72 protein-coding genes and 1 tRNA gene (1 of these 73 only partly in view) are annotated in these 81361 nt (G+C 45.4%); 35 read left to right on the top strand and 38 right to left on the bottom strand.

Annotation, left to right across the window (positions count from 1 at the left end; all coding sequences use genetic code 11):
* Window positions 1–47 precede the first annotated feature (47 nt).
* Together EKG38_RS16090 and EKG38_RS16085 are read left to right on the top strand one after the other, a co-directional pair.
* A tRNA-Lys gene (locus tag EKG38_RS16090) sits at window positions 48–123 on the top strand.
* A gap of 712 nt (window positions 124–835) precedes the next feature.
* On the top strand, window positions 836–1978 hold the full coding sequence (locus EKG38_RS16085; RefSeq protein WP_126521247.1) for a DcaP family trimeric outer membrane transporter: 1143 nt from the start codon (window positions 836–838) through the stop codon (window positions 1976–1978).
* A gap of 112 nt (window positions 1979–2090) precedes the next feature.
* Here the strand turns inward: EKG38_RS16085 and EKG38_RS16080 are convergent, their stop codons facing one another.
* The 3 genes from EKG38_RS16080 to acs form a co-directional block, all read right to left on the bottom strand.
* Window positions 2091–2360 carry a GrxA family glutaredoxin gene (locus tag EKG38_RS16080; RefSeq protein ID WP_126521246.1) on the bottom strand — a complete coding sequence of 90 codons (270 nt, stop codon included), beginning with the start codon at window positions 2358–2360 and terminating at the stop codon, window positions 2091–2093.
* A gap of 62 nt (window positions 2361–2422) precedes the next feature.
* Entirely contained in the window at window positions 2423–4165 is a 1743-nt protein-coding gene (radD, locus tag EKG38_RS16075) for a DNA repair helicase RadD (protein WP_126521245.1), read from the bottom strand.
* Window positions 4166–4372: 207 nt separating this feature from the next.
* Window positions 4373–6325 carry an acetate--CoA ligase gene (gene acs, locus EKG38_RS16070; RefSeq protein WP_126521244.1) on the bottom strand — a complete coding sequence of 651 codons (1953 nt, stop codon included), beginning with the start codon at window positions 6323–6325 and terminating at the stop codon, window positions 4373–4375.
* Between the two features lie 175 nt (window positions 6326–6500).
* Between acs and EKG38_RS16065 the strand changes: the two genes are divergently transcribed.
* The 3 genes from EKG38_RS16065 to EKG38_RS16055 all read left to right on the top strand — a co-directional run bounded on the left by EKG38_RS16065 (window position 6501) and on the right by EKG38_RS16055 (window position 12119).
* On the top strand, window positions 6501–9926 hold the full coding sequence (locus EKG38_RS16065; RefSeq protein WP_126521243.1) for a hybrid sensor histidine kinase/response regulator: 3426 nt from the start codon (window positions 6501–6503) through the stop codon (window positions 9924–9926).
* Between the two features lie 11 nt (window positions 9927–9937).
* The gene (locus EKG38_RS16060; RefSeq protein WP_126521242.1) at window positions 9938–10534 is read left to right on the top strand and encodes a fumarylacetoacetate hydrolase family protein; all 597 of its coding nucleotides are present in this window, start codon (window positions 9938–9940) and stop codon (window positions 10532–10534) included.
* A 295-nt stretch (window positions 10535–10829) separates the two neighbouring features.
* Entirely contained in the window at window positions 10830–12119 is a 1290-nt protein-coding gene (locus tag EKG38_RS16055; protein ID WP_126521241.1) for an NAD(P)/FAD-dependent oxidoreductase, read from the top strand.
* A 103-nt stretch (window positions 12120–12222) separates the two neighbouring features.
* On the opposite strand, the gene EKG38_RS16050 is transcribed toward EKG38_RS16055, so the two are convergent.
* The 4 genes from EKG38_RS16050 to ppsR form a co-directional block, all read right to left on the bottom strand.
* Window positions 12223–12882, bottom strand: coding sequence for a response regulator transcription factor (locus EKG38_RS16050; protein WP_126521240.1), 660 nt, complete (start codon window positions 12880–12882; stop codon window positions 12223–12225).
* 222 nt (window positions 12883–13104) lie between these two features.
* Window positions 13105–13530, bottom strand: coding sequence for an acyl-CoA thioesterase (locus EKG38_RS16045; RefSeq protein WP_126521239.1), 426 nt, complete (start codon window positions 13528–13530; stop codon window positions 13105–13107).
* 262 nt (window positions 13531–13792) lie between these two features.
* Window positions 13793–14857, bottom strand: coding sequence for a 3-deoxy-7-phosphoheptulonate synthase (locus EKG38_RS16040; protein WP_126521238.1), 1065 nt, complete (start codon window positions 14855–14857; stop codon window positions 13793–13795).
* A 165-nt stretch (window positions 14858–15022) separates the two neighbouring features.
* The gene (gene ppsR, locus EKG38_RS16035; protein WP_126521237.1) at window positions 15023–15835 is read right to left on the bottom strand and encodes a posphoenolpyruvate synthetase regulatory kinase/phosphorylase PpsR; all 813 of its coding nucleotides are present in this window, start codon (window positions 15833–15835) and stop codon (window positions 15023–15025) included.
* Between the two features lie 126 nt (window positions 15836–15961).
* On the opposite strand from ppsR, the gene ppsA reads away from it, so the two are divergent.
* From ppsA to EKG38_RS16010, 5 genes are all read left to right on the top strand, one after another.
* Entirely contained in the window at window positions 15962–18334 is a 2373-nt protein-coding gene (gene ppsA, locus EKG38_RS16030) for a phosphoenolpyruvate synthase (protein ID WP_126521236.1), read from the top strand.
* Between the two features lie 105 nt (window positions 18335–18439).
* Window positions 18440–21499 carry a D-2-hydroxyglutarate dehydrogenase YdiJ gene (gene ydiJ / locus EKG38_RS16025; RefSeq protein ID WP_126521235.1) on the top strand — a complete coding sequence of 1020 codons (3060 nt, stop codon included), beginning with the start codon at window positions 18440–18442 and terminating at the stop codon, window positions 21497–21499.
* Between the two features lie 82 nt (window positions 21500–21581).
* On the top strand, window positions 21582–22022 hold the full coding sequence (locus EKG38_RS16020; protein ID WP_126521234.1) for a DUF1285 domain-containing protein: 441 nt from the start codon (window positions 21582–21584) through the stop codon (window positions 22020–22022).
* 112 nt (window positions 22023–22134) lie between these two features.
* Window positions 22135–22554 carry a MarR family winged helix-turn-helix transcriptional regulator gene (locus EKG38_RS16015; RefSeq protein WP_126507552.1) on the top strand — a complete coding sequence of 140 codons (420 nt, stop codon included), beginning with the start codon at window positions 22135–22137 and terminating at the stop codon, window positions 22552–22554.
* 70 nt (window positions 22555–22624) lie between these two features.
* The gene (locus EKG38_RS16010) at window positions 22625–23023 is read left to right on the top strand and encodes a PliI family lysozyme inhibitor of I-type lysozyme (protein WP_126521233.1); all 399 of its coding nucleotides are present in this window, start codon (window positions 22625–22627) and stop codon (window positions 23021–23023) included.
* Between the two features lie 15 nt (window positions 23024–23038).
* On the opposite strand, the gene EKG38_RS16005 is transcribed toward EKG38_RS16010, so the two are convergent.
* Window positions 23039–23383 carry a hypothetical protein gene (locus EKG38_RS16005; protein ID WP_126521232.1) on the bottom strand — a complete coding sequence of 115 codons (345 nt, stop codon included), beginning with the start codon at window positions 23381–23383 and terminating at the stop codon, window positions 23039–23041.
* 205 nt (window positions 23384–23588) lie between these two features.
* A complete protein-coding gene (locus tag EKG38_RS16000; protein WP_126521231.1) occupies window positions 23589–24623 on the bottom strand; it encodes a Leu/Phe/Val dehydrogenase in 1035 nt (344 codons plus the stop codon).
* Between the two features lie 258 nt (window positions 24624–24881).
* Between EKG38_RS16000 and EKG38_RS15995 the strand changes: the two genes are divergently transcribed.
* Window positions 24882–25325 carry a DUF4826 family protein gene (locus tag EKG38_RS15995; RefSeq protein WP_126521230.1) on the top strand — a complete coding sequence of 148 codons (444 nt, stop codon included), beginning with the start codon at window positions 24882–24884 and terminating at the stop codon, window positions 25323–25325.
* 109 nt (window positions 25326–25434) lie between these two features.
* Here EKG38_RS15995 and EKG38_RS15990 read toward each other — a convergent pair whose 3' ends face one another.
* The 6 genes from EKG38_RS15990 to EKG38_RS15965 all read right to left on the bottom strand — a co-directional run bounded on the left by EKG38_RS15990 (window position 25435) and on the right by EKG38_RS15965 (window position 31193).
* The gene (locus EKG38_RS15990) at window positions 25435–26562 is read right to left on the bottom strand and encodes a ribosomal protein uL16 3-hydroxylase (protein WP_126521229.1); all 1128 of its coding nucleotides are present in this window, start codon (window positions 26560–26562) and stop codon (window positions 25435–25437) included.
* 110 nt (window positions 26563–26672) lie between these two features.
* Window positions 26673–28040 (bottom strand): adenylosuccinate lyase, encoded by a 1368-nt coding sequence (purB, locus tag EKG38_RS15985; protein WP_126521228.1) that lies wholly within the window; start codon window positions 28038–28040, stop codon window positions 26673–26675.
* A gap of 28 nt (window positions 28041–28068) precedes the next feature.
* Window positions 28069–28683 carry a high frequency lysogenization protein HflD gene (hflD, locus tag EKG38_RS15980; protein WP_012142227.1) on the bottom strand — a complete coding sequence of 205 codons (615 nt, stop codon included), beginning with the start codon at window positions 28681–28683 and terminating at the stop codon, window positions 28069–28071.
* A gap of 3 nt (window positions 28684–28686) precedes the next feature.
* Window positions 28687–29805, bottom strand: coding sequence for a tRNA 2-thiouridine(34) synthase MnmA (gene mnmA, locus EKG38_RS15975; protein WP_126521227.1), 1119 nt, complete (start codon window positions 29803–29805; stop codon window positions 28687–28689).
* Between the two features lie 108 nt (window positions 29806–29913).
* Window positions 29914–30390, bottom strand: coding sequence for an NUDIX hydrolase (locus EKG38_RS15970; RefSeq protein WP_126521226.1), 477 nt, complete (start codon window positions 30388–30390; stop codon window positions 29914–29916).
* An 80-nt stretch (window positions 30391–30470) separates the two neighbouring features.
* Complete coding sequence (locus tag EKG38_RS15965) at window positions 30471–31193, bottom strand: pseudouridine synthase (protein WP_126521225.1); 723 nt, start codon at window positions 31191–31193, stop codon at window positions 30471–30473.
* A gap of 383 nt (window positions 31194–31576) precedes the next feature.
* On the opposite strand from EKG38_RS15965, the gene EKG38_RS15960 reads away from it, so the two are divergent.
* Window positions 31577–33802, top strand: a complete 2226-nt coding sequence (locus tag EKG38_RS15960; protein ID WP_126521224.1) for an NADP-dependent isocitrate dehydrogenase — start codon at window positions 31577–31579, stop codon at window positions 33800–33802.
* Between the two features lie 115 nt (window positions 33803–33917).
* On the opposite strand, the gene cspD is transcribed toward EKG38_RS15960, so the two are convergent.
* Entirely contained in the window at window positions 33918–34124 is a 207-nt protein-coding gene (cspD, locus tag EKG38_RS15955; protein ID WP_012142231.1) for a cold shock domain-containing protein CspD, read from the bottom strand.
* Between the two features lie 247 nt (window positions 34125–34371).
* On the opposite strand from cspD, the gene clpS reads away from it, so the two are divergent.
* Entirely contained in the window at window positions 34372–34680 is a 309-nt protein-coding gene (clpS, locus tag EKG38_RS15950; RefSeq protein WP_126521223.1) for an ATP-dependent Clp protease adapter ClpS, read from the top strand.
* Window positions 34681–34716: 36 nt separating this feature from the next.
* Window positions 34717–36975, top strand: a complete 2259-nt coding sequence (gene clpA / locus EKG38_RS15945) for an ATP-dependent Clp protease ATP-binding subunit ClpA (RefSeq protein ID WP_126521222.1) — start codon at window positions 34717–34719, stop codon at window positions 36973–36975.
* 110 nt (window positions 36976–37085) lie between these two features.
* Here the strand turns inward: clpA and infA are convergent, their stop codons facing one another.
* From infA to aat, 3 genes are all read right to left on the bottom strand, one after another.
* Window positions 37086–37304, bottom strand: a complete 219-nt coding sequence (gene infA, locus EKG38_RS15940) for a translation initiation factor IF-1 (RefSeq protein WP_011865366.1) — start codon at window positions 37302–37304, stop codon at window positions 37086–37088.
* A 128-nt stretch (window positions 37305–37432) separates the two neighbouring features.
* Complete coding sequence (locus EKG38_RS15935) at window positions 37433–38143, bottom strand: arginyltransferase (protein WP_126521221.1); 711 nt, start codon at window positions 38141–38143, stop codon at window positions 37433–37435.
* Window positions 38133–38843: a leucyl/phenylalanyl-tRNA--protein transferase gene (gene aat, locus EKG38_RS15930; protein WP_126521220.1), complete on the bottom strand. Its 711-nt coding sequence runs from the start codon at window positions 38841–38843 to the stop codon at window positions 38133–38135. The genes EKG38_RS15935 and aat overlap by 11 nt, the downstream gene beginning before the upstream one ends.
* A 55-nt stretch (window positions 38844–38898) precedes the next feature.
* Between aat and EKG38_RS15925 the strand changes: the two genes are divergently transcribed.
* Window positions 38899–39375, top strand: a complete 477-nt coding sequence (locus EKG38_RS15925; RefSeq protein ID WP_126521219.1) for an outer membrane lipoprotein — start codon at window positions 38899–38901, stop codon at window positions 39373–39375.
* Between the two features lie 87 nt (window positions 39376–39462).
* Here the strand turns inward: EKG38_RS15925 and EKG38_RS15920 are convergent, their stop codons facing one another.
* Window positions 39463–39822, bottom strand: a complete 360-nt coding sequence (locus EKG38_RS15920; RefSeq protein ID WP_126521218.1) for a hypothetical protein — start codon at window positions 39820–39822, stop codon at window positions 39463–39465.
* A 529-nt stretch (window positions 39823–40351) separates the two neighbouring features.
* Here EKG38_RS15920 and EKG38_RS15915 point away from each other — a divergent pair.
* On the top strand, window positions 40352–41104 hold the full coding sequence (locus EKG38_RS15915; RefSeq protein WP_126521217.1) for a Nif3-like dinuclear metal center hexameric protein: 753 nt from the start codon (window positions 40352–40354) through the stop codon (window positions 41102–41104).
* A 140-nt stretch (window positions 41105–41244) separates the two neighbouring features.
* Here EKG38_RS15915 and EKG38_RS15910 read toward each other — a convergent pair whose 3' ends face one another.
* Both EKG38_RS15910 and EKG38_RS15905 read right to left on the bottom strand, forming a co-directional pair.
* Window positions 41245–42480 carry a sensor histidine kinase gene (locus EKG38_RS15910; protein ID WP_126521216.1) on the bottom strand — a complete coding sequence of 412 codons (1236 nt, stop codon included), beginning with the start codon at window positions 42478–42480 and terminating at the stop codon, window positions 41245–41247.
* Window positions 42477–43160 carry a response regulator transcription factor gene (locus tag EKG38_RS15905; RefSeq protein WP_126521215.1) on the bottom strand — a complete coding sequence of 228 codons (684 nt, stop codon included), beginning with the start codon at window positions 43158–43160 and terminating at the stop codon, window positions 42477–42479. The genes EKG38_RS15910 and EKG38_RS15905 overlap by 4 nt, the downstream gene beginning before the upstream one ends.
* Before the next feature lie 266 nt (window positions 43161–43426).
* Here EKG38_RS15905 and EKG38_RS15900 point away from each other — a divergent pair, with 266 nt between their 5' ends.
* The gene (locus tag EKG38_RS15900; RefSeq protein ID WP_126521214.1) at window positions 43427–44542 is read left to right on the top strand and encodes a serine hydrolase domain-containing protein; all 1116 of its coding nucleotides are present in this window, start codon (window positions 43427–43429) and stop codon (window positions 44540–44542) included.
* Between the two features lie 98 nt (window positions 44543–44640).
* Here the strand turns inward: EKG38_RS15900 and EKG38_RS15895 are convergent, their stop codons facing one another.
* Window positions 44641–45417 (bottom strand): AraC family transcriptional regulator, encoded by a 777-nt coding sequence (locus EKG38_RS15895; protein WP_126521213.1) that lies wholly within the window; start codon window positions 45415–45417, stop codon window positions 44641–44643.
* A gap of 106 nt (window positions 45418–45523) precedes the next feature.
* Here EKG38_RS15895 and EKG38_RS15890 point away from each other — a divergent pair, with 106 nt between their 5' ends.
* The 3 genes from EKG38_RS15890 to EKG38_RS15880 all read left to right on the top strand — a co-directional run bounded on the left by EKG38_RS15890 (window position 45524) and on the right by EKG38_RS15880 (window position 49371).
* Window positions 45524–46735 carry a CynX/NimT family MFS transporter gene (locus tag EKG38_RS15890; protein ID WP_126521212.1) on the top strand — a complete coding sequence of 404 codons (1212 nt, stop codon included), beginning with the start codon at window positions 45524–45526 and terminating at the stop codon, window positions 46733–46735.
* Window positions 46736–47104: 369 nt separating this feature from the next.
* A complete protein-coding gene (locus EKG38_RS15885; RefSeq protein ID WP_185826879.1) occupies window positions 47105–48382 on the top strand; it encodes a serine hydrolase domain-containing protein in 1278 nt (425 codons plus the stop codon).
* 221 nt (window positions 48383–48603) lie between these two features.
* Window positions 48604–49371, top strand: a complete 768-nt coding sequence (locus tag EKG38_RS15880) for a hypothetical protein (RefSeq protein ID WP_126521210.1) — start codon at window positions 48604–48606, stop codon at window positions 49369–49371.
* 94 nt (window positions 49372–49465) lie between these two features.
* On the opposite strand, the gene EKG38_RS25235 is transcribed toward EKG38_RS15880, so the two are convergent.
* The 13 genes from EKG38_RS25235 to hyaA all read right to left on the bottom strand — a co-directional run bounded on the left by EKG38_RS25235 (window position 49466) and on the right by hyaA (window position 62133).
* Complete coding sequence (locus EKG38_RS25235; RefSeq protein WP_500691052.1) at window positions 49466–49651, bottom strand: GDCCVxC domain-containing (seleno)protein; 186 nt, start codon at window positions 49649–49651, stop codon at window positions 49466–49468.
* Window positions 49652–49887: 236 nt separating this feature from the next.
* A complete protein-coding gene (locus EKG38_RS24985) occupies window positions 49888–50055 on the bottom strand; it encodes a hypothetical protein (RefSeq protein WP_185826878.1) in 168 nt (55 codons plus the stop codon).
* Between the two features lie 86 nt (window positions 50056–50141).
* A complete protein-coding gene (hypA, locus tag EKG38_RS15870) occupies window positions 50142–50489 on the bottom strand; it encodes a hydrogenase/urease nickel incorporation protein HypA (protein WP_126521253.1) in 348 nt (115 codons plus the stop codon).
* A gap of 66 nt (window positions 50490–50555) precedes the next feature.
* Window positions 50556–51572, bottom strand: a complete 1017-nt coding sequence (gene hypE / locus EKG38_RS15865) for a hydrogenase expression/formation protein HypE (protein WP_126521209.1) — start codon at window positions 51570–51572, stop codon at window positions 50556–50558.
* Window positions 51573–51574: 2 nt separating this feature from the next.
* Window positions 51575–52690 (bottom strand): hydrogenase formation protein HypD, encoded by a 1116-nt coding sequence (gene hypD / locus EKG38_RS15860; RefSeq protein WP_126521208.1) that lies wholly within the window; start codon window positions 52688–52690, stop codon window positions 51575–51577.
* A 4-nt stretch (window positions 52691–52694) separates the two neighbouring features.
* The gene (locus tag EKG38_RS15855; protein ID WP_126521207.1) at window positions 52695–52934 is read right to left on the bottom strand and encodes a HypC/HybG/HupF family hydrogenase formation chaperone; all 240 of its coding nucleotides are present in this window, start codon (window positions 52932–52934) and stop codon (window positions 52695–52697) included.
* A 2-nt stretch (window positions 52935–52936) separates the two neighbouring features.
* On the bottom strand, window positions 52937–53695 hold the full coding sequence (hypB, locus tag EKG38_RS15850; RefSeq protein ID WP_126521206.1) for a hydrogenase nickel incorporation protein HypB: 759 nt from the start codon (window positions 53693–53695) through the stop codon (window positions 52937–52939).
* A 102-nt stretch (window positions 53696–53797) separates the two neighbouring features.
* A complete protein-coding gene (hypF, locus tag EKG38_RS15845; protein ID WP_126521205.1) occupies window positions 53798–56149 on the bottom strand; it encodes a carbamoyltransferase HypF in 2352 nt (783 codons plus the stop codon).
* 3 nt (window positions 56150–56152) lie between these two features.
* Window positions 56153–57880, bottom strand: coding sequence for a NiFe hydrogenase (locus EKG38_RS15840; protein ID WP_126521204.1), 1728 nt, complete (start codon window positions 57878–57880; stop codon window positions 56153–56155).
* A complete protein-coding gene (locus EKG38_RS15835; protein ID WP_126521203.1) occupies window positions 57867–58424 on the bottom strand; it encodes a HyaD/HybD family hydrogenase maturation endopeptidase in 558 nt (185 codons plus the stop codon). The genes EKG38_RS15840 and EKG38_RS15835 overlap by 14 nt, the downstream gene beginning before the upstream one ends.
* Before the next feature lie 174 nt (window positions 58425–58598).
* Window positions 58599–59267 carry a Ni/Fe-hydrogenase, b-type cytochrome subunit gene (cybH, locus tag EKG38_RS15830; protein WP_126521202.1) on the bottom strand — a complete coding sequence of 223 codons (669 nt, stop codon included), beginning with the start codon at window positions 59265–59267 and terminating at the stop codon, window positions 58599–58601.
* A 22-nt stretch (window positions 59268–59289) separates the two neighbouring features.
* A complete protein-coding gene (hyaB, locus tag EKG38_RS15825) occupies window positions 59290–60993 on the bottom strand; it encodes a nickel-dependent hydrogenase large subunit (protein ID WP_126521201.1) in 1704 nt (567 codons plus the stop codon).
* 3 nt (window positions 60994–60996) lie between these two features.
* Window positions 60997–62133: a nickel-dependent hydrogenase small subunit gene (gene hyaA, locus EKG38_RS15820; RefSeq protein ID WP_126521200.1), complete on the bottom strand. Its 1137-nt coding sequence runs from the start codon at window positions 62131–62133 to the stop codon at window positions 60997–60999.
* 450 nt (window positions 62134–62583) lie between these two features.
* Between hyaA and EKG38_RS15815 the strand changes: the two genes are divergently transcribed.
* The 9 genes from EKG38_RS15815 (at window position 62584) to EKG38_RS15780 (ending at window position 72934) form a co-directional block, all read left to right on the top strand.
* Window positions 62584–63000 (top strand): CBS domain-containing protein, encoded by a 417-nt coding sequence (locus EKG38_RS15815; RefSeq protein ID WP_126521199.1) that lies wholly within the window; start codon window positions 62584–62586, stop codon window positions 62998–63000.
* 412 nt (window positions 63001–63412) lie between these two features.
* Window positions 63413–64183, top strand: coding sequence for a substrate-binding periplasmic protein (locus tag EKG38_RS15810; protein WP_185826877.1), 771 nt, complete (start codon window positions 63413–63415; stop codon window positions 64181–64183).
* Between the two features lie 106 nt (window positions 64184–64289).
* Window positions 64290–68171 (top strand): ATP-dependent RNA helicase HrpA, encoded by a 3882-nt coding sequence (gene hrpA / locus EKG38_RS15805; RefSeq protein ID WP_126521197.1) that lies wholly within the window; start codon window positions 64290–64292, stop codon window positions 68169–68171.
* Between the two features lie 593 nt (window positions 68172–68764).
* Window positions 68765–68917 (top strand): hypothetical protein, encoded by a 153-nt coding sequence (locus EKG38_RS24980; RefSeq protein ID WP_185826876.1) that lies wholly within the window; start codon window positions 68765–68767, stop codon window positions 68915–68917.
* Window positions 68918–68928: 11 nt separating this feature from the next.
* Window positions 68929–69234, top strand: a complete 306-nt coding sequence (locus EKG38_RS15800) for a chaperone NapD (RefSeq protein ID WP_126521196.1) — start codon at window positions 68929–68931, stop codon at window positions 69232–69234.
* On the top strand, window positions 69231–71720 hold the full coding sequence (gene napA / locus EKG38_RS15795) for a nitrate reductase catalytic subunit NapA (RefSeq protein WP_126521195.1): 2490 nt from the start codon (window positions 69231–69233) through the stop codon (window positions 71718–71720). The genes EKG38_RS15800 and napA overlap by 4 nt, the downstream gene beginning before the upstream one ends.
* Before the next feature lie 12 nt (window positions 71721–71732).
* A complete protein-coding gene (locus EKG38_RS15790) occupies window positions 71733–72185 on the top strand; it encodes a nitrate reductase cytochrome c-type subunit (protein ID WP_126521194.1) in 453 nt (150 codons plus the stop codon).
* 20 nt (window positions 72186–72205) lie between these two features.
* Complete coding sequence (locus EKG38_RS15785; RefSeq protein WP_126521193.1) at window positions 72206–72796, top strand: NapC/NirT family cytochrome c; 591 nt, start codon at window positions 72206–72208, stop codon at window positions 72794–72796.
* A 9-nt stretch (window positions 72797–72805) separates the two neighbouring features.
* A complete protein-coding gene (locus tag EKG38_RS15780) occupies window positions 72806–72934 on the top strand; it encodes a TIGR02808 family protein (protein ID WP_012142262.1) in 129 nt (42 codons plus the stop codon).
* Window positions 72935–73080: 146 nt separating this feature from the next.
* Here the strand turns inward: EKG38_RS15780 and EKG38_RS15775 are convergent, their stop codons facing one another.
* Window positions 73081–74013, bottom strand: a complete 933-nt coding sequence (locus EKG38_RS15775; RefSeq protein WP_126521192.1) for a LysR family transcriptional regulator — start codon at window positions 74011–74013, stop codon at window positions 73081–73083.
* A 264-nt stretch (window positions 74014–74277) separates the two neighbouring features.
* On the opposite strand from EKG38_RS15775, the gene EKG38_RS15770 reads away from it, so the two are divergent.
* From EKG38_RS15770 to EKG38_RS15755, 4 genes are all read left to right on the top strand, one after another.
* A complete protein-coding gene (locus EKG38_RS15770) occupies window positions 74278–75999 on the top strand; it encodes an ABC transporter substrate-binding protein (protein ID WP_126521191.1) in 1722 nt (573 codons plus the stop codon).
* Window positions 75986–76729 (top strand): substrate-binding periplasmic protein, encoded by a 744-nt coding sequence (locus EKG38_RS15765; protein WP_126521190.1) that lies wholly within the window; start codon window positions 75986–75988, stop codon window positions 76727–76729. The genes EKG38_RS15770 and EKG38_RS15765 overlap by 14 nt, the downstream gene beginning before the upstream one ends.
* 135 nt (window positions 76730–76864) lie before the next feature.
* Complete coding sequence (locus tag EKG38_RS15760) at window positions 76865–77806, top strand: LysR family transcriptional regulator (protein WP_185826882.1); 942 nt, start codon at window positions 76865–76867, stop codon at window positions 77804–77806.
* Window positions 77807–78021: 215 nt separating this feature from the next.
* A complete protein-coding gene (locus tag EKG38_RS15755) occupies window positions 78022–79227 on the top strand; it encodes a NupC/NupG family nucleoside CNT transporter (protein ID WP_126521188.1) in 1206 nt (401 codons plus the stop codon).
* Window positions 79228–79311: 84 nt separating this feature from the next.
* Here EKG38_RS15755 and EKG38_RS15750 read toward each other — a convergent pair whose 3' ends face one another.
* Complete coding sequence (locus EKG38_RS15750; RefSeq protein ID WP_126521187.1) at window positions 79312–80313, bottom strand: D-alanine--D-alanine ligase; 1002 nt, start codon at window positions 80311–80313, stop codon at window positions 79312–79314.
* 267 nt (window positions 80314–80580) lie between these two features.
* On the opposite strand from EKG38_RS15750, the gene slyA reads away from it, so the two are divergent.
* Complete coding sequence (gene slyA / locus EKG38_RS15745; protein WP_126521186.1) at window positions 80581–81048, top strand: transcriptional regulator SlyA; 468 nt, start codon at window positions 80581–80583, stop codon at window positions 81046–81048.
* A 40-nt stretch (window positions 81049–81088) separates the two neighbouring features.
* Window positions 81089–81361, top strand: partial view of an HlyD family secretion protein gene (locus EKG38_RS15740; protein ID WP_126521185.1) — the start only. It continues 786 nt past the right edge of the window; the window shows 273 of its 1059 coding nt (coding positions 1–273); its start codon is at window positions 81089–81091; its stop codon lies beyond the right edge, outside the window.

Below are 81361 nucleotides of genomic sequence, written 5' to 3'. Positions count from 1 at the left end.
CTCATTCATTAAGGTGAATGAGCAAATTCAGGATGATTTACCAAGAAGGGCCGTTAGCTCAGTTGGTAGAGCAGTTGGCTTTTAACCAATTGGTCGAAGGTTCGAATCCTTCACGGCCCACCACTTCGGTGGCATCCTTCAGTTTTATCTAGTCTGCTAAATAATCTCTCAAATAGAAATACTCTTCAAAGCTATATAGATCGTTAGCGCAGTTTGTTTGCTCTTATATTTTTTAAAGGCGTTGCCAATTTCTCGAAGGTTCGAATCCTTCACGACCCACCACTTCTTTGAAATTCCCCTGTATTATTCCATATCCCAAAATGTTTAGATTGGTCGTTAGCTTAGTTGATGCTTTATAATAAGAGCGCAGTTGGCTTTACTCTTAACTACCACATTGGTCGAAGGTTCGAATCCTTCACGGCCCACCACTTCTTTGAAATTCCCCTGTATTATTCCATATCCCAAAATGTTTAGATTGGTCGTTAGCTCAGTTGATGCTTTATGATAAGATCGCAGTTGGCTTTACTCTTACTCTCTTTAAAAAACGTTGGCAATTGGTCGAAGGTTCGAATCCTTCACGGCCCACCACTTCTTTGACATTCCCCTGTATTATTCCATATCCCAAAATGTTTAGATTGGTCGTTAGCTTAGTTGATGCTTTATAATAAGAGCGCAGTTGGCTTTACTCTTACCGTTTTTGCCTTTCTAGAGAGCCAATAGTCAATTAGCACCTTCTGTAATACTTTTGATTGATAGACTTTTTGCTAATGTTGCTTGCTTGTTATCTCCGTCATATTAAATCTGAAAAATAATATAATGATGAGGGAGATAAACAATGAAACATGCAAACTTAAGCCTTGTAGCCGTTGCGACTATGTTGGCTGTAAGTGTGAATGCACAAGCTGGAGATACAGAGTTCAAATTTGGTGGATATGTAAAAACGGACGTCATGTTCAGTGATTACAGTAATGGCGCCCCGGATTCTGGAAATCTATCCAGACAGTTCTACGTTCCCGGAACAATATATGGTGTCAGCGGTAACGGTGAGCAAGTTGTCGATTTTCATGCTCGTGAGTCACGTTTTAATTTCAAAACCAGTACAGATTTAGATGGGCATAAGTTAAGTGGGTTCATCGAGCTTGATTTTATGACTCATGCAGATGGTAATGAGCGTGTTTCAAATAGTTATTCTCCTCGAATTCGTCATGCCATTGTCAGTTTCGATAACTGGACAGTGGGTCAGACCTGGAGTACGTTTCAAAACCCCGGCGCGCTTCCTGAGAACTTAGATTTTGTCGGCGCGGCTGAAGGTACGCCGTTTGTTCGTCAGTCTTTGGTTCGTTATACCAATGGTGGCTTTCAATTTGCTGTAGAGAACCCTGAGACTACGATCACTCCAAACGGTGGCGGTGCTCGCATCACCAGCGGCAGTGGCATGGTTCCAGATTTTGTTGCACGTTATAATTTTAAAACGGAAGGTGGTGCTAAGTTCACTGTGGCCGGTTTAGCGAGACAGCTAAACATTGAGAAAGGTGACTTGGATACTCAGGAGATGGGTTACGGTGTGAGCTTTACCGGTGTCATTCCGGTTGGTAGTGATGATATCAAACTTTCTGCGACAGCAGGTGACGGTATGGGCCGCTATATGGCGCTCAACTATGCTAATGCCGGCGTACTAGATGAAAATGGTGATATTGAGACTATTAGCTCCTACGGTGGTTTTGCTTCATATCGTCATTGGTGGAATGATAAGTGGCGCTCGAGTTTCACCGTTTCAGGTTTTAAGGCCGATAATGATGTGGCGTTAACGGGCGGCGCAGTGAATGAAGAGTCGTATTCAGGTTATGTGAACTTGCTCTATTCACCGGTTAAGCCTTTAACCGTCGGTGTTGAGTATATGTATGCCGAAAACACTAAGCAAAACGGGGATAGCGGTGAGTTAAACCGAGTTATCTTCTCGGTAAAATATGTGCTTTAATCATACCAATCAGTATTAGATTTTTTCCATTAAAAAAGGAGGCTTAGGCCTCCTTTTTTATTTAACGGTGCTAATCGGCTTTGCTATTAAAGTCAGTAGCTGGTGTCCCGTTTTATGCTTCTTGCGTAAGAAGTTGATTCTCTCTTACAAATTGTTCGAATTCGGTGCAGCCACCAACGTGGTCTTTATCGACGAAGATCTGTGGAACCGTCTCAACGGGCTTACCTACTGTTTTTTCAAGATCAGCCTTGCTGATCCCTTCGGCATGAATATCGACATACTTGAATTTAAAGTCTTCTCGAGCTTCAACAAGTTGCTCTGAAAGTTGTACCGCTCTAACACAGTATGGACAGCCTGGACGGCCAAAAATTACGACAAACATATTTGCTCCTGAGAATTTATACGCGTACTTTATACCACAGGAGGAGCATATTTGCATATTCTCTAATGATTAAACTTATGCTCAACCTGAAAACGGCCCTGATAATCGAAGAATGTTTCCACTAAATCCCATCGTTTCTTGTTCTGCTTAAGGAGCAGCAGATCGGGTTTCCTGAATTGATGAGCCGCCGCAATGACCTGCTCAGCATTTTTATATTGGTCATGCTTCAGCCCCGGAGTACGAGTGTGTGTCAGAACGAAGAGGGCGTAGAAGGCTCGAATTTGTGCCTTAGACTGTAAACTGAAATATTGGCAGTAGTCATTACCATCGATATCTATATAGCGTACCTTTAATTTCTCAGCTTCGTTTTCCAGCAGCATCGTCTGGCACTTAAACAGGTGGTGATGTTTTTGCTGTAACACCTCCTTTAATCGTTTATCCGGATCGATCAACATAGAGTCGCATTGGTGACAAATTTTTGCTGCAATATCATTTTCTTCACCACAATTTGGGCAAGATTTAGAGCGAAAACGAAAGTCGCATTGAGTTTTTTGCCGGCCATGTTCAATGAGTGCCTGACATCGCCTGCCGAAGTGTTCGATGATGTCACCATCATCGTCGACAAGTCCCCAGAAAATATTGGCAAAGTTGCAAACAGGGCAGTGAACTTGTACGGGGACACTCTTGCTATTGGGCTTATGTTGTCCCACTTCAGGAAAAAAGAGATCGTAACCATTGGCTGCGTAATCGATGATCAGGCATTCCTCCTTTCCCTCACAGATCCTAAGCCCTCTGCCGACCATCTGCTGAAATAAGCTGACCGATGCCGTAGGCCTTAAAATGGCAATAAGATCCACATGAGGTGCATCGAAGCCAGTGGTCAGAACGGCGACATTGACGAGGTACTTTATTTTCTTCGCCTTGAAATCACAGATAATTTCGTCTCTGTCGACCGTTTTAGTGTCGGCCGTTATGAGGGCTGCCGTTTCGTGCACTAAATGCTGCATTATCTCTTGCGCATGACGAACGGTGGCGGCAAAGATAATGACACCTTGTCTGCTGCACCCTATTTCAATGAGTTGCTTAACAATGGCCGTAGTGGCTCGTCCACAGTGACTGAGTAGATCATTGACCTCTTTTTCCTGATAGTCACCACTGGATGAGCTTTTTAAGGCGCTAAAATCGTACTGTACCGATAAACCATCGAATACCTTAGGGACGCTTAGGTAGCCTTGTTTTATCAACGGACGCATTGGCAACTCAAAAATGCATTGCTGAAATACTGCTTTATCTGGGTTACCAATCTTGCCGTGATAATGATGGTGATATATCCAGCCCCTGTCCAGGCGGTAAGGTGTCGCAGTGAGCCCTAACAGCCGTATTTTTGGGTTTTGAGTACGCAGGTGAGATAAGAGTTGTTGGTATTGACTGTCAGTTTCTGAGCTTACCCTGTGGCATTCATCGATGATCACTAATGAGAAAGCTTCATTAAACTGATCTGGCGCTCTCACGGCTGACTGAATGCTGGCTACCACGGTTTTATTCTTAGTCGATTTTTGGTTAAGCCCGGCAGAGTAGATACTCGCCTCAGCTGTAAGTAATCCTACTTTTTCGGCATTTTGAGCGACTAATTCTTTTACATGAGTTAATACAAGCACCCGACCATTGGCTATACGAGCTAATTCGGCAATGACAATACTTTTGCCAGATCCTGTGGGCAGGACTAATACCGCCGAGTCAGTACTTTTTTTAAAGTGATTGACTGCCGAATCGACGGCTTGTTGTTGGTAATCTCTTAACTGCACCTGAAGCCTAATAGGTTTAATCTTTCTGGGTTAAAGGATAACAGTGACAAGGGGGGGGATCTATAGTCAGCTTAGAAGACTGCAGTAGGTTGATCTCTGCTTGCTCATCAAAACAACAGGCTAGATATACATATCTGGAGAGAGGTAAAAAAAGCCCCTTATCTATTACTGCTAACAAATAAGGGGCTAGAGGGAGTTATTTTTGACTTATTCGCTACGGTTAAGTCTTGACTCTATTAAGGTGTCGATAACTGCCGGGTCGGCCAGTGTCGAAGAGTCACCCAAGTTTGTCACTTCGTTGGCAGCGATTTTCCGTAAGAAACGACGCATAATCTTACCCGAACGGGTTTTTGGCAGTCCGCCAGCCCACTGGATTAGATCGGGTGTTGCTAAAGCGCCAATCTCTTTACGCACCCACTTTCTCAAGTCTTGACGAAGCTCTTCGGTTTCAACCGTGCCTCTTGTTAGTGTCACATAGGCATAGATGCCTTGACCCTTAATGTCGTGAGGATAACCAACAACAGCAGCTTCTGCGACTAGCTCATGTGACACCAGTGCGCTTTCAACTTCAGCGGTACCGAGTCTGTGGCCCGATACGTTAATCACATCATCGACGCGGCCCGTGATCCAGTAGTAACCGTCTTCATCGCGTTTAGCACCATCACCGGTGAAGTACATTCCACGGAAGGTTTTAAAATAGGTCAGAGCGAAGCGATCATGATCGCCAAATACTGTTCGCATCTGTCCAGGCCATGAATCGAGAATAACCAAGTTACCTTCGGCTGCCCCTTCGATGATGTTGCCCATGTTGTCGACAAGCGCTGGTTGTACACCGAAGAATGGACGGGTAGCAGAGCCAGGTTTTGTATCGGTGGCGCCAGGCAGTGGGCTGATCAAAATGCCACCGGTTTCTGTTTGCCACCAGGTATCGACAATCGGACAATGTTCATGACCAATCACTTCGTTATACCAACGCCACGCTTCTGGGTTGATGGGTTCACCCACTGATCCCATGATACGTAATGAACTGCCATCAAAATCTGCAAACTGCTCTTTACCTTCGGCCATCAATGCACGAATTAGCGTAGGCGCAGTGTAGAGAATATTGACTTTGTGACGGTCGACAATTTCACCCAGGCGAGCCGGAGTCGGGTAATTTGGTACACCTTCGTGGATAAGCACGGTCGCGCCATTGGCCAGAGGACCATACACCATATAGGAGTGTCCGGTGATCCAGCCCACATCGGCGGTACACCAATAGACTTCACCGTCTTTGTAGTCGAAAACATATTCGTGTGTCATGGCAGCGTAAACCATGTAACCGCCGGTTGTATGCAGCACACCTTTTGGGTTGCCGGTAGAACCTGAGGTGTAAAGTAAGAAGAGAGGATCTTCTGCGCCCATCTCTTCAGGGATACAGTGCTCGGAAGCGGTATCCATCAGTGAATTCCACTTAATATCACGACCTTCTACCCAGTTTACATCGCCGCCGGTTCGTTCTAAAACAATGACTTTTTCCACACAGTCTACATCCGGATGAGACAAGGCTTCGTCAATGTTAGCCTTAAGCGGGATGATGCGTCCGGCACGAACGCCTTCGTCTGCAGTGATAATCACCTTAGACTTACCGTCGATAACACGTGATGCTATGGAGTCCGGTGAGAAGCCACCAAAAACCACCGAGTGGACGGCACCGATACGTGCACATGCCAGCATGACGACAGCGGCTTCAGGAACCATAGGCATATAAACGGTAACTATGTCACCACGTCTTACGCCTTGGCTACGTAGTGCGTTAGCAAACTTACATACATCAGAGTGAAGTTCGCCATAAGTAATTGTACGTTGATCTTTTGCGTCATCACCTTCCCAGATAATGGCGACTTTGTCGGAGTGTTTCTCCAGATGTCTGTCTAAACAGTTTGCTGAGGCATTAAGCGTGCCGTCATAGAACCAGTTAATAGAGAGATTATGATCGTCAAAGGAGGTCTTCTTGATCTTTGTATAAGGCTTAATCCAATCGATGCGTTGCCCGTGTTCTCTCCAGAAACCTTCAGGATTAACAATCGACTCTTGATACATTTTTTTATATTGTTCTTCGTTTATATGTGCGTTTTCAGCGATTTCGCTAGAAACTTTGTAGAGAGACTGCGTGCTCATTGGGCTTCCCTTAATCTAATAATGCGTAACTGGAGTATGGAGTCTCAAGGGCTACTAGCTCTATTAGACCTTGGTCTAGTGTTAAAATTCTCTTTGTTTTTAGTCTGTTGTAAGACATTTGATGGCTAGATTTAATTCATGTTTTAACGCACAATGGTATAAAAATGAGAATATTATGAATTTGACCATCTTTGTGGGCGTGATTGCCGTTCTTTATGTTTTCCTGCTCTTCCTGTTAGCCTGGGGAGCTGAGCGGTGGTTTAGTCGTATCACAAAGAGGTTGCAGGTCTGGATTTATGGACTGAGTTTGGCGGTTTATTGCTCCTCCTGGAGTTTTTTAGGAACTGTTGGTCAGTCAGCGCAAGATCTTTGGTCTTTTCTGCCCATTTTTATCGGCCCTATTCTTATTTTTACCGTGGGGTTTGGTCTACTTCGAAAGATGGTTATCGTTTCTAAGGCGCATAACATCACCTCAGTAGCCGATTTTATTGCCGCAAGATATGGAAAATCTCAACTCTTAGCGGCCATCGTCACCCTGATTGCACTCTTAGGCATCATGCCTTATATCGCACTGCAACTGAAAGCGATGGTGTTTAGCCTTAATCTGTTTCAACCCGAAGACTCCCCCTTCGATGGCGCGAAAGTATCTTTAATCATTACCGCTATTCTCGCGATGTTTGCCATTTTGTTTGGCACCCGAAAGCTGGATGCAACCGAACATAATCCCGGCATGATGCTGGCGATTGCCTTCGAGTCTCTGGTTAAATTGGCCGCTTTCCTTATCGTAGGCATAGTGATTAGTTTCGGGGTCTTCGATGGCTTTGGCGATATCTGGCAACAGGCCAGTGAGCGAAACCTGATCAGTGAGCCGGTGTTGCGTGTTGAATCATTAATGCCACAGCTTCTGGTCGGCATAGCCGCTTTCCTCTGTATGCCTCGTCAGTTTCACGTGATGATGGTTGAGTGTGGTGACGAGAACACCTTACTCAAGGCTCGTTGGTTATTTCCTCTGTATTTGCTGCTATTTGGTCTGTTTGTCGCACCTCTGGCATTAGCCGGAAAGTTAATTCTGGGTGATAGTGTCTCAGCCGATACTTACGTGATAAACCTGCCGCTGGCACTGGACCAGCCTGTGCTGGCCATTATCGCCCTGCTTGGAACATTATCGGCTGCGACCGGTATGGTCATCGTTGCGGTGGTGACCATCAGTGTGATGGTCAGTAATGAATGGCTTGTGCCGGTCATGCTACGCACAGGTAAGATTAAAGAGAAAAATTTCAGTCAGTTTTCTCAATTTCTGCTCAATGCACGCCGGCTCTCCATCATCATTATCTTAGGTTTAGGTTATTTCAGTTATCTGTCATTTATTGATAGCGATTCACTGTCTGGACTTGGAATGTTGTCCTTTGGTGCCTTTGCTCAACTCGCTCCAGCGTTAATTGGTGGCATGTATTGGAAAAATGGTAATCGCTCTGGTGTCCTATTGGGTCTGGCTGTTGGCTTCGGACTCTGGTGTTATATTTTGATAAAAGGCGCGAGTGATGTATCTGGTGTCTTTAATAATGACTTTGGCTTGCTTGAAGCGATAACCCCTAATGTTCGCGATATTTTAACGGCGTTATTGGCCAATCTGACCTGTTATATACTTGGCTCTATCTGGTTCAGAGCTGGTGTAGCTGAGCGTATACAAGCCAGCGCATTCGTGGCGCCGGGTGAGTTAAAGAGCAATACCAATCGAAAAGGTTCGCCAGTTTCACAGCAAGACTTACTGATCCTTGCCAGTCGCTTCGTGAGCCCAACCCGTGCTTACGAAAGCTTTTCAAGGTTTTCTGATGAGGCGGTAAAGAGTGACAGTTGGCATAAATCGGCGCCGCCTGAGCTCATTGCACATACTGAACATATGTTGGCCGGTGTTTTAGGGGGCTCCAGTGCTTCATTGGTGATGGACTCTGTGCAGCAGGGGCGCGACTTAGCACTCGATGAAGTATTCAGTTTGGTAGATGAAGCCTCTTCAAAAATTATTTTAAGTCAGGATATGCTCAGAGGTGCCATTGAACACGCTTATGAAGGCATGAGTGTGGTCGATAAGGATCTGAATCTGGTCGCTTGGAACTATAAATATTCTGAGTTGTATCAATACCCAGAATCATTTCTACAAGAAGGTATGCCGATCAGTGATGTCGTGCGCTTTAATGCCAAGCGAGGATTTTGTGGGGTCGGAGATGTGGAGGCGAAAGTACAGAAGCGTGTTCAACATATGCGAAATGGTACGCCTCATGTTTCAGAGCGTGAGCGAAAAGATGGCAAGGTGATCAAGATCCAGGGTAATCCAATGCCGGGCGGTGGCTTTGTGATGACGTTTACCGATATTACCCAATATCGTGAGCACGCTAAAGCGTTGCAAGAGGTGAATGATACCTTAGAAGCCAGAGTGAAGGAGCGTACCTATGAGCTGGCTATGCTAAACAGTCAGTTATTAGAGTCCAAGGCACAGGAAGAGATGGCTAATGCATCTAAGAGTAAGTTTCTGGCCGCTGTGGGTCATGATCTGATGCAGCCCCTCAATGCCGCACGATTATTCACAGCATCTTTATCTCAATATCCCAACTTAGATCAGGAAGGAAAGAAGACGCTGTCACATGTTAATAGCTCTTTGAAGATCGCCGGAGAGTTGCTCACCGATCTGCTGGATATCTCTAAGTTAGATTCAGGTATGGTCGAGGTAAACAGACGGGACTTTGCGGTGTCAGAGTTGCTCGATGGTCTATCCGTTGAGTTTGATGCTATGGCTAAAGATAGCCAAATCAAATTCAATATGGTGCCATGTAGTGCAACCATCAATTCAGATTTAAGCCTGTTACGCCGCGTGTTACAGAACTTTTTAACCAATGCCTATCGATATGCCCGCGGAAATCGGGTGTTGTTTGGTTGTCGCTACCGAGGCGATGAACTCGAAATTCAGGTGCTGGACACCGGTTGTGGTATTGATGAAAAAGAAACCCTGGAAATATTCAAAGAGTTTAAACGCTTAGATAACCCAACCAGTAAAAGTGTGAGTGGGTTAGGCTTGGGGCTGGCGATTGCGGATAGGATCAGTCGGGTACTGGATCATAAAATCCATGTTACGTCGGTGCTGGGTCGTGGGTCGGTTTTCTCCATCCGTGTGCCACTGGGTCAAACGGTGAGTGAGGCGCAACCTAAGAAAATCTCTACCCTGTTACAGCCCTTAGCCGGTGTTAAAGTGCTGTGCATAGACAATGAAGAGGCCATCCTTGCCGGTTTGGAGAGTCTGCTCAGTCGCTGGCAGTGTGAGGTTATCTGCGCAAAAGATCTTGCCGATGCGAGAATAAAGTTAGGGCTTAAAGGTGTGGCTCCCGATATTGTTCTGGCTGATTACCATCTGGACGATGGCCAAAATGGTGTCGATGCCATGGACGGGATCCGAGCCTTATATGGCAGTCACCTTCCTGGTGTATTGATCACGGCGAACACCCGTAAAGATCTTATCGATGATGTACAGCAACGGGGTTACCGTTATATGGCTAAGATGGTAAAGCCCGCAGCGTTAAGGGCATTGATTTCAAGCTTAATCAAAAAATAAATGGAGGTAAAGTGAACACTGTCATCGTCGGTAATCGAGTCGTTACGCCCTCAAAAGTGGTCTGTGTGGGGAGAAATTATGTTGAGCATATCGAAGAGCTGAATAACGAGGTACCCGATGATATGGTACTTTTTATCAAGCCTAACTCAGCTATTGCCGATGAACTGTTAAGCTTTCATCACGAAGCTGAATTGTGCTTTTTAGTTGAAGGTGGGGATTTTGTTGCTGTAGGAGTTGGGCTGGATCTTACAAAACGGGGCTTGCAGAGCAAACTCAAAGCTAAAGGCCTCCCCTGGGAGCGGGCGAAATCGTTCGATGGCTCCGCCGTGATAAGCAAGTTTATTTCAATCGAAGCTATCAGTGATGGATTAACCTTCGAGTTATCTATCAATGATGAGCCAACCCAACGGGGAAGCATTGGACTGATGATGAATAAACCACTGGAGATCTTAAATGAAATTCAGACATTTATGAGCCTGGTAGATGGCGATATTGTTATGACCGGTACGCCAAAAGGAGCGGGAGAGGTGAATGCGGGTGACGAGTTTAAAGTAAAACTCAGCGATAATGGTTTAACACTGACACAAGCAAGCTGGCGTGCTCTTTAGTCAGTGATTTTAAATTGCTGAGGGGGGAGCCGATTAGATCTACAGGCTTTCTCTTCTCATCTCCAACTTTCTCATCTGTAAAAAATTAATGACTCATTTCTACTGCTCTCCTGTTTAGCAGCTCTCCTGAATAATACCAATAGCCTGCTCTTTCCTATTATTGTTAAGGGGTCGAAACACTATTTATTGTTGAATTGTCATTGACGATAATTTATCCATCTATATACTCAAAAATCAAAGTGTAAAAAATATAAAACAAAAAGTCATTTTGTTGAACATCGATGGAGCCCTTTTTATGCCAGAGACACGCTGTGATTCCTACTATAACGCGACGATTAATGATGAAACCCAATATCCCAGATTGGAAAGCGATATTCGTGTCGATGTCGTTATTGTTGGTGGCGGTTTTACCGGGGTCTCGACGGCCGTCGAATTAGCTGAACGGGGATTAAAAGTCGCCATAGTCGAAGCCAATAAGATCGGCTGGGGAGCGACGGGGCGAAACGGCGGCCAGGTCACGGGAAGTCTATCCGGTGATGCAGCCATGGTTAAGCAACTTCGCAATAAGCTTGGCACGGAGGCTGAAAACTTTATCTGGGATCTGCGCTGGAGGGGCCATGAGATCATTAAAAATCGTGTTGATAAATATGGGATCGACTGCGACCTTAAGTTTGGTCATCTGCATACCGCCTATAAGCCTAATCACATGCAGGAGATGCAAAAGACCTATGATGATGCTGTACTGCGCGGAATGGGCAGTGAACTGGCGTTATTAACTAAACAGGATATTCCGGAGTATTTAGACACCCCCCTCTATCATGGCGGCTTGCTGAATAAGCGTAATATGCACCTTCATTCTGTGAATTTGTGTATCGGAGAGGCTAGGGCGGCACAGAGCTATGGGGCGATGATATTTGAAGGTTCGCCGGTACTGGATATCTGTGATGGTGCCTTACCTGTGGTAAAAACTGCCCATGGTTCAATAACTGCCAATAGCGTATTAATTGCGGGCAATGCATATCATAAGCTGGCGAGGAAGAAGCTCAGTGGTATGCTGTTTCCTGCCTCATTGGGTAATTGTGCGACGGTAAAATTAACCGCCGAAGTCGCTAAGGCCATCAACCCCCACGATATTGCGGTGTATGACAGCCGGTTTGTGTTGGATTACTATCGGATGACGGCCGATCATCGTTTAATGTTTGGCGGCGGGACCAATTACTCAGGACGCGACTCGAGGAATGTTGCTCAAGAATTACGTCCGGCTATCGAGCGGACCTTTCCACGCCTAAAGGGGATCGATATTGAGTTTGAGTGGACGGGCATGGCGGGAATAGTGGTGAATCGGATCCCTCAACTGGGTAAGGTGTCACCCAATGTATTCTACTGCCAAGGCTATTCCGGCCATGGCGTTGCAACGTCTCACATCATGGGTGAGATTATGGCAAATGCCATCATCGGTCAATTGACAGAATATGATCTGTTTGCCGACATGAGACAGATAAGGTTGCCTGTCGGAGAATGGCTGGGAAATCAAGGAATGGCAATCGGCATGCTATATTATCGAATGATGGAGAATTTCCGATAATACTTGACTTCACCTTGGTATTATCTGATTTGTTATGTCCTTAAATCAAAAGCCGAACAGATGTTCGGCTTTTAGTTATTCGACTCGTTTCATTTGAACTGGGCTATAACTCGACTTTTTCCATCTCTAACTGTTGAAGTGAGATGACAGCCTGAGTTCGATTACGCACACCAAGCTTACGAAAAATTGCAGTAGCATGGGCTTTAATCGTGGCTTCAGAGACGCCGAGATCATAGGCTATCTGCTTATTGAGTAAGCCTTCGGCAAACATCCCTAACACCTTATATTGCTGAGGCGTGAGATCGGCCAATTTACTGGCCATCAGATCGGTTGCATCTTCATCTATTGTCTGCAGTTCAACATCCGCAGGTAACCAAATATCCCCTTCAAGCACGGCAGATAAAGCCGCAGAGAGTGTCTCCATGGAAGCTGACTTAGGAATGAAGCCTGCACTACCATAGTGTACGGCTCGACTGATGGTGATGTTGTCCTCGTGGGCCGAGATAACCACCACGGGGAGATCCGGGTAATGAGTACGAAGGTGAATTAATGTGGAATAGCCATGAGAACCGGGCATCTGTAGATCCAACATGACCAGGTCGAATTCAACATCATCATTTTCAAGTTGAGTCTGTAATGCTTCGGCGCTGTCGGCTTCAAACCAGCGGGTGTTAGTAAAGGATCCAGCTAATGCTTGGCGTAGGGCATTTCTGAATAACGGGTGATCATCTGCAATGATTATATTTAAGTTTTCTAGCTTCATGGCTTTTATGTTTGTGTTAGTTGCACGTGAAGATTAATTCAATGTAACAGAAAAAGGAGAGTGGATCCTATTGGTTTAACAGAAAGGGGGAATATTTTGCTTTAAAATTCGGTTTGTTAGACTTAAGTCTAGTAACCATAGAGGCTGAAAATTGAGTAGGGAACTCAATTTTTATAGAGGCAATAGCAGCCGATGACAATCACTGCTATTGCCATGTACGAGTTACTCTTGCGTCCAGACCTTCGTTGGCTGTCTGTTATCGTCGACGGCGACAAAGGTGAAAACGCCTCTTATGGCGTGCTCACGTTGGTCTTTGTACATATCTTCGACAAAGATATTGACCTCAACCTTAAGGGATGTGTTACCGACATGGATAACATTTGCGATGATCTCTGCGAGACTGCCGGCAGGGATCGCCTTCTTAAAGTCTATTCTGTCCGAGCTGACAGTAACTAATGGTTTGCGGCAAAAGCGGGTGGCTGCGATAAAAGCCGTTTCGTCCATCCAGGCTAACGCTTCACCACCGAATAGGGTGTTGTGATGGTTGGTGATAGAGGGGAAAATGGCTTTGATAACTCTGGCTTCTGAGTGCTTTATACGTGCGTTGATAGCGTCAGAGTGAGAGTTTGATGTTTGGGTGAGTGGCATACGGCAACCTAAGGTTATGCAATCTAAAATGTCGTGAGTAGGGCGATACTCATCGTCGAAATATATTGAGTTAAATGGATGATTTGCAGTACTTATTTGTCATAATAAGTAAGACATACTCGATGTGGGGCCGGAGTTTCGAACATGTAGCTATGCTAGGGCGCAGCTCGAAATAAAGCTGAACCACACAAAAAGGCTTCACGGTATAAAACGGTGAAGCCTTTGGCATAGGAGCTAGCCTTCGTCAGGGACGATTGCTCAACTACTGTTTAAGTTTATTGATTCTTTTCCGTGAGGCTTTAGCTAGATCGCGGAGCAGTTTTTCAGAGTCATTCCAGTTCAGGCATGCATCGGTAATACTCTTACCGTAGACAAGCTCCTCTCCGGTAATCACCTTCTGGCTGCCCTCTTCGATAAAGCTTTCGGCCATGATACCGGCGATAGCAGTCGAGCCTTGACTCATCTGTTTCATGATACTGTCGGCAACGGTTAACTGTTGTTGGTGCTTCTTTTGACTATTACCGTGGCTGAAATCGATCACCATGCGATGAGATACACCAACACTCTCGAGCTTTTCAGCCGCGGCATCGATATCTTCTGCATGATAATTAGGCTGCTTACCCCCCCTTAGAATGATGTGACCGTAAGGGTTACCGGTGGTGCGATACACCGCCATAGCGCCATCTTTATCCGGTGAATAGAAGATGTGAGGCTCTTTTGCTGCACGTACGGCATCGATGGCAATGTTGATATTGCCGTCAGTACCATTTTTAAAGCCAACCGGGCAAGAGAGCGCTGAAGCCATCTCACGATGGATTTGACTCTCTGTGGTACGGGCACCCACTGCACCCCAGGTGATCAGGTCGGCAATATACTGTCCGTTCACCATATCTAAGAATTCAGTGGCGATAGGTAATTTTAGTTCGGTGATCTCTTGCAGTAACTGACGTGCCAGGCGTAAGCCTTTATTGGCGTTGAAGCTGCCATCGAGATCAGGATCTGAGATCAAGCCTTTCCAGCCGACAGTGGTACGTGGCTTTTCAAAGTAGACGCGCATTAAGATACACAGATCGTCTTTTAATTCTTGATGCAGAACAGCCAGACGCTTTGCATAATCGATTGCAGCGCTGGTGTCATGGATAGAACAAGGGCCAATGATGACCAGCAGTCGTTGATCGTCTCCTTTAAGGATGGCTTCGACTTCACGTCTTTGCTGGACCAGGTAATCGGCTGCATCTTGTGTTAACGGGAACTCTGAAGCCAATTTAGCGGGAGAAATAGCCTTACATAATAAAGTGGTGCGTAGTTCATCTGTTTTAATGGTCATTCAATATACCGAGCGTTCGTATGGGCATTTAGCCTTATTGCTTGCGATTATAACTAATAGTTGCGACTTGCACAGTGCCAATTATGGGAATTCTCTCCCTATTTATAAGCCGCTGTGCAGTTTTTTTGACAAAAAGCTTTATTTTGTACGAAAACGTGTTGAATTTTAGAACATGTGGCGTTCTAGTCCGGTGACGTCTAAAATTTTTGTCGCGATCTCTTCGACCGAATGGTTGGTCGTATTAACAAAGGGGATCCGTTCACGTTTATACATCATCTCGACCTCTTTTACTTCGATACGGCATTGTCTCAAAGAGGAGTACCGGCTGTTATCCATTCGGCTCTTACGTATCTCATGTAAGCGCACGGGATCGATCGTTAGACCAAATAGTTTGCTCTTATTCTCTTTTAAAGCTGTGGGAAGTTTAAGGTTGTCCATGTCATCTTCGACAAAAGGGTAGTTAGCCGCTTTAATACCAAATTGCATCGAAAGGTAGAGACTACTTGGGGTCTTGCCACAACGTGATACGCCTAAGAGGACTAAGTCGGCTTTATCTATGTTCTTTAACGTCTGGCCGTCATCGTTGTCCATGGTGTAATTAATCGCATCGATACGTGCTTCATAGCCTTCATTGGCCTTGCCGTGAGTACGATGAACGACCGGAGAGGCTTTCATTCCTAATTGTTGCTCTAAAGGCGCGACAAAAGTGTTCAAAAAGTCGTAATCGAGTCCTTCACAGCCATAGATGATGTCTCGGATCTCGGCTTTGACGATCGAATGGAATACTAATGGCCGTTCACCTGTTGTAATAAAACAATCATTGATTAAAGCCTTTACTTCATGAGCTTTAGCTTCTGTCTCAACGAAAGGAATTGTAAGTGCATCAAACTCAACGGGAAACTGAGAAAGGACGGCATGGCCAAACACTTCAGCTGTGATCGCGGTCCCATCTGAGATATAAAATACTTTACGTAACATTTTGACCTCTTGTAGTAATAAAATTACAAATAAAATTATAGATTTACGGCTCCTGCGCTGGAGTGTAAAATGCCGCTGCCCTCCTGTGAAGGGGCCACACTGAAATAAACTTGCGGAGATAGAACTGTGCAGCAATATGTACTCTGGTATCAAGAATTAGGCATGGGTGACGTCAACAAGGTAGGCGGTAAGAATGCTTCTCTTGGTGAGATGATTAGTAACTTAGCTAATGCAGGTGTTCAAGTGCCTGGCGGTTTTGCCACCACCTCGTACGCGTTCAATGAGTTTCTTGAACAAAGCGGACTTAACCAGAAGATATACGACATTCTAGATACTCTAGATGTAGATGACGTGAACGCACTCGCTACAGCCGGTGCACAGATCAGACAATGGGTGATTGACACCCCGTTCCACCCCGAATTTGAGCAAGTTGTTCGTGACTCTTACGATACACTTTCCTCTCAAACCAAAGAAGCTTCTTTTGCTGTTCGCTCGTCGGCAACGGCTGAAGATATGCCTGATGCGTCTTTCGCGGGTCAGCAAGAAACATTCCTGAACGTTAAAGGTTATGATTCTGTACTGGTCGCGATAAAGCATGTATTTGCTTCTTTGTTTAACGATCGCGCTATCTCTTACCGTGTTCACCAGGGTTACGACCATAAGGGCGTCGCACTGTCTGCTGGCGTTCAGCGTATGGTTCGCTCTGACACGGCAGCATCTGGTGTTATGTTCACCATGGACACCGAATCAGGGAACAATGATGTGGTATTTATTACCTCTTCATTCGGTCTTGGTGAGATGGTGGTACAAGGTGCGGTTAACCCGGATGAGTTTTATGTCCATAAGCCAAGTTTAACAGCGGGCCATAAAGCGGTTGTACGTCGCAATATTGGCAGCAAGTTAATTCAGATGGTTTATTCGGACGATCTCGACCACGGTAAACAAGTTAAAATTGAAGATGTTGCAGCCGATAAACGCCGCGAATTTTCAGTGAACGATGAAGAAGTCATGGAGCTTGCTAAGCAAGCCATAATCATCGAGCAGCATTACGGTCGTCCAATGGACATCGAATGGGCAAAAGATGGTAATGATGGCAAGCTTTATATCGTTCAAGCACGCCCTGAGACCGTTCGTTCTCGTGAAGATGTGCAACTGATTGAACGCTACCATCTTAAGACCAAGAGTGACGTTCTTTGTGAAGGCCGTGCTATTGGCCATAAAATCGGTAGTGGTGTGGCTAAAGTCTTGTCATCTATTGCTGACATGGATCAAATTAAAGAAGGTGACGTGCTCGTTACCGATATGACTGACCCTGATTGGGAGCCAATCATGAAGCGCGCAAGCGCTATCGTCACTAACCGTGGTGGCCGAACTTGTCATGCTGCAATTATTGCACGTGAACTAGGGGTTCCAGCTGTTGTTGGTTGTGGTGATGTCACTGAACGAATTAAGAACGGTCAGGAAGTGACAGTTTCTTGTGCCGAAGGCGACACTGGCTTTATCTTCGATGGTATTCAAGATTTTGATGTTGTACGTTCTCGTGTAGATTCTATGCCTGAGCTGCCAATGAAGATCATGATGAACGTCGGTAACCCTGACAGAGCATTTGATTTTGCCCGCCTTCCTAACGAAGGTGTAGGTCTTGCTCGCCTTGAGTTCATCATCAACCGTATGATCGGCATTCATCCAAAGGCTTTGCTTGAGTTCAATAAGCAAGATGCAGCCCTTCAGGAAGAGATCCACGAGATGATCGCAGGTTATGAATCACCTGTTGAATTCTATGTTGCACGCCTTGTTGAAGGTATGGCGACCATCGCATCTGCTTTCCATCCAAAGAAAGTGATTATTCGTATGTCTGATTTTAAGTCTAACGAATACGCTAACTTGGTCGGTGGTGACAGATACGAGCCAGAGGAAGAGAACCCTATGTTGGGCTTCCGTGGTGCGAGTCGTTATATCTCTGAATCTTTCCGTGACTGTTTTGCGCTTGAATGTGAAGCGGTTAAACGTGTTCGTAATGAGATGGGCTTAACGAATGTTGAGATCATGATCCCATTCGTACGTACGGTTGATGAAGCGGAGCAGGTTATCGAACTGCTTAAAGAGGAAGGTCTGGAGCGTGGTAAAGATGGTCTTCGCGTCATCATGATGTGTGAACTGCCTTCAAATGCACTGCTTGCCGATCAGTTCCTTGAGCACTTCGATGGTTTCTCTATCGGTTCTAACGATCTGACTCAGCTAACACTCGGCTTGGATCGTGACTCTGGCATCATCAGTCATCTGTTCGATGAGCGCAATGACTCGGTTAAAGCGTTAATGGCAATGGCCATTAAAGCCGCCAAGGCTAAAGGTGCCTATGTCGGCATCTGCGGTCAGGGACCTTCTGATCATGCTGATTTCGCAGCCTGGTTGGTTGATCAAGGCATTGATACGGTATCGCTAAACCCAGATACCGTAATCGATACTTGGTTGTACCTGGGCAAGGAACACGCTGAATAATTCTTTAAATAGAAGATGTTCATCACAAAAGCCGCTATTTAGCGGCTTTTTTTTTGTTTATACTGTAAATCATAATTTTAACAATTAAAGTAGACTGAAGCTGATATGTTACCCATCGTTAAGTTACCAAAGTTATCTCATGAACAAACGCTAGAGCCCGTATACCTAGCCTTCCTGGCAGCGCTTGAGCAAAGTGATTTCACTGGTGATATCGATAAACGTTACAGTGCGCGTTTAGCGCAGGCGACGGATAACTCAGTGTATCAATTTCTTCCTCAAGCCGTTATCTATCCCAGAAGTCAGAAAGATGTGCGTTTAGTACTGATGCTGGCGACTAATGCTGAATTTTCACAAGTGGTATTCAGTGCCCGTGGTGGCGGTACAGGAACCAATGGTCAGGCATTGACTCATGGATTAGTCTTGGATCTGTCTCGATATTTGAATAAGGTCATAGAAATTAACCCTGAGGAAGCGTGGGTCAGGGTCGAAGCAGGTGTGGTTAAAGATGCGCTTAATGACGCTCTGAGACCCCATGGATATTTCTTCAGTCCCGATCTCTCCACATCAAATAGGGCGACGATGGGGGGGATGGTTAATACCGATGCCTCGGGAGCCGGTTCGCTGGTTTATGGCAAAACCTCAGATCATGTTATCGGCCTCTCCAGTGTGCTATATGATGGTAGTGTGCTCGATACTTATTCAATCACGCCCAAGGAACTCGAGAATGTTGATGCCGTGACATCTAACCCTCTCGGTCAAACCTTGCTGACGTCGATAGCTAATATTTGCAGTGAAAAACGTCCACTCATTGAATCCAGATTTCCAAAACTTAACCGATTTTTAACGGGTTACGACCTTAAGAATGTATGGAATGATGAGTTAACTGAATTTAACCTGTCGAGAATATTGACTGGCTCTGAAGGTACGCTTGCCGTTATTACCGAAGCGAAATTGAATATTACACCGCTTCCTTCGGTGCGTATGATGGTTAATATCAAATATGATTCTTTCGAATCGGCGCTGCGTCATGCCCCGGAACTCGTGAAAGCCAAAGCGACCGTCGTCGAAACTATAGACTCGAAAGTCCTTAATCTGGCGCAGCAGGACATCATCTGGCACTCCGTTTCTGAGCTGATAAAAGATGTCCCGGGGAGTGCTATCGATGGGCTCAATATGGTGGAGTTTGCCGGAGAGCGGGAGGAGGTCGAGGCCAAAGTCGCCGCATTAACCTCTGCATTAGAGACGCAAATTGATGAATCTGTTGGAGGGCTGCTCGGCTTTCAGGTAACCAAGGATAAACAGAGCATCAATATGATCTACGCCATGCGTAAGAAAGCCGTTGGCCTACTTGGTGCGGCGAAAGGACGTAGAAAACCATTGGCCTTTGCTGAAGACACGGCCGTTCCTCCTGAAAAGCTTGCCGATTTCATCATGGAGTTCAGAGCCTTACTCGACAGTCATCAGCTTCAATATGGGATGTTTGGCCATGTTGACGCCGGCGTGCTTCATGTCAGACCTGCACTGGATATGTGTGATGTCGATGATGAAAGACTGCTTAAAACCGTTTCGGATCAAGTGGCAGAGCTGACATTAAAATATGGCGGTTTAATGTGGGGTGAGCACGGTAAAGGCGTTCGTGGTGAATATGGTCCTTCTGTCTTTGGTGAAGAGCTGTACGGTGTTCTGGAGGAGGTTAAAGGGTTGTTTGACCCTAAGAATAAATTAAATCCCGGTAAGCTGGTGGCCCCTAAAGGGACCGGTGCACTGATTTATAATGTCGATAGTGTTAAACGGGGCAGTTTCGATCGCCAAATTCCCATCGAAACCAGAGAAGCTTTCCCCGATGTGATGAACTGTAATGGCAATGGGCTCTGTTTTAACTACAGTGCCTATTCGCCCATGTGTCCATCGTTTAAAGTCACAGGGGATCGGGTTCAGTCTCCAAAGGGTCGAGCGGGTTTAATGCGAGAATGGTTACGCTTACTCGAATCTGAGGGTGTGGATGTCGAGGCGCTTGCCAAAGCCAAGCCTCTGGGCTGGTTGCAGCGAACTCAAAACACATTAAAAGCGAGTCGTGAGTATGATTATTCACATGAAGTGATGGAGTCATTAAAAGGGTGTTTAGCCTGTAAGGCCTGTACATCTCAATGCCCGGTTAAAGTCGATGTGCCTAAGTTCAGAGCTCAGTTTTTTAATATCTATTATCAAAGGTATCTGCGCCCGGTGAAAGACTACCTCGTGGCGGGAATTGAAGAGAGTTTGCCGTTAATGGCAATGGCTCCAAGGTTAACCAATGTCGTTTCGCAGAACCCGGTAAGTCAGTGGGTGATAAAGAGGTCTCTGGGTTATGTCGATGCTCCGGCGCTATCAGTCCCGACGCTTAAGCAACGTCTCGACGGCTATGCCTGTCGTGGTTATGATCTGGAATCGTTACAAAATATCCCTCAGGGTGAGCGCCAAAACTATGTGTTGGTGGTACAAGATCCCTTTAATAGTTTCTATGAAGCCGATACTGTATATCACTTTATCAAGTTGATTGAGAAACTGGGCCTTAAGCCTGTGCTTTTACCCTTTAAACCCAATGGCAAGCCGATACATATTAAAGGCTTCCTCAGTAAATTTGCTAAGACGGCTCAGTCTTCGGCCGATTTCTTGACTCAGGTTTATGAGCTGAATATGCCGATGGTGGGTGTCGATCCTGCTATGGTGCTGTGCTATCGGGATGAATATCGTGAAGTGCTCGGGGATCGTTGTGGTGATTTTAATGTTAAGTTGTCTAATGAATGGCTCTTAGAGGCTATCGCACATTGCGATAAGCTGACAGTTACTCAAGGTGCTGTAAATGAATTCACCTGGTTCAGCCACTGTACTGAGTCAACGGCAAAACCTAATACCGCGACAGAGTGGAAGAAGATTTTTAGCCATTTCGGTGCAAAATTAGAGACGGTGAGTTTAGGGTGTTGTGGCATGGCTGGTACTTATGGCCATGAAGCCGAGAATCAAGAGAGATCTCGAGAGCTATTTTCCATGTCCTGGGAGCAGACGTTAAAGTCATTACCCAGTGAACAGGTCTTAGTGTCCGGTTACTCTTGTCGAAGTCAGGTGAAACGTTTCGGTGGTTTTAAGCCCAGACATCCGGTTCAGGCGTTATTGGCGCTTTTATAAACCATTAATCTGGTTCACAGTGACAAAAGCCAGGTGTTGTACCGATTGGTATTACCTGGCTTTGTTGTTTTAAGGAGTCGATATGAGTGAAAGTAGCAAGACCGCTGATTGTGAGTTAGCTAAGCTGACAAATGGGGCGCAGCTTTGCTCTGAGGACCCCCTGTTTAATATCACTACTCAGGGTGACTGGTATTATCGAGGAGAGCGATTACCAAACAAGTTTGCCCGGCTCTTCTCCTCGATTTTGCACTGTATCGACGGCCAATATTACTTGATCACACCAGCTGAAAAGTTGCGGGTAACGGTTGCTGATGCGGCGTTAATCATCGTGGGTTACGAACAGAGTGAGCATTCATTTTTGCTGGACTCTGCTCTAGATACTAAGCATAAGGTGGAAAATGTTAAGGCATTTGAACTTAATGATGAAGGCATTTTCCTCGAGTTAGAGAGAGGCCTCAAAGCTAAATTGGGTCGTGCTTGCTATTACCGCTTTATCGATCAGTTCTTAATTTCTGAAAATTAAAACAATTAATCAAAGGCTTAAGCTTTAATTCGTAATTAGTTATGACTAATGCTAGTTTCTTGCAGGCTAAGTGGTAGTATTAAATCAGGTGCTGACGGATGGGAGATGCTGATTGAAACAGTATGAAAGCCTCGGGTATCTGGTGTCGCATTTGAATATTGATCTACAAAATGCATTGGATCAAAAACTCAAACGTTACCAACTCGATATAAAACTCTGGCCGGTTCTTTTTGCCTTGTGGCAAGAGGAGGGGATCACACAGACTGAGTTATCTAAACGGTGCGACGTTGCACATTATACGATGACACGCTTGCTCGACCAACTACAGGTACAAGGCCTGGTTACCCGCCATCAAGAAGCTGACAATCGTCGCGCGTTTCACATTTTTCTGACCGATGCCGGAAAGGCGTTAGAGCAAGATCTTGTGATCGAAGCCGAGCGAGTCAACGCCAACTTTCTTGATAACCTCTCGGGTGATGAGCGCTTAGCCTTTATGGCCTTACTCAATAAAATTAATCGATTCCCTGAATGACCGATTAGTGATTTTGAATCATCTCCTTTTTTGCCGTTATTAAATTCGACAGGTTCAATCAGAGGATCTTATGATCAAATATCTGCCTTTACTCTTGTTATCTTTCTCCTTGAGCGCATGTTCAATCAATATCAACAAACCCAAACCCGATACAGCTGAGCACTCTTCATCCGGGGTTTACCTTGAAAAGTTCGAACTGGCTAGTGGTGCCACATTAGTTGTGAGTGAAGGGAGGTTAGAGCCTAGATCTATAGGGAGTATCACAGTCAAACTGTATCGTGATCTATCTGTTGGAGATTTTGTGGCCGCGGTGTCATTTCCCCGTGATGGCACCATTTTTAAGGCGATGCTAATCGAGAATGGATCGGATAAACAGAAACTTTCGATTACGACGGTGACGGCTGGAAGTGGTAATTACCAGGATAGTCAACAGATCTGCATTAAAGACAACCTGCTCAGCCTGTGTTAACTGATAACGCTTGCCTTAGTTAAGCAGTAAGAATATTAAACCTGAAAGGGTTAAGAAAAGGGTCAGATTTTGAACCAGTTTTCTACTCTGTAGTAAGTTTTCTTTTCCCTGCTTGATACTGGTGATCAGGTTGTTTCTCTTATAGATCCTGCAGACCATCTGTTCAGATGTTGGGTCAATAAGTAATTGAAAACGACATGGATTACCATCATTCAACTGAATGTTATGTTCGCTGTTTTGACCGAAGTTCAGTTTTCTCGACACCATTTTACCATTGACGAAAACTTGCTCTAACCCGCACCAATTGCTGGCTTGAAGTTCGATAACATCTTGGTTGAGATCATACTTGAAAGTAACCATAGCGCTTTCCTACGCGAGATAACGAGCCTCTAAGTCAAGCAGACAAATATGACATTATCCAGTCGAAAGGATTAAATTTCTGTGTCAAATTTCTATCCCTTTGGCAGCACAGGTAAAAAATAATTAATTAAAAAAAGGGACGAAAATAATATTTCGTCCCTCAATCAAACTTGTGAAAAGCGTGTGGTAAGTTTACTTACAAATCTTAGCTTTTAGCGGCTTCAATGATGTTACGTGCCATCTCATCGGCAACCGAACCTGTCGTTCTGTTCTGCTCGTCTGCCTGGGTAAATATTCTCATCAGAGTGCCGTAGATCTCTTCGACTTTTTTAGTCGATGAGGTCACGTCATAATCTTTTTCGAACGACACGTTGATAATGCCACCGGCATTGATCACATAGTCCGGCGCATACAAGATATCGAGCTCTTTAAGCTTCTCACCATGACGTGGCTCGGCTAACTGGTTATTGGCACAACCGGCAACGATCGTCGCTTTAAGTTGTGGGATGGTGACATCATTAATGGTTGCACCCAATGCACAAGGAGCATAAACGTCGACATCTTGCTTATAGATATCTTGTGGAGCCACCACGGTAGCACCGAACTCTGTGGCGACCTTGTCTAATGAAGACTGATGAATATCGGTAACGATTAGCTCGGCTCCCTCTTCGTGCAGATGACGACACAGGTAATAACCAACATGGCCAACACCCTGAACGGAGATTTTAAGCCCTTTGAGTGAGTCAAGGCCGCGCTGATGCTTTACGGCAGCCTTTATTCCTAAATATGTACCCAAGGCTGTGAAAGGTGATGGGTCACCGCTCTTACCTTCAAGGCCAGCCATATAAGGCGTCTCTTCATGGGCAATCATAATATCCGCGGTTGATACACCGACATCTTCAGCCGAATAATATTTTCCACCCAGACCATGGATACAACGGCCGAAAGCACGGAACAGCGCTTCTCTGTTCTCAGTATTTGGCTCGGCGATGATCACAGACTTTCCGCCGCCCATCTCTAATCCGGCAAGGGCATTTTTATAGGTCATGCCACGAGATAGTCTTAATACATCATTTAAGGCTTCGTCGTCAGACTCGTAGTTCCACATTCTACAGCCACCAACAGCAGGCCCTAGTTTGGTATTGTGGATGGCGATAATCGCTTTTAAGCCACTTTCTTTGTCCTGACAAAAGACAACCTGTTCATGTTCGTCAAAAGAGATATGATTGAATACAGCCACGTACAGTTCTCCGCTGGGGAATGAAAACGTCGAGAACATGAAGTGTTCATTCGACGACTTATTTAAATTTATTGCAGAACGATAGCATTTAGAGATACCCTCAACATAGTAAAGATTAGGAATAATTGTGATCTGCGTGGCAATTTAGCTTTCCACTTTACGTTAACGTAAAGTTGGGTGCCATTTCTTCGGTCAAGACCGGGACACTTTTGGAAAGCGCTGTAGGTATACAACATAACAATAAGATAGGAATGAAGTATGACGGAGCAAGCAGTCGATCAAACTCAAGAGATTGATCAGGAAAAACAGGAAGCGTTAAGACAAGAGTGGATCAGAGAACACTTTCAAAAAGCGAATCGTTTTCTCGCCGAAAAAGGAGTGATCCCGAGTAATGTTATTGCTGATGAAAGCCGTTATTTAGCTCCTTACGTTGCAATTTGGAAAATGGAATCTAAACAGCCAAAGAAGCAGACTTTTTGGGTGATGTCCGGCGATCTTCCCTCGGATTATGTCGATGTGAATGTTGCAGGAACGGCGCGTGAGGCGATTCGTCATTTCTCTATGATGTGGCAGCTAAAAGCTGAAAACTTACATAAATCTGGCGCAACCAAAGATCCTATGCAGGCAAAGTTTGCTCAGTTGCTCGTATCACGGGCAGAAAGCCTTTATCAGATCCACAATGATGAAAAGTTGTGGGGATAACCCTGTAATGGGTAATGGGTAACCGTTATGAGAAACAAAATGGCATCGATTCGATGCCATTTTTGATTGTGTCATTTTAAACTCAACAGAACTGTTCCGTAGCGAATACTCAGGCCAGGTAGTAATAGCCTTTATTGAGCTGTTCCAAAATAAAATCTGATAATTCAGTAGATTGGAAAAGTGCTCTAGCCGCTAGATTGGAAATTATCAGAGAATCTGCAATCAGGGATAGTTGCGTCATATCACTGGATTCAAAGTTAACTATCTCACCATTGATAAAAAGCCGGCTGTTTATATCGTTTTCGAGCGAGATGACTTTTAATCCGCCGATCCTGTGTATCTCAGCCCCTTCATACAAGGCTGACTTTAGCTCGCTTAAAGAGTAGGGCGCCTCTGGCTCCGATATATCCAGTTCGAAACGGTTTTGGCTTAACATCTGGCCTAATACCGCTTGATAGTGCTCAGGTTGCTGTAATAACTCACTTAGCAGGCTGAGCATCTCTTGTTGTTGTTTAACGGGCAGTGTCGCCGCACAAGTCGGTTCAGAGCTCGAGGTGAAGCGTTTTAACCCCGTGTTAGTGTCCAACAGGTGATCCGCGATCCCCGTTAATAGCTCTTGCTGATTCGGGGCTCTAAAGCCGATTGAATAGCTCAGGGCTGTGGTGAGCGTTTCGGCGCAATGGGGATAACCTGGCGGGATATAGAGCATATCCCCCGACTCGAGTACGACATCTATGATGGGGTCGAAATCATCGATCAGTGCGGTGTTCATATCGCCACCGCGGGGGGCATATTCACCCTTAGCGCCCACCCTCCAGCGTCTGGTACCTTCTCCCTGTAGCAGAAAAACATCATAATTATCGATATGAGGTCCGACACCGCCACCGGGAGTGGCAAAAGAGACCATAAGATCATCGAAGCGCCAATCAGGGATAAAGCGAAAGGCTTCAATCAGAGGGGTAGTTGCTGGATACCAATGGTTTACTGCCTGAACTAACAGTTGCCAATTTTTTTCACCAAACTCGCTGTAGTCTTCTATGGGGCCCTGAATAATATCCCAACCTTTCTCTTGGGTGACAATCACTCGAGAAGAGATCTCCTCTTCACAGGCAAGACCTGCGAGTTCATCGGCACTAATCGGATCATCAAAATTCGTGAAGGCATTTTTAATCACTAATGGTTTTTTTTGCCAGTGAGAAGTTAAAAACTCAGTGATATTCAGGTTCAGTTTATACATAGACACTTAATTAGATTTTTATGTAACATTAGTCATAAAAAAAGCGGTAAGTTTCAGCTTACCGCTTTTGCTTTGCATAGCTTAAAGATAGCCTGCCATTAAGGTGAAGACTATAGCTCGTCGACGAAGGCTTCCGCGCGACCGATGTAGTTAGCAGGTGTCATCTTCTTAAGTTCGATTTTGACATCTTGTGGTAACTCAAGACCATCAATAAAGACTGCGAGCTGCTCACCATCGATACGCTTACCACGAGTCAGCTCTTTGAGCTTCTCATAGGGTTTCTCGATACCATAGCGACGCATGACTGTTTGTACAGGCTCTGCCAGTACTTCCCAGTTTTTGTCCAGCTCAGCACGAAGTTGCTCTTCATTGACTTGAAGCTTACTGATCCCTTTGAGCGTTGCTTGATAGGCGATTAACGCATGAGCCATACCAACACCTAAGTTGCGAAGAACGGTTGAATCGGTAAGATCACGCTGCCAGCGAGAGACTGGAAGCTTAGACGCGAGATGCTGCATCAGTGCGTTAGCAATACCTAAGTTACCTTCCGAGTTTTCAAAATCGATAGGATTCACTTTATGTGGCATGGTTGAAGAACCAATCTCGCCGGCAATGGTTCTTTGCTTGAAGTGACCCAGAGCGATATAGCCCCAGATATCACGGTCGAAATCGATGAGAACAGTATTGAAACGTGCAACAGCATCGAAGAGCTCGGCGATATAATCGTGTGGCTCGATCTGTGTGGTGTATGGGTTCCAGTTAAGTCCCAGGCTGGTGACAAAACGCTGTGAAAGTGTATGCCAATCGACTTCAGGGTAGGCAGACAGGTGAGCATTGTAGTTACCTACTGCACCATTTATCTTACCCATGATTTCAACTGCATTGATCTGCTTTAATTGACGCTCGAGACGAATGACAACGTTAGCCATCTCTTTACCTAAGGTAGAAGGAGAGGCTGGTTGACCATGAGTTCGTGACATTAAAGGTACTGAACGGTGCTCTTTCGCTAAGGCTTTGATCGCATCGATGACTTGCTGACAGTAAGGTGCTAATACCTGCTCACGTGCTTCACTGAGCATCAGGCCATGAGACAGGTTATTGATATCTTCAGAGGTACAAGCGAAGTGTACAAACTCATCGATTGCAACAAGTTCAGCATTGTTTTCGATTTGCTCTTTGATGAAGTATTCAACCGCTTTTACATCGTGGTTTGTTGTGGCTTCAATCTTTTTAATGCGCAGCGCATCTTCTTCACTGAAGTTATCTTTAATCTGATCGAGAAGGGCAAGCGCGGTCTCGCTAAAGGGGGGAACTTCTTCAATTTCTGGGCAGCTGGAAAGCAGCTTCAACCAGTTTACTTCGACTTGAACACGGTACTTGGTCAGGCCGTACTCGCTGAAAATCCCTCTTAATGAGGCGGTTTTACTACCATAACGACCGTCTACGGGAGAGATAGCAGTTAGTGCGGAAAGTTCCATTTGAAGCTCCTTTATGAACTTGGCTTATTTATAGGGTGAGGCTTTTTTTTGCCGTATCGACTATTGTTTTTCTTGCGAAGACAAGGTGTCTGCGCTTGCCTCCTAATTGGCGCCACAACACTGCGCTGCGCATGGCAGACAGTAGGAGTGCACGGATTTTTTCCTGTACCTGAGATTGTTTCAGATATTCTGGATTACCCGAGATTTGAATTTTTGGACCTAAGGTGCTGATAATATCGCTATAGATACCAGCGAAGTTGGCGATGACCTGTTCGTCGGTGATCTCAAAGTGGTGCAGCTGACGGTGAATCTGATTGATTCTTTCCGATAATATACTCATGGCATTGCCACGAGCCAACTTTCTCTCTAAGGCTAATATACCGACAAGGTATCGAGTGACTTCGACATCTTTATCTTTAGCATCACCGAGTTGATTGATGATGAGTTGGTAGCCTTTATTTAAGGCGACCTTATCAGCATAAACATCTGAGGTCGTGTCTGGATTCGTGACTAAGACAGTGTTTAAACAGGCAGCGAGACTATCTCGGTCTGAGTTTCCATGTCTGGCTATGTGTTGCACTTGTGCTACGGCCTGCAAAATTCCTGCAAAAGCCATAGTACGGTCAATTAGCTGATCGCTCACGTGTTATTCTCTAATTAATGAATCAATGATACCGCCGCCTAAGCAAAGCTCGGCATCATAAAACACCGCCGATTGACCTGGGGTCACCGCGGCTACGGGTTCATCGAATATGACTTTTATTCTATCGTCGCCTTCATAAGTTAATGTGCAGGCAACATCTCTTTGACGGTAGCGAGTCTTGACTGTGATCTGAGCACCATCGATAGGTCCTTTTCTGTCGACCCAGTGGAGTTGATCGGCATAGAAACCCACCGACATTAATCTTGGGTGATGACCACCTTGACCGACAACGAGTACGTTTCTGTCCATCTCTTTGTCGACCACATACCAAGGGTCATCATTACTGTTCTTCATGCCGCCGATACCCAGGCCTTTTCGCTGACCTAATGTGTGGTACATGAGACCCTGGTGAGTGCCGATGACTTCACCTTCGGCGGTTTCAATATTTCCCGGTTGTGCTGGCAGAAAGGTGCTCAGAAAATCAGTAAACTTTCGTTCGCCGATAAAGCAGATCCCGGTACTGTCTTTCTTATCGTGGGTGACAAGACCCATCTCTTTCGCTATCTCTCTGACTTCGCTCTTTTCAAGTTCGCCAACAGGGAAAAGTGAGCGGGATATTTGCTCATGGCTTAAGGTATAGAGGAAGTAGCTTTGGTCTTTATTGCCATCTCTGCCTCGCAGCATCTGGCTTTGACCGCTTTCATCGCTTCTGCGAACATAATGACCCATAGCGATATAGTCAGCATCTAAGATGTCATCAGCAAATTCGAGAAAAGCTTTAAACTTAATCTCTTTATTACAGATGATATCCGGATTTGGCGTTCGGCCCGCTTTATATTCGGCCAAAAAATACTCGAACACATTGTCCCAATATTCAGAGGCGAAGTTTACTGTGTGTAGTTTGATACCCAGCTTGTCACATACTGCTTGCGCATCTTTTAAATCGTCTGCTGCGGCACAATATTCATCGGTGTCATCTTCTTCCCAATTTTTCATGAAAAGACCTTCGACTTGATATCCCTGTTTAAGTAACAGGTAAGCCGAAACTGATGAATCAACACCGCCAGACATGCCGACGATGACTTTTTTATTATTAATAGCAGTGGGTTCGATTAATGCCATAGATCCTAAAACCGTTGAATGTGTATTCGCAGCCTATTGTTCGTGAACATTCTGAAAAAGGTCCAAAGTGACACAGAAAATAAGCTACATTTTCGGGGGCGTATTCTATCACGCATTCGAGCCTGGGGCTAACCTCAGATGGTCCCCATTAAGCAGTTCTAGCGGATAGTGAATTTTGTTGCGAAAGTCATCGAGGCTGGATAACACCAGTGGACTCCTAAGTGCCTGCTCTAAACCCTGTACCTCTTCATAAGTTAACCATAATGCCTGGCTAATGTCCGGGTCTTGAGGCTGGAGAGGGGAGAGAGTTTCGATATGCGCAAAAAAGGTAAATCGAAGAAAGGCGAGGCTATCACTGGCAGCGAATTGATAAATCCCGGTTAAGCCCTGAGGCGACACTTTTAATCCTGTCTCTTCAAAAACTTCCCGTTCACAGGCCATCACCAGAGTTTCATCTTTCTCAAGGTGCCCGGCCGGTTGATTGTAGCGCTTAACCCCATCGATGATCTCTTCGACGATAAGATACCTCTCTTGGCACTCAATAATACAAGCCACGGTGACATTAGGTTTATATCTGTCGCCCATATTCCCCCCTTTCATAATGTGCAAGCTTACAGATAAATAGTGGTGTTTAATGGGCTTATCACTGTAGGGATAAAACCGATTTACACCTGTATGTTTGGCATATCGATACGCTGGAATTCCCCGGATTGGAGGTCGTTAAGACTCCATTGTCCTATTTTATAGCGAATTAATCTGAGAGTGGGAAATCCGATGTTTGCCGTCATTCTTCTTACTTGGCGGTTTCGGCCTTCACATATCTGAATTTCGAGCCAAGTTGTCGGGATACCTTTACGCTCTCTGATAGGTGGAGTACGTGGCCATACATCCGGTTGGGTCATTATCATGACTTTTGCCGGCAAGGTCATCCCATCCTTTAGCTCGACACCATGGCGTAACTTATCGATATCGGCCTCATTGGGTTCACCTTCTACCTGAGCCCAATAGGTCTTGAAGGTTTTTTTCTTAGGCTCGGTGATTTTTGATTGTAACTTTCCATCGTTGGTCAATAAAAGCAGGCCTTCACTATCTCTGTCCAGCCGCCCTGCGGCATAGACATCCGGAATGGGAATGTAGTCTTTTAAGGTTTGTCGTCCCTGCTCATCAGTGAACTGGCAAAGTACATCGAACGGCTTGTTAAACAAGACGATGATGGGATCTTTTGCTCTGGGCTTACCTGAAACCGTTTTACGGGTTTTGTGTTTTTCAGCCCCCTGGTGTGGGCTTTTTGTCTTATTAAACCTGTTGGTCACTCTGCCTCTGCGATCTGTCGAGGAAGGTGAAGTGGCGCTTTTAGATCTTGTTTGACGAGAATTTGTGTGACTCACTTGGGCTAACTTCTGGCATAGTATGACTTAATTGATACTAGTGTACTGCGCATTGGCCATTAGTGGAATTTGAATATTGTCTGGAATGTTTTATGATATGCGCCATTAAAGTGTGATCTGCGCCAAATTGTTATTGAGTTTTGAGAAGTTCAACTCGGGTGGTAATGCGTGATTAAGGCCTGAAAAGTTTGTGTTTGGTGAGTTATAAACTCATGTTATCAAATGCTTTATGCTCTTCACCGACCACCTTTAGTAGTGATTAGAAGGCCGTTAGCAGGCTTGTATAATAACGCTTATAAGAAACTGTATGTAAGTATAATAAGCAGTATAAGAATAAATTAAATTATCATAAATTATTATTTTACAACAATGTAGGACTAAAAATGACCGACAAATCATCAACGATTATCTATACTGAAACGGACGAAGCGCCAGCCTTAGCCACTCTGTCTTTGTTACCTATTATCAAGACGTTTACTCAAGCTGCTGGTGTGAATGTTGAAACTCGTGATATCTCTCTATCGGGTCGGATTATTGCTAATTTCCCAAACAAGCTTTCAGATGCACAAAAAATTTCAGATGCCTTGGGTGAATTAGGTGAGATGGTGGGTAAGCCTGAAGCGAATATTATCAAGCTACCTAATATCAGTGCATCAATTCCTCAGCTTAAAGCCTGTATTTTAGAGTTACAGAATAAAGGCTACGACATTCCGTCCTATCCCGATGAGCCAGCAAATGCAGCCGAAAAAGCGATTCAGTCACGCTATGACAAAATTAAAGGCAGCGCGGTTAATCCGGTTCTTCGTGAAGGAAACTCAGATCGTCGCGCTCCGGGTTCAGTAAAGAAGTATGCACAAAAGCATCCTCACTCGATGGGGGCCTGGAGTCGTGATTCAAAATCTCATGTTGCCCATATGAGTGAAGGCGATTTTTATGGTAGTGAGAAATCATTAACGCTTGATAAAGAGAGTAATGTACATATCGTACTGGCCAAGAAAGATGGCGGTGAGATGGTATTAAGAGAGTCACTCTCTTTGAAGGTCGGTGAAGTTATCGATGCTTCTGTCATGAGTAAAAAATCACTGGTTGAGTTCTTCGAGCGTGAAACTCAAGATGCGAAGGCACAGGGCGTTCTACTCTCGCTGCACTTGAAAGCGACCATGATGAAAGTCTCTGACCCTATTCTTTTTGGTCATGCCGTTAAGGTGTACTACAAAGAGTTATTCGCTAAGCATTCAGATCTGTTTGAGCAACTGGGCGTGGATGTAAATAATGGTCTTGGTGATGTATACGCGAAGATAGCCACGCTACCTGAGGCACAAAAAGCTGAAGTTGAAGCCGATATCGCAGCTATCTATCAGACTCGTCCTGAGCTTGCTATGGTCGATTCAGACAAGGGGATCACCAACCTGCATGTACCTAGTGATGTAATTATTGATGCGTCTATGCCTGCTGCAATTCGTACGTCAGGCATGATGTGGGGCGTAGATGGTCAGCCTAAAGATACTAAGGCGATGATCCCGGATCGCTGCTATGCCGGTGTGTATCAAGAGACTATCCAATTTTGTAAAGAAAATGGTGCGTTTAATCCTTCTACCATGGGAAGCGTGCCAAATGTGGGTTTGATGGCACAAAAGGCTGAAGAGTATGGCAGCCATGATAAAACATTTGAGATCCAGGCTGCGGGTACGGTTCGAGTCATAGATAACCATGGTGACGTACTCTTGTCACATGACGTTGAAGCCGGTGATATCTGGAGAATGTGTCAGGTTAAAGACGCGCCAATTCGTGATTGGGTGAAACTGGCCGTTAAACGCGCACGTCTTTCATCGACTCCTGCCGTGTTCTGGTTAGATGAAAGCCGTGCTCATGATGCTCAAATCATTAAGAAAGTGAATCAGTATCTGCCTGAACATGACACTGACGGGTTAGCGATCCACATCATGTCACCGGTTGAAGCGACTCGGTTTACGCTACAACGAACTAAAGATGGTTTAAATACCATCTCTGTGACCGGTAACGTACTGCGTGATTACCTGACCGATCTATTCCCAATTCTCGAGCTTGGAACGAGTGCAAAAATGCTCTCAATCGTCCCTTTGATGAATGGCGGTGGATTATTCGAAACCGGTGCTGGCGGAAGTGCGCCTAAGCATGTTCAGCAAGTCGAGAAGGAAGGTCACCTGCGTTGGGATTCTCTGGGTGAGTTTTTGGCGCTGGCGGCATCGCTGGAGCATCTGAGCCAGACGACCGATAACGTTAAGGCACAAGTATTGGCCGATACGTTAGATAGCGCGATTGGCCGATTCCTGGACCAGAATAAGTCACCCTTGCGCCGTGTCGGTCAGCTCGATAACCGAGGTAGTCATTTCTATCTGGCAATGTATTGGGCTCAGGCCGTTGCGGAGCAGAGTCAGGATGCAGAATTGAAAGCACAGTTTACCGGACTGGCTGAATCACTGGCGAACAGTGAAACTACAATAGTCGATGAACTCAATAGCGCTCAGGGTAATGCTGTCGATCTTGGGGGTTATTATCGTCTCGATGCAGATAAAGCCGCCGCAGAGATGCGTCCGAGTGCAACATTAAATGCCTTGTTTACGGTTTAACGCTATTTGAACAATGAAGTGGTCCGCCGCTTCGTTGTGATAATTTAGGAATATTGAGAAAATAAAAAGGCAGGGAATATTACATTCCCTGCCTTTTTTGTCTTACATCGCACCACTAATTTGTTGGCGAAATTGCTGACGCGTGCATACCTTTTGGACCCGCTTCCACTTCGAATTGGACTGGTTGGCCTGCTTTTAGAGTTCGATAGCCTTCCATTTCGATGGTAGAATAGTGTGCAAAAACGTCTTCACCACCAGCTTCAGGGCAGATAAACCCGAATCCTTTGGCGTTGTTGAACCATTTAACAGTTCCGTTTGCCATACTTCCACTTCCTTCTGTTGTCTACTTCCCAGTAAGATAGTAAAACTTAACAGGCGGGAAAAATTCACCGCCTGTTGAACAGAATGAAAGCAGTATGATTGTATGTCAAGAATAAATTAACAATTAATCAACAAACCGATAAAAAAGTTGTATCAATTAGTGCGAGATATATGAGATGTTGAGTTATCAATGGGAATTAAATTGTCATTGATTGGTACAAGCCAATACTAGAGGCTAATATTGAAACATGGGTAAAGCAGTAAATATCGAACATGTAGAAGAGCGTGTTGAATCGGAATTAATGCCACCACCGATGTATAAGGTGATATTAAACAATGATGACTACACTCCGATGGATTTTGTGATTGAGGTTTTACAACTCTTTTTCAAAAAGAATGAACAGGATGCCACGGACATCATGTTGGCTATTCATAATCAGGGTAAAGGGATCTGTGGAGTATTTCCCTTTGGTATTGCAGAAACTAAGGTTGCTCAAGTAAATGAGTTTGCAAGACAAAACCAACATCCGTTACTGTGTTCTTTAGAGAAAGCCTGAATTAGGTAAATTACGTTGTAAATTTAGGGGGTGCTTATGTTAAATAAAGATCTTGAAGTCACCTTGAATCTGGCCTTTCAACAGGCCAGAGATGCCCGTCATGAGTATATGACGGTTGAACACTTGCTCTTAGCATTGATTGACAACCCTGCGGCACAAGAAGCTTTGGTGGCTTGTGGGGCAAATCTTGATAAGTTAAGAGAAGATGTGTCAGGTTTTATTCAACAAACGACGCCTATTATCGCCGATCCTGAAGACGATAGAGAGACTCAGCCTACACTAGGCTTTCAACGAGTACTGCAAAGGGCCGTTTTTCACGTTCAATCATCTGGTCGCAATGAGGTTACCGGTGCCAACGTTCTCGTTGCCATCTTCAGTGAGCAGGAATCTCAAGCTGTCTATCTCCTGCGTAATGGCGAAGTGACTCGTCTCGATGTGGTCAATTTTATCTCTCATGGTGTCTCTAAAAATGAGGTCGATAGCGGTTTGCATCAGGAGCAGATCGAAGATCAAACAGAGACAGAAGAAGAGAAGAGCAAATTATCTCAGTTTGCCGACAATCTTAACGAACGGGCGCTTAACGGAAGTATCGATCCCTTAATCGGTCGAAGTGAAGAGATAGAGCGCTCCATTCAAATTCTCTGTCGCAGAAGAAAAAATAATCCCCTGTTAGTGGGGGAAGCGGGGGTGGGCAAGACCGCCATCGCTGAGGGGCTGGCGTACCGAATTGTAAAAGAGGAAGTCCCTGAAATTATGAGTAAGGCAACCGTCTACTCATTAGACTTAGGTGCCCTGTTAGCCGGGACTAAATATCGCGGTGATTTTGAAAAACGGTTTAAGAGTCTGCTTAAAGAACTCGAACAGGATGAACATGCGATTTTGTTTATCGATGAAATTCATACCATCATAGGTGCCGGTGCGGCATCGGGTGGAGTGATGGATGCATCTAACCTGCTTAAACCTTTGTTGTCTGGTGGCAAGCTGAGATGCATGGGCTCGACCACTTATCAGGAATACCAGAGTATTTTTGAGAAGGATAGGGCATTAGCCAGGCGTTTCCAGAAGGTGGATATTAATGAACCTTCGGTGGCTGAAACCACCAAGATCCTTCAGGGGCTCAAATCCAAGTATGAAGAGCATCATGGGGTCAGATACACGATGGCTGCGCTGAGCGTTGCGGCTAAGCTGTCTGCTAAACATATTAACGATCGTCATCTCCCGGATAAAGCCATCGATGTTATCGATGAAGCGGGCGCTCGAATGGCGATGCAACCCGCGAGTCGTCGTAAGAAAACGATTGGGCAGGGAGAGATCGAATCTATCATTGCCAAGATGGCGCGTATTCCTGAGAAGTCTGTATCGGCAACTGACAAAGATCTTCTGCGTAATCTTGACCGTAACCTAAAGATGGTGGTGTTTGGTCAGGATAATGCGATTGAGAGCCTCAGCTCGGCGATTCGCTTGTCCAGAAGTGGTTTAGGTGGAGAGCAAAAGCCTGTGGGCAGCTTTTTGTTTGCCGGTCCGACAGGGGTTGGTAAAACTGAGGTGACGAGCCAGCTGGCTAAATGTCTTGGTCTTAACTTAGTGCGATTCGATATGTCTGAGTATATGGAAAGTCATACGGTCTCACGTCTTATCGGTGCGCCTCCTGGGTATGTTGGTTACGATCAAGGTGGTCTGTTAACCGATGCTGTGATTAAAACGCCCCACTGTGTGGTCTTGCTCGATGAGATCGAAAAGGCGCATCCTGATGTCTATAACTTGCTGTTGCAGGTGATGGATCACGGTACCTTAACGGACAACAATGGTCGTAAAGCCGATTTCAGGCATGTGACGCTGGTGATGACGACGAATGCGGGTGTTCAGGAGACGGTGAGAAAGTCGATAGGCTTTAAGCAACAAGATCACAGTCTGGATGCATTAGCTGAGATCAATAAAATCTTTTCACCGGAGTTCAGAAACAGGTTGGACGAGATAATCTGGTTCAACCACCTCGATATGATGGTGATTGCTAAGGTTGTAGATAAGTTCCTCGTCGAACTTCAGGCTCAACTTGATGATAAGGGCGTAACTTTAGAGGTTACTGATGAAGCCAGAACCTTACTTGCAGAGAAAGGTTATGACAAGTCGATGGGAGCAAGGCCGATGGCGAGAGTCGTTACCGAATTGATTAAGCGGCCGTTAGCCGATGAGATCCTGTTCGGCGACCTTGAGAAGGGTGGTGTTGCCCATGTCGATATCAATAAAGATGAAATCGTTATCTCTATCAAGAGTCCAGAGAAAGTGAATAGCTGATGTTGTCGTGTTTATTGGAATAAAAAAAAGGCTGCAACTGCAGCCTTTTTTAATACGATTGAAATAAAAAAACCGGCCTTGCCGGTTTTTAAAAATCTGTTATTGCTAACTTAGCGTGAACGGAAGACGATGCGACCTTTGCTCAAATCGTAAGGGGTCAGCTGAACTGTGACCTTATCACCGGTCAAAATTCTAATGTAGTTTTTACGCATTTTGCCTGAGATGTGTGCAATCACAACGTGACCGTTCTCTAGCTCTACACGAAACATTGTGTTCGGCAAGGTTTCAAGGATCGTGCCTTGCATCTCAATGTTGTCTTCTTTCGCCATTAATCAATTATCCTGTTAGCCTTCGAATATTAAAAACGGGCGTATCATGCCGCAATTTACCGCTCCTGTAAAGAAAAGGTTAGCCTAAGCGTGATAAATAGCCAAGGGAGAAGATTGGCTAATTGGTTTTATTCTTCAGGAGTTTGCTGCCAACCAGATGAGGTTAAAATCTGATATGGCGTGTAGTCACGCTTATAGTTCATCTTTCTCGATTCATCGATCTGATATCCGAGGTAGATGAAATCTTTGTGCATGAGTTTTGCCAGGCGGCATTGGATTAGAATGAGTAGTGAGCCCAAGGAGCGTTTATGTTCATCGGGAGCAAAAAAGCTGTAGATGGCCGATAAACTGTTTGGCAGTATATCGGTAACGGCAACGCCGATTAGTGTATCGTTTTTCCACAGTTCAATAAATATGGGGTCGAGCCAGCCTGAATCGATAAAATGATTATATTGTTCCCTCGAAGCGGGATACATAGGACCATCTTTGTGCCTTACATTGATGTAAGTTTCATAAAGTTCATAATGGTGTTCGGTTTGCTTTTCGACAATTTTCCAAATGAGATCCTGGTTATTTTTCAGGGTTCTTTTTTGTCTTCTTGAAGGCGTGAATAAAAAGGAGGGGATCCTAATTGGCAGACAGGCGTTACAATGTGGACATTGGGGCTTATAGATAGTACCGCCGCTGCGCCTGAAACCTAACGCTAAGAGTTGCTCGAATAGTGCCAACCCAATATTGTCCTCCTGAAGGACCAATAACTGTTCTAACTCTGTTTCGATATAGCTGCAGGGAAAGGTTTTCGTTATTCCGACCGATATTGGCTGTGATTTAAAGCTCAAGAAATACCTCTTTTACTACCCAAGAGTTCGAGGCGACCTTACCGTCACGAAAACGTTTAAGTAGATTAATAAAATCTTTTCTCTTTAATGCGGTGGCGCCTAATGATTCAAGATGCGGGTTCACCACCTGAGCGTCTATGAGTTTGAACCCTTGTTTTAAAAGATACTGATGTAATACCAGCATGGCAGCTTTAGAAGCATTTGTCTGTGTATGAAACATCGACTCGCCACAGAAAACCTGCCCTATAGCCAGTCCGTATAAACCGCCAATGAGTGTCCCTTCACTCCAGACCTCCACAGAATGTGCCAGCCCCTGTTTGTGTAGCTCAAAGTAGGCGTGTTGAATGTCTTGGGTGATCCATGTGCCATCCTGCGCAGCCCTTGGTGCAGCACAGCCGAGCATGACCTCTTTAAAGGCGCGGTTTATGGTAAAGGTCCAAGTTTGCTTCTTAAGTGACTTAATCAAGCTTCGGCTGGCTTTCATCGTGCCGGGAACGAACACTGCACGGGGATCGGGAGACCACCAAAGAATAGGGTCGTCGGCATTAAACCAGGGGAAAATACCTTCGTAATAGGCATTTAACAGTCGAGTCGGATGTAGGTCTCCACCGATAGCGAGCAGGCCGTTAGGATCGGTTAGCGCGTATTCCGGTGAAGGAAACCTTTCGAGTTCATGATTTAAATAGGACAGTGAGTTCACAATTGAGTAATATTATCTTTATGAGACCTCCTTATAAGTTAGCGGAAAATTGATTATGTTGAAACCTAGTATTAGTCGCTTATTCTACGTTTGCTTGTTTTTTAGCATATTCTTGCCGGCGCATGCCGGTTATGATCGTAACCAGGCTGTACCCGTTGAAAAAGTGGTCTACGGTAGTATTGTTTCTGTCAGGAATATCACTCAGAAACAGCTGGTAGAGGATAGAAATCAAGGCTGGAAAACTTTCGGTGGAGCCCTTATTGGTGGTGTCGTCGGTCATCAATTTGGTGGTGGAAGCGGCAAGGATGTTGCGACCGTACTCGGCGCACTGATTGGTGCCGGGATTGGCAATCGTCATGGTGACTCGAGTTATGTCCAAGAATTAAAACTGGTTGAATTGATGATAAAGCAAGATGATGGCGAGCAAGTGATGATTATTCAGGACTTAGATCCGGGAATGGTTTTCAATGCGGGGGATGAAGTCCGGGTGGTTTATCTTCAAGGTGGCGTTAGGGTCGATCGTGCAATGTAATACCAATCTATATTGATATTGTACAAAACCCGAGTAAATAAAAAGGAGCCAATGGCTCCTTTTTATTTACAGCAAGTAGAATCGGGACTAGAAACCGCGAGGTAGCTGTCCTTTTCCTGCAAGTTTCTCACGCCATAACTCTTTCGGTGTTTTACCACCGCCAGTATTAACAGGCTTGGCTTTCTTCGTTGCCGGAGCCTTTTTGGCTGCCGCTTTAGGCTTTGTGGTTTTAGCCACGGGTTTCGCTTTAGTTTCTGTTGCTGCTTGAGGTGATGTTTCGCCGTTCATTTCGGCTAGCATGCTCTCGAGTTCACTGAAACGTAGTGACTTACCGCCATCGATTTTGTACCAGCTTCCCTTTTGCTCGATTGTTACAGCACTACCTTGCTTGTCGGCTAAGGCAGACTCTAACGCGCTGATAACCTCTTCTTTGGTCAGTTTTGACATAGTTATAACCTATTTATTTTAATGTTTACCTGAAGGTTTGAGCCAATTTTATAGGTGAAACTGGTATAAAGTCCAATTTTCACTGAAAATCTGACGTTTTCATCGATTTTATGAGCATAATGCGACTAAAATCATAACGAATCCGGTAACAATCAGGTGATTTAGTTACCACTTAGTTTAGTTAATAATCAGATGGGTATGAGGGCTGTGTCATTATATACCAATTACATTAAGTATATGCTCAATTCAGAGCCCCTCAGGGCTTTCAATTCAAGGCGCATTGATGAGGAAATGGTTATTCCCTTTTAAGTCAATGCAAAGTAGAAGTGGAAGTCCTGAGGCGTTCACTTAGTGCGGGTTTCAAAGCCCTTTATGCAGCGTTAAGCACTTTCGATATAGAATAACTATTAGCATCAAGTACTCGCCTTGCCTACAGGGCTTTGAATTCCCGCTGAATGAGCAGTTATTCAATGTAATTGGTATTATTGATCGGTTACACTTCCACAAAAGAATAATCAAGGGTGTTTCAATGACACGTACAGAACTAAGCCGATATCTTTCAGAGTTTCTTCAGATTTCCAACTATAAAGACTATGCCCCCAATGGATTACAAGTGGAAGGCCGCTCAAAGATCGCCACAATAGTCACTGGCGTAACGGCTTGTCAGGCATTGATCGACCGAGCCATAGAGCTAAATGCCGATGCGATTCTCGTACATCATGGTTTCTTCTGGAAAGGGGAGCCTGAAGTTATCACGGGAATGAAGCAGCGTAGGATCAAGGCACTACTAGCCCATGATATCAATCTGTTCGGTTACCATCTGCCACTGGACGGTCACCCTATGTTAGGCAATAACGCCGAGCTCGGCCGCAGACTCGATATCTCGGATGCCGAGCCGGTAGAGGACGTTGCTCAGGGACTTATCTGGCAGGGGCGGCTTGATACGCCTATGTCTGTCGAGGCTTTCTCCGCTCGATTAAACCATGTATTAAACAGAGAAGCGCTGCATATTGGCCAGAGCAATGATGAGATCCAAACCATCGCCTGGTGCAGTGGTGGCGCCCAGGATTATATAGATATCGCCGCCGATCTCGGTGTCGATGCCTTTATCAGTGGTGAAGTATCGGAGCGTACCTTCCACAGTGCCATGGAGTTAGGTGTCCACTATTTCGCCGCAGGGCACCATGCGACCGAGCGTTATGGGATACAGGCACTGGGAGAGCATTTAGCGAGAGAATTTAATTTAGAGCATCACTTCGTCGACATCAATAATCCTGTGTGATTGAAGGGCCTTAAATATTAGTGCATGGCTTTGAGTCCCCTGAAATTGTCAACCGGACTCTTCATTCCTTTGGGATCGGTTTATAGGGTCGATAATGGCATAGATGCATTGAGTGGCAACCTCAATGCATTTTTATAATGTCAGGCTCGCGGCCAACTCATTTCGAATCTGGCACCTCCAAGGTGGCCGTTGGTCACAGAAATATTGCCGCCATTGAGTTCTATCGCTAATTTAGCAATAGCAAGGCCTAAGCCAGCGCCCTGATGAGGCTTATTGCGACTCTTATCTATTTGATAAAACGGGATGAATACTTTATTTAAGCTAGATTCTGGCAGGCCCGAGCCATCATCTTCGACGACCAGTTTAATCCTTGTCTGATCTCTGAAAAGGTGTACTTCTATTCGCTCAACGGCAAATTTCTCTGCATTATCGAGTAAATTGTAAATGGCTCTTTCAATTAAGAGGGGTTGAGCCGAGATATAAATATCTGGTTCGGCGGTTAAATTGACCTGAGAGTATCTTTGACTGCACTCTATAACTAATTGACTTAAATCGAGTGACTGTAGTTCTTGAGGCGTGGGGTTATATTGTGCCCGGGCAATCCAAATCAATTCTGTTGTCAGTTCTTCGAGTTCAGATAAACCTTCATCCATCTCACGGAGGTAAATATCCGGTTCGCCATAATCACCTTTGCGACCCATATCCAGCGCGAGTCTTAATCGCATCAAGGGACTACGCAGTTCATGGCCGATTGCGCCATTCAATATTATCTGTTGTTGTTTTTGCAGCATCAGCTGTTCAGCTAATTGATTCGTCAACGACAACAGTTTATTCAGGGGTTTATGCCTGCTCCTTGGGATCTGTTTACCATAATCCCCCCCCACGATCCGCTCGATCGCCTGACTCATGCCTTCAAGGTACCGATAGCTCACCCGTGATATCAGAAATACCAGTAGTGCCACCAGAATGAAGATCAACAGGTAACTGGCATAAATCATGACCAGATAGCCGGCGCTGGCCTCTTGTGCATAACTGAATATGAGATGGTTTTGTTGGGTAAAAGGAACCTCTACCTGAACATATTCACCCGAGTCTGTGATTGAGTATTGAGCGATCTTTGAATGAGATATGGAGGGCTCTGCGATGGTTATCCTTACCCCTAACTGACTCGACCACCAGGCAAGGACCTCAGTTTCACTGCTCAAACCATTATCGAGTTCTCTTTTAATGCTATTTCGAACAATCTGACTTTGCTCAAGATAGTAAGACTTTGCCTGTTCGAGATATACCTCCTGTTCTAGATAGGCAATCAAGGTCAAAACCAGCAAGGTGGCACTCATACAGATAATGAAGAGTCGGACGAATAACTGTTTCATTGGGCATCTGTATCAATAAAGAGGTAGCCGGCCTGCCTCAGAGTACGGATATACTCCTTGTTGGGACTGTGTTGTTTTAATTTTTTTCGTAATTTGGATATCCGCATATCGATCGAACGGTCTAAACCGTCGAAATCTTTATCCATGATCTGTTGAAATAATGCTTCGCGGCTGATCACCTGACCGACATTCGAGGCCAGTATCCACAGCAGTTGAAATTCAGAGTCTGTAATATCGATAGCTTGACTGTTTATGATGACTTTTCGGCTGTCAGGGTTGATATCAAGATCAGCCACTTGGATATGTGTACCCCGACCCCGAGTCTGTCGTCTCAATAGTGCGTTGATTCTGGCGAGTAAAATATCAGGTTTTACCGGTTTTATGACAAAATCATCGACACCGGCCTTAAATGCCGACACCTCATTTAGATCTCCCTCATGGGCTGTCAGCATTAAGATGCTGTTTTTAAAGCTGGATCGCACCGCATCGCACACTTCGAAGCCATCCTTACCGGGCAACATCATATCTAAAATGACCAAATCCGGGTTCAGTGACCCAATAATGGTGATGGCATCATCACCATTATTGGCATGATTGACATCAAAACCTTCAAATGACAGTAACCGTACGAGTAGTCGGGCAATTTTTTCATCGTCCTCGACCAATAATATATGTGGCATCGAATATTTCTCTCACAACATCATGCTTCTGGCTCAAGAATAGCAAACTATAAGCAGTCGAGGTTTTCAGGGATCTTGATTTAATTGAATAATGAACGATTAAAGATTACAAATAAATGAAGACTTTACAATGGGAGGTTACACTAGGTGACAAAAGTGTATCTGGTATGACTGACGTGAGTAATTTAAGGGGTAATAATAATTGATATCTATAATTACGAAGGAGGGCGCCAGCTTTTAGCTACCCTCCTGAACAAGGTGTTGTTATGAATAAGCTCTCGGGTTTCTTATTATCTTCTCTTCTGTTAGTGGTATCGGGCTGCAGCGATGCGTCGGATGAAACAAAACAGACGGGTCATTCCAATTTCGATCAACAAAGGAGTGAACTCAGTGAGTTAGTTACCGCCTGGGCAGACCGGAGTGAGGTTCCCAGTGTTTTATTGAGAGTGCAGCGCGGAGCCGATACCGTATTCAGTGGGGCGTCGGGCTTATGGTCTTTCGTCGACAATGATGAAAGATCGGTTTCCGCTAATGCCTATTTTCGCTCAGCCAGCGTAGGCAAACTCTTTACCGCCGTCACCGTGTTTAAATTAGTCGAGCAGGGTAAGCTCTGCCTCGATTCTCCAGTCAGTAATTACCTCGAAGATAAACTTATCTATTCACTTTTTGGATACTATAGCGACACAGTGACAATAGGTCAGCTGCTATCCCACACCAGTGGTTTGGCCAATATAGATAATGATCAGGCTAAAAACAGCTGGATGATGCTGAATCCTGAAAAAGATAAACAACCACAAGAGTTATTGTCTTTTGCTGCCGAGCTTGGTCTGCGATATGAGCCGGGAAAGGGACAGGAATATACCTCTGCAGGTTATATCTTACTGGGTCTGGTTATCGAGGCCGTCACAGAGCAGTCCTATCATAGAGTCGTGCGTGAGCAGGTGTTAGCCCCTTTAAGTCTGAATAATACCTTCGAGCAGGCTCAGGAGTGGCCGACAGATGTTGAGCTTATCCATAATTATGCTGGTGACTATGATATGAATCAAATTCACCCGAGTATGGAATTTGCCGACGGCGGTTTTGTTACTACAACGGCCGACTTGACCCGGTTTGGTATCGCTTTGGCCGAGGGGACGTTTTTTGAACAGGAGCAAACTTACATGGCCATGATGACGCCTCAGGGCTCCGAAGGGATAGGGTTTGGTCCATTTATCGATGAAAATTCATCGGGCGAACTCATCTTCTATCATCCGGGGCATTGGGGAGTCATGTTATATGTCGATCCTGCACATCAACTATCAATTGCTTTTAGTGTAAATCAGAGTGAAGTCGATTATGCCGGTTTTCTTGAGCAGGTCTTGAAGATAGTGAATGCTGAATAATATTGGCGAATTGAATGATTTCCCCTTTGAAACTTATCACCTTGCGGGTAAGCGATGAGGGGAGTGTACATAGCCAACGAAGGTTATACCGATTGGTATTAGTCCCTTTGACTCACATAACGTTTGGGGGACTCGCCCAGTTTTTTCTTGAACATGGTGATAAATGCACTGACAGACTCATAACCAAGTTCCTCTGATACCTGTTGAACAGTGTGATGACTGGATAGTCGCTGTATGGCAATGATGATATGTAATTGTGTTCTCCACCTTCCGAATGACATCCCCGTCTCTTTTTTGATTAACCTGGTAAGAGTTCGTTCGCTCATGGCATAGCGGGAACCCCACTGTGCCACCGTACTTCTGTCATTTGGCGACGCCATCAATGATTCAGCTATTTTTCTTAATTTGCTATTTTTCGATATCGGAAATTCCAGTTGATCTGTCGGCATTTGAGTCAGTTCATGTAATAGAACCTTGACCAATAGGTCGGTGGGAGCACCTGTTTCATAACTCTGAGGCAGTTGAGAAAAATGTTTAATGAGCTCTCTTAACAGAGGGGAGATAGACAAGGTGCAGCTTCGTGTAGGTAAATGAGCCACATGAGGGGCGATAAAAAGCAGACACAGGGAGGCATCACCGGATACCTTGTTGCTGTGAGGGAACCCGGCCGGGATCCAGATAGCGCTCTGGGGAGGTGCTATCCATATTGCATCGGATATTTCACAGGTGATAAAGCCACGAAGGGCGAGGATCAGTTGACCTTTTTGATGGGTATGAACGGGCAGTTCATCGGCGGGCTTGATGGCATCTTGCCTGAGACCGATAACATCGAGAAGAGACAGATCCGGATCAAAGTCTGCAGTATTTTTAAGCATAACTCATAAGTTTGGCTGGTTTTAGTTATTAAGTGACATTATAGCTAAATTCAGCGAGCGTCGAAATATTTATAGTACCGACCTGTTTAATTCATCAGGTTCAAAAATGAGAAAAAGTATTAAAACAGGCTTATTGGTTGCCGGAATATTATTAATTGCGACAAACTTACGCGCCCCTATTACGGGCGTTGCACCGTTGTTAGCCATGATCTCCGAGAGTCTTCTATTATCAACAACGCAAGCGGGGTTACTGACAACCTTACCCTTATTAGCCTTTGCTCTAGTGTCCCCCATCGCCTCATACCTGGCCAAAGAGTACGGTTTAGAACCGTCGATTATGGGGGCGTTAAGTGTCATAGCCGTGGGGATCCTGATCCGTTCATCGGGGAGTGTATCGGCACTCTATCTGGGTACTGTGATTATCGGCTGTGGTATCGCTATCGGAAATGTGCTGTTACCCAGTTTATTAAAACGTGATTTTCCTGCTCGTATCTCGACATTTACTGCGGTTTACGTGTTAACTATGGGGATAGGCTCGGCCATCAGTTCAGCCATTGCAGTCCCTCTGGCACAATTTGACGATAAGGGGTGGGCCTTTTCTATGGGCTGTTTCATCGTGATCCCACTGCTTTCGATGGCACTCTGGTTTCCACAGATGAAAAATCACACTCAGCCAGCAGAAGATACTCTGGGCCTTCCCCATGGTGGAAAGGTTTGGCGTTCGCCACTGGCGTGGCAGGTGACCTTTTTTCTCGGTTTAAATTCATTTATCTCCTATATCATAATCGGTTGGCTACCGACTATTCTTATCGATGCTGGTTACTCGGCTTCACAGGCGGGGGCAATGCATGGATTGTTGCAGCTATCTACCGCGATACCCGGGTTATTGCTTATTCCTGCGTTGGCAAGGCTGAAAGATCAACGCGGGTTAGCATTCGGTGTATCAGTTGCTGCCATGCTGGGCATCTTGGGCTTACTCTATTTGCCAGAGTTTGCGTTGTTATGGACGCTGATATTCGGTTTCGGCGCAGGTGCGGGCTTAATTCTTGGCTTATCTTTTATTAGTTTGCGCACGGATAACTCACACCAGGCTGCGGCGCTATCGGGTATGTCACAGAGTATTGGTTATCTTTTGGCGGCAATGGGGCCAGCCTTGGTGGGTTCTATCTACAGTGCGACAAACAGTTGGGTGATTCCTCTTGTGCTATGTGCATCGGGTTGCGGATTCTGCGCCCTGTTCGGTTTGTTTGCCGGAAGAGGTTTAACGATTAATGCTCAGCTAAGCGCTGGGTGTGAAAAGGCGGTTCAGGTTACTTGATAATAAGAGTTTAAGGTGCTGCAGCTTGATATATTTCAGGAATGTTAACTGCTGCCTCTTCCCCATACATCCCAGGTCAGTTGATAAATACAGAACACTATTTGGCTTCCTTTGGTAGCGCATGTCATGGTGTATTCACCGCTCTGGCATTAGTCCTCGGCGCACACTCGTGCGGTGCAAACATCTCTATCACTTAACTAATTCCTTTAGTGAAGTTTAGTGATTCAATTAATGCGATAGTAACCCCATTAAAGAGAACCCTTATTTGACCTGGAGCATTACCGTTTTCTAACTTTTACCAAAGATAGATAGGGTTAGAAAATGTTTTTCCAGTTCTATTATTTATTAAATCTTAGAAACGAGGTTTTTATGAAAAAGTCTATTGTCGCTTTATCGCTTGCTCTAACGACAGTTTTTGGTGCTCAAGCGGCGACATATCATGGGCCTGATAAAGCATATTTAGAGCAGCTTGCTCCCAATGGTATTACTCAGGCAAATTGGGATGACGCCGAATATGGTTCTATGATGTACATCGACAGCCATAAGATCAGTGACCATGCAAAAATATATAAAGGTGATAATGGGCGTAGCTTCGATAAATCTGATAAGTCTATCGATCTTAACGCGATAATGGTTGCAGATATCGATGGTGTCCCGCTACCCCTGAATGATCTACTTCGTGATCGCTTGTTCAATCGCTCAATGGTTGTTTTGCAAGATGGCAAAATGGTTCATGAACACTACTGGTCCGGTACGAATAAAGAGACTCTGCAACTGACATGGTCAGCGGGTAAATCAATGACAAGCTCATTACTTGCCATAGCCGTCGAAGAAGGTTATCTGAAAATGACCGATCCGGTTGAAAAATATGTTCCGGAAGCCAAAGGTACCGTATTAGGGGCTTACCCGATCCAATATGTAGCAGATATGCGCTCAGGTTTCGCCTTGATTGACAAGGTTAAGAGTCAGTATGGTGATGATTGGGACGCGAGTATGGAAGATGCCATCAGCTGGCATGGCGATGTTGAGACTGATTGGGTCGGCATCAAAGATTATACTCCCCATCTAACAAAACTCTCCTACAAGCAAGGTGAGAAGTTTGAATATCATTCCTACAATACTGAATTACTTGGTTTAATTACTTCCCGGGCTATCGGTAAAACTTGGGTTGATTATTTCGAAGAGAAAATTTGGAAGCAAGGGCAGTTCAACTCAGATACTACCATTATGGTCGACCGTGAAAAAACACCGATCACTTCAGGTGCGCTGACCATGACGACTCGTGATTTCGCAACTATGGGTGATATATGGGCTTACGATGGTAAAAACCAAGCCGGTAAACAAATCATACCTAAGGCGTTTTTAGATAATGTTTTAGCTGGTAATGATGAAGTTCGTTCAGCCTGGACTAAAGGTAAAGAAGCAGAGCTTGCCGATGGTTGGTATATCGATCAGTTTCGTGTGTTGAACCTTGGTGGTGAGCAATGGTTAATCGCAGTTGGTGTTCATGGTCAGATTATCGCGGTAAATCAAGAGTCAAAAACGGTGATCGCTATGTTCGGAAATTACAATGTGGGCCATAGTGCTCGAATGGCAATCGATTACTTCCATACCGTTATCCCGGCAATTAAAGCTGGTATCAAGTAACAGGTTGGTAACAGATAGTGAAGAAAAGGGCTCTGATGAGTCCTTTTCTTTATATGAATTTTAGAAATGGACATAGAAAGATGACCAATAAATAAGGTTGCAACCCCGTCGGGTGAAAGGAGCCTTATGTAGCTAAATTGTTATTATTGATGTAAATCAAGATAAAATTGGCCACGTCCACTTATAGTGGGTGACAAATTATAATTAAAACAGAAGTTGTCATGGAAAATATCGCCGAACAAGAACTCGTTACGCCACTCTCTACCTTTACGGTCTCGGCGAGGGGAAAGAATCGATTGGAGCCCATCGGTAATTTTCTGAAGACGAACTTCGCTTCACTTCCCCTGAAACAAATTGAGAGTATTTTTGGTTTTGTCGAGCGTTCGACTCTGTATGGTGGCCGGGCCTTTCAACAGAGGCAGCTATCTAATAGCGATGTATTACAACTGAATGAGTGGGGCATTGGGGTCAGGATCCCGATGACAAATCACTTTGCCACCCGTGATGAGTTTCAGCAAAACAGTCGCATCTTGCAGAAGTATCACAATCCGCTTAACTCCATTATCTGCACCAATGATGACCTGGCTCAATGGGTCCGAAACGACTTTCCTGATTATGATATCGAAGCCAGTGTGATTAAAAATATCACCACCTCCAGCCAGATTGAAGATGCGTTAGCTATCTACACGACCGTCGTCTTGCCTATGGTTGCAAACGATGACGATGCCTTGTTAGACAGCATCGAAGATAAGAGCCGGATCAGGCTGTTTGCCAATGCAGGGTGCGCCTATACCTGTCCCGCCAGGATCTGCTATAAGTCTTTTTCAAAGATGAACAAGTTTAAAGGGGATGAGTTTAAGTGTTCACAGCCGATAAAGGCACGGACAAGTAAAGGCATGATCGATTTTGACCTGCAGCGTCTACGGGATAAAGGTTTCCATAAATTTAAGCTGCTACGTGCTCAGGTTGGTAATCAAACCGGTTATTAGTCGTATAAGAGGTAAATATAAGGCCTTGAGAAGAGAAATATGGGTCGGTAATTGTATCTGTATTTACCTTTCCGCATTTACGCGGCTTTAACCATCAACCACAGCACGGGGTTCCTTCCTGCACTGGAGGGCACTTCACCGTACCATACGAGCAAAATACGCAGCAGTCACCTTCAAGCGGTCTTAGCAGCGTTTTACATGACGTACATTCGTAATACCATTGACAAGCATTGGTAGGCATCTCTTCGGTTTTCCTGTGGCCGCATACGGGACAGGTGATCTCAGAAAGTAACTCTATGCTCTTAATTTCGACTCCTTAACACTCTTAGCCGGTAGATATTCTCTGTTTATACACTAAGGAAATAAAAAAGAGGAGGGGATTCCCCCTCTATTTATATTTTTGAACAAGGGCTTTATACCAATCGGTATTGAACATGCTTTTGAGTTTTTGTCTCGATGTTCAAAGCCCATTGTTTGTTCATCGCGCGCACAAACCCTTGCCTGAAGCTTGAGTTGTTATCGGTTTTTTTTCCAGACAAATGCACCGGCAGCAATGATCACAACGGCTACTAACGGCAATATATCAAACATATGGTGGAACATGCCGACACCTTCATGTCCTGAATGTGCCATTGCCATTGTTGGCATTGCGAGTAGTGCGATCATAGATAATACTGTCTTCATAGGTAACTCCATTTTGTTTGTTGTAGGTTTAATTTCGTTAAGTTTTAATCGTTACTGATTCAATTTGTTGGTATTGGCTGATGGCTCTATTCTGTCTCGAGTTCGAGTTGCATCAATAACATCTCTTCACCCTCGGTAAGCCGGGTATTGAAACTCTTACACTGTGGACAGATGAGGTTTCTCTCTTCCAGCTGCGTCTGGGTGTCGCAATCACTGCAATGGATCACCAGCGGTTGGATCTGCATCTCGAGTTCGGCATTCTTGCAAATGCCATCGAGTTTAAAGGTTTCAAACGCCGTCCTAAGCAGTTCAGGTTCGACACCACTCATCACACCAATCTTTATGACCACTCGCGCAATGCTATTAGCCCTGTTTTCGAGGGCATGTTGTTCACACTGTTCAATCAATGCGCTGACAATAGAGTACTCATGCATGATTAACTTCTCCTGCATGACCGCTCGCAAAGCCAGTGACAATAGAACTGTCTATCTGATGCATGATTAGCAGATCCTTGGCAGTAGTTCACCGTGAGGGAGATCGAGATAGCGATTACTTCCCCAAGGGGTTTTGATCACGACCTTTCCAAGGTGCTCATCGGTCACAGTGCCTATGATGGCGGCATTCTCGCAGTGGCCATAGCGTTGCATTATTTCTAACGCCCCTGCCGCGATCTCCTGAGGGAGTGCGATGATAAACGTGCCTTCGTTGGCTAAATCATGTGCCTCAAAACCATAGAGTTCGCACAAACCTTTCACTTCATCACAGATAGGGATGGCTGATTCTTCAACCTTAATACCGACATTCGAGGCAACGGCCCACTCATTCAGGACGGCGGCTAGTCCGCCTCGCGTTGCATCGCGCATGGCATGAATTTCAATATTTGCGGCGATGAGCTGCTCGATAACCGGCCATAAATTAGCGCAGTCACTGGTAAGTTCTGACTCGAGAGAAAGCGCCTCTCTGGCCATCAAAATAGCAGCACCATGACGTCCAATGTCTCGAGAGACTAGGATGGCATCGCCTTGCTGAATGTTTTTAACCGAGATCCCTTTGTGTAAAATACGTCCCACACCGGAAGTATTAATGAACAGTCCATCGGCGCAGCCTTTAGGTACCACCTTAGTATCGCCACAGACGATGCGTGTACCACTCTTGGCCATTTCCTGGCGCATACTGGCAACGATAGTTTTGAGCTTAGCAACCTCGAAACCCTCTTCGATGATGAAACTACAGCTTAAGTATTGAGGCTCGGCGCCCATCATTGCCAGATCGTTAACCGTTCCGGCAACAGCCAGCTTGCCGATATCGCCGCCAGCGAAGAAAATGGGGGCGACGGTAAACGAGTCTGTGGTAAAGGCAGTCTCACCGGAAAGATTCAGTAGTGCCGCATCTTCCTCGCTGTTCAAGATCGGATTATGAAATTCACTGAAGAAAATATCCTGGATCAGTGCGTTCATCTCTTTACCACCGCCACCATGGCTAAGCTGAACGGTTTTACTCTTCATTTTATTTGACATGGTTAAACTCCGTTGTAGCGGTAGTAAGCGTTACAGGCACCTTCAGAGCTGACCATACAGCTGCCCAGTGGCGATTCAGGGGTGCAACCGCGTCCGAACACTTTGCAATCTTTAGGGTTCGCGAGTCCGCGCAATATATCACCGCATTGACAGGCCTTATGGTCGTCGATCTCTTTGACCGGCAACCTGTCGGCGTAGATGAGTTCAGCATCTCTGTGGGCATATTGTGGACGGAGTTTCAGGGCCGAATTTGGGATCGGGCCGAGTCCACGCCAGCGGAAATCTTCTCTTATTTCGAAGAAATGCTCGTTCTTCTCCTGTGCTGCAAGGTTTCCCTCTTCGGTCACGGCTCGGCTATATTGTACATCGAGCTCTGCTACACCTTGCGCCTTCTGCTTGGTAATTCTTAAGATGGATTCCATAACGTCGACAGGTTCAAAACCCGATACCACAACAGGCATATGGTAATTATCAACCGCAGGACGGTAGACCTTAGCGCCACTTATCACGCTGACGTGAGCCGGACCGATAAAGGCGTTAACCGTTGCCCTTGGATCCGCCATGACCGCATCCATTGCCGGAGGCACTAACACATGGTTGATATGAAACAGCAGGTTATCGATATTTCTTTTTTCTGCCTGCTCGAGAAGAACTGCCGTCATAGGGGTAGACGTTTCAAAGCCGATAGCAAAGAATATAACGGTTTTATCCGGATTGTCGGTGGCGATAGTCAGGGTATCGAGTGGGTCGTAAATTGGACGAATGTCACACCCTTTCGACCTGAATTCAGCAAGGCTGCCTTTCGAACCCGGCACCCTGATCATGTCGCCTAACGTGACGAGAATGACATTAGGTTGGCTGGCAAGCGTGGCGGCATGGTCGATACGCTCTTTAGGCATGATACATACCGGACATCCGGGCCCATGAATGAACTTAATGTTCTCAGGCAAGAGCTGATTTAAACCATATTTCATGATGGTGTGAGTATGTCCACCGCACACTTCCATGATGTTAATGGGTTCTGAACATTTTGCCGCTTCTATGGCGATCATCTCAGCCAGTTTAGCAATGGTTTTAGGGTCTCGAAACCCTTGGTAAAGTGATTTCAGTGCTAACATTCAATTACTCCGCCGCAGCCATTTTTTCGACAATTTCGTTATAAAGCTCGATGCTCTGTAACGCATCGGCTTTATCGATTTTATTCATGACGAATCCGATGTGGATCAAGACATAGTCACCAATTTCCAGGGGCTCAGGCATCAGGTGTGCGCTGACTTTTCTCTTTACGCCCATGGTTTCAACTGTGACGCTTTGCTCCTCTTCGTGAAGCTCAACGACCTGAGAAGGAATAGATAAACACATGGTTACGCTCCTTTACGGTGAGTTTTTAGCCAGTTAGCAACTTGAGCCATTGAGTCGCCATCCTTAATAGAGACCTCAATGACCTCGACTTCAGGATTAAGCTTCTTAACTTGTGCGCGGGCCTCTTCGACACTGAAATCAAAATAGGGGAGTAGGTCGCACTTGGTGATCAAGATAAGATCGGCACGGCGGAACATAACCGGATACTTCTCAACTTTATCATCGCCTTCAGGTACAGATACCAGGACAACATTGAGGTGAGCTCCCACATCATAGGATGCCGGGCAGACGAGATTACCGACGTTTTCCACGAAGCAGATATCGAGATCCTTAAGATCAACATGATGCAGGGCCCCATGGACCATAAAGGCATCCAGATGACAAGCCGAGCCGGTTTGGATCTGATAAGCGTCGATCCCCTTGGCTTTTAGTCTGTCTGCATCCCGCGATGTTTCCAGATCGCCTTCGATAACGGCATATTTGAGCTCTGTGTATTCCTGGAGATTTTCAAGCAAGGTTGTCTTACCACTACCCGGGCTACTCATTAAGTTGAAGGCCGTGATGCCATTGGCTTCAAAGTGTTCTCTGTTATGGGCGGCTTCAATATCATTTTTATCGAGTATTTTATGGATAACCGCTAAGGTTTTTTTATCATTCAGTTGGGGATTACTATGTAGATCGCCGTGAGTGTGATGTTCATGGTCATGGGAATGCTCGCCATGGGAGGGACGAGTCAGTGAACAGCCGCAATCTTTACACATTGTTGTACTCCATTTTTAGTCCTGATGTTAAATAATGTCTGAAAATGTGAAAATTTCTTTGATTCCCATCAGGTCAGTTATTGATTCTTGTTGTTTTGGTCGTTATTTGTGATGCAAGCCATACCAGAGCTGGCCTAGTGCAATACCACCATCGTTAATCGGAACATGATGGGGCATTAAGCGCTTACTACCTTGCTCGTTTAGCTTTTTGATACATAGCTCAGAGAGATAACGGTTTTGAAAGACACCACCAGATAACACCACGGGTAGGGATGTATGTTGTTTTGCAAGAGTGGTGACGGCATCGCCCAGGCTATTCATAAATCCACGTGCAATATAACTGACTCTCTGCTCAGTTAATGTCTCTTGGGTGACACTGGATACTAACTGCTTAAACAGGGTATCGAGGTGCCACATGCCATCGATAACAGGGAGTAAGTAACAAAACTCTGCAGTTGCTATCGAATCGTCGAACCGATTGGCCGCCGCTTCGAGTAACATACCGGCTTGGCCCTCAAATTGGTTCCTCTCTATCAAGCCCAGAAGCACGGCGACCGCATCGAAAATACGACCGATAGAGGAAGTTTCGATACAGCGACTCTTGCTCTGCCATAATTTATGCAGGTTTTCTATGAGTCTCGGGTCAGTTTTAGTCAAAATGGATAAGGGAAGTGCGAGAAGTTCATCCAGAGAATATTGCTGAAACAGGATTGCCAACAGCAAACGTTTCGGATCTTTAATGGCCTGCTCTCCACCAATCAGCATAAAGGGTTTAATGTGGCAGACCCGCTCGAAGCCATGCACATCGGCGATAAGCGCCTCGCCACCCCACAGAGATTGATCGTCACCGAGTCCGGTTCCATCGAAACTAAAACCTAATACTTTCTCTTTAACCTGGTTAACAGCCATCACACTGAGTATATGAGCATGGTGATGCTGAATTTCTAATTGTTTAACCCCCTCGTTTTCTTCTGTAAATTGTTGTGCCCATTTAGAGGGGGCATAGTCAGGATGTTTATCGCTGATAACAACTTTGGGGCTAAATTGATAAAGGCGTTTAAAGGTGGCCAATGTATGATCGAAGTAGCTTTCGGCTTCTAAACTAAACAGATCACCGATATGAGGGCTTAATACCATCTTGTCGGCGAATCCAAAAGCGATGCTATTTTTTTGCTGTGCCCCCACAGCGAGGTGATGCGATGCACTGCCGGTGGGATTGTGTATGCTCAATGGCGCAAAGCCACGGGCCAGACGCAACATCTGAACCTCTTCACCAATACACTGAATGACACTGTCATCACAGGCGTTGATGATAGGGCGGTTATGATCCAGTATTGAATCTACCACATCAGAGAGCTGAGCTATGATCTCTTTCCCATCGCAAATTATCGGTTCACCGCTGCGGTTAGCACTGGTGGCTACGATAGGAATATCTAACTCTTTGAGAAGCAGAGAATGCAGCGGCGTGTAGGGTAAAAACACACCTAACTTATCGATTCCTGGTGCGATTGCCGGACTTAAATTGACCGTATTTGAGCGGTTTTTGGTCATGATGGTGATAGGTCTTTCAATCGAGGTGAGCTGATCCCACTCAAATTGTGAACCTGTCACGATGGATTTTGCCATCTCAAGACTACTCACCATGACGGCTAATGGTTTACTCGGGCGTCTCTTTCGCTCTCTCAACCGCTCAACTGCGTCATGATTGGTCGCATCACAGACTAAATGGAAGCCACCAAGCCCTTTAATGGCAAGGATCTCTCCTTTGGATAGCCGCTCGACTGTCTCTTTTAATGCCGCATCTTTTTCTGCCAGAAGTTCGCCCTCTCGGGAGAGTAAGGAGAGATGAGGCCCGCACTGCGGGCAGCTGACGGGCTGAGCATGGTAACGCCTGTCTAATGGGTCGAGATAGGAAGCTTCACAACGTGAACACATGGCAAAACTTGCCATAGAGGTGTGTTTTCTGTCGTAGGGTAAGGCTTTAATCAGTGTATATCTTGGGCCGCAGTTCGTGCAGTTAGTAAACGGATAGCGGTAATGGCGGTTACCGGGGTCAATAATTTCATCTAAGCAGGTGTTGCAACAGCTCTTATCGGGTGAGATAGCTACAACCGCACTTAAATTGTCATTACTGGCTACAATGACGAATTCCGGGCAATCCTGAACTAGCTCCACTTGCTTTGAACTGAGCGTGTCGATGCGAGCGAGCGGGGGAGGAGATGTATCAAAACGCGCGATAAAACTATCAATATTGCGCCGTTTCCCCTGAACTTCAATGGTGACTCCCTGGCCATTGTTGAGCACGAAGCCACTGAGATCTTCACCCTTGGCATGGCGATAGACGAAGGGCCGGAAGCCGACCCCTTGAACGATACCGGTGACAATGATTTCAACCCTTACAGCCGAGTCCGGCTGTAAGGAAGAGAGAGTGTTATTTTCTCTTGTTTCAATCATGGGCTATTGTCTTCGCTTTTTAAGGTAAAGCCCGCCAACGGCAAGATTGTTACCATCGAGATCCAGTCTATGGTTGATTTTTAGAGGGAAATTTTTACCGAGTCTCAGAGATAACCTTTGAGTTAGCACTTCGTTGGCAAACTCACTGCCGGCCAATATGACCGAATTGACCCCAATATTAAGATCCAGATGTTCAATCCAGTTCGCCAAAAAGTCGGCCAGTGAATCCTGCATACCGAAGGCTAGCTTATATGAGTCTCTATCGTCGGCTAATCGGAAACTTATCAGTGACCCCAATGTTTTGCACCAATTCAAGCTTCGATGTGCTTCGCCTTTAGTCAGGGGATAATCGATTCTAGGTGAGTTAGACCCTCTGTGAGCCATGGCGCAACTGATTAAGGCATCGGATAGCGCATCTTTAGTCAAGGCCTTGGTTGGAAGCCCAAGGATGATCGCCGCAATGGCCCAAAGGCTCTGTAGGTTATCCGTTGGCGAGGCTAAATTCAGATCCAGCAGTCTGAGGTAATCATCCGGATATTTTTGTTTAAACTTTTCAACCACGCCACGTTGCGGGCTCTGTTCCAGGTGATGGTAGATGTCATAACCTGTGCTCGGGAGTGTTGGCAGAGAGAAGAATAACTCAGATTTTTGATCTCTGTCTTGAGTCACAATCTGGCCTGTCTGCTCCTGGCTAAAGTAGATCACAGCGCTATTTTTAAACTGACCACTCTCAAGATTTCCTGCGTGAAGGGCACAGATACCGGCGTCGCTTCTTTCGCCATCAGTTCCCTCTGCATCCGACTGAGTACAGCTAATCAATCCCTTTTTCCAGCTTGCGACTACGCCGTTGAAACTCGCTTCATCGTGCAGAGGTTCCGGGGTGCTGTCTAAAACGACTATGGGTTCATTACTGTCGGTTTCACTGGAAATTTTACTCCATGCCGATTGGATCCAAACCATAGGTTTGCTGAGATTGTCGGCATGAAAATAGACCCAATCGATCCCTTTTTGTCTTAATATTTCACACAGAACGACCACGGCGCGATTATAGGCAAAGCAGATATCGTAAAGAGGCGCATCCAGTTTTGGGTGATCGTTAACCGGGCGGGCGGTGATTAATGGCTTTTCAATACTCGACAGGGCTAAGATTTGATGATCTTTTAGATGGAACTGGGCGTTGAGAGTATTGGGATTACAGATCAGTAGCTTATCCCGGCCCGTATTGCTTAAAGGCGAAAGACTGAATGTAATGGTATCTTTATTTGGAAGTTGAGCTTCGCCATCTCTCAGTAAGGAATCTGCAATTGCAACAATATCGGTATAGGAGAGGCCCAAATGCTTTTCATGAAGACGCGTTCGCCCATGGCAGCAGTCACACTTCAAGGAGATATCGCCAAAAAGAGGTGACTGGTTATCACCGAACAGTGGCAGACACTGCTGACAAAATTCCTGCTCTACCTTGGCATCGGGTAATAGTTGATGGCTACCCATACGTGAATCTATCAGAGATATGCGCGAATCTGTTAACCACACAGAAATAAGGAAATCTTGTGCAATTGCATCGGCGAGGGATTCAAGTTCTTTTAACTCCCCCTGAGCCTCGATAAAATAGACCTGCTCCTGATAACCTACCGTGATATTCAGCTGGTCATGATTAAGATATTGATTACACAAGTGCGCATAAAGGGGAACCTGTCTCGAACAGGTAAATTCAAACCTAATATTCTTCATTATAATTAACACCGCGTTTGTATGACTCGGGGATTAAGGTATTGATATCTATTTCGTTAATGCGATCACAGCTGAAATCAAGCTGATTAAGATGTGCTAATAGTGTTTTTTCCATCAGTGGAACGGCAGCTTCTACCATAGGGGTTAAGCCTAAGGTCATAGGTTCGAGTACCGTTGGCGTTACACCTAAGATATAGGTTTTAGGACGATCGCCTACCATATCCATCATGTTCAATGTTTGCAGCATTTCAACTTCGTGAGCACTGCCTTGCCAGTCGATCTCCGCCGGAGCTTTATCGAAATCGAAGAAATAGACCTGCCCGGGCTCGACATCATGGGCATTGACGGTATCGACCACAATTAAGTAGTCATATTGACAGATAATCGGGATTAAACCTTGGGCGAGGGTGCCACCATCTGTAATATCCAGTTGGTCACTCTCATGGCTGAATTTATAATTTTCAGCGATATAATTGACGAAATGTACACCGATACCTTCATCTGCGTACAGGACATTGCCAATACCTAGCAGCAATACCTTCATTAAAACCTTGCCTTGTTGTTAGTGACTATCATCATCGATAAGTAAGGTTTATACCTGCTTTTAACACCACTTTCTATCCATGAATTTATAGTGATCAGATAATAATGGTCTAAAAATAATAAAAGTACGCCGACAGAATCGGCGTACCCTGATATTGATTAGTGACGACAATATCTACTTGTGCTTCTTGTGGTAATCATAACCAGAGACAATAGAATCTACAGAGTTATGTTTGAACCTGATACCCGACCATACGGCCATGTATACATGGACAAGAACGAAGATGACAAATACCCAAGTCAGGTAATGGTGCCAAATTCTTACTTGTGCCAGTCCACCCATCTGTGCGGTGATCCAACCTGCTGCATCCCACATCATGCCACCCATTCCAAGGTGGTAAACGTTGGCGTACAGTACCAGGCCAGTGATACAGATAATCAGAGCCATAAATGAGATCAATACATAGGTTGTGAACTGTAATGGTCCATAAACACCCGCTTTATTCAGGTGCCCCATCCATAAGTATGATTTCAAGTTTTTAACCCAGCTACTTACACTCGACACATCACGGAAAGATCGACGTTCAATGTCGCTCTTGCCGAAGAAGAAGAGGTAAAAGCGCACCAGGGTGATGGCGGTTAACGCAAAGCCAAACACTAAGTGAGCAAAGCGGATATAGCTCTGAACCTGAATATCATTAGTTTCAGGCGCCACCAAAAATGGCCAAGATATATAAAATCCTGTGATAACCAGAACGAGTATCGACAGTGCCCGGAGCCAGTGAAAAATCCGGATCGCAGGGCTGAAGATCAAGTCTCTAGTATGGGTCGCAGAATGATTCATTTTGCTATCCCTCCCTTAGTGATTATTGGCCGTTGGGATCGATACGGAATTCACCCAACTCTTGTCCCTTAAAGTCCATAACATGTACAGAACAAGCCATACAAGGGTCAAATGAGTGAATGATTCGTATGACTTCCAGTGGTTTAGTTGGATCTTCCAACTTCAGACCAATCAAAGAAGCTTCATAAGGACCCATCTTTCCGTTGGCATCGACGGGACCTGCGTTCCAGGTTGTCGGTACTACGGCTTGATAGTTCTCTACAAGACCGCCTTTAATACGAATCCAGTGACTTAGCATGCCGCGAGGCGCTTCGATCATCGAGTGTCCAACGTACTCCTGACTGGAATCCATTACAGGTTTAACGTAGGTAGACTCATCAGATTGCATGTTGACCAGCATAGCATCGAACGTCTTAAGACCCTCTTCAGCAACAATCACTGTCTGTAACATACGCGCTGCAGTACGACCTAAGGTAGTGAACAGGGCGCCTATTGGCAAACCAGTGGCTTCAAGCAGGCCATTGACCGAGTCAACAACAACCTTGTTGCCTTTAGCGTAACTCACGAGCAAGCTTGCAAGTGGTCCCACTTCCATTGGCTCATCGTCGTAGCGCGGAGACTTAACCCAAGAGTACTTACCGTCACCATCAAGGGTAGGTAGCTTACCGTAGACAGTGTCACGCTCAACAAAACCTGTGTAGTCTGGAACCGTTGTTCCGTCATACGGATGCTGTGCGCCGTCGGCTTTGTACCAGGCGTGGGTCACGTCTTCCTTGATGAGATCTGGGTTAATGTCGGTCACACCGGCAAGATCGCCGTTCATGATCACACCCTGATCAAACATGTACTGACCATCGGCCAATACGAAGTCGTTGGTAGCCATGAAGTTCTTCACGTTTACGCCACCAAGTACACTAGGCTCGCCACCAAATGCTGCTGCAGCCATAACGATGTCGGCTTTATAGGCACGGTGAATGAAGTCAGTCACGATAGCGTGCTTCTGCTTCCATTCCTGCAAACGTGCAGGGCTCAACATATCTCGAACCGAAGTCACACCACCAACAACCAAAGATTGTGGATGTGGAGACTTACCACCGAAGATAGCCAACATCTCAGCCGCGACACGTTGAACTTCAAGCGCCTTAAGGTAGTGAGATAGGGCGATCAGGTTTTGCTCTGGTGTAAACTTGTAAGTGCCATTACCCCAATACGCGTTAGCGAATGGGCCAAGCTTACCGGTTTCAACGAAACCTTTGATTCGCTCCTGTACGGCACGTAGTTCACCTTCACCGGCAGAAATAGGATTCGCGGTATACTTAAGCGCTTCTTGCGCCGCAGCAGCAGGATCGGCACTCAGTGCAGATACGACATCTACCCAGTCCAAACCATGCAGGTGATAGAAATGAACGATATGGTCATGCATATACAGTGATGTCTGCATCAATGAACGCAGATATTTGGCATTAAGAGGGATCTCAGTTCCTAATGCATTTTCAACTGCTTCAATACCGGCACGGTAATGGGAATAAGTACAAACACCACAAATTCTCTGTACGATCAGTCCGACATCCATAGGGGTACGACCCTTAAGGATGACTTCGATGCCGCGCCAAAGAGTAGAAGATGACCAAGCTTTGTTAATGACATTGTTTTCGTCGACTTCGACTTCGACGCGCAAGTGACCCTCAATACGGGTAATGGGATCGATTACTACACGCTTACTCATTGATTACTCCTCCAGTGGCTTGGCGAAAATGCTGGTAACGGCATGGGCGCCAATACCCACAGCAGTTGCTCCAAGAATAACGGCACCTACGGTGTCCGCAGTTGCATCAATTCCATGTAGGAGTTGTCTGCCAAGTGGCTTTTCAAAGTCAGCCATATCATCCCAGAAATTTGGCTCTGAGCAGCCCATACAACCATGTCCTGCAAGTACTGGCCAACTGGTATGATGGTTAAATCTTTCGGTAGGGCAGTTGTTATAGGTATAAGGACCCTTACAACCCACCTTGTAGAGGCAGTAGCCCTCTTTAGCACCTTGGTCACCAAACTCTTCGACGAACTCACCGGCATCGAAACGGCCACGACGTTCACAGTTATCGTGTACACGCGCACCGTAAGCCCATTTAGGACGGTTGAACATATCGAGTGCTGGAAGTTTGCCAAACATGATGAAATACATCAGGGTTCCGACAATGTTCTTCTCACTTGGAGGACAACCACCCAAGTTAATCACTGTCTTGTCGACAACTTCATGTATGCCTTTTGCACCCGTTGGGTTAGGCGAGGCAGCTTGAACACCACCGAAAGCTGCACAGGTACCGACAGAAATAATCGCCGCAGCGCCTTCGGCAGCATGCTTGATGATTTCAAGGCCTGTGTGACCTTTACAACCGACGGTCAGATAAGCACCGTTGTTTGCTGTAGGTACTGCGCCTTCTACCGCAAGAAGATATTGGCCTTTGTAGGCCTCCATCGCATGTTCCAGATTCTCTTCAGCTTGCCAGCCAGCGGCGGCCATCAAGGTTTCATGGTATTCCAATGAAACATGATCGAAGATAAGAGAATCCAGATTAGGTGTATCGGTTCTTATTAAAGACTCAGAACAACCTGTGCACTCGGCCATGTGTAACCAGATTAACGGTACTCTATCGGCAAGTTCCGCGGCTTCCGCGACAAGCGTACTGAATGGAAGGGGAAGTGCTAGCATCGCTGTTACAGATGCGCTCCACTTCATAAAGTCACGGCGGGTGATGCCATGCTCTTTCATTTTGCTAGTTAATGACTGTCCGTCTCGGGATTTGAGCTGGCGCAGCATATCCAAACGCGCCTGTCCCTGTCGATATAGGGCTGCATGTGTGTCCATGTTAAACCTTTGTTGTTGTTATGGAGTTGAATTGTTTTTGCTCACTTTGCAGCAACAAGTCTATGCCTAAAAAAATGAAAAATATTGACTCACATCAAGCTTTATCGTGCTTGAGACGAAAGTCGTGCATTAGATTTCATCAATATGAACTAGATCATCTTTCAGCATAATCATGGGTCAAAATGTCCCAGCCTGAAAGTTTACTGGCTGGTGTTCACATAAATAAAAATCATTAAATCTAGTGGCTTAAAGGGATATTTCTTGTTTTAAAGGCTAAAAGAAAGGTGCATATTATAAGCGGCTTTGCAATGTTAACTATTTGGTTCACTTGTTATTTATTACACTAATCCAACAAAATTAATTATTTAGATTAGCTTTGTCGAATGTTTTGTGTACAGTTTGTTGGTTTCTTATGTAAACTGAAGTTAAGACAAACCACAGGGGAAGAAAATGGATTCAATTAAAGTTACCGAATATATGGACCGTCAACCCGTGCTGCTTACACCCGAAATGTCGTTGGCTGCTGCGGTCGACGCGTTATTAGAGAAGAAAAAGTTGGGAGCACCCGTTGTAGATGCTTCGGGCCAACTTGTTGGTTTCCTGTCTCAACAGGACTGCATGTCTGTGATGCTAAAAAGCAGTTACCATTGTGACTTAGTGGCTAATGTAAATGACTGCATGCGCAGCGATGTGCTCTGGGTATCACCCGACGACAGCGTTTTACGACTCGCCGAACAGATGTTGGGACCTAAGCCGAAAGTTTACCCGGTAGTAGAAGAGGGCAAGGTGATTGGCACTATAAACCGCACCGACGTACTTAGTGCCATCAATAAATATATGCAGCAATGCTATCTCGCGCCGGCTTAGGCTCTTTTCATAACGAGTATCACTCATATTATTAAGCTTCACCTTTTCAGCTAGGGGGGGCTCGCAGCATCTTGTGTTATAGCGAGTTAACCCTAGTTCAGGTATGGCCCGACAACAGCGGCTCTTTTTAGGGCTTGCTCGCAGCGTCTTATTTGAACGCCCACTCGATATATTTAATCAAGCTTTGCCCACAATTGTTGAACTCATAGGTTAGTGAGTTCTCTGTTAGTGGCGAGCTAGTGAGGGCATTCCGATCAGGGCAAACTCTGATATACCAAGCTATGCTAGATGAAAGGTGAGGAGAATTACCTCTCCTCATTGTCATAATGAATGATGCTTGGACCTGTGCATTGAATAATTACGAAAGCCTCTTTTGAAAGGATTGTCAAAGTCGGTGGTTTTAAGGATTATGATGAACAAACTTCATGTTCTTCTATTTCTGATGATGAATCTGCTATTGCCGGCAGAGGGGGCTGAACTTAAGTTTGTCACTCATGACTTCCCCCCTTTTAGTTATGAGAGTGGCGGGACGCTATCGGGAGCGGCTATCGATATTGTGCGTCAAACATGCAGCGAGATAGAGATAAGTTGCCCCATCGAACTCTTACCCTGGAAACGATCGCAATTTAAAGTCAGACGGGGTCAGGTGCAAGCAATGCTGGTGATCGGATGGAATAATAAACGCGCGCAGTGGCTATCTTTTTCCCCTCCACTTTTAAAAACTCAGTATGGATTTTTCGTTAATACATCCAACCCATTGGATTATCAGTCTCTGTCAGACATTGCCGGTGCAAAAATCGGTGTACTTGAATCTTCTAATACCTTCGATCATTTAAATGAAATTCGACAAAAAATGATTGAGTCAAAACTTGAACCTATCAGTATTCAAGAGATCCATGACAATACACAGGTTTTCAAGATGTTAGATAATGAAGGTCGAAACATAGAGATGATCTATTCCAATAGAGATGTAGGAAACACGGTTATCACTCAGCATAATTTGAAAAATGTTCGTTATGCAGGGCCTAATGAGGAGCTGTATTACTATATCGGCTTTGGCCTTAAACATACTGACAAGGCGCTGGTAGAACGCTTCAATAGTGGTTTTATTAAGTTACAAAGAAGCGGTGTTATTCAAAATATTTTGGCCCAATACAATCTGGAGGGAGTTGAGCCCGATTGATCCATCAAGCTGAAGGGGCTGATTCATTGTCCAATTAACCTAAATTTTCCATACCAATAACCTCATATCCTTGCTAGGATCCCTTTTTTGATCCTGGTAATGGAATCTGGACTTGAGTTCGCAACAACACCCTCTATCGAATACTTATCTTAAACAGTGTTATCAATCAGATGCTTCTCGAATAAGACGACGCCTTTACAGGCTCAATAAAGAGGCCGATTCAGATAAGAAACGTCTCACACTCGAGAAGCTTGAAGCGCAAGCGGTTGAAGCTTTTGAGAAGGTAGAGCGGAGGCGTCAAGGGCGTCCGGACATAAGCTATCCGGAAAGTCTGCCCATCTCACAAAAACGTGAAGAGATTGCCAGGGCGATTGCGGGTCACCAGGTCGTTATTATTGCCGGTGAAACGGGATCGGGGAAAACGACTCAATTACCAAAAATTTGTCTCGAGTTGGGTTTAGGTTGCCGTGGCTTGATTGGTCATACTCAACCAAGACGATTGGCTGCCCGAAGTGTCGCCAGTCGAGTCGCCGATGAGCTAAAGAGCCCGCTGGGCGAGGTCGTTGGTTTTAAAGTTCGATTTGCCGATGCTATCAATAGCGACTCCTATATCAAGTTGATGACTGATGGCATCTTGCTGGCAGAGCTCACCAACGATAAGTTCTTAGACCAGTACGACACCATCATCATAGATGAAGCCCATGAGCGTAGCCTCAACATCGACTTCATCTTAGGCTACCTGAAAGAGGTCCTGAAGAAACGACCGGATCTTAAGGTGATCATCACCTCGGCGACGATCGATCTCGACAAGTTTTCGAAGCACTTCGATGATGCTCCAGTCATCGAGGTGTCGGGGCGAACCTATCCGGTCGAGACGCGTTTCAGGCCGCTGGTGCGTGATAGCATTGAAGATCTGGATCTTACCGAAGGGATATTTGAGGCTGTCGATGAACTTACAGCAGAAGGTCCGGGTGATATTCTTATCTTTATGAACGGCGAGCGTGAAATTCGCGATGTCGCCGATCAGCTTAATCGTCGTCAATATCGCGATACCGAGATCTTGCCCCTGTATGCCCGTCTCTCCTACGGCGAGCAATCAAAAGTCTTTAAGAGTCATGTTGGTCGCCGTATCGTATTGGCCACCAACGTGGCGGAAACATCGTTAACGGTACCTGGCATTAGATACGTTATCGATCCCGGAACGGCTCGTATCAGTCGTTACAGTTATCGCACTAAGGTTCAGCGCCTGCCGATTGAACCCATCTCACAAGCCAGTGCTAATCAGAGACAGGGGCGTTGTGGCCGTGTGGCACCGGGGATCTGTATTCGTCTTTACGCCGAAGACGACTTTACCAGTCGCCCCGAATTCACCGATCCTGAGATCCTGCGTACTAACCTGGCATCCGTTATCCTGAAAATGCTATCGATTGGTCTGGGTGACATCGAAGCTTTTCCGTTTATTCAGCCACCGGATCAGCGATATATCCGCGATGGTTTCCTACTGCTCGAAGAGCTTGAAGCCGTTTCCAACAGCAAGGGACGTTTAGGATTAACACCTCTGGGCAAACAGTTGGCCCATATTCCGGTGGATCCACGTTTAGCGCGGATGGTGATTCAGGCCAATCAAAATGGTTGTCTGCATGAGGCCTTGGTGATCACTTCGGCACTGTCGATTCAAGATCCTCGCGAACGTCCGATGGATAAGAAACAGGCGGCCGATGAAGTCCACAAGAAACACAGTGACAAGAATTCAGATTTTGTCTCGTTTGTTAACCTGTGGGATCACCTCAAGGTTCAGCAGAAACAATACTCCTCCAGCCAATTCAGGAAGCAGTGTAAGAAAGAGTTTCTCGCCTACCTGCGAGTGCGTGAGTGGCAAGACCTCTATGCTCAGCTTAGACAGGCCGTGCACGATCTCAAGTGGCGTCTCAATACCGAGCCTGCCGATTATGAACTGCTGCATAAGTCCTTGCTGACAGGCTTGCTCAGCCATGTGGGCTTTAAAGATAAAGACAATGAATACTTAGGTGCGCGTAATCGTAAATTCTTTGTGTTTCCCGGTTCGCCTCTGGCGAAGAAGGGACCGAAATGGATCATGGCAGCCGAACTCACCGAAACTTCGCGTCTCTTTGCCCGTTGTTGCGCCAAAATTGAACCTGAATGGATTGAGCCGTTAGCCGGACATCTGGTTAAGAAAAATTACCTTGAGCCTCATTTTGAAGCTAAGCAGGGCAGTGTTGTCGCCCTTGAAAATCAAGTCTTGTATGGCCTTATGATCGTTAATCGCCGTAAGACCCAATATGGTCCGGTTAACGCCATTGAAGCTCGTGAGATCTTTATTCGTAGCGCCTTAGCCGATGGCGAGCTCAGAACCAACGAATCTTTCTTCATTAAGAACCGAAACTTACTCAAAGAAGTTGAAACCTTAGAGCATAAGTCACGTCGTCGTGACATCCTGGTCGACGAACAGGTTTTGGTAGACTTCTATGAGCCCCGTATTCCCGCCGGGATATACAATGCGCCAAAATTTTTCAGCTGGTGGAAAGTCGAACGTAAGAAGAATTCCGATCTATTAGATTTTGAACGTGAGCAGTTGATGCAGCGTGGCGATAGTCATATCTCTGCGTTAGATTTCCCGGACTTTTGGCATCAGGGAAACCTTAAGTTATCTGTGAACTATCATTTTGAACCTTCGGCTGAAGATGATGGCGTCGCAATTCATGTGCCGGTGGCCCTGCTTAACCAGATCCAAGATGTGGACTTTGATTGGCAGGTCCCGGGGCTTAGAGAAGAGAAGTGCATTGCACTGATTAGATCTTTACCTAAAGCGATTCGGCGTAATTTCGTTCCCGCACCGGACTATGCCAAAGCCTGTATGCAGGCGATGAAACCCTTCGAGATGAGCTTAATCGATACCATGTGTAAGCAGTTACTCCGCATGAGTGGTGTACGTGTTAGTGCCGAAGACTTCGATGTTAGCCAATTGAGTAAACATCTGCTGTTTAATTTCAAAGTAGAAGATGATAAAGGGAAATTGGTTTCTCAGTCTCGTGACATTGAGCAGCTAAAAGCCAGTTTACAGGGCGAAGTCTCTCATGCTATTCGCCAGGTTGCGGATTCGGGGATCGAAAAATCTGATCTCACTGAGTGGTCTTTTGGCGAGCTGCCGAGTCAATTTCAGCAGAAGAAGGGAAACTTTGAGGTCAAAGCTTTCCCTGCTCTGGTCGATGACAGAGAAAGTGTGTCGATCAAATTGTTCGATGATGAGAATGAAGCGATTAGAGCGCATCGCTCGGGTCTGCAACGCCTCTTGTTGATCAACATTCCTTCACCGGTTAAACATCTGCAAAAAACATTGCCGAACAAGGCGAAGTTGGCGATGTATTTCAATCCATTTGGCCAGGTACAGGTGTTAATCGACGATATTTTAGCGGCCGCAGTACAACAGCTACTTGATGAAAAAGGTGTCGATGTTCGTTCACAAACCAGTTTTGAGCAGGCGAAAGACTGGGTAAGACAGGAACTCAACCCAACAGCTGCAAAACTTGCGTTAAGAGTCGAAGAGATACTGACACTTTATCAAAAGATTAAGAAGCGTTTGAAGGGCAAGATCAGCCTGGATATCGCCTTTGCGATGAGTGACATTCAAACGCAACTGGATCAGTTGGTATTTAAGGGGTTCGTTGAGCGATGTGGCTGGCAGCGCCTGCCGGATATGGTGCGCTACCTCAAGGCCATCGATAAGCGATTAGATAAGCTTCCGGTTGACCCGAATCGAGACCGACTCCATATGCACAGTATCAATAATGTTCAAAAGGAGCTTGAGGCACAACTCGCTAAGGTCCCGAGATCGGTAGCGACACCTGAGTCCCTGCTCGACGCGCGTTGGATGATTGAGGAGTACCGGGTTTCCTGTTTTGCACAGGTGTTAGGTACGGCTTATCCTATCTCTGAAAAGCGGATTTTGAACCGCATTAAAGAGGCATAACTCTCCTCATCTAAGAGGTAATAAACGCTTCTGGCAAGCGGCTATCTTATTTAATAAAAGCGCAGAAAACCCCTCTGCGCTTTTTTGTTTCCCCAAGGCAATTCTAGTTTCTCCCAGGCGACTTCGTCTCTGCTTATTGTCCATAATCCTTATTCTGATCATTTCTCTATGGTTTTAGCCGTAGCAAGACTCAGCTTAAGTTCTGAGTGCTTGATTTTTATACGCTCTTTCTGCGAGCCATCTATCTATTTAGCGATAGATTTACATTTTGTTAACTAGCTGGTAGGGAGCCATTGTGATATAGATCACGTCAAAACCTGTCCTAGATCATGGTAATTATTTGAACGTTTGATTTTTAAGCTGAAATAGGTTGATACTTTTATTGATCTATATCAAGTTTTGTACGAGAATCGTGATGCGTATCAAGCTGTGTGGGCTTTACCAAGTTAGAGGTATACAGCTTGCTATCTCATTACGAGTACTATTTTCGTTAAGTTAATCGCTTGGTTGAAAATTTACATATTAACCATCAAATTTGAGCCTAAATTGATGGCTCACCATGTGCAGGGTTAACGCCCCACGTTGGAGGACTTATGAGTTCCACTGCCGAAGAAGAGAAAAGTTTAAAGCTAAAAATCTTTAGTTTTCTGACCGTTTTTCTCGCTCCTCTTGTATCGGTACTTTTGGGATTTTCATCTCTAGTTGCCCAAGCTGCGCCATTTCAGTATTTTTCCCCAGATAGATAAGGAACGCCCACATGTCGTTAGCTGAGGCGCATATCTCAAGCCTATTAGTCCAGGTTAGCCCTGAGCACTTAAATACAACGAAAAAGCTCATAGAAGAGTTTGAAGAGGCCGAAATTTACGGCGTCAATGAAGTCGGAAAAATTGTTGTTGTCTTAGAGACCCAAACACAAGGCTTTATTACTGACGTGATTGAAAAAATAAATAATATGCCAGGTGTGCTTGGTGCAACAATGGTTTATCACCAAATTGATATCGAACCAGATACCAGCAATCAAACCCCTGATAACAAATATAATGTTAGCGAGGAACAAGTATGAAAATGTCTAGACGTGAGTTTATCAAAGCAAATGCTGCAGCTTCAGCTGCAGCGCTTGCAGGGATCACTCTTCCAGCCACTGCGACGAATTTAATTGCATCGAGTGAACAGTCAAAAATTCATTGGGATAAAGCGCCTTGTCGTTTCTGTGGTACAGGTTGCTCGGTACTTGTTGGGACTCAAGAGGGTAAAGTTGTTGCGACTCAAGGCGACCCAGAAGCGCCTGTAAACAAAGGGCTTAACTGTATCAAAGGCTATTTCCTTTCTAAAATTATGTATGGCTCAGACCGGTTAACTCAGCCGCTGTTACGTCAAACTAATGGTAAATTTGATAAGAACGGTGATTTTGCTCCAGTAAGCTGGGATCAAGCCTTTGATATCATGGCTGACAAGTGGAAAGCCGCGTTAAAAGAGAAAGGGCCTACCAGTGTGGGTATGTTTGGCTCTGGTCAGTGGACGGTAATGGAAGGCTATGCTGCATCTAAGATGATGAAAGCAGGTTTTCGCTCTAACAACATCGACCCTAACGCGCGTCACTGTATGGCCTCTGCTGTTGGCGGCTTTATGCGTAGCTTTGGTATTGATGAGCCTATGGGCTGTTATGATGACTTCGAAGAAGCCGATGCCTTCGTGTTATGGGGCTCTAATATGGCAGAGATGCACCCCATTTTATGGAGTCGCATCACCGATCGTCGCTTAAGTCATCCCCATGTGAAAGTGAACGTATTATCAACCTATTATCACCGTTCATTTGAACTTGCTGATAAAGGCTATATCTTTAAGCCACAAACCGATCTTGCAATAGCCAACTTTATTGCTAACTACATCATTGAAAACGATGCAGTAAACTGGGATTTTGTCACTAAGCATACCCATTTCAAGCAAGCCACTACAGATATTGGTTATGGTTTAAGGGATGAGCATCCCCTGCAACAAAAGGCAGCTAACCCCAATGTAGGTAAAATACATTCAATTGATTTTGAGCAATACAAAAAATCAGTAGCGCCATATACGCTTGAAAAAACCGCTGAAATGACAGGTCTAGGTGAAGATAAACTGCTCACACTCGCTAAGCAGTTTGCCGATCCAAAGATTAAGGTGATGTCACTTTGGACTATGGGAATGAACCAACATACCCGTGGTGTATGGATGAACTCGTTAGTTTATAACATTCATCTTTTAGTGGGTAAAATATCAACTCCTGGTAATGGACCATTCTCATTAACTGGCCAACCGTCAGCGTGTGGTACAGCGCGTGAAGTGGGTACTTTCTCGCATCGTTTACCTGCAGACATGGTCGTTGCCAACCCTAAGCATCGAAAGCTTGCTGAGAAGCTATGGAAGATCCCTGAAGGCACGATTCCACCAAAGCCTGGATTCCATGCAGTTTTGCAAGACCGTAAGCTGAACGATGGTGTGCTTAATGCTTATTGGACCATGTGTAATAACAACATGCAGGCAGGTCCAAACATCAATCAAGAGCGCTTACCAGGCTTTAGAAATCCTGACAACTTTATTGTCTGTTCAGACCCATACCCTACAGTAACAGCGCAAGCTGCTGACCTTATCTTACCGACTGCTATGTGGGTAGAAAAAGAGGGTGCCTATGGTAATGCTGAGCGCCGTACTCAGGTTTGGTATCAGCAGGTTAAAGCGCCTGGTGACGCTAAATCAGATCTATGGCAGATTATGGAATTTGCAAAACGCTTCAAAATTGAAGAGGTGTGGAGTGAAGAGCTGATCGCCAAGATGCCAGAAGTACGTGGTAAGAATATGTGTGAAGTGCTATTTGAAAACGGCCAAGTTAACCAGTTCCCATTGTCTGAAGCGCAAGAGCTCAATGATGATGCAAAAGACCAAGGTTACTATGTACAAAAAGGTCTATTTGAAGAGTATGCAAGCTTTGGACGTGGACATGGTCATGATTTAGCCCCATACGACCGCTACCATCAAGAGCGCGGTTTACGCTGGCCTGTAGTCGATGGTAAAGAGACAAAATGGCGCTTTAAAGAGGGTTCAGACCCCTATGTTGGCAAAGGTAAAGGATTTGAATTCTATGGCAAGCCAGATGGCAAAGCATGGATAATCTCGGCACCATACGAGGCGCCACCAGAGTCCCCAGATGAAGAGTTTAACCTGTGGTTATGTACTGGTCGTGTACTTGAGCATTGGCATACGGGAACCATGACACGTCGTGTACCTGAGCTTTATAAGGCTGTCCCTGACGGACTTTGTTACATGCATCCAGATGATGCTAAGTCTCATGGTGTACGTCGTGGTGATGAAGTGTTAATGAGTAACAAACGTGGTGATATTCGTGTGCGTGTCGAGACTCGAGGCCGTAACCGTCCACCAAAAGGTTTGGTATTTGTCCCATTCTTCGATGCACGTATCTTAATTAATAAACTTATTTTAGATGCAACCGATCCGTTATCGAAACAGACAGACTATAAAAAGTGTCCTGTTAAAATTACTAAAATAGCATAAGGCAGGGTTACGATGAAAAAATCAATTTTATTGACGTTGAGCATTACCTTAACTCTGATCAGTGGTTTTGCTGTCAGTGAGGAACGGGGCATCGGTGGTGTTGAGTCTTTACGTGGCACTGCTGAGTTAGAAGCCACAAGAGTGGCAGATCCTATGAAGAAAGTACCGCGAGATCAGGTGGATATTGAAAGCAGTTATGTCTTTCAGCCACCACTGATCCCGCATCACATCAGAAGCTATGAAGTCTCTCTTAATGCTAATAAGTGTTTATCATGCCATGGCTGGAAAAATGCCAAGCAGATGGGGGCCACTAAAATCAGTGTGACTCACTTTACTAATCGAAACGATGAAGTGTTGGCTGATGTTTCTCCTAGACGATACTTTTGCCTGCAGTGCCACGTGACACAAGCAGATGCTAAACCGTTAGTGGGTAACTCCTTCGAACGTGTTAAATCACTGCAATAACAAAATAGGCAGGTAATAATATGAAATGGATTATTAACGCCTTAAAAGGCTTCTGGACCATATTGAGGCGGCCCAGTAAAGCCGCCGTAGGTATCGTTCTATTTATGGGCTTTGCAGGTGGACTCATTTTCTGGGGTGCATTTAACACAGGTATGGAAGCGACAAACACTGAAGAGTTTTGTTCTGGATGTCACGCGCCAATTGTGGCAGAAATTCAAGAAACTATTCACTACGCAAACCGCTCTGGTGTTCGTGCTATCTGTTCAGATTGCCACGTACCTCATGCTTGGACGGATAAAATCGTGCGTAAGGTTCAGGCTTCTAAAGAGCTGTTTGCATATTTTGTTACTCAAACCATTAACACACCAGAGAAGTTCAAGGAGCGACGCGCTCATTTAGCCGAAAGGGAGTGGGCAAGACTGAAAAAGAACGACTCTTTAGAGTGTCGTAACTGTCATAACTTTGATTATATGGACTTCTCAGAGCAGAGCCCACGCAGTGTAAGGCAGCACTCTACAGCCCTTGCCAGTGGTGACAATACTTGTGTGGATTGCCATAAAGGTATCGCGCATAAACTGCCAGATATGCACAAAGTTGACGGTTGGCAATAAGGAGCCTATATGAGTACATTAGAGAATGTTATTTGGCATGTGCTTGGCTACAGCGCCATGCCTGTCATTATATTAGCGGGATTTGCTGTGGTTGCTGCGGCCTCTATTTGGATTCTCTCCAAAACATCAGATAAGTAAAGAGGCTTGTTCCAGTCGGCCAAGAACAAGGCGACTTAAAAAGATGCAATAAAATCTAATAGCCTGACTTTAATATTAAAGTCAGGCTTTTTTATTAGTTGCGCTTCACTGAACTTACCGCTAGGTCATAATGTATGCCTAGCGCCCTAGACTGGGTGGACTTGCTGCACCGATTCAATGATCATCTCTCTAAGCCAGCGATGGCTTGGGTCGAGATCAAAATGTTTGTGCCAAAGTAGCACATAAGCACCGGGTACCAGTTCCAGGGGAATATCTAAGGTCGTCAGCGAAAATTGATGGCTCATCTGGGCAGCGTATTTGGCCGGGCAACAGAGCAGTAACTCACTATTTTCGCATAGGTGCATAGCGCTGTGAAAATCAGTTAAATTTACCGCAATATCTCGCTTCTGATGTTCCAGATTAAGTACATCATCGAGTAACCAATGTTCAAAACCACCAAAAGTAACCTGAAGGTGACGGTATTTGAGAAAGGTCGCTAAATTCCAAGGCTCATTAAGTAACGGGTGCTTACTACTGACCAGACAGACCGGGTGATCACGCAGTAGCTCCACGTAGTTAAGATCGTCGGGAATATTATTCATGTGCAACAGTGAACGATTATCCCACTCCCGGCAGGCGATCCCCAGATCAATTTCACAGCGAAGTAGCTTATCCATACTTTCGGTGTGCCAGGTTTGACTATTCAGTTTAATACCGGGCGCTTGTTGCAACAGCGCAGGCATAAAATGCGGATAGGTTAACGAGTAAGCCGTTTCAACAATATTGAGCCTGAACTTTCTCTGGCTTAACTCAGGTTCAAATTCGTGTGGTCGCGTGAGTTGGGCAATTTGGTTGAGTATCTGGCGCAGATCCGGGGCCAGTAGCATCGCCTTAGGGGTGGGTCTTAACCCATAAGCCGTTCTTTCAAAGAGTGGGTCGTCGAAGGTGAGTCTCAATCTGGCGAGCTGTTTACTTACCGCCGATTGACTCAAATGAAGTCTGGCAGCCGCCGCGGTGACACTTTGCTCCTCCAGTAGAACTTCGAGTACGCTTAGCAGGTTAAAGTCAAAATTTTTCAATCTGTTACCATTTTATAAACTTAAGCTGAATGTTCGGGAACCGTTGACCTTTCATTATTTGGAATCTGTTGCCCCTGAAAAAAGCCGATGAGAGGTGTAAGTTTGTAGTCTGGTTATTTCGGATAAGCAGACACATTCCCATCATAGAGGGTTTATTGAGTGGGGGAAAGCCGTTAAATATTCTGCTTTGATTGACAGAAATATAACTGTTAATCCATAGTTATAAGGTTTGGTGTTAGTTTTAACAATCAGTGGAGTACGCGAGTGTCCGATATCCGACAGAATAAACTTTTCACTCTCCTTTTACTGTCCATTGCATGGTTAAGCTTGGATGTACACGCGCTGTTCGATCCTCAGTTAAAGTCCGCAGAGTATTGGGTCACCAATGAGTTTCAACCATCAACCCTGACTCAAGCCGAGCAGATGCAGGAGATGAACTGGTTTGTCGAGGCCAGTAAGCCCTATTTCGGCTTACAGATCCGGGTGGTGTCGGAGCGGATAGCCACCCACGGGTATGAAGCCAGTGTTCTTGCCAAAGCCTTTTTTGAAATAACCGGTATTCATGTGGTGCATGAATTAACCGGTGAAGATGATGTCATCAATAAACTCTCGGCGCAGATATTCACCCAACAGAATCTCTACGATGCCTACATCAATGACAGCGACCTTATAGGCACCCATTTTAGATCTAACGCCGTCCTCCCCCTATCTGACTTTATGAAGAACGAGGGTGCGGTAGTCACTCTTCCCACATTGGATCTTAACGATTTCATCGGGCTAAAATTCACCACCGGGCCCGATGGCAAGCTATATCAACTACCGGATCAGCAGTTTGCTAACCTCTACTGGTACAGACACGATTGGTTTAACCGGGAAGATTTTAAGCAGCGCTTTAAATTACGATATGGTTATGAGCTTGGGGTTCCCCAGAATTGGCAAGCCTATGAAGATATCGCCGAGTTTTTCAGTGACGATGTTAAAGAGATCGATGGGAAACGGATCTATGGCCATATGGATTACGCAAAAACAGATCCATCACTGGGCTGGCGAATGTCTGATGCCTGGCTCTCTATGGCGGGAGTGGGAGATAAGGGGCTGCCTAATGGACTGCCGGTGGATGAGTGGGGGATCAGAGTCGAGCATTGCCGTCCGGTAGGGGCGAGTGTCGAACGAGGTGGCGCCTTAAATGGCCCCGCTTCCGTATATGCGGTCGACAAATTTATCTATTGGTTACATCGTTTTGCGCCTGAGGAGTCTATCGAGCTTAACTTCACTCAGGCCGGAGAGTGGCCGGGTAAAGGACTCATCGCCCAGCAGATATTTTGGTATACGGCATTTGTCGCCGATCTCACTAAGCCTGGCTTGCCGGTGATGAATCCCGATGGCACGCCGAAGTGGCGCGTCGCACCTTCTCCGGTGGGAAAATATTGGCAAGATGGGATGAAGTCGGGTTATCAGGATACCGGCGCATGGACCCTGTTAAAAAATACCCCGTTGGAGAGACAGCAGGCTGCATGGCTCTATGCCCAATTTGTCGTGTCTAAAACCGTATCACTTAAAAAAACCTTAGTAGGATTAACCCCAATTCGCCTGTCAGATATTGAATCTGATGTGATGACGCAAAGAGCGCCTTATCTGGGTGGCTTGGTCGAATTCTATCGTAGTCGAGGCAGAGATGTATGGACGCCTACGGGAACCAATGTTCCCGACTATCCGGGTTTGGCCAATTTCTGGTGGCACTATATTTCACAGATCATCGAGGGCAAGGTGACGGTACAAAAAGGGATGGATAACTTTGCCGCTGCGGTGGACAAAAAGTTGAAGCAAATTGGAGAAAGGGCTGATATGAAGTGCGCCCCCAAATTAAATCCAATCTCGAAGAGGGAGTTCTGGCTGAAGGCTCCCGGGGCGCCTAAGCGCGAAATATCCGCGACTCAAGTGGGAAAGACACTTTCTTATGAGGAGGCGATCAATGTTTGGAAATAGCGATTATGTGAGTCTCCAATGGCTGAGTGCTATAGGGTTGAGTTTATTAATCAGCTTGAGTGTGCGGGCCGAGACCATTGAGGTGTTAACCTATGAAGAGTCTCCATTCGCGGTCAAAGTAGGTAAAACTCATCAAGGCTTATTAGTCGACATGCTTAAAGAGATGTTCTCACGAACCTCACTCGACTATAAGCTCAGGTTTATTCCTTTGAAAAGGGCTATTGTCACTACAGAGCGAATGCCTGGTCACTGTGTGTTGCCGGTCGCAAGAAGTCAGGAGCGAGAGGCCCACTTTCACTGGATAAGCCCGGTGTTAGTTTCAAGGTACGGGCTTTTCAGCCGCAGCAATCAAACTATTCCGCTGACCAGTTTAAGCGATGCAAAGCCCTATAAAATTGGCAGTTTTCTGGGCAGTGGTATCGGTGAGTACTTAACAGACTTAGGTTATGATGTGGAGCTGGCATCGGTCAGTGCACAAAATTTACGTAAGCTTAAACGAGCAAGGATAGAGCTTTGGGCGGCAGAGCTTGTCAGCGCCCAGGAACAGATGCAGAAACAGGCGATAAATTTTGGTGTGCCCGAACTGATCTTCTATACTTCTCTGCGCGCGATGGCGTGTAATAAAGATATGCCGCGTGAACACACTTTAGCGTTAGAAAATGCCCTTAAGTCTATGTATCGGGACGGCTATATGAGTCGCCTCTACCTCGAGTACGGAGTTAAAATTTAAACTTCTCTCTTGTTGTGTAAGAGGAATGGCGCCGGGTTGAATGGTTCAATGAACGCTTCTGGTTAATTGGCTTCAGGCTCTATAAGATGTCGCGCAATACCTGCGTCAACAGCACTTTTTAGTCGGAGACCCCCCATAATGCAACAGCGTGCCAGTCAAATGATTATTTTCCATACACTGGTAATGACAGGTAGCTTCACTTTAGCTGCAAAACAGTTAAATACCTCAACCTCTTATGTGAGCAAACAGCTTGGTGTGCTTGAAGCTGAACTTAACCTGCAACTTGTGCTGCGAACAACGCGAACCCTAACCTTTACAGATGCCGGTAAACGATTTGCTCAATACTGTGAGCAGATGTTCGATGTGATGCACGATGCTGACGCTAATATGCTCGATGCCAGAGATGATATTGCTGGCACGGTTAAGTTAGGCTTGCCGCAATCCTTTGGTACCTTACATATTATTCCCGCACTTGAGATCCTTCAACAGAAGTACCCAGAACTTGTTTTTGAACTGAGCTTGTTTGACCATACTACCGACATGGTAAGAGAGTCCTTAGATATCTGGATCACTAACCAAGAGAAAATTCATGATGGCTATATCGCTCAGCGATTGGCACACACAGGGTTTGTTTTAGTCGCCTCCCCTGAATACCTGTTTAGCCATGGTGTCCCAGGCCATCCTGAGGAGCTTGTGGATCACAACTGTGTTATCTACCACAGTAAGAGTCGCAGTTACGATAGATGGACGTTTACTAAAGGGGATGAACTGGTGGATGTGCAGGTGAATGGTAATTTTCGCATCGATCTCTCCGAAGCGGTGCGGGATCGTGTTATATCCGGCCACGGAATAGGGCATCTTGCTACCTACCTGCTTACCGATGAGTTTCAACAGGGCAAACTCATCCCACTCTTGCCCGATTGGCAGACAGAACAAAAACTGCCTGTGTATGCGGTTTACCCTAAACGTAAGCATCTGCCCGCCAAGTTTAGAGTGATCATAGAGTTTCTTCGCACGCATTTTGGTCAGCCAGCTTACTGGGATCGTAACTTAGCGCCATGGCTGAGGCATCGTTAACACCGCAAGACTTTTTCCAGTTAATAAAAGATTATTTCCATATGGAAATAATCTTTAGATCTTATAAATAAACTCCAAATTTAACAATGGCTTATTTCGGTGTTGATGTTTTGACCGCTTTATCTCACAACTCCTTAACTAACCCAACTTGCGCTCCATATTTATCTGCCTACAATGCGCGGCTTCCTCCTTATGTTTGAAGAAATAGGCCCGTTATGACCGCCTTATTAGGTATTGTTAGTATTTTATTTTTTGCTTGGCTACTGTCTGTAGACAGGAAGAATATTCCCTACCGCACTGTGTTTTTAGCCCTTGGTTTACAGATATTTTTTGCCCTTTTAGTTCTCTATATTCCAGCGGGTAAGTCTGCGCTTGAAGCTATAACCGGTATCGTTTCCGGTGTGATTGAATATGGTAATGTGGGGATCAACTTCCTGTTTGGGGATCTTGCCAGCGGCAAGCTTGGTTTCGTATTCGCCATTAATGTTTTAGGGATCATCATCTTCTTCTCTGCCATGATCTCGGCACTTTACCATATTGGTTTTATGCCTGTGGTTATTAACTTTATTGGCGGGGGTCTGCAACGTCTATTGGGCACGGGTCGCGCAGAATCTCTGTCGGCAACGGCAAACATATTCGTTGGTATGGTTGAAGCTCCACTGGTCATTAAGCCGTACCTCAAGGGGATGAGTGATTCACAGTTCTTCGCCGTTATGTGTTGTGGCCTGGCTTCTGTCGCCGGCGGCACTTTAGTGGGCTACGCTTCTATCGGCGTTGAGCTCAATTATCTCATCGCTGCGGCCTTTATGTCTGCACCGGCAGGCTTATTGATGGCCAAGATTCTAATGCCGCCATCGAAAGAAGATATTCAGGCTGATGAGATCACCTCTGTTGAGTTGCCTAAAGCGACCAACGTGATTGAAGCGTTAGCCGATGGCGCCATGTCGGGTCTGCGTATTGCGGTTGCTATCGGTGCAACGCTGTTGGCCTTTGTCAGTGTGATTGCATTGCTTAATGGCATGTTAGCTTCGGTCGGTGCTTGGTTTGGCTATGAGTTGAGTTTTGAGCTCATCTTAGGTTACATGCTTTCGCCTATGGCTTGGTTACTGGGGATCCCATGGAGTGAAGCTATTACAGCCGGCTCCTTGATTGGTCAGAAGATAGTCGTCAATGAATTTGTCGCATTTATCAATCTGATGAGTATTGAAGATCAGCTAAGTGCTCATTCAAAAGCTGTGGTTACATTTGCGCTATGCGGTTTTGCCAATATCGGTACCATGGCGGTTCTGATCGGTGGTTTGGGCAGCATAGTCCCCGAGCGTCGTGAGTTTATCGCTAAGAATGGTTTCCGCGCCATCGCGGCGGGCGTATTTGCAAACTTGATGAGTGCGGCCATCGCCAGTGTGATCCTCTCTATCTAAGCCCATACTTGTTAGAGTATTGGCTCTCAATAGAGCTAAAAAAGCCAGACTCGGTCTGGCTTTTTTGTCTTTAAAATCGGTAGGCTAGATCAGTTGTAACTTAATATTTGAATATAAGTATTCTGTAAAATCATCACCATGATTTTGCAGCATCTTAGGGAACATCGAGATAGGTGTAAGTCCCGGGAAGGTATTAATTTCATTGAGGAGAATTTCATTCTCATCGGTCAGGAAAAAGTCGATGCGGGAGAGATGGCTGAGTTTCATCCCTTTAAATACCCTAACGGCATATTCGCGGATCTGTTGACTTAACTCATCACTGATATCGGCTTCTACCTTGGTCTCTGCCTGACTGTCTGCGGCATATTTTTCATCGAAGGTATAAAAGGTATTGCTGGCACAGATGATTTCGCCTGGCTTTGTTGCAACAATCTCACCGTCCAGCTCATAGGCGGCGACTTCGAGCTCGCGAGCGTGAATGGTTTTTTCGACCACAACATAAGGCGAGTAGGAAAAGGCTTCCTTCAATGAGCTCGCCAGCGCCTCCTTGCTGTCGACACGATAACAGCCCACCGATGACCCTTGAGACGCGGCTTTGATAAACACTGAGCCCCAGGTCTCTAATGCTTGCTCGGTTTGAGTGATGGCATCGTCATTAAATTCGTTAAGAAAGATATAGGGGGTGTTAGGAATGCCAAGCGCACTGAACCACATCTTAGCCGTGACCTTATTGAAACAGTTTCTGCTGGCCTCTGAATCACAGCCAAAATAGGGCAGGTTGATCAGTTCAAAATAGGATTGAATATCACCGGTTTCTCCGGGATAGCCATGAATGCAAGGGATCACGTAATCAACGGGCCAGGGGCGTTTGCTTTCATCTTCGAATCTTATCTGCTTGCGGTTGGTCAGTTCGCAAATATCGCCATCTTTGGTGTGATAATGTCCATCGGCATCCAGTTCGACCCGTAACACATTAAACCCAGCTATGTCGGCGAGTGAAGTTTCAAAAAAGTTTGCCGATAGCAGGGAAATTGCGTGTTCATCTCCACCACCACCACATAACAAAAGTAGATTCGTTTGGCTCATTGTATCTTCATCTCCGACATATAAACGTATTTGCAGGCTCACTATGGCGTAACCGATATTTATTGCAACCTCGAAGCGCTAACTTCGCATTTAAATGGCGAATAAACATCCCGAATTCAGGCTGCCGGGAGCCTCTGTAAGCCTTGCTTACCCTCCTGCGGTATTTGCACAAGTATCGAGTGGGCATGGGCAAGACATGCTCTTGATATTTACTTAGCGCGCGAAGTAATATACAATGCTTAGCATGCTAACTAAATTGAGGCGTTTATGGTTGATGATATAAAAATTCTTAAGGAGTTATCGCTCGCCGAGCAGTTGAGGCGGGTCGCTCGCTTATGGCGAAACGTAGCCGATAAGGAGCTGGCTCCGTTAGGGCTCACTCATCCGCGGTGGACGGCACTGTGGAAGTTGCAAAATCTCAATGACAACGTGAGTCAAAAGGCGTTGGCAAAAGCTCTGGAAATCGAACTGGCATCCTTGATGCGCACACTAAATCAATTAGAAGAGCAAAACTTGATCGTTCGTAACTGCAGTGAAACAGATAAGCGTGTGCGAATTGTAAGCCTGACCGATGAAGGTAAGGCCATGATCGAAAAGGTGGAAGCGCGTATTTTACAGATCCGCCGAGATTTGATGGCCGGGATCAGCAAAGAGGAACTTAGCCAATTTAAACGCACCGTCGAGCTGATTGCTCACAATGCGTTAGCACAATTAAATGAAAGTGAACACGACTAGACATTAATGCAATTCGCATAACCATTAGGGGAGGAATTAGATGACACCAGATCAAAAATTTGCACGCTGGATAAAAATATCAATGTTATTTTTTGTGATGATTTTTTCGTATTTTATTTTAGCCGATTTTAATATGCCATTGACTCAACAGGCGATGGCAATCAGGGATGTGACTAAAGTTGCCCCTAGAGTTAATGGGCCTATCGTCGCAATCCATGTTAAAAATAATCAATTGGTACGCAAAGGGGATGTCCTGTTTTATATTGATCCTACTCCGTACCAGCTTAACGTAGAGAAGGCGGCGCTGAACCTG

The sequence above is a fragment of the Shewanella canadensis genome, assembly GCF_003966225.1.
Classification (GTDB): Bacteria; Pseudomonadota; Gammaproteobacteria; order Enterobacterales; family Shewanellaceae; genus Shewanella; species Shewanella canadensis.
Note: the sequence above shows the minus strand (reverse complement) of the source record. Positions and strands in the feature narration are given on the sequence as shown.

Excerpts from the sequence above, each read along its gene's own strand:
- EKG38_RS16085 (WP_126521247.1), top strand. The coding sequence starts at position 836 with ATGAAACATGCAAACTTAAGCCTTGTAGCCGTTGCGACTATGTTGGCT.
- EKG38_RS16080 (WP_126521246.1), bottom strand. The coding sequence starts at position 2,360 with ATGTTTGTCGTAATTTTTGGCCGTCCAGGCTGTCCATACTGTGTTAGA.
- acs (WP_126521244.1), bottom strand. The coding sequence starts at position 6,325 with ATGAGCACGCAGTCTCTCTACAAAGTTTCTAGCGAAATCGCTGAAAAC.
- EKG38_RS16065 (WP_126521243.1), top strand. The coding sequence starts at position 6,501 with ATGAATTTGACCATCTTTGTGGGCGTGATTGCCGTTCTTTATGTTTTC.
- EKG38_RS16055 (WP_126521241.1), top strand. The coding sequence starts at position 10,830 with ATGCCAGAGACACGCTGTGATTCCTACTATAACGCGACGATTAATGAT.
- EKG38_RS16050 (WP_126521240.1), bottom strand. The coding sequence starts at position 12,882 with ATGAAGCTAGAAAACTTAAATATAATCATTGCAGATGATCACCCGTTA.
- EKG38_RS16045 (WP_126521239.1), bottom strand. The coding sequence starts at position 13,530 with ATGCCACTCACCCAAACATCAAACTCTCACTCTGACGCTATCAACGCA.
- EKG38_RS16040 (WP_126521238.1), bottom strand. The coding sequence starts at position 14,857 with ATGACCATTAAAACAGATGAACTACGCACCACTTTATTATGTAAGGCT.
- ppsR (WP_126521237.1), bottom strand. The coding sequence starts at position 15,835 with ATGTTACGTAAAGTATTTTATATCTCAGATGGGACCGCGATCACAGCT.
- ydiJ (WP_126521235.1), top strand. The coding sequence starts at position 18,440 with ATGTTACCCATCGTTAAGTTACCAAAGTTATCTCATGAACAAACGCTA.
- EKG38_RS16020 (WP_126521234.1), top strand. The coding sequence starts at position 21,582 with ATGAGTGAAAGTAGCAAGACCGCTGATTGTGAGTTAGCTAAGCTGACA.
- EKG38_RS16010 (WP_126521233.1), top strand. The coding sequence starts at position 22,625 with ATGATCAAATATCTGCCTTTACTCTTGTTATCTTTCTCCTTGAGCGCA.
- EKG38_RS16005 (WP_126521232.1), bottom strand. The coding sequence starts at position 23,383 with ATGGTTACTTTCAAGTATGATCTCAACCAAGATGTTATCGAACTTCAA.
- EKG38_RS15995 (WP_126521230.1), top strand. The coding sequence starts at position 24,882 with ATGACGGAGCAAGCAGTCGATCAAACTCAAGAGATTGATCAGGAAAAA.
- EKG38_RS15990 (WP_126521229.1), bottom strand. The coding sequence starts at position 26,562 with ATGTATAAACTGAACCTGAATATCACTGAGTTTTTAACTTCTCACTGG.
- purB (WP_126521228.1), bottom strand. The coding sequence starts at position 28,040 with ATGGAACTTTCCGCACTAACTGCTATCTCTCCCGTAGACGGTCGTTAT.
- mnmA (WP_126521227.1), bottom strand. The coding sequence starts at position 29,805 with ATGGCATTAATCGAACCCACTGCTATTAATAATAAAAAAGTCATCGTC.
- EKG38_RS15970 (WP_126521226.1), bottom strand. The coding sequence starts at position 30,390 with ATGGGCGACAGATATAAACCTAATGTCACCGTGGCTTGTATTATTGAG.
- EKG38_RS15960 (WP_126521224.1), top strand. The coding sequence starts at position 31,577 with ATGACCGACAAATCATCAACGATTATCTATACTGAAACGGACGAAGCG.
- cspD (WP_012142231.1), bottom strand. The coding sequence starts at position 34,124 with ATGGCAAACGGAACTGTTAAATGGTTCAACAACGCCAAAGGATTCGGG.
- clpS (WP_126521223.1), top strand. The coding sequence starts at position 34,372 with ATGGGTAAAGCAGTAAATATCGAACATGTAGAAGAGCGTGTTGAATCG.
- clpA (WP_126521222.1), top strand. The coding sequence starts at position 34,717 with ATGTTAAATAAAGATCTTGAAGTCACCTTGAATCTGGCCTTTCAACAG.
- infA (WP_011865366.1), bottom strand. The coding sequence starts at position 37,304 with ATGGCGAAAGAAGACAACATTGAGATGCAAGGCACGATCCTTGAAACC.
- EKG38_RS15925 (WP_126521219.1), top strand. The coding sequence starts at position 38,899 with ATGTTGAAACCTAGTATTAGTCGCTTATTCTACGTTTGCTTGTTTTTT.
- EKG38_RS15920 (WP_126521218.1), bottom strand. The coding sequence starts at position 39,822 with ATGTCAAAACTGACCAAAGAAGAGGTTATCAGCGCGTTAGAGTCTGCC.
- EKG38_RS15915 (WP_126521217.1), top strand. The coding sequence starts at position 40,352 with ATGACACGTACAGAACTAAGCCGATATCTTTCAGAGTTTCTTCAGATT.
- EKG38_RS15910 (WP_126521216.1), bottom strand. The coding sequence starts at position 42,480 with ATGAAACAGTTATTCGTCCGACTCTTCATTATCTGTATGAGTGCCACC.
- EKG38_RS15905 (WP_126521215.1), bottom strand. The coding sequence starts at position 43,160 with ATGCCACATATATTATTGGTCGAGGACGATGAAAAAATTGCCCGACTA.
- EKG38_RS15900 (WP_126521214.1), top strand. The coding sequence starts at position 43,427 with ATGAATAAGCTCTCGGGTTTCTTATTATCTTCTCTTCTGTTAGTGGTA.
- EKG38_RS15895 (WP_126521213.1), bottom strand. The coding sequence starts at position 45,417 with ATGCTTAAAAATACTGCAGACTTTGATCCGGATCTGTCTCTTCTCGAT.
- EKG38_RS15890 (WP_126521212.1), top strand. The coding sequence starts at position 45,524 with ATGAGAAAAAGTATTAAAACAGGCTTATTGGTTGCCGGAATATTATTA.
- EKG38_RS15885 (WP_185826879.1), top strand. The coding sequence starts at position 47,105 with ATGAAAAAGTCTATTGTCGCTTTATCGCTTGCTCTAACGACAGTTTTT.
- EKG38_RS15880 (WP_126521210.1), top strand. The coding sequence starts at position 48,604 with ATGGAAAATATCGCCGAACAAGAACTCGTTACGCCACTCTCTACCTTT.
- EKG38_RS24985 (WP_185826878.1), bottom strand. The coding sequence starts at position 50,055 with ATGAAGACAGTATTATCTATGATCGCACTACTCGCAATGCCAACAATG.
- hypA (WP_126521253.1), bottom strand. The coding sequence starts at position 50,489 with ATGCATGAGTACTCTATTGTCAGCGCATTGATTGAACAGTGTGAACAA.
- hypE (WP_126521209.1), bottom strand. The coding sequence starts at position 51,572 with ATGTCAAATAAAATGAAGAGTAAAACCGTTCAGCTTAGCCATGGTGGC.
- hypD (WP_126521208.1), bottom strand. The coding sequence starts at position 52,690 with ATGTTAGCACTGAAATCACTTTACCAAGGGTTTCGAGACCCTAAAACC.
- EKG38_RS15855 (WP_126521207.1), bottom strand. The coding sequence starts at position 52,934 with ATGTGTTTATCTATTCCTTCTCAGGTCGTTGAGCTTCACGAAGAGGAG.
- hypB (WP_126521206.1), bottom strand. The coding sequence starts at position 53,695 with ATGTGTAAAGATTGCGGCTGTTCACTGACTCGTCCCTCCCATGGCGAG.
- hypF (WP_126521205.1), bottom strand. The coding sequence starts at position 56,149 with ATGATTGAAACAAGAGAAAATAACACTCTCTCTTCCTTACAGCCGGAC.
- EKG38_RS15840 (WP_126521204.1), bottom strand. The coding sequence starts at position 57,880 with ATGAAGAATATTAGGTTTGAATTTACCTGTTCGAGACAGGTTCCCCTT.
- EKG38_RS15835 (WP_126521203.1), bottom strand. The coding sequence starts at position 58,424 with ATGAAGGTATTGCTGCTAGGTATTGGCAATGTCCTGTACGCAGATGAA.
- cybH (WP_126521202.1), bottom strand. The coding sequence starts at position 59,267 with ATGAATCATTCTGCGACCCATACTAGAGACTTGATCTTCAGCCCTGCG.
- hyaB (WP_126521201.1), bottom strand. The coding sequence starts at position 60,993 with ATGAGTAAGCGTGTAGTAATCGATCCCATTACCCGTATTGAGGGTCAC.
- hyaA (WP_126521200.1), bottom strand. The coding sequence starts at position 62,133 with ATGGACACACATGCAGCCCTATATCGACAGGGACAGGCGCGTTTGGAT.
- EKG38_RS15815 (WP_126521199.1), top strand. The coding sequence starts at position 62,584 with ATGGATTCAATTAAAGTTACCGAATATATGGACCGTCAACCCGTGCTG.
- EKG38_RS15810 (WP_185826877.1), top strand. The coding sequence starts at position 63,413 with ATGAACAAACTTCATGTTCTTCTATTTCTGATGATGAATCTGCTATTG.
- EKG38_RS24980 (WP_185826876.1), top strand. The coding sequence starts at position 68,765 with ATGAGTTCCACTGCCGAAGAAGAGAAAAGTTTAAAGCTAAAAATCTTT.
- EKG38_RS15800 (WP_126521196.1), top strand. The coding sequence starts at position 68,929 with ATGTCGTTAGCTGAGGCGCATATCTCAAGCCTATTAGTCCAGGTTAGC.
- napA (WP_126521195.1), top strand. The coding sequence starts at position 69,231 with ATGAAAATGTCTAGACGTGAGTTTATCAAAGCAAATGCTGCAGCTTCA.
- EKG38_RS15790 (WP_126521194.1), top strand. The coding sequence starts at position 71,733 with ATGAAAAAATCAATTTTATTGACGTTGAGCATTACCTTAACTCTGATC.
- EKG38_RS15785 (WP_126521193.1), top strand. The coding sequence starts at position 72,206 with ATGAAATGGATTATTAACGCCTTAAAAGGCTTCTGGACCATATTGAGG.
- EKG38_RS15780 (WP_012142262.1), top strand. The coding sequence starts at position 72,806 with ATGAGTACATTAGAGAATGTTATTTGGCATGTGCTTGGCTACAGCGCC.
- EKG38_RS15765 (WP_126521190.1), top strand. The coding sequence starts at position 75,986 with ATGTTTGGAAATAGCGATTATGTGAGTCTCCAATGGCTGAGTGCTATA.
- EKG38_RS15755 (WP_126521188.1), top strand. The coding sequence starts at position 78,022 with ATGACCGCCTTATTAGGTATTGTTAGTATTTTATTTTTTGCTTGGCTA.
- EKG38_RS15750 (WP_126521187.1), bottom strand. The coding sequence starts at position 80,313 with ATGAGCCAAACGAATCTACTTTTGTTATGTGGTGGTGGTGGAGATGAA.
- slyA (WP_126521186.1), top strand. The coding sequence starts at position 80,581 with ATGGTTGATGATATAAAAATTCTTAAGGAGTTATCGCTCGCCGAGCAG.